The following is a 111,544-nucleotide window of genomic DNA, read 5'->3' as shown; positions in this document are numbered from 1 at the left end:
CCCGGCACCGCCCCGGCCGCCCCGGCGTTCACCGGCGCGCTGACCGACGGCACACCGTTCGCCGCCGCCGAGCTGTGGGCGCAGCGTCCCGTCGTACTCACCTTCTTCAGCTCCTGGTGCACCACCTGCGCCAGCAGCCAGGCCGCGCTCAGCGAGCTTGCCCGCAGCTATCGGGACCGGGTGGTCTTCGTCGGCGTGGCCGGCGCGGACCAGGCCGACAGGGTCCAGGACTACCTCCGCGCTCACCGGGTGGAGTACCCGGTCGTCCTGGACGACCAGCAGACGATCTGGCGTTCGTACGCGGTGCGGGAGCCCCCGGCTGTCGTGCTGGTGGCCAAGGGTGGCGCCCTGCTCCGCGGCTGGCCGGGTGGGCTGGACGCCTCGACGCTCGACCAGCGGCTGAGGGAGCTGGTGCTGGCCGACCAGCCGTAGTCCCGTCGCGCAGGCACCTCGGTGCGGCCCGCGTCGAACCACACCCGGTGAAGTTCCTACACGTGCAGGTGGTGGCACAGGCCGTCGGCTCGTAGCGTACGCAGCCTCGGACACATCAAGGAGATTGCATGCCTACAGTGGGAACGCGCTGGCGCACAGGCGTGGCCGTACTGTCCGCGACTGTGCTCGCCGCCCTCGGCGCGGCGCCGCAGGCGCTGGCGGCGGACGGCCCGCCGTCGATCGTCGTCCAGGACGGCGTCACCCAGCCGGTGTTCGGCTACGCCGACGCCATCCGGGAACGCCTGTTCATCGACTCCACCTTCGACAGCGACAACGACGGTCTGCGCGACATCATCGCGTTCGACCTGATGCGGCCGGCGGCCACCGCGCAGGGGCTCAAGGCCCCTGTGGTGATGGACGCCAGCCCCTACTACTCGACGGTCTGCCGAGGCAACGAGTCCGAATGCAAGGCGGACCTCGACGGCGACGGGCTGCTCGACACGTGGCCGCTGTTCTACGACAACTACTTCGTGCCGCGCGGCTACGCGGTCATCCTGCTGGACATGGTCGGCACCAACAACTCCACCGGCTGCCCGACCACCAACGCCAACCAGGACAACCTGAGCGCCAAGCAGGCCATCAACTGGCTCAACGGCCGGGCCACCGCCCGCAACGCCGCCGGTGAGGTCGTCAAGGCGGACTGGCACAACGGCAAGACGGGGATGATCGGCAAGTCGTACGACGGCTCGCTGGCCATGGCCACGGCGGTAACCGGCGTGAAGGGCCTGACCACGGTCGTGCCCATCAGCGGACCGACCGAGTACTACGACTACGTGCGCAGCAACGGCGTGGTCACCCGTGGCAACAGCTACGTGGCGTCGCTGGCCAACACCGTCACCAACCCTGAGCGCCGGGAGTACTGCAAGCCGGTGCGCGACGCGATAGGCGCCGCCGACGGCGACGAACACGGCGACTACACGGCCTTCTGGAACGAGCGCAGCTACGTCAAGAAGGTCCCCAACGTCACCGCCAGCGTGCTGCTCTACCACGGCCTCAACGACGACAACGTCCGACCGGACCACTTCAGCAAGTTCTGGTACGCCCTGGCGGAGAACAACGTGCCGCGCAAGCTGTGGCTGTCGCAGGAGGGTCACGTCGACCCGTTCGACTCGCGCCGCGCGGTGTGGGTGTCGACGCTGCACCGGTGGTTCGACTTCTGGCTGCAGAACGTCGCCAACGGCATCATGGACGAGCCGCGGGTGGACCTGGAGCGGTCCGCCGACGTGTGGGAGACCCACGCCGACTGGCCGATCCCCGGCAAGGCGGACACGGAGGTGTTCCTGCAGCCCGGCACCACCGGCGCGGGCGGTCTCGGGCTGGTGCCCACCGCGAAGCCGGCGACCGGCGCGTTCCAGGACAGCCGCACGCAGAGCCAGAACACCATGATCCTCAACCCGGACGTGGTGCAGCCCAACCGGCTGGCCTTCCTCTCCGCGCCACTCTCCGCGCCGCTGCACATCTCCGGCACACCCACAGTGCAACTGCGGGCCTCCGCCGACCAGACCGACACCAACCTCGGGGCGATCCTGGTCGACTACGGCACCGACGAGCGGGTCGCGCACCGGGCCTCCGGCGAGGGGATCATCACCCTGACCACGGAGGACTGCTGGGGCCAGAGCAGCCCGACCGACGACGGCTGCTACAAGCAGACCACGAAGCGGGTGGCCACGGCCGACTACGAGCTGGTCACCAAGGGCATCATGGACGCCCAGAACCGGCAGTCGATCCGCGTCGCCGTGCCGCTGGTGCAGGGGGAGTCGTACAACTTCAGCTTCCCGCTGCTGCCGGAGGACTATGTCTTCAAGCCCGGCCACCGGATCGGCGTGATCATCGTGGCCAGCTACCCGCAGTACTCCAGCCAGGCGGACACCACCGCCGCGAATCTGCAGGTCGCGCTGAAGAGCAGCAACATCGTCCTACCCGTGGTCGGCGGTACCGCCACCGCGCACGCCGCCGGCCTCTGACCGGCTGACCGGCGGGCCGCCACGCGCGGCTCGTCACCGAGACGGCCCGGCGATCAACCCTCCGGCGGAGGGCCGACGATCGCCGGGCCGTCCCGCTGCCCGCACTGGCTGCTGCGCGGTGCAGACTCGACGAGTACTGGTAAGCGGCCGCCTGGGAGACCCCGTACGCTGGCTTGGTGATCGACTTCCGCGCGGCAGTTGAAGCACGCGATCCCGATGCCATCACGGCGGCCCTTGCCGACGATGTGGTCTTCCGCAGCCCGGTGGCGTTCAAGCCCTACCCGGGAAAGGCCATCACCGCAGCGATCCTGCGCGGCGTGCTGCGGGTCTTCGAGGACTTCCGGTACGTCCGTGAGCTGAGCGGCGACGGGGGTCGCGATCACGCGCTGGTGTTCGAGGCGAAGATTGGCGACGTCGCCATCGAAGGTTGCGACTTCCTGCACCTGGACGAAACCGGCCTGATCGATGAGTTCACGGTCATGGTTCGCCCACTGTCCGCCGCGCAGACTCTGGCCGCCGCGATGGCCGCCCAGTTCGAGCAGATCCAGCGTGAGGCGACCGCCGGTTAGCTCGGCCGCAGCCGGTCGCTCGTTGCACGCCTCCGTCTGGTCCACACTCCCCAGGTCGATGATCTACCACGAGCACCGGGCCACGACCGCGCCGGCAGCAGCGGAAGTGCCACCGCCGGCGCGGCCCGACGTCAGAGCCGGGAGGTGAAGGTGGCCAGGAAGCGGTGTGGGGTGACGACGCCGGCGTTGTCGAAGCAGATGACGTCGACGTCGGCGTTCGTGGTGTACGTCCAGGGCTGGGTGAGGTGGCAGTAGTTGCTACCGGCGCCCTGCGCCACCACCTGGGCGTGTGTCTCCTTGATGCCGACCTGCGGGAAGGTCGCCAGATAGCGGCCGGAGGGCGCCAGCGGCGCCACGGTGTTCGCGCCGACGCCGAGCACCGAGTTGTCGTTGGTCGGCCCGCCGACGGCGGTACCCAGGTAGCCGAAGTACGAGGGCGGGCCGAGGGAGCCGATCACCGGCCGCCGACGGTGGTACGAGAGGACGAAGTCGGTGTTGATGAACGCGCCTGCCTGGTCGTAGCAGAAGACGTACACCTGCACGCCGGTGCCGACCGCGCTCCAGGAGTAGACCTTGCAGCGGCGGGGACCGGCGTTCGGCTGCACGGCGGTGACCTGCACGTTGCCGGCGAGCAGATCGGCCAGTCCCACCCCGGGCAGCCGCACCAGGTACTGCCCGACGCCCAGCGGCCCGACCGTGTTCACGCCGCCGGTGGAGTTGTACGACTGCGCTACCAGGCCGCTGCTCCACTGCACGTACGCGTGGGAGGTGCCGGCCGGCAGCACGCCCGAGCTGGTCGTCCAGAGCACTGTGAACGGAGTGTCGTCGCGCGTGCCGCCCGGCTTGTGGCACTGCACGTCGACGATCTCGTCGGTGCCGGACTGAAACCAGCGGACCACCTCGCAGTAGTGACCGGTCCGGTTCACCGGGGTCACGTGCGGCACGCCGCGTGAGCTGGCACCTATCTGCGGGAAGCGGACCTGGAACCGGCCGGGTGCGAGCTTGATGCCGTCGGCCCAGGCGGCTGGGAAGGCGGTCTTCCAGCTGCCCCACTGCCGGCCGGTGTCCAGCACGGTCCAGACCGGCACCGTGGGGTCCTTGACGTACGCGAAGCCCCAGCGGTCGGCGGTGGCCGCCGCAGCCGGCGTCGGCGGCGCGAGTGCGCCGGCGGCCAGGACGGCGGCCAGTGCCGTGGTGACGAACGATCGGAGACGCATCTGTTCCTCCAGTCGACGGGAACATGTCGGAGAGGAGTGTGCGCGTAGTGACGTGATGGTCACAGTCGGCTACATCGTGCTCTGGTGTCGGCTGTCCGCCACTCGTGGCTCAACTTCTGAGCAGTGCAACCGAGACCTCAGGCAGCCCCGGGATCGGTGCCCCGGACGGCCGATCCGGTGAGCGACGCGGAGCAGCCGGCGCCTGACCGCTTGCTCAGCGGAGGTGGTCGGCCAGCTGGCGCACCGCGTCAGTGAACGCCTTCTCGGATTCGCAGGGCCGGTGTCCTTTGATCGGTGGCGGGAAGATGTCGCCGGACGGAGGTGTGACGCCGTACGGGTCGCGAAGCCGACGGTCCACCGTCGCCTCCCGGTCGCACGCCGCGGGTGCCTCGTCGGGGCCGTGCGGCGGAAAGACGCGACCCCCGATGGGGTCGGTGTCCCGCCACAGATTCACCCACCGCCAGTCCACCCGGTCGGCGATCTCGTGGATCACCTCGTCGCTGACGTACGCGGGAAAGAGGCGGGCGTACAACCGTCGCAGGGGCGAACCGTGGGTCAGCAGCCCGACCCGCTCGGTGACCCGTGGCGGCAGTTGGAGCACTGTCGCGGCGAGCAGGACGGAGCCGTGGCTGTGCCCGGTGAGCACCACCGCGTTGCCGGAGTCGACGAGGTGGGTGATCCGGCAGGTCAGTTCGGGAACGGCACGTTCGGCGTAGCACGGTGGCGCGAACGGGTGCGCGGCTCTGGGCCAGAACGTGCCCAGGTCCCACAGCACGCCGACGTACCGGCGGAATCCAGGGGTGTGATGGGCGAAGATTCCACCGACGATCAGGCCGATGATGAGAGCGGCGATCAGATAGCTGCCGACACCGATGCTGAAGTTGACGAAGCTGACCGGCAACCCGACGTAGCGCTGGACCAGTTCGCCGGGAGGCGTCGGCAGCAGGCCGAGCGCGACCGCTGCTATGCCGATCCCGGCGAGGCAGGCGTAGAGCACCGCAAGCGGCATCAGCCGCTCGGTGAACCGGGCCCGGGCCAAGATTCTGCGCACCTGCCGCAGTCGCGGTGTGGCATCGGTCGGCGCGTCCGGGAAGTCACGAGCAACGATTGCCGATGCGGCCCGGATCCGCCCTGGTCGTGACGCCACCGACACCACGCCGGCGACGGCCAGCGTCACCAGCACCGCCAGCGAAAAGCCGAGAATCGCCCAGATGCAGGCAGGCGGCGGGCTGGCTATCAACGCCTCGGCGGTGGGCGCGCCCCTGTTCAGAACGTCGGACACCCGATAGAGCAGCTCGGCGGAGAACGTGAGCGCCAGGCTGATCGCGGCTACGGAGGTCGCCAGGGCGCCGAACCCGAGCGCGGGCGCCACATCCGGATCTCGACCCCGGTGCCAGAACAGCACCACCCCCAGGGCAGCCAGCAGCACTGCCTGACCGATGAACAGTCCGACGACGGTCAGGTTGTAGCCGGGCAGTCCGTTCCGCTCCGGCCAGGATGCCGAACTGGTCAGAACGTGGATCCAGACCAGCACGGTCAGAGCGAGGGCGATCGTGCGTAGCGCGCTGACCAATCGGTCGAGCCGCAACTCCGTGGGCGTGGTCAGGGGTGGGGTGCAGAGCAGAACCGCGCATGTGATCAACAGAAGTCCGGCAGCTGCCGTCAGCGCGACGGTGCCGATCGACAAACCCTGTGCGGCCCGGGCTCCGAGCAGGCTGAGATCCAGCGTGGCAAACGCCGCCGCGACGTGAATCGAGCGCAGTCGACCGACCAGCGGCTCATTGTCCCACCGGCCGACGGCGGTCAGCCGGTCCGCCGCAAGAGGTTGGTCAGCCGCGCGGAATACGTCAGCCGGGAGTGCCGGGCGGGCGCTGAGCCCCCACACCAGGCTGATGGCCGCAGCCGGTGCCAGCGCGAGCACCGCCAGGCGCAGTCCGGCAGGACGCCCTCCGAGCCAGGAGAGCCAACTGCGTCCGGCCAGGCACTCCGGTGAGGACATGCACTTCCACGCGATCACATCCAGCGCGACCCCCACGATGCTCAGCACGTACATCAGGGTCAGGGTGAGCGCCAACAACCGGCACAGGGCCTTGATCACCGGGTCGGAGCCGGCTCCGACCGGACGCATCCAGATGGCGAGGTTGATCAGCATGAAGGGCAACAGGATCACCATCGACAGCGTTCGCACCGCGTTGCCAGCAGGCAGGTTGTTCCAACGGTAGGCCTCCAGCGTCACTCCGCCCGCCTCGCCGTCCTCGTGGTTTTCCGGCCGCGGCCGGTAGAAGCCGCCCCGGTGGTCACCCGCCACCTGCTGCACGTGCGGTCGATCCAGCAGGTCATCCGGGCCGGTGGCGGACACCCCGTGCACCCGCAGTTCCACGAAGCCGTCAGCCCCAGCGCGCCCGCCCCCGTCTCGCTGATCCATCCGGTACCGGCCTCCCGGCGTGTACGAGGCTCACACCGACCCGCTCGGGTGATCCGACGGCGCCCGTGTGGCGCAACGGGCGTACCCCGCGAAGGCAGGTGCAACCCCGTGCTCGTAGCGCGACGCTTCGTGCCTGTTACCGGTGGTGGACCGACCCGACGGAGGAATGGGAATCGCGACGCCTACCAAGCGGTGGGTGGTCCGCTGGCATTCTTCGTGTATCGACTCGACGACCGGCCCGGCGTGGTACCAATACCCAGATAGGCGAAGCCGGCAGGAATGGGCGGCCCATGTCGACAAGGGCAGCAGCGCTGCTTCGGAAACCCGGGCAACCGCAGCGACCGAGCCTTCTGGAACTCTTCTTCGACCTGGTCTTCATCTTTGCCCTCAATCGGGTCTCGCAGCGGCTGGTCGAGGAGCTTACCGAGCAGCGAGTCGTCCTCGTCGAGGCTGGCGAGACGCTGCTGTTGCTGCTGGCCTTCATGGTGCTGTGGTTCGTCACGGCGTGGGTTACCGACCTCTACGACCCACAGCGGCCCCAGCTTCAGGTGCTGGTCTACACGGCCATGCTCGGGGCGCTGGTGATGGCAGTCGCGGTGCCGCACGCGTTCGGTGACAGAAGTCTGGCCTTCGCTGGTGCGTACGTCGCCGTCCACATCGTTCGTGGGCTGATCATCGTGCCGATGCTGCGTGGCCACGAGGCTCAGCGCCGAGCGGCTGGAGTGTTCTTCTGGTTCACGTTGTCGGCCGTGCCGTGGATCGCCGGCGCGATCGCGACGGATCTGGCCCGCAGCCTGTTGTGGACGCTCGCGATCGCCATCGACGGTGCGGCACTGCTGCTGTTCTATCCCGCGCCGTGGTCCCGCCCCACCCAACGGCAATGGCCCGTCCTGGCCGAATACCTGTCTGAGCGCTACCAACAATTCTTCATCATCGCCCTCGGCGAACTCATTCTGACGACCGGGTCGGCCTACAGCGACACCTCGTTCCGGAAAGGAGGAGCCGCGGCAGCCTTCGCGGTTTCATTCATCACGACCGTGCTGCTGTTTCGCGTCTACGTTTTCAGGGCGGGCCAACTGTTGCCCGAAGCCATCAGAGCCGCCGCTGAGCCCGCGCACCTCATCCGGGAGGCTTTCCTCGCGCACGTACTCATGGTGGCCGGGATCGTCGCTGCTGCCGTCGGATATGAAATCGTGATCGAACATCCGTTCGGGCACACCAACGCGGCGTGGATCCTCGTTGTTCTCGGCGGACCGATGCTCTTCCTGATCGGACGAGCCCTGGTGGAACATGCCGTATTCGCCCGGGTGTCCCACTCCCGGATCGTCGGCGCTCTGGCGCTTGCCGGCGCCTCGCCGTTCATGATCCTTCTGCCGCCGCTGGCCGTGGCCGTCACCGCCGTCGTCGTCCTCGCCAGCATCGCGGCTTCCGACGCCGTCCACGCCAGGGGAAAACCGCCCGAAGGGCCGCACCCGCCCAATCCCAGAGAGTGAGCGGCAACACGATGCACCCGGCTCAGGGCTGTCGGCGGCCGCGCATTCGTTCCACTGGTCGGCGCAAGCGTCTGCGACAGGGCGATCCCGCGTGGGGAAACGAACCGGACATCGTCCGGCTGTCTGCTCATGACCCCGTGGCGTCCGCTCGCTGTCCACCCCCGAGGCACTCTTCGGGCGGGGCGTAGGCACGAATGGTGCCGTTGTGCCGAGCAACCCTGCCGTCAGCGGTGAGGGGTACGAGGCGTTTACAGACGGGGCACCGTCCCCGTTGGTGCTGCGAGAGCTGAGTCACGGTGCCTCCCCAGGTAGGTCGTGCGCGTCTTCAGTCTCATCCGCCGAGCCACGCCGCCCATCGTTGCCGACCGAGGCTAGGAAGCGCGCTGATCACGGGAGGCGCCGGCCACCCTTTTGCGGCCTGGTGCGCAGGCACCGCTAGCTTCGCGGCAGCACGGTGATGGCCGCGACGGCGCTGTTGACGACGGTGGCCGTCACGGTGCGGGTCACGGCCGCCGCCGCGGCGTCGGCGCCCCAGTCGCCCCGCTCGAGTTCCTTGGCTCGGCTGATCACCGGTGACGTCCAGGGGATCTCGCGGTGGAACTGCGGGAGCGTCCCGCTCGCCGAGAGCAGCGCCGCCAGCGCGGCAACACGGGCCTGCGGCTCCGCGCCGTCCACGAGGACCCGGCGAACGTCGGCCAGCAGGCGGGCCCGTCGTTCGGTTCTGCCGTCGCGTAGGGCCGTCGTCCGGAACAGGCCGAGCACCTTACGGGGCTCCTGGTCGATGTCGCCTCGCGCGATGAGCCGCTCCAACACCGGCTTGCGCAGGGCGGGACCGATCGCGGCCAGGGCCGTCTGCACCCCCCTCGGTTTCTCGGCGAGGTAGTCCCACGCCGGGCGCAGGAGACCGTCCGATGGTGGGTGACCCGCCACGCTGCTGACCCGCCCTCGGCCCTCGGTGGTCAGGTGACCGCCGAGGGCGAGGTCCGCGAGAACCGCCCCGCCGAGGACGTAGAAGAGGGTGTTCTCTCCCGCGATGGTCCCGGACCTGGGTTGGAACAGGAGCAGCAGGAGATCTTCCACCAGGGTCGGCGCGTCCAACCGGGCTTCGGTGGTCATCGGCGGGGCTCCCAGCGGAAGAGTCGGGTGGCCAGAGCGACGGCGACGACGACCCAGCCGAGCGTGGGCGCGAGCAGGAGCAGGGAGTCGGTCACGGCGACGCCGCCGTTCCAGGCGTTCATGGTCAGTTCGGTGGCCGCGCCACCGGGCAGCAGCCGCTTGAGCGCGGCGAGATTCTCGGTGCCGGTGATGCCTACCCAACTGGCCACGGCGATCACGCCGAGGGAGACGGGAAGGGTGGTGACCTGGGCGTGTTCGGGTGAGTTCGTCAGCCCGGCGGTGGCCAGCGCCAGGGCGATCATCATGGCCAGGGTGGCGGTGGTCGCGACCACGAGCAGGGCGATGTTCGCCGGTGCGCCGGCGACCACGGCGAGGGCGGTCAGGATCGCGGTCACCTGCACGCCGGCGAGGACGACGACGGGTAGTAGTAGGCCGGCGAGGATGGTGGTGTCGGTTGCGGCGGTGGAGCGCAGGCGTTTGAGGAAGAGGTTCTGGCGTCGGGAGGCGAGGGTGGTGACGGCGGTGGTGTAGAGGCCGAAGGCGGTGATTGTGAACAGGATGATCGCGGCGATGTAGCCGAGGCTGCCGAGGTCGGCGAAGGTGTCGTGTTGGCGGACGAAGTAGGCGCTGACGACGACGGGGATGATGAGGCTGGTGATCAGCACTAGTCGGTTGCGGAAGATCTGGATCAGTTCGCTGGAGGCGATGGGCAACACGGTGGCGCTCCTGTCGAGATGGCGGGTCAGTTGTTGATGGCGCGGAAGACGTCGTCGAGGCGGGTTGGCCCGGCCGCCAGGTCCCGCAGGTCGATGGCGTGGTCCTGTGCCCAGCCGAGTAGGAGGTGCAGGTCCTTCTGCAGCTCGAAGGTCTCGACTACGACCTTTCCGTCCACGTCGACGGCGGCCTGCAGCGGCAGCGCCGGTGCCGGTGCGGGGATGGTGAAGCGGATGACGGCGGGCAGGGTGCGGGTCAGTTCGGTCACGGTGCCTTCGCGGTGCAGGGTGCCCTGGTGCATTAGTCCGATGCGGTCGGCGCGTTGTTGTGCTTCTTCCAGGTAGTGGGTGGTGAGCACGATGGTGGCGCCGTTTTCGCGGAGTCGGTCGACGCTCGTCCAGACGGCGTCGCGGGACTGGATGTCCAAGCCGGTGGTTGGTTCGTCGAGGAAGATCAGTTCTGGGGTGCCGTAGACGGCGGTGGCGAAGTCGAGTCGGCGTTTTTCCCCGCCGGAGAGCTGCGCCACTTTGCGGCGGGCTCGGCTGCTGAGGTCGACGAGGTCGAGTACCCGGTCGACGTCGTCGGTGCGTCCGGTGAGTCGGCCGATCAGGCCGACGGACTCACGGACGGTGAGGTCCGGGGAGAATCCACTCTCCTGGAGCATGACACCCATTCGGGGACGTACCGCTCGGCGGTCGTCGGGGCTGTGCCCGAAGACGCGTACGGCGCCCGAGGTTGGCCTCCGGTGTCCCTCGACAACCTCCAGGGTCGAGGTCTTTCCGGCTCCGTTGGTGCCCAGCAGTGCGTAGAGCTCTCCGGGCCGTACCTCGAAGGAGAGGTCCTTGACGGCGTGGAAGTCGCCGTAGGTGAGGTTCAGCCGTTCGACTTCGATGACAGGTGTGGTGGACATGCACCTATGACAGCGCGGGCGCGGCCGACCCGTCAGTGGCACCACGTCATCACCGCATGTGACGTGGTGTCACTGGTCGGCGCCCCTGGCTGCCGGATACTGAGGTGGTGACCGGGAGATCGCCGCGCTTCACCGAGTCGACGCAGGGAAGACTGCGCCGGCTCAACCTGGCCACGTCACTGCCGCCGGTGGTGTTCGCCGCGGTGGTCCTGCTCTACACCGATGCGCGTACCTGGTGGCACGTCGTCGTCCTGGCGCCGGGGGCCGTGGCGGCCGTGGTGGCCTTCGAACGGTGGACGGCCAACGACCTCGCCCGGGTCGCGCTGCCCTGCCTGGTCGTAGCGGCAGCGGTCTGGCCGCTCGGAGTCCTGGTGACCGGCAGCCCCAACGCCTACTGGGGTTTCTGCGCCGTAGGTTCGCTTGCCCTGCGCGAGGTGCGACGACGCCGGAAGCTGGTGATGGCCGGGCTGTTCACCTACGTCGCCGCCGTCGGCGCGGCGCGGCTGCTGGTGCAGCGAGACGACATCGGTCACGTCCTGGTCACCTACGTTCTCATCCCGACCGCCCTCACCGTCGTCGTGACCGCCTTCACCGTGGTGGGCGAGCGGTTCTACGACCTCATCCGGGAACTCGAACAGACCCGGGAACGCGAGGCGGAGCTGGCCGTGGTCCGGGAGCGCGTACGGTTCGCCAGCGACCTGCACGACATCCAGGGCCACACCCTGCACGTGGTCAAGCTGAAGATCGCCCTGGCCCAGCGACTGCTGCTCCGCGACGCCGCTCGGGCGGAAAGAGAGCTGCGGGAGACGTACGCGCTGGTCAGCGACACCATCGCGCAGACCAAGGAACTCGCCTACGCGCAACGGCGGCTCAACCTCACCGCCGAGATGGAGAACGCGAAGAACCTGTTCGAGGCCGCCGGCATCCGGGTCCGGGTGACCCGGGAGGCCGAGGTCGATGCCAGCGCCAGCGAACTGCTCGGGCAGGTGCTGCGGGAGACGACCACGAACATCCTGCGGCACGCGCAGGCCACCCAGGTGCAGATCACGCTCGCCGCGTCGGGCATCACCATCGTCAACGACGGCGTGACCGCCACCACGGCCCCCGAACTCAGGGGACTGGCGGCACTGAGGCAACGGGTGGCGGGCGACGGGGGTGAGCTGACCGTGGAACAGAAGGACGGGCGGTTCCTGACCGCTGCGGTCTTCCCACCCGCTCGGGCCGACGCGGCCCCGACGGTCAGCGGGAAGGACGGCCGATGACCACCATCGTGCTCGCCGACGACGAGGCGCTGCTGCGCACGGCCCTGGCCGCGCTGCTGCCGATGGAGGGCGACATCACCGTTCTCGCCGAGGCGCAGGACGGCCGGACGGCAATCGCCGCCACCCTGCTTCACCGGCCCGACGTGCTGGTCATCGACCTGGAGATGCCGGGCGTGGACGGCCTGGGCGCGGTCGCCGAGATCCGCCGCGAGCGACCGGAGCAGGTGATCCTCATGCTGACCCGGCACGCCCGCCCCGGCGTGCTGCGCAAGGCGCTGAAGCTCGGCGTCCAAGGCTTCGTCAGCAAGTCCGCCGAGCCGGCCCACATCACCTCGGTCATTGCCACCCTGCACTCGGGAAAACGCTGGATCGACCCGGATGTGTCCGTGCTCGCCGTCACCGAGGACTGCCCGCTCACCGACCGTGAAGTCGACGTCCTGCGGGTCACCGGCGAGGGCTACTCGGTGGTCGACATCGCCGCTCGGCTCCACCTCGCTCCGGGCACCGTGCGCAACTACCTCTCCAACGCGATGCGTAAGACCCAGACCCGGACGCGCCACGAAGCGGCCCGCTACGCCCGCGAACACGACTGGCTGTAGACGCGTCCATCGTCGCGGACCGCGAGTTCCGGCTGGTTGGTGGCCTTCGCTGTCGACGCCGGCGCGGGCCGGACGGTGGGGTACCAGGCGAGGCCGGCGCTGCTGGCTACGACAACGCCCTGACCGCGCGAGCAGCGTGCTGCCCGCCGCCGCGTCCTGTTCACGACCGTCAACACGGTGATGGCCGACGGCGAGGCCTTCGCGATCGACCGGTCCACCGACTCCGGTGACGCGTCCCTGCTGATCTTCGGCGCCGTCAACGTCGCCATGGTGGTGCTGGTCTGGCTGCGCGAGCGGCGAGCCCGGGCCACACGAGCGGGCTGACCGGCCCGAGCGATCAAACCGTCAGTAGTCGGTGAAGGCGTTCACCCAGGCAGGCAGCTGTTCGGACGGGAGGAAAGCCCGGAGGTCGCCGACCGTCTGGGTCGCCGTGCCCCACACCTCGTACGGGCTCCCGGCGCTGATCGGGGTGCGGTCGTGCAGCAGTCCGTGCAGCAGCTCCAGCGTGATGTCATCCACCCGGCCGTGGAGCCGGGCGGTGTGCATCAACGCGAGCAGGCTCTGCCGGCGGGTCTCCGGATTCGGCGAGCGTAACCCGCGGGCGACCCTGGGCAGGACCGCGTCGGTGTCGGGGTTGTTGTAGACCAGAGCGATCAGTGCCGCCCCGACGTGCTCTTCCCCGCGGTCGAAGGCCGCGTCGATGTCCGTGGGCTCCTGGCAGCGGTTGAGGTTGCTGGCCCGCTCCCAGTCAAGGTCGACGGGCTCGGCGTCGTCGCCCTCCGGTGCACTGTCGCCCGCTGCCGCATAGGTCACCGGCCGAGTGTCCGCCAAGGCGGGCAGGACATCCAGCAGGGCGGTCAGCAATCGCCGCCCGACCGCCGGATCGGCGACCGCGGAGCGAACCTTCTGAGGATGACGCGACCGGCGAGTCGAGCTGCGCCTGTACGGCGTTCGCCGTGCTGGCCGAACCCGCCAGTCGGTTCGCCAGTGTCTGAAGGTCGTCCTGAAACATGGCTCGTGCGCGCGTTTCCGCTCGATCGATAGAACAGTGGTCCGTTCAGCACGCCGGTGGTGCGGGCGGTGACTGGCGGCCGGACGGATGACTCCTTTTGGTCCCTTTTGGAGCACTGACCGCTGCATTTCCAGTTCGCGCAGAACTGTCGAAGTCTTGGTCAGCTGAACGGCCAGCGGCCCGCCGGTGGAGGCATCCGGCAATTCTGCTGATTTCGCTGACGGAGTTGACGAGGCAATTCGCCAGCGCTATGTTCCCTGACGCTGTACAGGCTGTTCCTTGCCGCTATACAGCGCATGTCGTCCATGACGGCCGCGGCAGCACATCTGCACAGCTGGACCTTCCGGCCTGTCAAGGCTCCGGAAGGTGAACCACCACGACCGAGAGGCAAGCGAATGTCGAACCAGAGCCCCGCGCCGGGTTACGTGCCTGCGCCGCCCCCGCAGAAGAAGAGGATGTCGACGGGGCTGAAGATCTTCCTGATCATCGCTGGCCTGTCGGTCATCCTGTGCGGCGGCGGCTTCGTCGCTTGCAGCGCCCTGGTCGGCAAGGCGGCGAGCGACGTCAGCAAGGATCAGGAGGCCAAGGCCGGGCACGTCGTGCTGAAAACGTGCGAGATCGACTCGGCGGACAGCGACCTCCTGCCGAACGTGAAGTTTGACCTGGAGGTGAACAACTCCAGCGAGAACCAGAACACCTACTTCATCGACGTCTTCGTGTACGACGCCAAGGGCACTCGGGTCGGCAACACCAGCAGCATCGTGTCCGACGTGCGGCCGGGCCAGAAGGCCGTCGAGCAGGGCTCGATCCTGCTGAGCCAGAAGGTTACGGGCAAGATCACTTGCAAGGTCGACAAGGTGTCCTGATACGGCTGCACCGAATCGCGCCGATCACGCTCGCCGGGCTCGCGCTCGGGCGGGCGCGCTCGGCGGCGGTGACGCGAGACAGGCGTTGCGCCGATGTCCACCGACTCGTCTCGGTCCAAGAGCACTGCCGAAGTCCAGGTGTGCCACCCGAGGGCAGCAGTTCGAGCAGACGCGCGGCCCAGCGAACGGCCCCCAGCAGGCTGCTGGGGGCCGTTCGGTATTTCTGCTACGCGGTGCCGGGATGGCCCTCAATGCGCTGAGGCGTCCGGCCGTGCCCCGTTGCGCTGTCGGCCACGAGTCCGTCGAGGAACGGGGTGTTCTCATCTTCAGGCACCTCGATCGGGTCAGCCAGGGGATCCCCGGCCGGGAGGTCGCCGGGCTGAGCCGGCCCCTGCCCCGGCTCACCTCCGCCGATGCCCTCCTGCGGCTGACCGGCCGACCCGTCATCTACCGGCTCGTCCGGCCCGGTGGGCTCGACTACCGGGTCCATCGGCCGGCCCGGCTCGTCGCCAGCCCCATTGCCAGAGGCCTCACCCTCGGGTACGTCGGCGCCGGGCGTCTCGTCGACGGGCGCGCTGCCGGGAACCTGGCCACCGGGCTCACTGTCGGTCGGCGGCTGGTCAACCGGCGCCTCGTCCCCGGTACCGGTCGTCGGCGGTGGAGTTGGTCCGGTGACCGGCGGGGACGCTGGAGGGGGAGCGGGCATCGGTGGCGGCTCGGCCGGAGTCGCCGGCGGTGGCGTCGGTCCGGTGACCGGCGGGGACGCTGGAGGGGGAGCGGGCATCGGTGGCGGTTCGGCCGGAGTCGTCGGCGGTGGAGTTGGTCCGGTGACCGGCGGGGACGCTGGAGGGGGAGCGGGCATCGGTGGCGGCTCGGCCGGAGTCGCCAGGGGAGGCGGGATCACTCCGGGCACCGGACCTTCCTGGACTGGCGCGAGCACCTCCTCAGCCCCGCCCGGACCCGGCGCGACCTCGATCGGGGTCGTCGTAGGGATCGGCAGCGACTCATCGCCCACGAGAATCCGAGCCGCCGCCTTGCGAATCATCTCGTCCACGTGGGCCATCTCGCGGGCGTTCGACTCCGCCCGGCGTGGGGCGGGAAGCAGCCCCATCTTGAAGGCCACCTCGGAGATATCCGCCGGCAGGACGACGTCCTCGCTCAGCCGCTCGGCCCACTGTTGTAACCGGTTCCGATCGCTGCCGTACATGAGCCACCGGTCGCCGACGACGAGGTCCGGCAGCAGAGCCTTGTCCGTTGGGCTCGTCCTGATCCACGCCTGCACGCCACCCTCGGAGGCGAAGACCTTGAGGGTGTTGCGGTGCTGCAGACCGGTCTTGGCGTCCCGGTAGGTGAAGATGAAGGTCAAGGAGTTCGGCCCAACCCACGCCTCGGCGTGCATCACCGTGCCGTCCGGCGTGGTGCAGGTAGCCACCAGGTCGGAGTTGTCGGTGCCCCGGCAGTCCCAAGCGGACCCGACCTCCATCCGACTGAACACGGGGTTCTGCCAGGCTTCGGCGGCGGCCACGGGCGTCGACCCCGCGCCCTGGACGAGCGGCACGACGACCACCCCCAGGGCGGCCGCCGCGGCCATCGACGTCAGCTGCATGCCGGCACGGCCGACCCTGCTGGCGGCGTGCCGGCCGCTCTTGGCCCGGCGCTCCCGCCGGCTTGGTTGCGGGACGGCGAGGGGAGTCGTGGAGGGCATCGCGGCCTCGATCCAGTGCCCGACGGCGTCGGGATGAACCTGGGGCAGCGCTGTTCGAATGACCTCTGCCATGTCCTCACGGGTCAGGACTGGATCGACGAAAATGACCTGCTCATCGGGCAGGGTCACACATGTCGAGCCGGTCTTCAACCGGACGATCTTCAAGGTGCAACCTCGGGGAGGGGGGATGGGACGGGGCGGTGCCGGCGAACCTTACTTCCTGGACCGCAGGTACGCCTGAACAACGGTTGCCACCGCGTCCAGCTCGTGTGGCTCCAGATCTTCGATGTTCGCGATGATCATTTGTTTGGTCGGGTCGTCCGGTAGCGCCCGCTCCCAGACGTGGTAGCCGCACGCTGACTGGGCTGCTCGGGTCACTATCGCCAGGTCCAGGTCCAAGCCGCGGGCCAGGCCCTCCAGCGTGCCCGCCTCGGGCATCGCCTTCAGCGGCTTGGTAGCGAGGTTGTAGACCGTCATGTGACTTTTCAGGCCACCGCTCTCGGCGATTGCCCGGTAGCTCGGGTTGCTCAGCTGCCTTCGGCGTTCTTCGATGAGGTTAGCGAGCGCCATGCCGGCGACCGTCTGATCTGGCATCAAGACCTCTTCGCGGGTGGATGGACGATCAGGCTGAGGGTCGGTACCGGCGTTGCGGCACGGGTAGTGAACTGTTCTTCGGGACTGTACAAGATATTCCGAAGTTTCCACTCTGCGCCCTTATACGGTGCGCTGGCGAGGCCGGTGACGCCGCTGGTGCGGTCGCCGCTCTCAACCCTGATGTCACTGGAGGCCTCGCCGATCACCGGAGTGAGGCGTACGGTCGTCCGCGCGGGCGATCTCCTGCCGCAACAGCGCTGCCTCGTCTTCGCGGTCGCAGAGCAGCAGCACCGTGAACTCTGGCTGGCCGAACGGGCTGGCCCAGTGATGTACGGCCTGCGACAGGATGCGGAACAGTGTGCGCCGATCCTCGGCACTGCTCGACAGCAACCGGGGCGCGTTCTCGACGACGATCAGATACCCGTCCGCGGGCAACCAGTTCAGATCACGGAGACATTCGGACAACGCAGCCCAGTTCCAGCCGAAGTAGCCCGGAAAGAGCAGCGCGTCGGAAAACTCGTAGAAGGCGTGGTCCGCATCCGTCATCCTCGTTGCGTCGAGCCGGGCGACGACGAACCTGCCCGCTGCCGGTAACACCGCCGCCAGCTCGACCAGGGCACTGCGCGAGCAGACCACGACCTGATCGGTGGAGCCGTTCCACCGGCTGCTCATCCCACGATGACCAGGTTGGCCATGTCGACGACCGGCCGGTAGCCGAGGGCGGCGTAGATCCTGTTCGACGTCGGGTTGGCTTGGTCGGTGAACAGGCAGACCCGCGCGCCCTCGGCCTGGATTCGGCGGGATACCTCGGCGACCGCGTTGCTGGCCCAACCGCGCCCCCGCTGGGCCGGCGGTGTGTACACCGGGCCCAGGCGGGCCACCCCGAACGACGGTGGGTTGGCACCGGTGAGGTGCACCGGCTCCCCGGTCTCGTCGAGCCAGAACCACAGCCGTCCGGCGTGGATCCGACGCAGCACCTCCGCGTGGTCGGGCGCTTCGTGCGCGCTGGCACCGCGCGCGCGGCCCGCCTGTTCGTCGGCGTCGCCCACGAACGCGGCGAGCCACTCGGTGACCAGTCCCGCGTCGTCCTCGGTCGCGGCCACCAAGCCGCCAGGCACTGGTGGCGGCCACGTCAGCTCGCCGAGCTCGTGCAGCCGTGTGTGCAGGGAGACCTGGACTTCACCCCCGCCGAGCCGGGCCAGCGTGGTGGCGCACAGGTCGACCGCGGGCCGGGCCCCGTTGACCGCGAGGACCTCCTCCCCGCGATCGTGCAACGCGTGGGCCAGCGCAACGGCCGCCTCGTCGGGCATGGGCAGCAGGAATGGCGGATAGGGGGCATACGGCGCCGAGCGCATCCCGGCACCGACCACGGTGCCGGAGTCGTCGCTGACCACCAGCCACCAGTTGCGGTCGGGCTGCGGGAGCCCCTCGGCCTGCTGTGACAACAGCCGGTGCGCGATGGTGGTCACGACCGTGCTGACGACCGGATCGGCGCCGAGGTAGTCGCCCGCAGCGGCCAGGAACTCGCCCGGATCGCTGAGGAATCGCAGCCGTATTCCGGTCCTCGGGACAATGCTCATCCGCGTACGCTAGCCACCGCCTACCACATCGACACGCGAATTTTGGGCGGCCGAGGACCTGTAAGCGCCGGACCAACCGTGCGGCGGACCCACGGTTGGTCCCGGCCAGGCGGACCCGGCGCGACGCCGGGTCCGCCCGTTTCAGACGTGCTGGATCTCGCAGTGCCGCTGGTCGATCTGCACACCTTCGAAGAGGTGCTGCGCGGAGTCAGAGGGCGGCGAGCCTGAACTGCTGGTTGGTTTGTCCGTGGCAGTCGTACAGCTGGATCTGGGCTCCGTTGGCGGTGCTCCAGGCGTCCAGGCATCGTCCGGACTGGACGTTGCTGATGGTGCCGTTGGAGTTGACGTTCCACTGTTGGTTGGTCTGGCTGTGGCAGCTGTAGATCTGCACCGCCGCGCCGTTGCCGGTGCCTGCCGCGTCGAGGCACATGGTGCCGTACACCTGGAGTTGTTTGTTCGAGGTGTAGGTCCATGCCTGGTTGGTCTGCTTGTTGCAGTTGTAGAGCTGTACCCGGGTGCCGTTGGTGGTCGAGGCGTTGGGGACGTCGACGCAACGGCCGGACTGTGTGCCGACGATCTCGGTGGCGGAGCCGGGTGGGGTGGTCGGCGGATCGGTGGGGGTCGGCGTCGGGGTGGTCGGCGTCGAGGGCAACAACGGGCAGGTGCTGCGGTAGGTGACCACGCCGCTGGAGTCCAACAGCGGGCAGAGGAACTGGCTGTACCGTGCGTCGTTGTCGACGAACATCTTGACGAACGGCAGCATGGTCCGGACCATCACCGGGTTCGACCGCCCGACCATGAAGCCATGATCCGCGCCGGCGACCTCCAGGTAGACGCTCTCCGTCGTGGCCGGGAGGCTGTTGTACAGGCCGGTGGCGTAGGACGGGGTGACCACCGTGTCCGCCTGACCAGCGAAGATCATGGTGGGCACCCGGTCGTTGGCCAGGTTCGACGACGGCGAGTACGGCGCGATGCCGACCACAGCCTTCAACGACGAGCGTCGGGTGGCCGCACTCAGCGCGCCGCCGCCGCCCATCGAGTGACCGGCGACCGCCAACCGGGTGGGGTCGACCCGGTCGCGTACCGGGCTCTGCTGGGTGAGGTAGTCCAGTGCGGCGAGCAACTGGGTGCCTCGGGCCGTGTCGAAGTCGTTGCGGCTGTTGGTCTCGATGCCGATCACGACGAAGCCGTGGGATGCCAGCCACGGTCCCATCCAGGCCAGCTCGGCGGAGAACAACGCGGTGTAACCCGGCGAGATCGCGATGGCACCGAAGGTGCCCTGGCTGGTGTCGGTCGGGTAGTAGATCCTGCCGCCGTTGAAGCCGTACCCGGTCGGGACGCTGACCGACGTGTTGGCGAAGGGGCCGTTCACTGCGGTGACGCTGGTCCGGGTGGGGTCCGGGCCGCGTTGGTAGGGGTTGTCGGCGGCCGACGCGGACCCGGTCGTCAGGGTGATGGTCAGCAGGCCGACCGCGGCGGCGATCCCGGCCGCGGCGAGCTTGAACAGCCGGCCACGAAGGCTGGGCGCCACGTGGTCGGCGGGGGTGTTCCCCGCGGGCGGGGGGTGGTTCGCGGGTCCTCGCACTGTCGGTACCTCCTGGTGGTGGGGGAGCCAAGGGCGGGCGGGCTCGTCGTGTGCCGAGCCCGCCCGCCCCCGGCGTTTCTCCGTTGGTCAGCGCTGCAGGGTCAGCAGACCCGGCCGGTACGGCAGCAGGCCGTAGTCGCCGCCGGAGCTGGGGGAACGGCCCTGGTAGAGCAGTTGCAGGTTGCAGGCGTCGACGGTCATGGTCTGGTCGGCGTTGGTGCGCAGCAGCTCGCCGTGGCTGATGTCGTTGGTCCAGGTGGCGCCGCTGTTGGCCTTGCCAGCGAACGGGTTGCTCTCGCTGGTGGCCTGCGGCGTCCACGAACCGCCCAGGCTGCTGGCGGTGAACGAGCGGAAGTAGCGCCCGTTCGAGCCGATGGCCTCGACGATCATGAGGTACTTGTTCAGGCCCTGGAGCTTGTAGACCTGAACGGCCTCGAACAGGTTGTTCGTCGAGTCGGTCATGATGGTCGTGTAGTTGGAGCCGAAGCTTCCGGGGAAGTTCCCGATCGGCATGCTGGCCCGGTAGATCCGGCCGTTGTCACCGGCGAAGAACAGGTACATGTTCTGGTCGTCGCCGATGACAGCCTGGTCGATCGGACCGGTGTTCGAGTTGGAGATGCTGCCGGTGAACAGCGTCTGCGCCGACGACCATCCGTTCGGGTTGGTCGGGTCGCTGGAGGTCCGGTACGAGAAGGCCGTGCCGCCCCACTGGTAGGCGAGCACCCAGATGTTGCGCGGCGCGAAGTAGAACAGCGACGGCGCGACGGTCGCGTTGTTCATCGCGTTCTGGCTGGCCGAGCCCATCTGCGAGTAGTTCGAGAAGAGGCCGAAGTTCATCGAGCCCCACGTGGTGCCGGTGTCGTGGGTGGTGGCGTAGACGAGCTGCTGACCGTTGTACGGCGCGACGGTGAAGTCCTTCAGCGACACCCACCCGGACCTCGGCTGCGCCAGCGCACCGGTCGACGACCACCGGTACGACGAGGGAAGGTCACACGTGCCGCCGGTCGGCGGCGGCGTGGTCGGCGTGGGCGTGGGCGTCTGGGTGCCGCCGCCGAGGGAGGCCAGCCGGAACTGCTGGTTGCTCTGGCCGTTGCAGTCGTAGAGCTGGATCTGGGCGCCGTTGGCGGTGCTCCAGACGTCCAGGCATCGTCCGGACTGCACGCCGCTGATGGTGCCGTTGGAGTTGACGTTCCACTGCTGGTTGGTCTGGCTGTGGCAGCTGTAGATCTGCACCGCCGCGCCGTTGGCGGTGCCCGCCGCGTCGAGGCACATGTTGCCGTACACCTGGAGTTGCTTGTTCGCGGTGTAGGTCCATGCCTGGTTGGTCTGCTTGTTGCAGTCGTAGAGCTGGACCCGCGTGCCGTTGGTGGTCGAGGCGTTGGGGACGTCGACGCACCGGCCGGACTGTGTGCCCACGATCTCGGAGGCGGAGCCGGGTGGGACGGTGGGGGTGGGTCCCGGCGTGGTGGGCGTGGGGGTGGTGCCGGGGCCCGCGCTGTTCAGGGCCTCCAGCGTGGAGGTGTAGGCGGCCTTCTTGTTGCCGCTGCAGTCGAAGAGCAGCGGAGTGCCGCTGGAGCGCCACGAGTCGCAGTCGCGCACGCCCCACACGGTGAGCCCGTTGCAGCGAGCCACGGCAAGGCAGTCGTTGACCACACTGCGGTAGGTGTTGGCCTGCGTCGTGCCGGATCCCTCGATGTCCAACTCGGTGATCTGCACGTCCACCCCGAGGGCGGCGAAGCTGGACAGCGTGGTGCGGTAGTTGCTGTTGTACGGCGAGTTGGCGTTGAAGTGCGACTGGAAGCCGACGCAGTCGATCGGCACCCCACGAGACTTGAAGTCGCGCACCATGTTGTACACGGCCTGCGTCTTGGCCCAGGTCCAGTTGTCGGTGTTGTAGTCGTTGTAACAGAGCTTCGCGTCCGGGTCGGCCGCGTCGGCGGCGCGGAACGCCGCCTCGATCCAGTCGTTGCCGGTGCGCTGCAGGTTCGAGTTACGACGGGCGCCGCTGTTGCCGTCCTCGAACGCCTCGTTCACCACGTCCCACGAGTAGATCTTGCCCTTGTAGTAGCCGGCCACCCGGCTGACGTGGTTCAGCATCGCGCTGCGCAGCGCACTGCCCTCCATGCTCTGCATCCAGCCCGGCTGCTGCGAGTACCAGGCCAAGGTGTGGCCCCGGACCTTCCAGCCCCGGGAGAGGGCGTGGTTCACGATCCGGTCCGCGTTGCTGAAGGTGAAGTTGTTCTGCTGCGGCTCGGTCGCGTCGATCTTCATTTCGTTTTCGGGGGTGATGGCATTGAACTCGCGGTTCAGGATCGTCGTGTAGGCGCTGTCGTTGAGTTTGTTGGCGGCCACGGCGGCACCGAAGTACCGGCCGGACTGGGCTGCGGCGGCACCGAGGGTCGTCTCGGCGGCCTGGGCCAGGTTGGGCAGCAGCGACACGACCAGGGCCAGAATTATCGCGGCTGTTCCGGAAAGAGTGAGCGTTCGCAGTCGGGTGCGCCTGATGGGACGGGTCCGGGGAACCATGCTGATCCTCCTGTGGTGGGGGTAAGAGATTCCTGTTGCTGTTCCGTTGGGAGGCCCCGCTCGGATGGCGGCGGGCACGATGTCGAGTCCGCCCGAGCGGGCCGGGGCTCACGTCAGGGCACCAGCCCGGATGCGAGTCGTTCGGGCTACCTGGCCAGCGGGTGAAGTGCGGTGACAGGTAGGCCCGGTCGCCCGTCGGGGGGTGGTTGTGGGCGTTGGGCGTTTTCGGTGGTGGACGTGGTCACCTGGCAGGTGGGTGGGCCCGACGGTCGCGTGGAGCGCCTCCAGTGCTAACGGATCTTGTTAACGTTCACACTTGTCGATGGCTCTCAGGCTGGCAGAAAATTCCAGAGTTTTCAACCGGTAGTTTCGGACCTGTTACGGATCCGGGCGCAAGGGCGGGAGTCCTCGCGAGGTGGCTGGTCGACCCGCGTTACGCGGTGGACCAGACCGGAAGCGACAAGCTGGACGTACGCATCGGCGGGCTCCACGCGCTGTGGCGAATCGCGGAACCTTCTGCGTACGCGGCGCAGAGCACGAGTCGACGAACCGTTGGGTCTACGGCCGCTCGTCGGCCTCGGGGGTGAGCTGCCGCATCAGCACCGCGAACCCTTGCCCCGACTGGATGACGTTGGTCAGGCGGATCCGGAGCACGTCGTTCGCTGCTCCCATGTCGACGACCTAACCTCCTAGGATGCTCTGCGGGTTGTGCCTCAACCCACTGTGTCGCCCCTGGGGCAGGCAGGAGCCGGGACCGCCAGCAGCTTCAGCTGCTCGAACCGCCCGCAGCAACGCATCTGGCAAGGGGAGCGTGACGCTACGGAGGTGGCCGCACACCTAGTGAAAACACCGGGTTCCGACGACGCGGGTGGCTGAAAATTCGCGCCGAAACTCGGTAACCAAATCGGCCGGTCAACCCGTCAGGTCAGTGACGGATCGCCACTCGGGCGGTCGGCCGAGGAGGAACAAGGGACATGGGCGACGTGCGTGGGCGTTTCAGGGACGACCTGGCCCAACATCCCGCCCCGCCGCTGGGTGACCTGGTCCAGCAGTCTGTGGTGCAGGGCCGCCGACTTCGTCGCCAGCGTCGCCTGGCGCAGTTCGGTGCCGGCGGATCGGCGTTGGCGATGCTGCTCGTGATCGGTCTGGCCGCCGGGCCGCTCGGCGTCGGTGCGGATGACACAGGTCAGCCTGGCGGGCTGAACGTCGGTTCGCCGGGTGGGTCGGTCGACACCGCCACGCCGTCCCCGGCTGGGTCCTCCGATGGCGCCCCGGGCGGGTTGGAGTCGGGCACCGGCGAGGAGCCGCGCGGGGACCCCCGTCCGCCGGTTCCCTCGACCACGGTGATCGACACCCTGAGGATGGGGGCGGGTCCGGACGGTGAATTGCTGACCACCACACCACAGGGCGCCCTGGAACTGCTGACCCGGCTGCTGCCCAAGGGGGAGACCAGCGGTTATGCGAGTCTGCAGAGCAGCGGGGCGGGCCCCGGTATGCCGTACGTCCAGCTCTACCTGGACCGAGGCGATGGGCCGGGCATGGTGCGGCTCTCCATCTACCGGGACAACCTCGGTGGCAACCCGGTCCCGGGGACGGTGGAGCTGACCGAAATGCCCGGCAACTGCGTGCAGAACCAGATGGTCACCGTGCACCACCGCGGCGGCTTCCAGGTCAATTTGATGATCTCCACCTGTCTGGTCTGGGAGCCCAAGGGAACCGTTCCGGCACCGGCCGCCCTCTCCGTGAAGGAGGCGACCGAGATCGCCGGCAACCCGATCTGGGGGACGCAACTGCCGGCCGAGTACGTCATCAACGGTGCCAAGAGGTTCCCCAAGCTGACCCGGTCGAATGGCTGACGAAGACTTCGTGGAGTTCGCGCAGGCGGCCGCTGGCCGGCTGCGCGACGCCGCGTTCCTGATGTGCCGCGACTGGCATCTCGCCCAGGACCTCACCCAGACGACGCTGGCCAAGGTGTACGCCAACTGGAGGCGGGTCCGCCGGGCCGACGATCCCCACGCGTACGCCCGCAAGATACTGCTGCGCTGCATGATCGACCAGCAGCGACGTCGTTCCAGCCGCGAGTTGGCGATGTCGGCGCCGCCGGAGCGGGGCGAGGAACATCCGGCCGAGCTGCGCATGACGTTGCTGGACGCGGTCGCCACCTTGCCGTTGCGGGACCGGGCGATCATCGTCCTGCGTTACTGGGACGACCTGAGCGTGGAGGCGACCGCCGAGGTTGTGGGCGTCTCCATCGCCGTCGTCAAGAGCCAGAGCATGCGCTCCCTCAACCGCCTGCGCGAGTTGCTCGGCGAGACCCGTTCCGAGCTGTTCGCCGAGGAACGCCATTGACGGGTCCGGTCTGCGGCCGGGGTGCGGCGGGTCCCGGTGGTGTGGGGCCGCAGGCCGGCAGCCGCCGCGTCGGTGCTGCGGCGGCGACGAAGGTGCCGCCACGCGTCGTCGGCTGAAGGGCCACGTGTGGTGGCAGGTATCTGCGTTTGGGGAGGTTATCGGTGTCCGTGTCGAGCAGCAGGACGAGCCGAGGCCGGATTCTCGGCAGAGGCCGAGGTTCGGTCGCGGTCGTGCCGGCGGTCCTGTCGGCGTTGTTGGTGATGGCCGCAGGGTGCCATCGGGGGGAGTCCGGTGTCAGCCCCGACGAACGACACACCGCGAACGCGGAACGGGGCGATCCGAGCCCGCTGCTGGGGGCGGGCGATCTGGGAGCGGACTGGCATGAGGACGACGCGCGAACTGGTCTAGCGTCCTGGCCGTGGGAGCAGGACAGCTGCCCCAACTACAAGAGCAGCGACTACCCGGCCAAGTCGCATCGGCGCGCTGCCGTGGAGCGCTACTACCGGCTGTCTGACGGCTCGTCGCGGGCGCACCACGTCGTGGAGACGTACGAAAGTGGATGGGCCGAGCGGAACGTCGATGACGTCCGTCGGGTCCTCCTGCGGTGTGCGAGCTACCCGGTCCTCGGATCGCAGGTCTCGTTCGACGTGGTCGATCCGCATTATCTGGAGGGCACCGGGATGCTCATTCGAGGTCGTATCGCGCATGCGGACACCCCGAACACCGTCACGTACTTCGTGATGGTGAAACGAGGCGAGACGGTCTCGACGGTCCGCCTGCCCGATCCGGGCAGCCAGGCCGTGGTGGACTCGGTCGCGGCGAGGGCGGTGGCCCGCCTTGGCTGAGCGGAAAGGGCGGCAGCTGCCGCGACGCTGGGTCCTCTCCGCGGCCACCATGTCGCTGGCCGGCGTTGCGACGGCCGCTTTCGGTGCCACGCGCGACCGCGACGGCGACGGAGCCGGATCATCGCACGATTCCTCTCCTGCCAGCCCGATCCCCACGACGCCGGCCATCGACTGGATCGGCCAGGCGAGAACGCGTATCGAGGCCTACGTGGAGCGGTACGACGGCCACCTGGCGGTCGCGGCACTGGATCGACAAGGAACGGCTTCGGTGACGGTCGGCGCCAAACGGTTCGAGACCGCCAGCATCGTCAAGGTCAACATCCTCGCGGCTCTTCTGCTGCGTCAGAACCCACCGGGCAAGGCCCTGGGCTCTGACACCCGACGGTTGGCCGAGGCCATGATCGTGTCCAGTGACAACGATGCGGCGGTGGCCCTGTGGCAGCGGATCGGGGGCTCGCGCGGCCTCACCGCCGCGAACCGCGCGCTCGGTCTGCGTGAGACGAAGCCCAACTCGCACTGGGGACTCACCACGACCACGGTCGCCGACCAGCTTCGTCTGCTGACCGCGCTGACGTCACCGACGGGACCGCTGACCCCGCAGGACCGTACCTTCATCATGGGCCTGATGAAGAAGGTGATCCCCGAGCAGCGATGGGGTGTCACCGCCGCGGGGGAGCCGGGCAGTCGTTCCGAGTACGTCAAGAACGGCTGGGACACCGCTGATGTCGACGGCGGCCGCTGGTTGGTCAACAGCATCGGACGGATCGTCGAGGCCCGTCATGACTGGCTGATCGCCGTGCTATCCGACCATCACGTGAGCCAGAAAGCGGGCGTCCGCGTCGTCGAGAAGGCCGCCACGTACGTGCTCAAGGAACTGCGTACCGCCACTGCGGGCGACGGTCCTCCGCAGGGGTAGGGCCCAGCGCCAGCGAGGCTACGGGTGGTGGGCGGTCGAGGCTCCCGCAGCGCGCGGACTTGAGGGTCTCCGATTCGGCGCCCTCATTCGTCGAGCACCTGCCAGAGTGGTTCATGCCCTTGAGTACGTACCATCTCAGAGCCTCGGTCGCCGTGTCCGACATTCAGAAGGCCGTCGCCTTCTACGAAGGGGTGCTCGGTCTGCGGGCGCTGCGGTCCGGCCCCAGCGCCACCATCGCCGACGGCAGCCGCGTCTATGGCTCCGGTGGCGGTCCGGCGCTGAACGTGTACCAGTCGGTCACCGCCGGGAAGACCTCGGCGACGTTGGCGACGTGGTACGTCGAGGACCTCGACCAGGTCGTCGACGAGCTCACCTCGTCCGGCGTCGAGTTCGTTCGCTACGAGCAGTTCGAGCACGACGACAAGGGGATCACTGCGCGGGCCGGAGGTGGACGTATCGCATGGTTCCAGGACCCGGACGGCAACACCTTCGCTCTCGAGGCCGACGTGTGACCTCCAACGGAAGGACTGATCCGGCTCAGGGCGCCAACGCCCTGGGCCGGATCAGCGTCGCAGTTGTTGGAACTGTCGATCAGGTGACGTTGATGTCGCTGCACCACATGTAGGTCTGGTCCAGGTGCGACGCCCTCCAGAGCACGAACAGGATGTGGTTCCCGCTGCGTGACGGGAGCGAGACGTTGAACGAGATGTTCTGCGCCGGCGCGTAGCGCCCGGTCGTCGTGATCAGGTCGAGGTTGCCCCACCCGAGCTTCTGGGTGGATGGGTTGAACCCCTGCTTGGTGACGTAGACCTGGAAGTAGTCAGCGCCGTGGCTGGCCTGGTCGTACAGCTGGACCGTGAGGTTGCGGCTGACGGTGGTCGACTTCCACGCCCCGGGCTGGTTCACGCTGTCGTTCCTGGACAGGGCGTTGCTGCACAGCTGCCCGTCCGGGGTGCGAGCCTGGTACTGGCCGCCGAGGCCGTCCCGCAACTGGCTCATCCAGTTCCACATGGTGTCGGGGTTTGCCTGGAACGCCCGCCAACACATGGGATCCTGCTGCTGCATGGCGGGGTTCATGTGCTGGTTGCCCCAGGTCTTCCAGCACTGATAGGCGCGACTCATCGGGTTGATGATCGTGCCGTGGGCCTGGGCTGCCCCGGTGAAGGGCAGCATGCCGGCCACGATGGCGAACACCATGACGAACGCTCGCAGGGACCGACGGACTGGTGACCGGGATCGTCCGCCGGATCGATCGGACTTGAGTGAACGCACTGTTCATCCTCCGCTCTTCGGGACTGCAAATCAGAATGGGAACGCTCCCAAACCAACTGTTGCATCTATCCACTCAGATATCAACGATTATCTATCTATGGTCGGATGTGGATCGAGCTGACCGGGGTGTCCGCAGCCGCCCGGTTCGGAGCCGGGTGCGGGTAACGACCACGCCACCGGCCGACCAGCGCGGTCACAGGCCGGCTGCCGCGTCGTACCGACGCCGAAGGTCGGCCATCTCCGACTCGGTCAGCGCTTCCCTGGTCGCCGGCTCGGCGTACTTGGGCGGGAACATCTGCCGCAGTCGGTCGATGAACATGACCTCGGCGGTCGCCTCGACCACCTGGATGCCCGGAGGTGCGGTGGACACGTCCATGATCACCGGACCGGCCAGTTTGACCGCCACGTCCCAGGGGCGCTGCTTCTCGGCTACTCCGCAGAGGTGGAAGCCGTAGACCGTCTGCACGTCGGCGAGCGCGGTGGCCTCGGTCGGCTCGTAACCGTAGACGCGGACCCCACAGATAACTGCCGGCTTCTCCGTGGTGGCCGCCTGCTGGGCCCCGTGGCCGGCGTGGTTGTGCTGCCCCGGGTCCGCCTGTTCGAGCGTGGTCCGCATCCGGGCAATGATCTGCGATTGCAGATCCGCCGGCTTCGCCTGCGGGTCGGTCCGGTTGACCAGTACGACCGCGCCGGCCGACACCACCAGCAGGATCACCGCTACCCACACGAAGCGGTTCCGGTACCAACCCGCGAAGTTCTCTCGGGAAATCATGATTGCTTCTCACCTCGTCGCCGGTTCTGGTACTGGCAGGCCGAATCGGACGCCCCCGGCGGGTCAGGCGTCGAGCGCGTCAGCCGTTGGGGGGGACACGTGCCGGGGGTTACCTACGGCGGGCGAGGACGATTGCCCGGCAAAGCGCCCGTCGTCGTAGAGGTGGCCCGGCGATCCGCCAGGCGAGCGTCCGCCAAGGCGGCGTGCTGCCGGCGCTGCGATGCTCCCGTGCTGGCCGTTCCCAGCGCGGTTGCCCCCGCGCTGCGGCGATATGAGCCATTCCAACACGTCTGGATCGGCTTTGGCAACATCGACGAGCATCAGCGTGAATTCGGCCCGGTCACCCGCTCCAGTGGTTGAGGATCACCGCCTGCGCAATGCCGCCTCTGTGGCCGCGACAAAGCCGTCGGGGTTGTCCAGCATGATGTTGTGGCCAGCCTCTGGTACGGCGACCACCCGCACGCCGGCGTCGGTCAGAGCGCGCGCACCTCTCGGCTCGTTGTCGGCCGGATGGAGGTATGTGCGCGGCACGGGCAGTTCGACCAGTAGCTCACGCATGGTGGGGGTGGTGCCGCGGCCGAGGTGTGCCGCAGTGCGGTAAAGCGCCTCCGGGCCGGTAAGCCGCATCGTCGCAGCCCAGGCTGTGCCGACCCGGGTGAGCGTCTCGGACCGGCCGCCGCCATGGACGAACTGCTCCTCTGTGTAGCGGGCGCCGAGGCCTTCGCCCGGCGGCTGCGGGTCGAGGGTGGCGTCGACAAGGACCAGTGCGGAGACAAGGTGCGGATGGCGGGACGCCAGGACGATGGCGACGGCGCCGCCCATGCTGTGTGCGATCACCTGCGCGGCGCTGACCCCGGCTGCCGACAGGGCGATGGCGAGGAGGTCGGCGTGCTCCTCCAGTGTGTACGAGGCGTCGGTCGGCCGGTCGCTGATGCCGTGTCCGAGCAGGTCCATCAGCAGGCTGCGCTGTCCGCTGAGGGTGGGGTTGGTAGCCACCGCCGCGTAGTACGCCGGCGAGGAGGCACCGAGCCCGTGCAGGTAGATCCGAGTGGGTTCGGTGCCGGGGAGTTCCACCCAGCGGATCGTCGTGCCATCTGGTCGAACCTGGGCGCCGCGCATCACATACCTCCTGACTAGTACCTCGTGTTCGAGGTATCTCTCGGCCGAGGTAAGCTAACACGGTGTTGGAGTTCGCGATAATGGGCTTCCTGGCCGACGCCCCGCTGCACGGCTACGAGCTGCGCAGGCGCGTGGCCGCACTCACCGGCCACGTCCGGCCGATCGCGGACGGGACGCTGTATCCGACGATCAAGCGGATGGAACGTGCGGGCTTGCTGCGCCGCGACGTACAGGCTGGCCAGATGGCGGCACCACGGCATGTGCTGACCCTGAGCCCGGCCGGGCAGGCGGAGTTGCTGCGTCAGCTCCGCGCACCCGACGAGCTGTTCATCACCGACGAAAACCGCTGGTTCACGCTGCTGGCCTTCCTGCGCCACCTCGACGACGCGGCGGCCCAGGGTGCCGTGCTGCGCCGGAGGCTGAGTTTCCTCACCCAGCCAGCGAGCTTCTTCTGGGACGGCGACCGGCCACTGCGCGCCGACGACTTCCCCGACGACCCCTTTCGCCGGGGGCTGTTCCGCATCGCCACCGCCACCAGCCGCACGGAGATTGCCTGGCTGCGGGAAATGCTGACATCGCTCGCGCGATGACCACCGTCATCGGGGTCCTACCAGCGGTATCCGAACGGATCGGCGGCGGGCGCAGCGGGGATCGGGATATGGTCCGTGGCACCTGATTTGCCGCTTCCAAGGGGAAACATGAGCCGCTTGCCGTACGTGAACCCGGCCGATGCCCCGGCGCCGGTCCGCGAGGCGCTGCAGGCCGCGCTTCCCCTGAGCTTCTTCCGCGTCATGGCCCACGCCGAGACGGCGTTTCCGGACTGGATGCGCTGGGGCGGCACGCTGCTCAAGGACCTGGCCCTCGACCCACTGCTCCGCGAAATCGCGATCCTGCGAGTTGCCCAGTTGAGCGACGTGACATATGAGTGGGCTCAGCACGAGCCCATCGCCCGCTCCGTCGGCGCCACGGACGAGATGATCCACGCGCTCGGGCGCGACGAGATCGGGGACGACTGTTTCACGTCAGACCAGCGGATCGTCCTGCGGTTCACGACCGAAGTCGTCCGCGACGTCCGCCCGCCCGACGAGACCACCGCCGCACTGAGCGGGCTGCTCTCCCCGCGCGAGGTGGTCGAACTCCTGATGGTGATCGGGCAGTACATGATGATCGCCCGGGTCGCCGCGGTAACGGACCTGGAAGTCGACAAGCCGATGGGCGCCGACGTTTACGGTGCGCGGCCCTGACTAGTGTCATGAGTACCTGTGCACCCCACATCGAACGTCGTGATTAGGCGCACTGGAGCCCACCATGTCCCGTCGATGAGACTCGATTCAACGCCGGCACAACAGCCGGTCGAGTTCGAGGGGCCCGGACCGCCAGCGGCAAGTTCGTCACTGTCTATCCGTTGGAGCCAGCCACCTGGGTCGGTCGACCCGCCTCAGCGGGCATGGCCGGACGTTCCGACCCAAGCGGGATGACCGGCGTAGACCGGCAGGCATGGAGGGCTGTTGCGGGTCGGGCACTTGACGACATCGTCGAAGATGGATGATCCAGGGCAGTTGCGCCCAGGAACATAGGTTCGCGTTCCTGATGGTCAGCGGGAGGGCGCCTTGACCGCACAGATTTCGGCCGTGGTGGCGATCGTTGCTGCGTTGATCTCGTGTGTTCAGTTGTTGGTCGGCCGGTCCGTCTCACGCGGGGGCATTCTGTCCGGTGCGATGACGAATCACTGGTCGGCCGAGAACGTGGCGCTGCGAGACGTGGTCTACGGACTGGAGAACAAGGAATACGCACAGTGGTCTGAGGAGGAGCGTGCTGCGGCGACTGCTGTAGGCATACAGATCTCGCAAATCGGCTTCCTGCTCCGCAATTCCTACGCTGACCGCAGGGCGTTCCTCGACTTCTGGTCGAACTGGTGCGTCCGACTCTTCGTCATCCTGTCGCCGATGATCGCCGACCTGCGCACGCGTCAAAACAGCCCAGATCAGTGGATCTACTTCGAATGGCTGGCGCGGAAGGCGTATCGGCACACGTTGCGTAGGCCCTGGTGGCAGCGGCATTCCTGGGCGTCACTGAAACGACAGACGCACCAACTGCCCGATCCCGATGCCCTGAGGTCGGCCGGGCACTCCCGTACAAGGGTCACTGACGGGGACTCCGCGACTCGACCCGAGGCGGGCGAGGAGGGCTGACCCCGGGGGGCCGGGGCGCTCGTCTCCGTGGTGGCTCCGGTCGCGAATCTGCCGAAAACGCCCTCGCTCCACCGCGTCGAGTGGCGGTAGTCGATGGCGGCAGTCGTTCTCTGCCTCCGTTCCGGGGTCTTGGCGTGGCTCGACGAGGTGGTCGCCCGAGATCTCATGGTGCGAGGTGACGTCGTTCGGTAGCGGACAGACCTTCGATGGCCCTATTGTGCTAGGCAACTAGTGGAATGGGGTGGCGAGGTGATCGAGTTTCACCTGGACGCACGGTCCGGGGTCGCACCGTACATGCAGCTCATCCGACAGGTACGGCACGCGCTCCGGCTCGGAGTCCTGAACGAAGGCGACAAGCTGCCCACCGTGAAGGAGGTGGTGGCCCGGGTCGCGATCAACCCGAACACGGTGTCCAAGGCGTATCGCGAGTTGGAGTACGAGGGCCTGGTCACCGCCCGGCCAGGACTGGGCACGTTCGTCACTCGCACGCTCGGCGGCGACTCGCTGAGCAAGCACGAACCGCTGCGGCAGGGCCTGGCCCGCTGGCTGACCGAGGCACGGGAGGCGGGCCTGGACGACGAGAGCATCGAGGCGCTCTTCCTCAGTAGCTTTCGGGCATTTTCGGAGGCCCGAGGATGACTAGCGCCTTGATCGCGGACGCTCTGACCAAGCGGTACGGGCGGCGTTCCGCACTGAAGGACTGCACTCTGGACATTCCGGCCGGTCACGTCGTGGGCCTGGTCGGGCCGAACGGCGCCGGTAAGTCCACGCTGCTGCAACTGGCCTGTGGGCTGCTCGATCCGACCGCGGGGCGGATCGAGGTGCTCGGCGCGCGGCCGGTCAGCGGGTCGCCGCGGGTCGGGTTCGTCGCGCAGGACACCCCGGTCTACGCCGGTCTGACCGTTGCCGACCACCTGCGGATGGGCGCGCACCTCAACCCGTCCTGGGACGCTGCGCTCGCCGAGCGGCGCATCGCCCAGGTCGGCCTCGATCCGGCACAGAAGGCGGGCAAGCTCTCCGGTGGCCAGCGCGCCCAACTGGCCCTGACCGTCGCGGCGGCGAAGCGTCCCAATCTGCTGCTGCTCGACGAGCCGGTGGCGGCACTCGACCCGCTCGCCCGGCGCAACTTTCTGCAGGGGTTGATGGAGCTGACCGCAGAGCAGGGCATGAGCATCGTGATGTCCTCGCATCTGGTCGCCGACCTGGAACGGGTCTGCGACCACCTGATCGTGCTGGTCGCCTCTCGGGTGCGGGTGGCCGGCGAGGTGGACGACCTGCTCGCCACCCACCACCGTCTGGTCGGGCGGCGGCGCGACACCGCCGACCTGGGCGCCGGGCGAGCCCTGGTCGAGCAGAGTCACACCGAGGTGCAGTCGACCCTGGTGGTGCGCAGCACTGCGCCGATCGTCGACCCGTCCTGGCAGGTCGACCGGCTGGACCTGGAGGACATCGTGCTGGCGTACATGAGCGGTGCCACCGGCGACGGGCCGGACCGGGTTCTGGAGGGACAGCGATGATCTGGATGACCTGGCGGCAGTTCCGGACTCCGGCCCTGGCCACCGGCGCCCTGTTGCTGGCGCTCCTGGGCGGTCTGGCGCTGACCTGGTCGGAGGTGACGGAGCTGGCCACGCAGACCGGATACACCGGCTGCCAGGGCGATGCCTGTCGTGCCGCCGGCGAGGCGTTCCTGCAGGCGTTGCAACGGGGATGGGCGAGTGAGTTCCACATCGCCGCCATCGGGGCCCTGTACCTGCTGCCCGCCCTGGTGGGCATCTTCTGGGGCGCACCGCTGGTGGCCCGGGAGTTGGAGTCCGGCACGTACCGCATGGTCTTCAGCCAGTCCGTCAGCCGCGGCCGCTGGCTGCTGGTCAAACTGGCGGCCGGCTGCGGTGCCGCCGCGCTCGGTGCCGGCCTGCTCAGCCTGGTGCTGACCGAGTGGGCGCAGCCGATCGACGGGGCCTCGGCGGACCGGATGAACCCGCTGGTGTTCGCGGCCCGGGGGATTGTGCCGATTGGCTACGCGACGCTGGCCTTCGTGGTGGGTGTCGCCACGGGGCTGCTGCTGCGGCGGACTCTCGCCGCGATGGCGGTGACCCTGCTGGTGGTGATCAGCCTGCAGATCGCCGCGCCGTTCGTGGTGCGACCCTGGCTGGCTCAGCCGGTCACCACGGTCAGCCCTCTGCAGTTCGACGGTGATTACGGGATCTCGATGAGCCCTGACACAGGGCGGATGACGGTCCATTTCGAGCCCGACCGCAGGGGTGACTGGATCGTGTCGAGCACCACGATCACCTCGACCGGAGCGGAGTTCAATGGTCCGGCCGATATGACCCAGTGCGGGCCGAGGGCGTCCGGTGGGCGCGAGGCGTGCCAGAGTTGGCTGGGGAAGCAGAACCTCAGCCTGAAGGTGAGCTACGTGCCCGGCTCGAAGTTCTGGGACCTGCAATGGCGGGAGTTCGGCGTGCTGTTCGCGTTGACCGTCGCGCTGTCCCTGTTCTCCCTCTGGTGGGTCCGCCGCCGACTGGTCTGACGGCACAGCCAGCGGCCGAGAATCCGCGCCTCCCGGACCGCCCTGCCTAAGGCGAGTGGCGCCGTCGGGTGAGAGCACGGTCGACTCCACCGTGGGCGGTGATCGGATGCTGGCAGGCCGTGGTGCAATCCGACAGATACCACCCTGAAACGACCTCAATCGTCATCAGGCTCAGGTGGCCGCCAGCTCCCGAGTGACCCGCCCGGACTACGTCGTTTCAGGTGCTTGACCTGTCAATTTTCCTCCGGTAGTTTAAATTTGCATCTACCGATATCTATGAAAGCAGGTGAAGCGTGCTGTTGAAATCCATCGCCATCGCCGCGTCCGTCGCAGGCGTGCTGGCCACCGCCCCCGCCGCCTCGGCGGCAGCACCCGGAGTGTCGATACAAGGCTGGGGGGCCGGGAACTGCCCGCAGGGCATGCTCTGCATCTGGCCCAACTGGAATCACCCGCCGCAGGGTCCCGTGGAGACGCCGTCTCTGACGACCAACAGCGAGTGGACCGGCAGCATCCAGGGGTTCAGCTTCTACAACGGCACAGGCCGCGACGCCGTAATATCCGGGTTCACTTTCGGCTCGTCGATTCCCTTCAAGAACTGCGCTCCTGCCGGCGGGACCGGGGGCGACCTGTATATACCGGTCAAGGTGACGAAGGTGACTTGGCAACTGACCCCCTGCTGATCCTTCACTGGTGGCGCGCAGGTGGGTTGAAGCGGGGCATTAGATGTTCGGTGCCGCCAGGGAGAGTGTGCGGCGACTCAGTCTGCCGGTACCGGAGCGACACCCACCGCAGCCCGCGTGCCGGAGCCGCGGTTTCTGGTCGACGCTGTGCGGCGTCGTTCGCGCCCAGCACAGCCAGCCGATCCGATGCGCGCTTCCGCGAACCCGTTGGCTCCGGCCGCGGTGCAGTTGCAGGCGTTGACCGATCCGACAACGGCGCGATTGCCGTCGGTTATCGCAGTACATCCGAATCAGCTGCCCCAGCGGCTTGATCCGGTGGTGGTTGGCGGCGGATGACCAGCAGGGCGATGTCGTCGTTGGGGTGCTCGTCCGCGGTGGTGACCATGATGTGGTCGCACAACGCCTCGGCTGGCCCGGACCGCACGGCGTCGGCGAGGCGCTCGATGCCGGTGTCGATGACTTCGCTGCGGCGTTCGATCAGTCCGTCGGTGTAGAAGACGAGCGCCGCGCCCGGCGGCAGGTCCAGGACGGTGGTGCGGCGACTGGTTGATGGTCGGCCTACACCCAGTGGCCGGTCCACCGGCAGGTTGACGGGCTGGGTGGGCTGGCCGGGCACAGCCAGCAGTGGTGGCAGATGGCCTGCGGAGGAGAAGTGCACCCTCGTGCGGTCGGGTGTGATCAGGGCGTAGACGGCGGTGGTGAGGGTGCCCGCTTCGAAGTGGTGGATCTTGCGGTCGAGGGAGGTCAGCGCCACGGCGGGATCGTCGGAATCGAGCGCGTAGGCGCGTAGCGCGCTGCGGATGCGTCCCATGACGACGGCGGATCGCAGCCCGTGGCCAGAGACATCACCGATGACGGCACCCAGCCAACCCGAGGGCAACGTGAACACGTCGTACCAGTCGCCGCCGATGCCCAGGTCGTGGCCGGGCACGTACCGGGCGGCCAGGTCCAGGCCGGGGATGTCGGGTAGCCGGCCGGGCAGCAGGCTGTGTTGCAGGGCCAGCGCCGCCTGCCGGTCGAGGACCTGCGCTCGAGCCTGACCTGCGAGGCTGGCACGATCGGCAACGAGCTGCAACAGCTGCACGTCGTCGGGGCCGAACCGCCGCATGGCCAGGGAGCCGACGTGCAGCACGCCGACGAGGTTGCCGTTGGCGAGCATGGGCACACCCAGCAGGGCACGTACGCCCGTGGCGAGCAGGATGGGATTGACAACATCGTCGGGTGTGACGTCATGGATCGTGACCGGCGCGCGTGTCGCCGCCACTCTTCCGGCGAAGCCGCGTCCGACCCGGATGCGGAACCCGCGGCGTACTTCCTCCTCCAAGCCCTTGGCCGCGGTCGCGACGAGCTCGCCGGTGTGGTCGTCCAGCAGGAGGATGGTGGCGGTGTCGACCTTGAGCAGGTCCCGGACCCGCTCAAGTAGCTCGTCGAGCAACTCGGCGACGTTCAGCCCCGACAGGGCAGCATCGGTGATCGCCTCGATACGTCGCAGCCGCTCCTCGTTCGTCACCACCTCGGCATCGGCCACCCACGCAGCCTAGACGCCGGCACGACGCCGACGGGACGTCAGGACCGAGATCAACAGTGTCGTGCCTCCGACGTGGGGTACCTTCCCATGTCACATTGATGCAATGGTCGCCTGGTGAACCGTTCCGGGAAGCTGTCCACGCCCAATGCCACCGGCTTCACGTCCGACAGGGAGGGGAATCAATGGTGAACCCGCCGCTCGACCACGATGCCCCCACCGCCAGGAAACCCCTGCTCACGGTGTCATTCACCCTCGCCGACCTCAACCGCGTCCGACACGAGGTTGAGGCCGCCAGTCGCCGGTGCGGCCTCGACCACGACGAAATCGAGAACTGGGTCATCGCGGTCAACGAACTGATGATCAACGTGGTTCGGCACGGGGGCGGCAGAGGTGACTTACGCCTGCTCATGGACCGCCGGCTGACCTGTGAAGTCAGCGACCAGGGGCGGGGGTTCAACACCGCTCGCTACGTTCCGCCCACCGAGCGACCGCCCCTGTCCGACGCGGGAGGAATGGGCCTGTGGGTGGTCGGGCAGATGGCCGACTACCTCCTCGTCGACAGCGGACCGGCAGGCACCACCATCCGCATCGCGGCACGCGCCCGCGGCAGTCTCGGATAGCCGTCACCCGCGCGGCCCGAGGAACTGCTCGTAACTGTCTCGTCGGCGCTGGCGCGGCACACCGGTGACCGGCCGGCGTAGCCACGCGATGGCCCACCGCCGGGCGACGATTGGCGGCAGAGCTGCGGCGCCATGTCGCCGCGGAGGGCAAGGCGCCAAGTGGCACCGTTCCGACGATCCAACGTGGAGGAAGGGCGGGTGTACCGTCGCCGCATGACGGTGCTGCAGGAGTTTGTCGCCGCTCTTTCCAGCGGCCGGATCCAGGTTGTCGACCTCACCGCTCCGCTGTCGGACCAGACCCCGATCCTGGGTCTGCCCGAGCAGTTCGGCCAGACCTGGCCGTTCCGGCTCAGCGAGATCAGCCGGTACGACGACCGTGGTCCGGCCTGGTACTGGAACAACTTCTCCACCGGCGAGCACACCGGCACCCACTTCGACGCCCCGGTGCACTGGGTCACCGGTCAACAGGGCGCCGACGTGTCGCAGGTCCCGGTGAGCCAGTTGATCGCCCCGGCAGTGGTGATCGACCACGCCGCCGACGCCGCCGACGACCCTGACTTCCTGCTGGAGATCGAGCACGTCAAGGCGTGGGAGGCGGAACACGGCGCCCTGCCCGCCGGTGGCTGGCTGCTCTACCGCACCGGTTGGGACGCGTACGGCGACGACCCGGAGCGGTACGCCAACGCCGGGCGCACCCCGGGCATCTCCGTGGAGTGCGCCCGCTGGCTGGCCGAGGAGTCGCCGATCCAAGGCGTCGGGGTGGAGACGGTAGGGACCGACGCGGGGGCCGCGCACTCGTTCGACCCGCCGTTCCCGTGCCACTCGTTCCTGCTCGGCCAGGACAAGTACGGCCTGACCCAGCTCCGTAACCTGGCGCAGTTGCCGGCGACCGGCGCGGTGGTGATCGCCGGGCCGCTGCCCATCGTCTCCGGGTCGGGCAGCCCGTGCCGGGTCCTCGCGCTTGTCGAACGGTAGGCCGGGCCACCGATGCGGGTAGCCGAGGTGGTCGGGCGGGTCCTGTACGGACACGGCGCACGGCACGTCTTCGGGGTGGTCGGCAGTGGCAACTTCCATGTCACGAACGCGCTCGTCGCGGCCGGCGCCCGGTTCGTGGCGGCGGCCCACGAGGGCGGCGCGGCGAGCATGGCCGACGGGTACGCCCGCACCGCCGCGACGGTGGGACTGCTCTCGGTGCACCAGGGTCCAGGCATCACCAACGCGCTGACCGGCCTCACCGAGGCCGCCAAGAGCCGTACCCCGATGGTTGTTCTGGCCCCGGAGGCGACCGCGCCCCGGTCGAACTTCTTCATCGACCTGCCGGCACTCGCCGCCGCGGTCGGGGCCGACTTCCACCGGGTACGCGCGACGCACGCGGCCGAGGACACGGGCGCGGCGTACCGGGCCGCAGCCCGGGGCGCGACGGTGGTGCTGGGCCTCCCGTTGGAGGTGCAGCAAGCGGTGACCGAACCGTGGTCCGGCCTCGTCCCGGCGGTCGCGCCGACCCCGGTCACCGCTCCGCAGATCGAGCCGTTGCTGGCCGCACTCCAGGCCGCACGTCGACCGGTCTTCATCGCCGGTCGGGGCGCGCGGTCGGCCCGGGAACCGCTGACCCGGCTCGCCGACGCGTGCGGTGCACTGCTCGCGGTCTCGGCCGCCGCGAAGGGTCTGTTCGTCGGGAACCCGTGGAACCTCGACGTCGCCGGCGGCTTCGCCACCCCGCTCGCCGCCGAGCTGATCGGCACGGCGGACCTGGTCGTCGCCTGGGGCAGCACGCTGAACATGTGGACCACCCGGCACGGCGAACTGATCCCACCCTCCGCCGTCGTCGTCCAGGTGGACCACGACCCGGCCGCGTTCGGGGTCAACCGCCCGGTCGACCTGGCGGTGGCCGGCGAGGTGACGGCGGTCGCCGAGGCGTTGCTCGCCCGGCTGGGCGTCGGCTCCAGCGGGCCCGGGGGCGCGCGGACCGGCGGGTGGCGTACGCCGGAGCTGGCACAACGGATTCGTGACCATGGCCGGTGGCGGACCGTTCCGTACCAGGATGAGGGCGGCGGTGCGCCGACGACGATCGACCCGAGGACTATCTCGGCCGCCCTGGACGACCTGCTGCCGGCCGACCGGACGGTGGTGGTCGACTCCGGCAACTTCATGGGCTACCCGTCGATGTGGCTCGACGTGCCGGACGTGGCCGGATTCTGTTTCACCCAGGCGTTCCAGTCGGTCGGGCTCGGGCTGGCCAGTGCGCTCGGCGCGGCGGTCGCCCGCCCGGACCGGCTCACCGTGGCCGCAGTCGGCGACGGGGGCTTCGTCATGTCCGCCACCGAACTGGTCACCGCCGTCCGGCTGGCGCTACCCCTGCTCGTGGTGATCTACGACGACGCGGCGTACGGGGCGGAGGTGCACCACTTCGGCCCGGACGGGCACCCGTTGGAGACGGTCACCTTCCCCGAGACCGACCTGGCCGCGATCGCCGGTGGCTACGGCTGCGACGGGTTGACCGTCCGGACCGTCGACGACCTCGAACCGGTACGCCACTGGCTCGCTGGTCCCCGTACCCGACCGCTGGTGATCGACGCCAAGGTCAGCGCCGCGCGCGGCTCGTGGTGGTTGGAGGAGGCGTTCCGTGGCCACTGAGCCACCGTCGTACCTCACGTAGGTCAGGCGTAGGCGACCCGGTCCCGTCGGGGGCGCGCACACGAGGGTCGTCCGGCGGCAGGTGGCAGACTCATCGGCGTGGACGACGTGGCCGCATCGACGGTGGATGGTGAGCTGGAGAGCGTCAGCCTGGTGGACCTCGCCGTCTCTCGGCTGACCCGGGAAATCCTCAGCGGCAAGAGCGACCCGGGCGAGCGCCTGGTGGAGGAGCAGTTGACCCGGCGGCTGGGGATCAGCCGGGCTCCGTTGCGGGAGGCGCTGCGGCTGCTGGCCCAGCAGGGGCTGGTCGAGCACGTGCCCCGGCGCGGTGTTCGGGTCGCCACCCTGTCGGACCGCGACGTGCGGGAGCTGTACGAGCTGCGTGACGTGCTGGAACGCTTCTCGGTACGGGCGGGGATCCCGTCGTTCGGGCCGCGATCTTCGCCGGCTCCGGTGCACCGTTGTCGTTCATCGGGTTGATCCACGGCGAACGGATCGAGTGGAACGCCAACGGCCAGGTGGCGCTCGGCTACCTCTTCGTCGCGGTGATCTGTGTGGTCTTCGCGCTGGGCCGCCCCACGCCCCGCGATCCCGGCCCGGAGGAGGTCGAGCCGGACGTGGAACCGGGTCGGACCGGGCCGGTCACCGATCGGTCAGCGGAAGAGCAGCGGACGTCGGCCCTGAGCGGGTGAGCCGGCCGGCCCGGTCGGGGGCGTCACGGCTCTCGACCGGCCCGGGAAGTTCCTGACCGAACGGATCGAAGGGACGTACCGCATGGAGATCGACCGGACGGACGTGGCCGCCGAGGTGGCGGCGGCCTTCAGCCACCGACTGACGGAGTACGCGCCGTCCGGGACCGGACCCGGACGGCGCGTACTCCGACATGGCGCGCGGTACTAGTTGCGCCTGCTCCACTGCTGGTTGGCGCCGCCGTGGCAGGCCCAGAGGTGAAGTTGCGTCCCGTTGGCCGTGCCGGATGCGACGGCGTCGAGGCACAGCCCCGACTGGGCGCCGGTGATGGTGCCATTGGAGTTCAGGTTCCACTGTTGGTTGGCTTGGCCGTTGCAGTCCCAGATGATGACCGCGGTGCCGTTGCTGCTGCCCGCTCCGCTGGCGTCCAGGCACTTGTTGCCGTACACGGTCAGCGTGCGGTTGGCGGTGTAGGTCCAACGCTGGTTGGTGCCACCGTGACAGTCCCACAGTTGCGGACGAGCACCGTTCGTCGTGCTCGAGTTGGGAATGTCGATGCACCGGTTGGCCGGGCTGCTGGCGATCAGCACGTTCTGCTGGCCGGGCGGCGGGGTCGACGGCGGGGGAGTGGTGGGCGGCACGGTGGACCCGAACTGGGCGAAGAAGTTCCAGACCTCCTGCTTGACCCAGCTCCGCGCGCCGCTCTCACAGCCGGCGCACCCGTCCACCGGGCCCTGCTGGTGGCCACCGTCGAAGGCGGCCCAGAGCACCGGGTATCCGGCCTGGCAGGAGTACGCGGTGGTGATGTGGGTCAGGCTGCCAGCCCTCGGCTCGGGCGGGCTCTGTGCGGCGCATCCGTTGTTGCGGACGAACCTGTCGCGCAGCGACCGTCCGCTGGGGATGTTGTCGTTGATACCGTGGATCCCCAGGTACGCGACCGGTCCGGTGCCGCCGCTGCATCCGCTGATCGCCCCCGGGGCCGCGATTGCCGCGACCGCACGGAACACCGTCGGTCGGGAACACGCCAACGAGTAGCTCATCGCGCCGCCGTAGCTGAACCCGACCGAGAAGCGTTGTGTGGTGTCGACGCAGAGAGCGTTGTCGATCATGCGGATCATGTCGTCGGTGAAGGTGACGTCTTCACCGTTGGAGTTGCCCCAGCCGTTGTTGAGGCCCTGCGGGGCGACGAATATGGTGCTGTTGTTCGCCTGCGACTGCATGCCGTAGTAGGCCCACGCCGCACCGTCGCTTCCTCCCGACGCGACCTGACCGGCGGTGCCGCCCAGCCAGTGGAACCCGAAGGCCAGCCGGTGGGCGTAGGTGTTGTTGTAGCTGTCCGGCAGTCGAAGGATGAAACTACGGCTCTTCCCACCGCTCTGGATGGTGTGGGTGCCGCTGTTCAGCCCGGGCGCCTTGCCGCAGCCGGCAGTGGTGGCCGCCGCCGGTGCGACGGTCGTGAGAACGTACGTTCCGACGGCGATCAGAACCATGACCGCCATGGCTGCCCCCAGCCAGGGGCCGGAGAGTTTGCGAAGCGGCACGGTCGCGCCTCCTTGCGAGTGGTTGAACATCCGTTGGACCGGTCCCCTCTGCGGGAACCTCGTCGGGCTCAACTCCGGCTCCAGCGTTGGTTGGCCGCGCCGGTGCAGTCTGAGATCTGCACGCGCGTGCCGTTGGCCGTGCCGTTGCCGACCAGGCTCAGGCAGCGGCCCGAACCAACTCCGGTGATCGAGCCGTCGGCGTTGAACCGCCACTTCTGGTTGGACTGGCCGTTGCAGTCCCAAATGATCACCGAGCTGCCGTTCGCGGTGCCGGCGCCATTGACGTCGAGGCACTTGCCGCCAAAGACGCGCAGCTCCTGGGCGGCGGTCGAGGTCCAGCTCTGGTTGCTCTGACCGTGGCAGTCCCAGATGATCGCCGCCGCGCCGTTGGTCTGCGAGGCGCCGTTGACGTCGAGGCACCGTCCGGAGGACGTGCTGCGCAGGGCCGACGTGTCGCTCGGCGGCGGGGTGGTCGGTGGCGGAGTGGTCGGCGGTGTCGTGGGATCGGTGCCACCGAACTGGGTGAAGAACCTCCACACCTCGCCCTTGGTCCAGGTCCTGGCGCCGCTGTCTCCGCCGCCGTCCACCGGGCCGGGGGTGTGCCCGCCGTCGAAGGCTGCCCAGACCACCGGATAGCCGGACCGGCAGCCGGAGTAGGTGGTGGTGATGTGGGTCAGGCTGCCCGCCCTCGGTTCGGGTGGGCTCTGGGCGGTGCACCCGTTGTTCCGGACGAACGTGTCACGCAGGGACCGTCCGGCGGAGATGTTGAGCACCGAGTCCCCGAGGCCGTGGATTCCCATGTACGCGACCGGCTGGGTGCCGCCGCTGCACCCGCTGAGCTGCCCACCGGAGTAGACCGCGACAGCGCGGAAGACACCGGGCCGGGAACAGGCCAGCGAGTAGCTCATGCCCCCGCCGTAGCTGAAGCCGAGCGCGAAGCGCTGGGTGGTCTCGACACACAGATCGGCCTCGATCAGGCTGATCATGTTGTCCACGAAGGTGACGTCCTGGCCGCCGGGGTTGGCCCAGCCGTTCCCGTTGCCCTGGGGTGCGACGAAGATCGTGCTGTTGTTCGCCTGCTGCCGCAGCCCGTAGTAGGACCAGGCCGCCCCGTCGGACCCGCCGCCGTCGACGTCGTTCGCGGTGCCGCCGTTCCAGTGGAACCCGAAGATCAACCGGTAGGGGTGGTTCCTGTCGTAGTTGTCCGGGATCCTCAGGATGAAGCTGCGGTTCTGGCCGTTGCTCTGAATGGACCGCTGGCCACTGGTCAACGTGGGCGCCTTGCCGCACCCGGCGGTCGCCGCGGCCGCTCCGATGTCCGCGGCCGACGCGGTGGTGCTCAGACCACCGGCCAGTGCCCCGGCGCTCACGGTCACGACGACGGCCGCCGCCGTCGCGAGCAATCCAAGGATGGGTCTACGTCTTGTCATGAAGGGGCTCCCGCCATTCGGCACGAACTGGTTGAAAGGGGTCCACGGCCGACCGGCTCATCGACGCAGGTCTCCGCCGCTGGTCTCGCCGCCCGCGCGGGACCACTCGGCAATCGATTCGACAGTGGTCACCTCGCGCGCCCAAACATCACGAGACCGTTCGACCGACGGTGCCGGAGCACCTGGCTCGGCGTCGAATCGATTCGCTCCGACGCTAGATCGCGCAGTGAAAGATGTCAATGCCGTGTCCGGCAGGTTGCGGGCCGGTCGGGTCGGTCAGGCGCTCGTGAGATCGGCCGCGCCGAAGGAGACCGCGAACCGCTTGCACCAGATGGAGACGCTCCGGAAGTCACCTGGATCCACCGACGCCGGTAGCTCGTACACCTGGTTGCCCTTGTTGCCCTTGAGCTTCGCCAGCTCGACCCATTCGCCGTCGTCGAACACCCGCCAGCCAGCCGTGCCCCGGATGACCGGTTGGTCGGTCAGCCACACCCGCAGGTCCGGGCCGTTCGACGTGTCCAGGTCGCGGATGACGAGCTGGTGGCGCCCGTCGGCGAGCCGGTGGATCTCGGCACTGCCGGTCGTCCGGTGCTCATGGGTGACGAACTCGCCGGTGGTCAGGATCTCGTTCGCCGCTGGGGTGGCTGCGGAGGTCGCGGGGGCCGGCGTCGCGGATCCTGGGGTCGTGGACGCCGGGATCGGGGCGGCCGAGGTCGTCCCTACGCGGGGAATCGCTTCGTCGACGTAGGTGTCGGTGAAGAGCTTCCACGGCTGGAACCAGTAGAGGGCCAGCATCGCCACGACGACAGCGCCGGCGAGACCGGCTCGGACCACCGGCGACCGGAACATCCGTTTTCCCACCCCCGCAGCGTACGGCCGTAGCCGCCGTCGAACTGTTCGCGAACCCTTTCGGAACTCTTACGACCGGGGGCGTCCACTCAGCAGATGGCCACCTACCGACGCGACAGCGTCCGCGAACCGGGTGCCGGGTAGGTCAGCCTCGACCGCCAGCGCCGACGACCAGTCGTCGACATCCCGCAGCACGGGCAGGATCGTCGGTTGTACGCCGCGCCCCGCAGCGCGGCGAGGGTGCGGCGCCCGGTGTCGTCGGTCGACATGGGTACGTCGCGCAGCCCGCTCGCGTACCTCGGATCGCGCAACCCGAGTGCCCACCAGCCGCCGTCCAGCGCCGGTCCGAACACCGCCTCGTGTTCGGTGAGCCGCTCCAGCGCGGTGGTTAGCAGGGCCGGCCGGATCTGCGGGGTGTCCATGCCGATCTGCAGCACCGGCCGGCCGGGAAATGCCACCGCGGTGTCGCGTGGGCGTTCGCGAGGCGGTCGGCGAACGTGCCGGAGTCTGCTGCGTGGCTACGCTGGGCCGATGGACATCTGGGCGAGACGTTGACGGGGCGGGACGGGGAAGGTCCGTGACACAGCGCGTGCTGGTGGTCGACGACGATCAGACCGTGAGCGACGTCATCCGTCGTTACCTCGAGAACGACGGTTTCCAGGTGAGCCTCGCGGCTGACGGTGCGGCGGCACTGGCAGCCGTGGAGCGGCAGGCGCCACACCTGGTCGTGCTCGACCTCATGCTGCCGCTGATCAACGGTCTGGAGGTGTGCCGGGCGCTGCGGGTACGGCCGGACGGCGTACCGATCGTCATGCTCACCGCGCGCGGTGACGAGTCCGACCGGGTCCTCGGGCTGCAACTCGGCGCGGACGATTACCTGACCAAGCCCTTCTCACCCCGGGAACTGGTGCTGCGGGTCCGTTCGGTGCTGCGGCGCGCCGGCGGTGGAACGCCACCCGAGCAGCCGGAGGCGCTCACCGACGGCAACCTGGTGGTGCACACGGCCTCCCGAACCGCCCGCCTCGCCGGTGCGGATCTGGCCCTGACGTTGCGCGAGTTCGACCTGCTCGTCCACCTCATGCGACATCCGTCCCGGGTGTTCGGCCGGGCCGAACTTCTTGAGCAGGTCTGGGGCTGGAACTTCGGGGACCACTCGACCGTGACCGTGCACGTACGCCGGCTGCGAGAGAAGATCGAGGCCAACCCGGCCGATCCGCAGCGGATCGTGACCGTCTGGGGCGTCGGCTACCGCTACGAGCCGGCCGATGCGTGACGTACTCCTGATCTTCGCGATCGCCCTCGGCGCGGCACTCGGCATCGGGCTCGCCGGTGCGGTGCTGCTCCGCGCGCTGCGACGCAGCTCGATCACCGTGCACCTCAACGTGCTGCTCACCACCACTGTGGTCGCCGTCGCCGTCGGGGTGATGGCGGTCGCGAAAGCGATGTTCCTCTCCGCGCACGACCTTGAGGTGGTTCTGATCACCGTCGCGGCGGCAGCGGTGGTCAGCCTCGCCGTCGGCGGGCACTTCGGCCGGCGACTGGCCCGCGCCGCGGTCTGGCGCGACCAGGCCCGGGAGAGGGAACGGCAACTGGAGAAGGGCCGGCGCGACCTGGTCGCCTGGGTCTCCCACGACCTGCGGACCCCGCTCGCCGGGCTGAGGGCCATGGCGGAGGCGCTGGAGGACCGGGTGGTGCGTGATCCGGACACGGTCGACGAGTACCACCGGCGCATCCGACTGGAGACCGACCGGATGACCCGACTCGTCGACGACCTGTTCGAGCTGTCCCGGATCAACGCGGGAGCGTTGCGGTTGTCGTTGTCGGCGGTGCCGCTCGGAGAGGTGGTCTCGGACGCGCTGGCCAGCACCATCGCGTTGGCCGACGCTCGCAGGATCACGTTGATCGCCAGCGAGTCGGGGTGGCCGACGGTCGCCGCGAGCGAACCGGAGTTGGCCCGGGTCGTGGCGAACCTGCTGCTCAACGCGGTCCGCTACACCCCGACCGACGGCACCGTACGCATCGAAGCCGGCCGGGAGGACGACCACGCCTGGCTGTCGGTTGCCGACACCTGTGGCGGCATTCCCCCGGCCGACCTTCCCCGGGTGTTCGACATCGCGTTCCGTGGTGAGCCCGCCCGTTCGCCCGGCCCCGGTGACGGTGGGGCGTCCGGAGGGCTCGGCCTGGCCATCGTTCATGGCCTGGTGGAGGCGCACGGCGGTCGGGTCGAGGTGCGCAACACCCCCGACGGTTGCCAGTTCATGGTCCGCCTGGCCACCGCCTGAGGGCACGTTCGGTGGCGCTGTCGGCCAGTTTCTCCCACAGCGCGCGCAGGGCGTACCCGTCGTCCCCCAGGCCCGTCGACGGCTCTCGTCAGTCGATAACCATCGATGGAAGGTCCACATCGTGGGTCCACGCTGTTGGCCGGATCTGACTACGCTTTCCACTGTCTCGGACGCGATCGATGGAGGGCGCATGTCGGTGAATGAGCCGGCGAGCGGAGAGTTCGCTCGCATGCTGGACGCGACGGTTGGCGCGTTGCGCGCCGCCGGCGCTGCGCCGGAGGACGAGGAGGCGGCGCGGCTGCGTCGGGTCGGTGAGTCCGCCGAGGGGCAGGTCCGTGCCGAGTTCGGCGCCGATGGCCGGCTGGAGTCGCTGACGCTGGACCCACGGATGATGCGGCTCGGCGCGGCCGAGGTCTGCGACCACGTGATCGCGGCCGTGAACACGGCGATCGACTCGATGCGCGGCGGTGGCCCGGCGGTGGCCTCCGGCGACCTCTCGCAGCTCACCGAGCAGTTGGAGCAGGTTCGTGACACGGCCGTGCCGCGGCTCGGTGCGTTCCTGCAGGCGCTCACGGACGCGCAGGAGCGAATGGCCCGAGGAGGCTCCCGGTGAACGGCTTCGAGGTCGAGCCCACGCTGCTGCGTTCCGGCGGCGATCAGGTCATCGGCGCCGCCGAACGCTTCATCGGGCAGTTGGAGAGCTTCGAGGCGAAGATGCAGGGGTACGGCGAGCCGTGGGGTGCCGACGACATCGGCTCGCTGATCGGCATCGCGTACACGGAGGCGTCCACCTGGGTTCTGGACTGCATCGGCGTGGCCGCCGAGGAGATCGGATCGGCCGGCAGCGACCTGACGAAGATGGCCGACAACTTCGAGCTGGTCGAGGACGCCGCCGCGGGCGCGCTGCGGGACATCCAGGGAATGCTGGGGTGACGGCATGGGACTCCAACTGCCAGGTGAACTGATCACGGCACTCGGCTGGATCGGCTACAGCTGGCCCGAGGCCGACGAGGAAAAGCTGTTCGAGATGGGCCAGGCCTGGCTGGACTTCTCCGGCACGGTCGCCGACGCCTCCGGGGAGGCCGGTTCGGCTGCGGCGGCGATCTGGTCGCAGCACCAGGGCGAGTCGATGCAGGCGTTCCAGAAGTGGTGGTCCAATCCGGAGAGCGGCCCCGGAACGCTGCCGGACTACTCCCAGGCCGCGATGCTGATCGGGACCGGGTTGATCATCGCCGCCGCGATCGTGCTCGCGCTGAAGATCCAAGTGATCGTGCAGCTCGCGATCCTCGCCTTCGCGGTGGCTCAGGCGATCGCCACCGCCGTCGTCACGTTCGGCGCGTCGCTGGCCGAGGTCCCGATCTTCCAGATGATCACGCGAGAGATCGTCGGTCTGCTGATCGACCAGGTGATCCAGGAGCTCCTCGATGCCTAGCAGGGCGCCGAAGAGCTCGAAGAAGCGCGGTGGCGCGGGTAAGCCGAAGGTTGGCAAGGGCGTCCGCGCGGCGGTGAAGAAGGCCGCCGCCAAACCGGTGGTGCGCAACAACGACCTGCCCGAGGTCACGATCAAGGTGCAGCGCAAGTCGTTCCACGCACGCGGACAGTTTGACCGCAAGATGAACGCGCTGAAGAAGCTCAGCGACGAGGGCAAGCTGTTCAAGCAGGCGAACCCGGTCGCTCGGGACAAGAAGATCACGGCCGACTACAAGAAGCGCATTCGGCAGAAGATCTTCGACAAGTACTGGCCCCACGACAAGAAGATGGCTAACGCCCTCGCCGCCCGACTCCGCAAGCAACAGCCCGACCATGTGTGGGAGCTGCAACTCGGCGGCGCCGACGACGTTAGTAATCTGAAGCTTCTGCACGGCAGAACAAACTGGGATGTCGGCGGGCAAATCTGGCGTCAGATCATGAACCTGCCCGACGGCACACCGATCCGAATAGAGGTAGTGGATTGAATCCCGAGTTGCGGGAGCTCATCGCGGAGCTGCGTACCGACCTGGAAGCGGACCAGCCGGCGACGCTGGCGTGGGCACAGATCAACGAGGGCGCTCCGGCCGACCAGATTCCCGCCGAGCTGCCGCAGCCGGTCCGGGAGCTGCTGGAGACCGCCAACGGCATCCTGGCCGGCGCGTTCGACCTGCCCGGCGTCGCGGATCTCGACGACATCCAATACTACCTCGAGCAGATGCCCGGGTTCACCGGCGTCGCCGACGAACCCGCCGAGTGGTTCGTCATCGGCACACTGAACGACGAGCCGCTGCTGATCCGACGCGACACCGGCGCGGTCTGGTACTTCCCGGCGGAGACCACCGACGAGTGGTTCATGCGTGAGATGTTCCTCGACGTCGCGCCGGACCTCGACTCGTTCCTCGCCTACTACGTCTTCGGCGCCGGGTACGGGGAGGTCGGCTTCGACGACGACGAGTGGTGGGGCTTCCTCGACGAGCACGGTCTCACCACGCCCGGTGACGATGACGAGGAGGCGGACGATTGACCGCGACACATGAGGAGCTCACGGCGCTCTGGGGCGCCGATGGGATGATCTACTTCCCGGTCGACCGGTTCGACGACGTCCTCGGCCCGCTGACGCCAGAGGTCTTCCCGCCGTTCGGGGCCATCCCGGTCGACGTGCCGATCCTGTTCACCGTCGACGTCGACGTGTCCGGCATGGAGTTGTTCTCCAAGCTTAAGATCGAGATCGGCGAGGCCAGCCCACGCATCCACATCGTCCTCGGCAGCTCACCCGAGGACCCACAGCTGCTCTTCTGCCTCGACGCGCTGACCGGCGGCGTCGTGCTGCTGGATCTGGAGACCCCCAACTTCGAGGCCGTCAACGCGACCTTCGCCGCGTTCGTCGAGTTCCTCTACCGGCTCGGGCAGCTCATCGCCACGGACCCGGGCGGTCGGGCCCGCGCCGCCCGCGCCGCCGCGATCCGGGAGGAACTGATGGGCGTCGACTCGTCCGCGTTCGCCGACCCGAAGTCCTGGTGGAGCATGGCCTTCGATCAGCTGGAGTCCACCAGCGGCTAGGCTCGTCGCGGCCGGCCCGGCCGGGATAGCACAGGCGCCGTCGAGGATGCGCTGGTGGTTCGCCGCGCCCGCGGCACCGGTACGGACGCGATCGGCTGCTCCGACGGTGCTGCCTCTCGACGCCATGCCTCGGCGAGGAGGGCGTAGGTGTAGCCGTCCACCCAGCCCAGTTCGGCGTGCCAGGAATCGCCGACGCCGTGCTGTTCACGACGCATGCCGACCTTCTCGAGGATTCGCACCGAGGCGAGGTTGTCCGCGAAGCAGCCGGCGGTGATTCTCCGAACGCCCAGCCGGTCGAATGCGTGCGCCACCACCGCGGTCACCGCCTCGGTCGCGTACCCATTTCCGCCGTAGGCTGGATCGAAGATGTAGCCGAGCTGTGCCTCGGTCCGTGGTGGCATGCCGGGTTGACCCATGCCGTCGACGACGGCGAGCGAGACGGTTCCGATCACCACGCCGTCGAGCGTGGCCGCCATGCTGTGGTCGTCGGGGTCTGCCGCCGCGCGTCGCCATGCCGCGCGGAAGGACGCAGGGTCGACCTGCGTGCGGAGTAGCCAGCGCGTGACCTGCGGCAGATTGCGGTACTCCAGGATCCGGTCGACGTCTTCGTCCCGCACCGGGCGAAGCTCGAGGCGTTGAGTGCGTACGCTGGTGTTCTCCATGAGGCGGGACGCTAGTGGACGCACCCCGGCGAGACGCCCGATTATTGGTCCGCCCGACCGACATGTGGCGCCCACCTCATCCGTATGACGCACACGAGGGCGAGTGTCACGACGCGTCGTCTCGGGTCGCCGTAAACTTCGATCATGAGGCGAGACCTCACGGAGGCCCGCGACTTCCTCGAGTACCAGGCCACGCGCTCGTAGCAGGGAGGACCGGCATTCCGGTCAGCTCAACGAGGTGGCTTCCAGGGCTCAACGACCTGGCCCACTGCCCTCGGCGAGTTTCTTCAGGTTGAGCAACTGTCGCCGAGCCATGATCAGGTCGCCGACGGACAGCCCGGGTGCGACCCAGCGGGTCGTCTGCATGACGACCTTGAGCAGCAAGCGTGTCGTGCCCTGCTCCTGAGGCACGAGGACGTAGGACATGAAGGCGCCCATGATGGTGCTCGTGAGTTGTCTGCCGGGGTCGACCGCGACGATCCTGCCCAACTTTCGTCCGCCAGCGGTGGTGAACGACTCTCCGACGTGGGGCTCGGGTAGGCCCTCCAGTTGTTGAGGTGAGCGGCGGCCGAGGTTGTCGATCCAGTCGTACGAGTACGGGGCAAGCCTCAGTTGGGCTACCCACGGCCACACCGCCGGGGCGGGCACGTCGATCCGCACTCCCCGCCACGCCTGGAGAGTGGGTGAGACGACGAAGTCGTCGCAGGGATAGGTACGCAAGGTCTCGCTGTTGGTCACGCCCCACCGGTCACCGATCACGCATCCATCGTCCGCCATGCGGCGGCCTTGACGGCAAGCCGATCGGCTTGCCGTCAAGCATTGTCGGGCGTCCTGGAGCCGGTCGTGTGAGACGAGTGCGGCGGTTGACCCAGGAGTGGGGCTCAGTCGACCCGTTGGGCCAGCACCTGCCCCGGCCAGGTCCCGGCCAGGAAGGTCTCGGTGGGAGTGAACCCCTGGCGCTCGTAGTACGCCACCAACTCGCCACCGCTGCCCGCCCAGCAGTCGACCCGTAGCAACCGCACGCCTGCTCGCCGGGTTTCCTCGACGGCGTGTGCCAACAGTGCCGACCCGAGTTTCTGGCCGGCGAATCGTCGGTCGGAGACCAGGAGGCGGACGTACCGCTCGGGTTCTTCCGCAGGCGCGATCGGTGCCCGCGGATCGGGCCCGGAACCCAACACCAGCACTGCGGCCGGCGTTCCATCCACTTCCGCGATGAACGGGAGGTTCTCGGTCAGGTACCGATCGACCTGCTTCACCCTTGCGGGCTGTTCGGAGAACGGCGTCGTGCCCCACTGCTCGGTGTTGCCGTGGTCGTTCATCCAGACCACCGCGGAGTCGAGCATGGCCAGTACGGCAGGCGCGTCGGCCGGGCCGCCACCCCTGACGAGTACGCCGCGGGTGGTGTCGTCCATGGCGGAATGATAATCCGCGGCTGCCGACCACTACCGAGGCGATCATCGGGCCTGGCTCTCGCCCTCAGGGCCAAAACCTCGGGAGGCCAGGGTCCGATTCATCGCCGCCAGTAGGCGCTCGAGGGTTCTGCGGTCGCTGTCGGTCAGGCCGCGAAGGATGGCCGCCTCGTTGGCCAGGTGTTCCTCGATGAGCCGGTCGGTCAACGCCACGCCGGCCGACGTCAGCCCGACCACCCTGCCGCGCGCGTCGGCTGCGGAGACCGAGCGGGACACGAGGCCGCGGGCGATCAGCCGGTCCACCCGCTTGGTCACGGCTCCCGTGGTCACGAGCATCCGTTGGCTCAGCTGGCCCGCCGTGAGCGTGTAGGGCTCGCCCTCGCGGCGCAGCGCCGCGAGCACGTCGAAGTCGCCGTTGCCGAGGTCCGCCGCGGCGAACGGCGGCCGCAGGGCCACATCGAGTACGGCGGCCAGCTGCTGGATGCGACCGATGATCAGCAACGGGGTGGGGTCGAGGTCTGGTCGCTCGCGACCCCACTGCCCAACGATGTCGGCGATCCGGTCGTCATCCACTGTTGCATCTTACCTTCCGGGGAAGATAACTTGTCTTCCATGGAAGACAACTCGCCTCGAACGTCGGATCCGGTGGTCACGGCGTACGTGGATCCGTCCTGCCCGTTCGCCTGGATCACCTCCCGCTGGCTCATGGAGGTCGCCAAGATGCGGCCGCTCACCCTGCGGTTCGAGGTGATGAGCCTCGCGGTGATCAACGAGCATCGTGATCTGGAGCCCTGGTACCGCGAATTCAACGACCGGGCGTGGGGTCCGGCCAGGGTGTGTGTGGCGGCCGCCGCGCAACACGGCTCCGCCGCCCTCGCACGGCTGTACCCGGCGCTCGGCCGCCGGATCCACGACGCCGGCGACAAGGACTTCGACACCGTCGTCCCGCTGGCGCTGGCCGAGGCCGGCCTACCCGCCGACCTGGCCGACGCCGCCCACCGCAGCGACCTCGACCCGCAGATGCGGGCGAGCACCGCCCACGCACAGCAACTGGTGGGCGAGGACCTCGGCACCCCGACGGTCGTCGTCGACGACGTGGCCTTCTTCGGCCCCGTGCTGACCTCGATCCCTCGTGGTGAGGAGGCCGTCCGCGTCTTCGACGGCGCTCGCCTGCTCGCCGGCTGCCGGGCTTTCTCCGAGCTCAAACGCGCCCGGTCCGACGGCCTCACCTTCGCGTAGCTCCACCACCGCCGCTGGTGCCCGCCCTCCGCCAGGTACGAGTCCTGCGCCCGCTCCCGGCTGAGGCGTTCTGTGCTGCCGGGGCAGATGCGACGCGGGTGGCACCGCCGACGACAATGCGAGCGTGACCGACACCGTACCGGCTTCGCTGCCTGCTGTGATCGAACTCGTCGATGAGTACATGTACCGCGTGCTGAAGGGCGCAGAGGACTCGGTGCTGGTGATCGGGGAGCTGATGGGGGCGCTGACCGAGCTGAACGCCGAGGTCAGCGAGGGGAGTGTTGGCAAGCTCTACCCACTATTCGGGGACCTGTCGGACATCGTCGACGGCTTCCCGTTCGACTACGGCGACGGTACTGAGATGATCGCCCAACGCGAGATCCGCGACGCTGCCTGGGACTGGATGACCACGGCGCGTAACGCCGACGGGTTGAAGACCTACGTCGACCGCTGGATCGCGAGAAGCGCAGCCTTACCGACCATCGAGGACGGGCGGCCGTTCCGCGACGTCGCAAGATAGTGGGGTGGCGGCGGGTTCGCATCGAGCGTGTGAGGGCTGCCGCCCATCATCGGCTCTCGGGGTGGGCGTCGCGGCGGCCGCGAGCACGTGGTCGCGGTCGAAAATGCGGGGGTACGCGGAGCGCCGGTGCCGCACACTCGCCATCATGCTGGCATCGGTTCGTAGCGTCGCGGATCTGGCCGCTGCGCAGGCGCAGGGTCATCAGGTCAAATTCCTGTTCTTCTGGGGGCACCAGCCCGAACGTGACGGGGGTGTCGGTGCAGGCTGCCTGAGCCAGTGGTGGCCGGCGCCGTTCACCGCCGACGACATGCGGTTCGCCACTGCGGAGCACTACATGATGTGGCGCAAGGCCGCCCTTTTCGGCGACCGCGCGATGGCGGAACAGATCCTCGCCGCGCCGCATCCCCACGCCGCGAAGGTGCTGGGGGGACGCGTCGCGGGTTTCGATCAGCAGACCTGGAGTGAACACCGCTTCGCGATCGTGGTGGCCGGCAACCTCGCGAAATTCGATCAGCATCCCGCGCTCCGGGCGTTTCTGCTGGCCACCCGGCAGCGAGTCCTGGTGGAGGTCAGCCCGGTCGACCGGATCTGGGGCATCGGCCTGAACCGCGACGATCCGGCTGCGGGTGACCCCGGCTGTTGGCGAGGGCTCAACCTGCTCGGCTTCGCGCTCATGCAGGTGCGTGAGGTGCTCGACGATCAAGGTCGGCAGGGGACGGCTCCGGCATGACTCCCGGCGTCGACCGACGTCCGGTCATCTTCCTCGACGTGGACGGACCACTGATCCCGTTCAAGGCCCGACCGGTTGGCCGGAGACGTTCGTCGGGCGGTACCGCCAAGCGGGAGACGGAAGACACCGGCAATCCCCTCCTTGATCGTCTCAACCCGGATGACGGTCGTCGGCTGCTCGCCCTGGGCTGCCGGTTGGTCTGGGCAACGACGTGGATGGCGGAGGCGAACGAGGTCGTCTCCCCCCGGCTCGGGCTTCCGGACCTGCCCGTCGTCGATTGGCCCGACGACGACGAGGAGACGGGGCGTGGCCTGCACTGGAAGACCGCGTTCCTGACCCGGTGGGCAGCAGGAGGCCCCTTCGTCTGGCTTGACGACGAAATCACCGACGCCGACCGCCGATGGGTGAGGGCTCACCACCCGGCACGGGCGCTGCTGTATCGCGTTGACCCGTACACGGGCCTGACCGAGGCGGACTTCGCCGTGGTCCATCGATGGATTCAGGTCGCGGGGGAGCGGCCACGGTCGATCCCTTGACACTCGTAGATGCGATCGCTAACACTTGTCCGCAACGCGAACTTAACGAGCCGAACACATTGCGTCTGTGGTCGTGTGACGCGCCAGAGGCACCGCTGCGAACACTCCATCCGGTCGCCAGGCCCGCCCAAAGCCTGAGCCCGGACGCCGCCTGCTCTTGTTAACGCTAACATAGATGATCTTGCGAGAGGGGTCGGGATGGTGGTTCTGTCGGGATCATCGACGATGCGCCTACGTGCCCTCCTCGTGCTCTCCGCCGTGGCCGCCGCGGCTGTCGTGGTGGTCGCCGACCGGCCGGCGCGTGCCGCCACGCTGCCGACCGGCGCGGTCTCGCTGGAGGCGGTCAACCAGGCCGGACGGTACGTGCGGCACATCGACTATCTCGGTCAACTCGACCCGGTGACCTCCAGTAGCGGCAACCAGACCAAGCTCGATGCCACCTTCACCGTGGTCAACGGTCTGGCGTCGCCGACCTGCTACTCGTTCCAGACCAGGACCGGCATGTTCCTGCGGCACCGCGACTACCGGCTCCGGGTCGACCCGAACACCGGTGACGCGGCGTTCCGGGCCGACGCCACCTTCTGTGCCGTGGACGGCTCGGTCAGCGGAGCGGTTGCGCTCGTCTCGTACAACTATCCGAACCGGCGGATCCGGCACCGCGACTTCGCGCTCTGGCTCGACTCCTACCAGGACACGGCCGCGTTCCGGGCGGACAGTGCCTTCCGCCTCGTCGCGCCCTGGGCACCCAGGACCAGCAAGGGGCCGGTGATCCCGGGTCTCTTCGCCGACCCGCACCTCGCCGTGTTCAACGGCCGCTACTACCTGTACCCGACCACCGACGGCTACGCGAGCTGGACCGGCACCTACTACAAGGCGTTCTCCTCGACCGACCTGGTCAACTGGACCGACCACGGCGTGATCCTCGACCACGGTCCGGACGTCTCCTGGGCGGACAACTCGGCCTGGGCGCCGGCGGTGGCCAGCGCCAACGGCCGCTACTACCTGTACTTCAGCGGCGGCGCGGCCAGCGGCAACACAGCCAAACAGCTGGGCGTGGCGGTGGCCGACAGCCCCACTGGACCGTTCCGTGACGCGCTGGGCCGGCCGCTGATCCGCAGCGACCAGTTCTCCGGCGGGCAGACGATCGACCCCATGGTGTTCACCGACGACGACGGGCAGTCCTACCTGTACTGGGGCCAAGGCGTCGCGCGGGCGGTGCGGTTGAACGCCGACATGGTCTCCTTCGACGCGGCGCAGGCGCGGATCATCACCCCGTCGGGCTACAACGAGGCGCCGTTCGTGTTCAAGCGCAACGGTCTCTACTACTTCATGTGGTCGGAGAGCGACACGCGCAGCGAGGACTACCGGGTCGCCTACGCCACCGGCCCCTCACCCCTCGGGCCGTGGACGAAACGCGGTGTGGTGCTGCAGAAGCGCCTCGACGTCGGCATCAAGGGCACCGGTCACCACTCTGTGGTCCGTGCACCCGGCAGCGACACCTGGTACATCGCCTACCACCGCTTCGCCGTGCCGATCGGCACGGCACCAACCGCGAGACCGCCATCGACCGGATGGAGTTCAGCACCGACGGCACCATCCGGCCCGTCGTACCAACGCTCTAGCTGACTCGTAAGCCCCTGCGCGAAGGAGAGAGACACATGTCGAGAGTCCTCGCCCGGCTCTGCGCGGTTGCGGTGGCCGCGAGCCTGCTGTTCACCACCTGGTCGGCGGCGACACCGAAGGAGGCGGCCGCGCTCGACCCGACCGTCGGCTACCTGATGGCGCACTTCACCGGCGAGTCGTCGACCGACCAGCAGATCTACTTCGCCCACAGCACCGACGGCCTACGCTGGACCGACCTCAACAACGGTGGGCTCGTGCTGCGGTCCACCGTCGGCACCCGCGGCGTCCGCGACCCCGCCCTGGTGCGCTCGCCGGCCGGCGACCGGTACTGGATCATCGCCACCGACCTGTGCATCGGCTGCGGCCAGGACTGGTCGACCGCGATCAACAACGGCAGCCGCAACCTCGTCGTCTGGGAGTCCACCGACCTGGTCAACTGGTCGGCGCCGTGGCTGCTGAACGTCGCCGGCGCAATTCCAGACGGGCGCAACGCCTGGGCTCCGGAGGCGATCTGGAACCCGGCCACCGGCGACTACGTCCTCTACTGGGCGACGAACGTCCCGCTCAACGGTGCGACCAAGCACCGCATCTACTCCGCACGGACGGCGAACTTCCGCAGCATCACCACACCGCAGGCCTACATCAACCGACCCGGTAACCAGGAAATCATCGACACCCAGATCGTCGAGGTGCCGGCCGGAGTCGGCGCCTACCGCTACGTCCGGGCCTCCCGGGACGGCCAGATCGCGATCGAAGGCAGCAACTCCATCCTCGGCACCTGGACCAGCCTCGGAAACCTCTCCGGCATCGGGCTGACCGGCGCGCAGGTCGAAGGCCCGATGTGGATGAAGACGAACACCCGCAACGAGTGGGTCCTCTACCTCGACCAGTACTCCAGCGGGCGCGGCTACCTGCCGGTCCTGACCACCGATCCGTCGAACCCGGGCAGCTACCGACTGCCGGCGTCCGGCTCGTACGCGATGGGCGGCACCAAGAAACGGCACGGAACGATCCTCAACCTGACCGCGGCCGAACAGAACCGGGTGCTCGCCCGCTGGCCCGCCACCGCGGTCAACCGGATCCAGTCGTACAACTTCCAGGACCGGTACGTGCGGCACTACGACTACGACGTCCGCATCGACCCGAACGTCAGCCCTGCCCAAGACGGCCAGTGGCGGCTGGTGCCCGGCCTGGTCGGCTCCGGCACCGTCTCCATCCAGTCGGTCAACTACCCGGGCCACTACCTGCGCCACTACGGATACGACTTCCGGCTGGAAGCCAACGACGGCACCGCCACCTTCGCCGCCGACGCCACCTTCCGACAGGTCGCCGGCCTCGCCAACTCCTCGTGGACGTCGTTCCAGTCCTACAGCCACCCGGACCGCTACCTCCGGCACTACAGCTACCTGCTCCGGCTCGACCCGGTGTCCGACGCGCAGAGCCGTGCCGACGCCACCTTCCGCGTGACCAGCTGAACCTGGTCCCTCTCCAAGGAGTTCCGACTGTGGCACCACATCGACGGGTGCTCTGCGCCCTGGTGGCCGCGTTGACGGCGATGGTTGGCGTCGTCGCCGTCGCGTCGTCGCCGGCCACTGCCGCCACCAACCAGTTCCGCGGCATGAACTGGGCCATGTTGGGTGACAACTTCAAGACCAGCCCGCTCGTCGTGCAGGGCCTCAGCATGTCCGACAGCAACGCGACGGTGCGGGCCAAGGCCAATGCCCTCTACGACGACATGGCCTCCACCATGGGGGTCAACACCATCCGGCTGCCCATCAACACCCACACTGTGGGGACGGCCTGGTGGGAGGCGTACCGAGGCGCCATCGACGCGGCCACCGCCCGCGGCTTCAAGGTCATCCTCGCCTACTGGGAGGACGGCGCCGCGTCCGGCGGCAGGATCACGAACCTCGCCGCGTGGAACGCGATGTGGTCCACCGTGACCAACACGTACGGCACGAACACCAACGTCTACTTCGAGCCGATGAACGAGCCGCACGGCTACAGTTCGGCGGAGTGGCGCAACGTCGCGGCGAACTGGCTCAGCTACCACTACTCGGCGGTGCCCGGCCGGGTGCTGATCGGCGGCACCGGCTTCAGCCAGGACCTGCGCGACATCTGCAACGACAGCCGCTTCAACTCGACGCTGCTGTCCTTCCACTACTACGCCTTCTTCTACGGCGCGATGACCTACGACGCCTTCCGCAGCCACATCCAGGCCCGCCTCGGCAACTGCGCCTCCCGCGCGGTCGCCACCGAGTTCGGCGCACCGATGAACGACGGTCGCAACTACGCCGACGCGGGCAGCACCGACAACTTCGTGCGCTACATCCGGGCCATGGCCCAGGTCATGCGGGACAACCAGATGGGCGGCACGTACTGGCCCGCCCTCGGCGGCAAGACGGGCACCATCGGCTACGACTGGTACTCGATGTTCGCCCTCAGCGGCAGCGGCAGCGGCAGCGGCACCAACCTCAATCTCACCGTCCGCAACACCTCCGGCGCGGACCGGATCCGGTACGCGTGGGGTGACAGCGTCGGCGACGGCCCGACGACACCCCCGCCATCGACGGGGACGTTCTACCGGGTCGACGTGCGGCACAGCGGCAAGGCCATGGACGTCCAGCAGCCGAACACCGACAACGGCGCGCGCGTCGGCCAGTACACGTACGGCGGTGGTGCCTGGCAGCAGTGGCAGTTCCAGGACGCCGGCAGTGGCTACTGGCGCATCGTCAGCCGGCACAGCGGGAAGTGCCTCGACGTGGTGAGCGCATCGACCGCCGACGGCGCCGAGCTCGTCCAGTACACCTGCGGCACCGGCACCAACCAGCAGTTCCAGATGGTCGCCAACGGCGGTTACTTCCAGCTCCGGGCACGACACAGCAACAAGTGCGTGGACGTGCCGGCCGCGGCGACCGCGGACGGAGTGGTCCTCAAGCAGTATTCGTGCAACTCCGGCACCAACCAGCAGTGGTCCCGCACGGCCGTCTGACGGTCGTCTGGACGTAGCGACCGATCAGCGGTGGCCTTCCCAGGCCGGACAACGGCGTCTCACCCGGCTCGACGGCAGGCTGCTCAGCGGCAACACCCCATTCGTGGCGGAGCCGGTCGACCCGCTCGCCGTCGAGTCGCTGGAGTTCCTCGAACCCGACCACCCGGTGTACGCGCTGCGCCCAGCCGATCCCCTCGCGATCGTCTGGTGCTTCTACTCACCACGCGCGTCGTTCGCCTACCCGGGTGGCGAGTCGGTACTCGACTGAGCCCGTTACCTGACCTCCTAAGGTCTCCAGAAATGTCGTGTCGGGCGATGACCAGGTGATGCGCTCTCGGGCGTGCCAGTAGCCGGATGCGGATCCTCAGCGATCGGTTCTGCTCCGGCTCGCGGACCGGTCCTGCAATTGACAGGCATGCTAGTTTGATGTCTCGCGAAGCGGAGTCCACGGAAGCACCGGGACAACCAGCGCGGACCTCTGTTCCTACCTCGTAGCCCAGCGCGCCCTCATGCGCGCTCGGGAGGAGCTGTCGTGCCCAGAGAAGTAATCGCCTTCGTGCCCCAACACACCACCACCAAGTCGCGTGTCATGGCAATCGTCGACAAAGGCAACGGCAACGAGTTGGATGCCATCGCGACGCTCGATTGGCCATACCAGGCGGTCGCCATTTGCAACCTGTTGAACTCTCCAGACAAGGGGCAGGAGAACTTCTCCGGCCTCTGGCTCAGTCTGCCGGCAAGCGTCCGATCCGGGCTTGAGCAAGCAGCCCAACAGCGCGTCGACGTTACCGATGAACGGCAGTTCCTTGCCACCTGGTTCGTGAGCGAACTCGACGCCCCCAACCTGCCGAGAGATGGCAGCAAGATCGATTGGGCGGGGCTGTTTCCCGCCGCGCAGTGTCCCGCCGATGGGTGCGACTACTGCGACGGCTGTCCGTCGTATGCCGAACGCCGACGTGATGACGCCGGCAGCGGCCAGTGCGGTCCCGGCGGGTCGTGCCGCTGCCTGATGGAGAGCTCGGACGACGACGAAGAAGTCTGCGTATGTCCCTCGTGGGGCGTCGGCCCTCGCTGGGCTGCTGCTCTCTACCAGTCGTTGTGCGGTATGGCGGAGGTCCTTGTTGATCAGGCGGATGGCCTCATGTGGGGGATCGAAGGTCCCGCGGTCGCGTTTCCGGCTTCGTTGATCGCGCAGCCGCCAGAATTCTTTGTTCGGCTCGCGCAGACCTGCGTCGACCTGTGTGACCTGCTGGCCAGGGGAGTGACGCCTGTGCCACACACCATCGCTGAGCTGCTGATGCTCGACGAGGCAGCGCGTTCTCACCTCGAGAGCCACCTGACGAGTGCCGGCCTCGATGTCGACGCCATGAAGCAGGAGTTCGAACACCTTCCCGAAGGACACGGTGACTTCGAGTTGGACGCCCTGTGGATGTTCCAGTTCACCAACTCGGACTGGGAGAAGATCACCGAGTCCGAGACGACGTACCAGCCGTACTCCATGGACCGCATCTTCGACCTGCTCCCGGAGGCTGCGGAGTGGCCCCGGAACGCGAAGCCGGCGTAGCAACGGATTCGTGTCCACCAGCACAGCGCACCGTGCTGGGCCGGCGGTGACAGCGTTCGCGCTGTCACCGCCGGCCTGGCCTGGCCTACGCAGCGGCGGTCACGGCAGCGGACGGCCGAGTCGGGCACAGGTAGGGGTTCCGTAGGTTCCGCCCGTGAAGGCGGGGAACTTCAGGGACGCCCGTGACTGCGGCCCGAACTGGCCGTCCGCGGTGATGCCCGCCTTGCTCTGGGCGAACTTCAGCGCGTTGAAGGTCAATTGGCCGAACGCCGCGTCATCGCTGAGCAGCGCCTTGCCCGCGGGTGCGAGGTAGCAGTCGTTCAGGGCCCACTGGAGAGCCAGCGTTCCCGGCCCGGCGTCGCCCCAGACCAGCGAGCATGGCAGGACGCCGTACCTGCCGACGGGCGCGGCGACCTGATAACCCGCCTGGTTGCTGACGACGGTGTAGGACTCGCATTCCGGCTGACTGCGAGCGTGGGCGGGGCTGGCGGCGACGAGCGTGCCCGCGAGCACGGTCATGGACAATGCGATCAGTGCTGCCAAGCGCTTCATCGAGTTCTCCTTCATCGCAGTGTCGTCCGGTGCCCGGGCCCCCGTCGGGCTTCTCCCGGGCAGCCGGACTCCTCGGCGGACACCCACCGCACGGCTCGTGTCCTGAAGTCAGGCTGGTTCGGCACGAGGTTGTCCGACAGGGCGGCGGCGCCGGACAAACAACGTCGGACACTCCTTCCGACGTTTGCGCAGCTCGGTCAGCGACTCGACGGTGGGCCGCAGGAAGGGTCGTACCGCTCTGAGGGGATGTGCGTCGCCCACTCCTGCCGGGTCAGCTGACGACCGGCAGTGGCGCAGATCTGGGCCCTGGCGGCGCGGAGATCGAACGACCAGCGGATGATCCGCCCGTCCTCGGCGCCGGAGATGAGAGTTCCGGCCGCAGTGAAGGCGAGCCCGCGGACTCTCGCACCATGGCCGCTGAGGGTCGTAACCCGTTGTCGGGTAACGGTGTCCCAGACGACGATGGTGCGGTCGTCGCCAGCGGACGCGATCCTGCGCCCGTCGCGACTGAAGGCGAGGACCTGGACGGGTGCGGTGTGGCCGTGCAGGACGGCCAGTTCGCTGCCGGTCACGGCGTCCCAGAGCTTGACGCTACGGCTGTCGCCGGCGGTCGCGAGCAGAGCTCCGTCAGGGCTGACCGCGACGTCCTGCACGGTGCCCTGCTGGCTCTTCACTCGGCTGAGAAGTTTGCCGGTGGTGACGTCCCACGTGTTGACGAAGCCGCCCACGCTCGCGCCCAGGAGACGGCGGCCGTCCGGGGTGAAGGCCAGCGACGTGACGATCTGTGCCGGGAACCTGGCCGTGATGTCGGTCGGGTTGTTGATATCCCCGACGTCCCAGATGAAGGGGCCGAGCGTGGCGGCTGCGACGAGACGGCCACCAGGATCGAAGGCGACGTCGGTGGACGCACCGATTCCCTTGGACACGATCGGTCGGGTGGCATGTCGTCGACGTTGGAGATCCCAGATCGTGATGATGTTGTTCCGAGTCACGGCGGCGAGCCGGAGCCCGTCGGGGCTGAACGCGACGGCCTGCACCTCGTCTGCGTGCCCGGCGAGGACGGCCACTTGTTCACCGTCGGTGTCCCAGAGGCGGACCGTGCCGTCGCTGCCCGCCGAGGCGACACGGGTTCCGTCCGGGCTGATCTTCAGATCCTTGACCTGCGCTGAGAATCCGCTGAACGGGGCGTCCTTCAGATCGTGGAGCACGATGGTTCCGTTGAAGCCCGCCGAGGCGAGCATCGCCCCGTCCCGGCTCAGTGCGACGGACACCGTTTCGGTGCGGCCGCGGTCCTGGAAGGTCTGCAGGGACTCGCCGCGTCGCACGTCCCAAATGGTGATCGCGCCGTTCTCGTCGGCCACAGCGAGCTTGCTGTCGGTAGGCGCGGAGATGGTCCATGCGTAGCGGCCGGCCAGCGGTAACGGCGGAAGGCGGACCGGCTGACCGCCGGCAAGATCCCACAGGTACACCCCGCGGTCGTCGGCGGAACCCGCGAGGACGTACCCCGAGGGACCGAAGGCGACCGAGAAGACATGCTGGGCGGGCAGCCTGGCGAACACCGTGCCGGTCGCCACACGCCAAGCGGCAGGGTGCTCCACCCCGTCGCTGGAGACGAGGATCGCGCCGTCGTGGCTGAACGTGAGCGATCTGACCGGACTCCGGTGCTCGCGAAGCACTGAGCGAGTTGTGGTCCGTAGATCGTAGAGGGCGATGTCGCCGGCGCGGCCGGCATTCGCGTCGGTGCCGGGACCGCCCGTGAGGCCGACCGCAAGTGTCGTCCCGTCGGGGCTGAAGGCGATGCCCGACCCGAGACTGTTCTCCGTCAACCGGGTCTTCTGTTGGCGCGTCGGTACGTCCCAGATGATGATGGACTTGTCGATCCCGACGGAGGCGAGCAGCCTTCCGTGGTCGGCGAAGGCCAGGCCGGCGGTCCGACCCGTGTGGCCGACGAGGGTGGCGATCCGCTCGCCACGTGCGGGGTCCCACAATCCGATGGTGCCGTCACCGGCCGCGGAAGCCAACAGGGAATGGTCCGGGTTGAACGCGACCGTGTAGATGGACGGCCCACCGACATTGAGCTCGGTGCGGCGGGGCGCGGCCGCCGCGCTGAGCACGCTGCCCTGGGTCTCGGTGTTCGAGTTGAGGTGGTCGGCCTCGACGGCCAGCAGGCCGGCCAGATCGGGATCGGTGGCGAGCAGGGATCGGGCTTGCAGCGACAGCTCGCTGGAGAGCGTGGCCACCTGCTGTCGGCGGGCGTCCTGGCGTTGTCGTACCGCGACGCCGCCGCCCAGCAGGGCGAGTACGAGCAGGGTGGATATGCCTGCGACGAAACGCTTGAACAGGCGGGCCTGACGCCGGCCGGCGTTCTGCTCGGACTCGGCGAGAGCGGAGCTGGCGTGCAGGAAGGCGCTTTCGAGTTCGTTGAGCTCCTCCGGACGGTCGTCGGCCAGGGCCTGCGCGCCCAGGAGTTGGGTTCCCCGGTACAGGGCTCCGGCATCATGGTCGAGCGTCGCCCAGGTGTGCGCGGCTTCGGTGAGTCGTCGGTGGATCAGCAGGTTTGCCCGATCATCGGTCAGCCATCGGTGTAGCCGCGGCCAGGCCCGGATGAGCGCCTCATGGGCCACCTCCACCGTGCCGTCGCCCATGACCACCAGACGGGATTCGGCCAGCTGGTCCAGAACTCGGGCGGTGACCGCGTCGTCGGCGATGCCGTCGAGTTCGGTACGCATGATGGGCCGCCGGGTGTCCTCGGTACCGTCGCCCAACGCGGTGAGCCGCAGGAAGATCCTGCGAGCGGCTCGTTGCTCGGCTGCCCCGAAGTGGCCATAGGCCCGCTCGGCGGTCTGGGCGATCGCCCCGCGCACGCCGCCGCTCGCCTGATAGGCCGACAGGGTGAGAGTTTCCCCGCTTCGTCGTTGCCAGGTCTCGAGGAGCGCGTGCGAGACGAGCGGCAACGCGCCCGGCTCGTCGGCGGCATCGGCGAGCACTGTGCTGACCAGGTCGGCTTCGACGCCCATTCCGACCTGGGCGGCGGGCCGAATGATGATCTCCCGCAGGTCGGTGGCGCTCACCGGCCGCACCAGGAGGTGCGCCTCGTCGTCCAGCGCGACGGCCAGGTTCGGATACTGCATGAGGTGGGCGAGGAAGTCGGCGCGTACCCCGAGTACCACTGTGGTGCGGCGATCGGGCCCCTGCGCGGCGTCCATCAGCGCCTCGATGAAGCGGCGGCGTTCCGCCTTGTCGGGGCAGAGTGTGAACACCTCCTCGAACTGATCCACCACCAGCAGCGCGCGGGTCTGCGGCGGGCCGCCCGCCAGTGCGCTGCGCACCGCGATGTCGAGCGCGGCGTCATCCGCCGCCAGGTCCCTCCGGATCTCTGCTGCATCCTGGCCGGTCAACTTCGCGACCTCGGCGGCCAACGCCTCCAGCGGGCGTTCGGTCGGCGTCAACAACATCGTCCGCCACCGCTGGGCGAGCCCACGGTCAGCGGTGATGGCCCCAAGCAGACCGGCGCGCAGCAACGAGGACTTGCCGCTTCCGGAAGCCCCGACGACCGCGGTCAGGCACCGCTGATCGGCCCGTGCCAGCAGCCGTTCGACCAGCTCCGTACGGCCGAAGAACAGCTCCGCCTGCTCGGGCTGGAATGCCGTCAGCCCCTGATACGGGCAGCGTTGCGCTGCGGTCTCGGCTGTGCCGGAGGCGACCGCCGCTTCGGCGATGGCCGACCACCGTGCCCGCCACTCGGCCGGGTCGCCGCCACAGGCCTGGACATATCCGAGCGTCACCTCCAGCGACGGCAGCCGGTCACCCTTCGCCGCGTCCGCCAACGTGCTTGCCGAGTAGTGCGCGCGCCGAGCCAGGAGCCGATAGCTCGGGTTGCCCGCGTGCTCCCGCAACTGTCGTAGCTGCCACGCCAACCGTTGCACCGGGCCCGCCGTCGGATCCACGGGTTTCTCCGGACGGCCCAACACCCACCTCCGCATACTGGGCCGTAACTCTGGCCGCGCGACCATGGCGAGCTTCGGCACGGGCGCCCATCGGATCGGGCCAGAAGAAGTATCCAGTTGCGGCCATGCGGTTGCGGCCTCGGGCTCGGTCCGCGCCGGCAGGCAGCAGGTGACGACTGTCCGTTCGGAGCGGGGGAACGCACAGCTGGGCCTGGTGTTGCGCTACCGTCAAGGCGCGCACCTCGGCGTCGATCAGTCCGCGTCTGCCGGCCGTCGACGGCCCGCACTGACCCACCAGATCCAAGGAGAACCCGATGCCGGAGCCTGAACCCGCCCAAGACGACCCCGCGGTGGCTGCCGACGCCTCAACACCGGCCGAGACCGAGACCGAGACCGAGGAGCCTGCCGTTCCCGCGAATCGGGCTGCCCGACGCGCGAAGGGCAAGGTCGCCTCGCCTCAACCGCATGGAAAGGGTCAGCACCTCGGTGGCCGGGGCTCGGTCCAGAGCCCTCGCCAGTATGGTAACCGCCGTAGCGGTTGATCAGCAGAAGCCGCTGCGACGCTCGCGATCTCGACCCGGCCGGCCCGGAACCTCTGCGCCGTTCCAGCACCTGTGCGTTCTTGCTGCGGCGTGAGCCGACCGTACACAGTGGAGTCCGGAGTCCGGAAGCCGGAGTCCGTCGGCTTTGTCGGCGACCACGGGTACGGTTTCGGTGCTCGACACGTACGGGCATCGGCGGCATGTCGTCGGGGCGGGAAGGGCCAGCCCGGTGGCGACGGACCGTGGGAGGGAGCGACGGTGGCGCAGCGGAGAGCATTGGTGGTTCGGGGCGGTTGGGAGGGGCACCAGCCGGTCAAGGCGACGGAATTGTTCCTCCCCTTCCTCGAACGAAGTGGCTATGCCGTACGAGTCGAGGAGTCGACGGAGATCTACGCCGACGCCGCCGAGATGGCCGAGACCGACCTCGTCGTGCAGTGCATGACGATGTCGCAGATCACCGCGGACCAGGTGGCGGGCCTCAGCGCGGCGGTCATCGCCGGCACGGGCTTCACCGGCTGGCACGGCGGCATCGTGGACTCGTTCCGCGCGTCATCGGAATACCTGCACCTGGTGGGCGGCCAGTTCGCGACCCATCCGGGCTTGGAGCCGTGTGAGCGTCACGGCGGCCCGGAGGACAACTTCCTGCCACACACGGTGCGCGTCACCGACCTCGGCCGGGAGCACCCGATCACTGCGGGCATCGAGGCCTTCGACCTGATCACCGAACAGTACTGGGTGCTGCACGATGACCTGATCGACGTGCTGGCCGTGACCACCCACCCGACGCAGGCGTGGCATCCGTGGCATCGCCCGGTCACCTCACCGGCGATCTGGACCCGGCAGTGGGGTGCCGGGCGCATCGTCGTGACCACCCCTGGGCACAGCCTCGACGTGCTGGAGCACGCGGATGTCCGTACCGTGATCGAGAGGGGGATGGTGTGGGCGACCCGCACCGCGTCGGCGTCATAGGTCTCGGGGTCATCTCCCGCGCGTACCTGGACACACTCGCGGACCACCCTGAGGTCAACATCGTCGCGGTGGCCGACCTCGACGCCTCCCGGTCGGCCGAGGTCGCGGCCACGATTCCTGAAGCCGAGGCGATGAGCGTCGAGCGCCTGCTCGCCCGCCCGGACGTGCAGACGGTGCTCAACCTCACCATCCCCGCGGCGCATGCCGACATCTCGCTGGCCGCGATCGACGCCGGTAGGAACGTGTATGTGGAAAAGCCGCTCGCCGTGACGTTTTCGGACGGCCGCTCGATCATCGATCGGGCCGCGTCGGCCGGCGTGCGCGTCGGGTGCGCGCCGGACACTGTCCTGGGTACGGGTACGCAGACGGCGCGGGCGGCGATCGACGGCGGGCTCATCGGCCGCCCGATGTCCGCGTCGGCCGTCATGGTCACTCCGGGACACGAACGCTGGCATCCCAATCCCGACTTCTACTACGCCCCGGGCGGTGGCCCGATGCTGGACATGGGGCCGTACTACATCTCGGCGCTCATCCACCTGCTCGGGCCGGTCCGGGCGGTGACCGGAGCCGCCAGCCGTCTACGCGCCGAGCGCGTCATCGCCTCGGGCCCCCGCACCGGCCAGCGGATCCCGGTGGGTGTGGACACCCACCTCACCGGCGTACTCGAGCACGCCAACGGTGCGCTCTCCACCATCACGACCAGCTTCGACGGCGTCAGGACGACGGCCGCGCCGATCGAGGTGCACGGGGAGACCGGCACGCTCGCCGTACCCGATCCGAACTACTTCGACGGTGAGGTGCGCCTCTTCCCGCTCGGCGGCACCGAATGGCGCGCTCTCGAACCGCAGGCTGGTTACGCCAAGGCTTCCCGGGGCATCGGTCTGATCGACCTTGTCAGAGCCGACGATCAGCGTCCCCCGCGCGCTGACGGCGACGTCGCACTGCACGTACTCGAAACCATGACCAGCCTGCTCCGGTCGGCGAGCGAAGGCCAGCGGATCGAGCTGACGACGACGGCACAGCGGCCCGTGCCGGTTCCGCTCACTCCGCTCGAGGGCTGGAAGGCGTACGACGCAAAGACACACTGAAGAGGGCCAGCCCGGAACGGGTTCGTGGTCATCGTGGAAGGCCGAAGTGGTGGGCGATCGAGGCGCGCAGCGTTGCGGCGTCCCCGGCGGACCAGGCGATGAAGCAGTCGGGGCGTACGAGCAACGCGGCCGCTGTCGTGCCCTCCAGTGAACCGGTGACCACGTCGACCCGGTCTCGCCATGGTGCGGCGATCCCGGCGTAGGCACCCGTGGAGTCCAGCAGGAGCGGCCGGGCGGCGCGGGTCAGCTCGGCGAGGCGTTTCGCACCGTGCTCGGTGTGCACGACCACGTCGGGCGCGCAGCGGCCGGCCAGAGGGTCGGCGGGATCGGCGGGGTAGCGGATGTCCGCACCGGACATCAGCGCCGCGATGTGCCCGGTCACCTCCGGCTTGCGCAGCAGTTCGGCGAAGAGTTCCCGCAAGCCGCTGATCTCGTCGCCAGGGCCGATGAGCGCCGACTGCGCCTGGGTGGACATGACGACCCGTTCGGCGACGGGGCGACGCTCGCTTTCGTAGGTGTCGAGCAGGCCCTTCGGTGCCCAGCCGCGCACCGTGGCGGCGAGCTTCCAACCCAGGTTGACCGCGTCCTGTAGGCCCAGGTTGAGGCCGGGGCCGCCCATCGCGGGGTGCACGTGCGCGGCGTCGCCAACCAGCAGCACCCGGTCGGCGCGGTAGCGGGCGGCGATGCGGGTGTTGCGGCCGGTCAAGCGCCGCAGCAGGCCGGGGCCGTCAGGCGCGCCGAGAGGGATGTCGGCACCGAGCACCCGGGCGACGCTGGCGCGGATTTCCGCCAGGCTCATCGGGGTCTCGTCGTTCGTTGGCGTTTCGGGCCACTCCGTCGTGCTCAGGATCGCCGGGCGGCCGGGGAACGGGGCCCAGGCGATCAGGCCACGCGCGGTGCGGGTGTGCTGGAACGGCGGGACGACACCGTAACCGGGGACGCGCAGGCCGCCCGTCTCAGGGTCGAGGGACGACGCAGGCACGGTCACCGTGGCGGTGCGGGAGATCGACCGGTCGTTGGTGACACCGGGGAAGTCGATACCGGCGAGGCGGCGCACCACGCTGCGGCCGCCGTCGGCACCAACGACGAAGCGACTGGTGAGCTGCGTACCGTCGGCGAGGTGGACCTCGACCGCGTCGAGGCGTTGGCGGAGGTCGACGACCTCGTGGCCGCGGCGCAGGTCGACTCCGAGCTCGGCGGCTCGGACGGCGAGACCGGCCTCGAGTTGGGCTTGCGGCACTCCGAGCACGTAGTGCGGGTTCTCCGCGAGCATTGTGAGATCCAGCGGGAACGCGCCGAAGGTGAAGGCCGGTTGAGGGGCCGGCGGGGTGCTCTCACCGCTGAGCCGCGCGTAGAGGCCGCGTCGGTCGAGCAGGCGGACGACCTGTCCCACGAGGCCGTTGGCGCGGGGCTCGCCGGTGGGCGCGGCGTGGCGTTCGAGGACGACGGGGTGCACGCCGGCGAGGGCCAGTTCGCAGGCGAGCATGAGGCCGTTGGGGCCGGCTCCGACGATGGCGACGTCGATCATGGTCGTGATCCCTTCGGGGTGCGCGTCATCGCCACGGCAGGCGCGGCACGTGGCCGGCCCGCCGCGGGACTGTGATGCGGCTGGAGACGTGGGTGAGGTGGTGCCTTCGTGAGGGCGGAGCTTCAGCGGGGTGGGGCCGGGAGGCCGGCGGCGACCTGGGTGAAGGCGTCGGTGATGAGGCGTTCGATCGGGGCGGGTGGGTCGGCGCTGTCGAGATAGTGCTGCATGGCGACGACGACGGCGGCGCTGGCGGCGGCCGCGACGAGCCTCGGGTACATGTCGGTGGCGAGGTCGGTGCCGGTGCGCTCGGCGACCGCCGCGGCAAGCTCGGCCTCGGCGAGGGCGGTGGCGCGCAGCCGCTCGCCCTGTAGCGCGGGCTCGGCGAGCATGGTGCGTACGCCGGCCACCCACCGGGCATGGTCGGGGGAGGGCATCGCCTCGACCTCGGGACCGCGCGTGAACTGATCCAGCGCGGCCTGGGTGAGCGCCACCCAGAGCGGCTCGTCGGCGGGACGTTCGCGCAGCGCGGCGGCGGTGCGCAGGCTGCGGTCGAGGTGGCGGGAGGCGATCGCCTCGGCCTTGCTGGAGAAGTAGTTGTTGAAGGTACGCGGGGAGACGCCGGCAGCCTCGGCGATGTCCTCGACGCGGACGTTGTCGTAGCCACGCTCCGCGGTGAGGTGGATCGCAGCCCAACCAAGCGCCGCCCGCGTCTCGGCCTTCTTGCGCTCCCGCAGCCCCGTCATGCCGCCACGCTAGCACCAATTGCGTGACACGCAAATATGCGTGTCACGCAAAAAGTGACTGACGGTGGGTTCGGCCGCGTAGGGTGATCGCGTCGACAGGCGGGAGGGCCGGCCTGCGCCGACAATGGGGGAGTGGCACCCGCCTTCGTCCTGCACCACCACCGCAAACCACGACCGCACTTCGACCTGCGGCTTGAGGAAGATGGTGTGCTGCGCTCGTGGGCGGTGCCTCGCGGTCTACCGGACAGCCCCAGCGACAACCGGCTCGCGATCGCCGTGCCCGACCACGACCTCGCTCACCTCACCTACGAGGACGTCGACAAGTCGATCGCCGACATCGGCACCTGGGAGGAGCATGATCGCACCGACCGCCGGATGCTGTTCACGTTGCACGGCCGCACCGGTCGCCGGCGATACGCGCTCATCCGCACCGGCGAGGGGTGGCTGCTCCACCTGACGAAGGAGCAGCTCCCGGACGATCGCGGACGGTAGTGCGCTAGGCGGCGACGACGGTCAGCGAGACGTGGGCACAGGCCCTAGCATCGCGGCATGGCGACACGGCTTGTTCAGATCAACATGAAGGCTCGGGACGACTCCACGCTGGGCGGTTTCTGGGCGCAGGCGCTCGGCTGGGAAATCTCCAGTGAGGGACCCGGCGTGACCAACCTCGAACCCGAGGGCTTCGTCTACCCTGACCCCGTCGCTGTCTGCGTCGACCTCATCGTCTCCTCGGAGCCCAAGACGGTGAAGAACCGCGTGCACGTGGACCTCGCCACCACCTCGGCGGCCCACCAGGCGCAGGTGGTCGCCCGCCTGACGGATCTCGGCGCAACCGCCGCCGACGTGGGCCAGGGCGGTGTGCCGTGGACGGTCATGGTCGACCCGGAGGGCAACGAGTTCTGCGTGCTGGAGCCCCGGGCGCTCTACCGGGACACCGGACCGATCGCCGCCGTGGTGGTCGACTGCGCCGATCCGCGAGCCATGGCCCGGTTCTGGAGCGAGGCCACGGACTGGACCCTGCACGAGGTGACCGATCAGGGTGCGAGACTGCGCTCCGCCAAGGGTGTCGGCCCCTATCTGGAGTTCGTCCGTACCCCTGACGTGAAGAGCGGGTGGAACCGCGTCCACCTCGACGTCCGCCCGTACCCCGGTGACGACCCGGAGGTGGAGGCGGCCAGGCTGCGGAGTCTCGGTGCGACCCCCATCGACCTGGGGCAGGACGTCCCGTGGCGGGTGCTCGCCGACCCGGAGGGCAACGAGTTCTGCCTCCTCACACCGGGCTGACCAACCGGCGACACCGTGCCGACGGAGAACCGGACGGCGTCGATCGATTCGGGCAACGGCCCTTTTACGGCGAAAAGTGGCAGTTCGTGGCCGGAACGAGGTCCCGCCGCGAACGTTGGCATTAGGGCAACGCCACTCTATGGTTGGGGCATGCCGCCGGTGACCTTCCGCTCGCCCGCCGCCACCGAGGTGGCGGCGGGCGGTGCTGTGCGCGTGCCGACGGCGACCCGTCCCAAGGCCGACATGCGGGTGCCGGTTGTCCGCGCGCCGCACACCGCGCCCACGCGCACAACGTCGAGCCCGATGCGAACCGGCCGAGGCCCACCTGCGGAGTCGTTGCATACCCAGAACGACCGCCAGGGCGAAGCTATCCAAGCTTCGGCCCTTTTTGTTTTTCCCACCCGTTTTCCCTGGAAGGCAGATCATGAGCGTCGATCATCGTCCTACTCTCGACCAGAGTTGGCTGGCTGACCTACGAGCGTCCCTGGCGGACGACTTCGCCACCCAGACGGCTCGGCTGCGGGAACTGACCGAGCTCAACGCGGACACCGGCGACCCCGGCGAGGCCCACAACCAGGCCGCGCTGCTGCTGGCCACCCGCCAGAACATCGAGCAGATCACCGGTGCGCTGAACCGGATCAGCGACGGCACCTACGGTGCCTGCCAGAGGTGCGGCCAGAGCATCCCGGCCGAGCGGCTCGAAATTCTCCCGCACGCTCGCTTCTGCGTGCCGTGCCAGGAGAAGCAGAACAGGTGACGCCCGGGTGTGGCTGCCGTACCGCCGGCACGGCAGCCACACCGTCAGGTGCGAGAGCCCGGCCTTTCATTCAGTGAAAGCTCCGGTTCCCCAGCGGGGACTCCGCACGGGACGATCCGGCTCCATCGACGTCCGTCGGCATGGAGGTCCGGTCACATGACATTCGCGCGAAACCAGTGGTATGTGGCCGCCTACGGCAGTGAGGTGGGGCGAAACCTGCTCGCCCGGACGGTGCTCGGTGAGCCGCTGGTGCTGTACCGCACCGGTGCCGGGCAGGCGGTGGCGCTCGCCGACCGGTGCGTACACCGGCGCTTCCCGCTGTCGGAGAGCCGCCTCGACGGCGACACGATCGTCTGCGGCTACCACGGCTTCACCTACGATCCGACCGGCGCCTGCGTCTTCGTACCCGGTCAACAGCGCATCCCGCGCACCGCGCGGGTGGTCTCGTTCCCGGTGGTCGAACAGGACTCCTTCATCTGGGTCTGGATCGGTGACCTGGACCGGGCCGACCCGGCTGCGATCCCCCGCGCACCGTGGCTGGCCGACCCGCGCTACGCGGTGGTGCGGGGCATGGCGCCACTGAACGCACGGTACGGCCTGCTGGTCGACAACCTCCTGGACCTGTCCCACGAGACCTATCTGCACGGCGGTTACATCGGCACGCCGGAGGTGGCGAACACCCCGATCACCACCGAAGTGGACGAGGACCGGGGGATCGTCTACGTCAGTCGGCACATGGACGACGCCGAGTGCCCCCCGTTCTACGCGCGCTCCACCGGCATCCAGGGCCGGATCACCCGGTGGCAGGACATCGAGTACCACCCGCCCTGCCTCTACCTGCTGCACAGCCGGATCGCCCCGCAGGGTGTCTACCCGCCCGCGGAGGGCGAGGACCGCGAAGCGTTCCACGCCGAGATCGTGTACGCCATCACCCCGTCGACGGAGCACACCACCTATGACTTCTGGGCGGTGGCGCGCGACTTCGCGATCGACGACGAGTCGGTCAGCGAATACCTCCACCACAGCAATCACACAGTCGTCATGCAGGACGTGACCGCGCTCAACATCCTGGAGCAGGTGATCGCGACCGAGCCGGACAGGTATCAGGAGTTGAGCATCAACATCGACACCGGTGGCCTGGCCGCCCGGCGGCTGCTGGCGCGGATGGTCGGGTCGGGGACGGTGGGAGCGGCGCGATGAGGCCTCGGGCAGGCTCCCGCACCGGGGACCGGGTCTACCGGATCCACTGGGTGCCGGGCACCGACACCCTGCGCGGGATCTGCCACTGCGGGGCCGAGCGCCGCACCGAGGAACCGGTCGAGTTGTGGGAGTGGCTGCTCGGCCACCCGCAGGGCCACCAGGGTGCGGCCGTGCCGGTGCCCGGACCGCCGAGGCGGCTGGCGATGCGCGAGTGACGGTGGACGTGCTGACCGGTGTCGAGCTGATGGTCGCCGGCCGCAATCAGGTGGCGGCCGAGGTGGTGGCGATACGCCTCTGTCGTGCGGACGGCGGTGACCTGCCCGAGTGGGCGCCGGGCGCGCACATCGACCTGGAGTTGGGCGTCGGGCTGGCCCGTCAGTACTCCCTCTGCGGTGACCCGGCGGAGCGGTCCGTCCTGCGGATCGCGGTGCAGCGCGAACCGAACGGGCGCGGCGGCTCCCGGCTGGCGCACGAGCGGCTCACCATCGGCTCGACCGTCCGGGTGAGCGGACCCCGCAACACCTTCCCGCTGGTCGCGGCACGCCGCTACCTCTTCATTGCCGGCGGCATCGGTATCACCCCCGTCGTACCGATGGTCGCCGCGGCCGACGCCGCGGGCGCCGACTGGCGGCTGGTGTACGGCGGACGCAGCCGCGCCACCATGGCCTTCGCCACCGCCCTGCGGGAGAAGTACGGCGACCGGGTGAGCCTGCACCCGCAGGACGAGACCGGGCTGCTCGACCTGGCCGGGTTGCTGGGCCGGCCCGGCACCGGGCTCGTCTACTGCTGCGGCCCGGAACCATTGATCACCGCGGTCGAGGAGCACTGCCGCGGCTGGCCACCCGGCTGCCTGCACGTCGAGCGTTTCACCGCCCGGGGCGACACCGGCGCGCCGGAGACGACAATCGAGGTCGAACTCGCGCTCTCGCAGCGGACGGTGACCGTGCCGCCGGGCACGCCGATCCTGCGAGCGGTGGAGGAGGCCGGAGTCCACGTCCTCTCGTCCTGCCGGGAGGGCACTTGCGGCACCTGCGAGACGCCGGTGCTCGCCGGTGTGCCGGAGCATCGCGACAGCCTGCTCACCGCCGAGGAGCGGGCCGTCGGGGACACCATGATGATCTGCGTCTCCCGGGCCCGTACGCCCCGACTCGTGCTGGAGCTGTGAGCGCCCGGCGTGGGCGGGGATGATGACGGGGTGCGCGCAGAACCGGGACGGTCGGTGACGAGCAAGGTGCTGGCGTTGCTCGACGCGTTCAGCCCGGCCACCCCGGCGTTGACCCTGAGCGAGTTGGCGCGTCGCACCGGGATGCCACTGCCCACCGTGTACCGGCGGGCCGCGGAGCTGGTCGCGTGGGGGGCACTGGAACGCGGCGACGACGGGCGGTACCGGATCGGTCTGCGGCTGTGGGAGGTGGGCTCGCTCGCCCCCAGGGGCCTGGGGCTGCGGGACCTGGCCCTGCCGGTGATGGAGGACCTGTACGAGGTGACCCACGAGAACGTTCAGCTCGCCGTCCGGCAGGATCTCGAACTCGTCTTCATCGAACGGATCGCCGGGCGACACGCGGTGCCCGTGCTCACCCGGGTGGGGGGTCGCTTCGCGCTGCACGCCACCGGCGTCGGGCTGGTCCTGCTCGCTCACGCGCCCGCCGAGGTCCAGGAGCAGGTGCTGGCCGCGCCGCTGGAGCGGTACACCGAACTGACCATCACCGACCCGAAGCGGCTGCGTCGCTGCCTCGCCGAGGTACGCCGGGCCGGGTACGCGGTCAGCGACCGTCAGGTCACGATGGACGCCCTCTCGGTGGCCGCGCCGATCCGCGTACCAGAGGGTGTGGTGGCGGCGATCTCGCTGGTGGTCGCCCACGACCGGGCGGACCCGGTGGCGTTGGCGCCGCTGGTCCAGGCCGCCGGCCGGGTGGTCTCCCGGGCGCTGAACAACTCCACCCGCCCTGCCGTCTGATGTAGACAGACTGCAAATCGTTGACGCCCGGTCAAATTCTGCATTACGTTGCCGGTGCGCGTGTTACTCCCCACCTTCGTGCGCAGATCGGCATCGACGAAAGGGAGCACTCATGTCACTGGACGGCAAAGTCGCCATCGTCACCGGGGCCGGGCGGGGTCTCGGCCTCGCCTACGCGCAGGAGTTGGCGCGGCGGGGCGCCTCGGTCGTGGTCAACGACGTCGACGCCGAGGCCACCGCCGACACCGTGGCGACGATCGAGACGTCCGGCGGTCGGGCCGTCGCGGTGGTCGCACCGGTCGGCCCGACTGAGACCGCGAAGGAACTCGTCAGCACGGCGGTCGAGCACTTCGGACGGCTGGACATCCTCGTCACCAACGCCGGCGTGCTGCGCGACACGGTGCTGTGGAAGATGAGCGACGACGACTTCGACACCGTCATCAACGTGCACCTGCGTGGCACGTTCACCACCGTGCGCGAGGCGGTGCAACACATGCGGCAGGCCGGCGAGGGCGGGCGGATCATCTGCGTCGGGTCACCCACCGGGCAGCGGGGCAACTTCGGCCAGACCAACTACGCGGCCGCCAAGGCGGGCATTGTCGGCATGGTCCGGACCTGGGCACTGGAGCTGAAGCGGGCCGGCATCACCGCCAACACCGTCGTCCCGGTCGCCGCGACCGCGATGACCGCCACCGTTCCCTACTTCGCGGCGGCGGTGCGGGCCGAGGCGAACGGCGAGCCGATGCCCGCGTTCTTCCGACATGAGCTGGGATTCGGCACGGCGGACGACGTAGCCGGGCTCGTCGCGTTCCTCGGCTCCGACGCGGCGGCCTCGGTGACCGGGCAGGTGATCGGTGTCGGCGGGGACCGCCTGCAGATCTGGACCCACCCGGAGGCGGCGCTGACCGCGCACCGCGAGGGCGGCTGGACGTACGACGCGCTGCTGGAGGCCTGGCCGACGACGTTCGCCGGTGCCGCGCAGAGTGTCGGCGAACGCTTCCCGGAACTCCCCGAGGAGTTCGAGCCCGCGCCGTCCTGACCGGCCCGAGCAGACCGGCCCGAACAGACCCGCCGACGGAGGTTGGCCCCATGTACCAGCCCGCGATCGACCTCGACGACGTCACGGCGATCGACATGCACGTGCACATCGAGGTCGACGACCACGGTCACACCTCACTGCCCGAACCACTCGTGGCGGCGGCGTCGGCGTACTTCAAGACGGACGGCCCACGGCCCGCCGTCGAGGCGGTGGCGCGGTACTACCGCGAGCGGCACATGGCGGCGGTCGTCTTCACCGTGGACGCGCGCACTCAACTGAAGCACCAGCCACTGTCGAGCGTCGCCATCGCCCGCGCGGCGGCCGAGCACGCCGACGTGCTCATCCCGTTCGGGTCGGTCGATCCGCGCACCGGGGGAGCGGCCCTCGAACTCGCCGATCGGTTGATCCGGGAGGAGGGCGTTCGCGGCTTCAAGTTCCACCCCACTGTGCAGGGCTTCGACCCCAGCCACGACGAGTACGCGCCGCTGTGGGGCCTACTGGAGCAGGCCGGCGTCCCGGCGCTCTTCCACACCGGGCAGACCGGCATCGGCGCGGGTACGCCAGGCGGCTACGGCCTGCGCCTTGGCCGGTCGAACCCGATCCTGCTCGACCCGATCGCGGCCGACTTCCCCGACCTCCAGATCATCATGGCCCACCCGTCGGTGCCCTGGCAGGACGAGGCGTTGTCGGTGGCCACGCACAAGCACAACACCTGGATCGACCTGTCCGGCTGGAGCCCGAAGTACTTCCCGCCCGAGCTGGTGCGCTACGCGAACTCGCTGCTGAAGCGACGGGTGCTCTTCGGCACCGACTACCCGATGCTCACCCCGGACCGGTGGCTTCGCGACGTGCAGGCGACCGACCTCAGGCCGGACGTGCTCCCGGGCATCCTGAAGGACAACGCGGCCCGACTGCTGGGCCTGGCCCGGTGACGACGAGAGGAAACGCCATGACGACGACCATCACCTACGACCGGCTCGGCGACCTCGCCGGCACCGATCTCGGCTACACCGGGTACCGCACGGTCACCCAGGACCAGGTGGACCTGTTCGCGGACGCCACGGACGACCACCAGTGGATCCACGTCGACCCGGAACGGGCGAGGACCGGCCCGTTCGGCGCACCGATCGCGCACGGCTTCCTCACCCTCTCCCTGGCGGTTCCCTTCTGGACCGAGCTGCTCGAGGTCAAGGGCGTGACCACGAAGGTGAACTACGGCCTCGACAAGGTGCGTTTCCCCGCGCCGGTCGTGGTCGGGGCGCGGGTGCGGATGCGGGCCACCGTCGTCGAGGTCGTCGAGGTCCGCGGCGGCTACCAGCTCGCCGTCGACCAGACGGTCGAGATCGAGGGCGGGACCAAGCCGGCGGTCGTCGCGCGCGGGCTGTACCGCTTCTACGCCTGATCCCGGGGGCATCCGTCGAGCCGGGCGAGCACACCACCTCCACCCCAGGAGAATGATGATGCACCAGCACGGAATTGGCGCCTGGCTGGCCAAGCGCCGGCTCAAGTCCCCGGACCAGATCGCGATCATCCACGGCGACCGGTCGCCCATGACGTACCGCCAGTTCGCCGACGCCGCGGACCGGATCTCGGCGGTGCTGCGCGAGCGGGGCGTCGGCAACGGCGACTCCGTCGCCTACCTGGGCGAGAACAGCCCCGAACTCCTCCAGGTGATGTTCGGGGCGGCGCAGGTAGGGGCGGTCTTCGTGCCGGTCAACACCCGACTCGCCGCACCCGAGATCGGCTACGTCCTCGCCGACTGTGCCGCGCGGGTGTTGATCCACGACCCGGACTTCGCGGTGCCGGTGGCCTCCGCCGCGGCGACCGCCCAGACCCCGTACATCATCGTCAACGGTGCGGGCAGCGTGGACCGGCCCGGGCTGGCCCACCTTGCCCGGGTCGCCGCCACCCCGTTCACCGACCACGCCGACACCGCCCACGAGGATCCGGCCGCGATCGTCTACACCTCGGGCACGACCGGCCGGGCCAAGGGTGCGGTGCTGACCCACGGCAACCTCACCTGGGTGGCGCTCAACTGTGTGGTCGACTACGACGTCGTCTCCACCGACGTCGCCCTCATGATCTCGCCGCTGTTCCACGTCGCCTCGCTCGGGATGGGCGCCCTGCCCGTCATCCTCAAGGGCGCCACGATGGTCATCGAGAAGGGCTTCGAGCCGGGCCGCGCGCTCGCGCAGATCGAGCGGCACGGGGTCACCATGCTCAGCGGTGTGCCAACCACCTACCAGCTGCTGGCGGACCACCCCGCCTGGGCGTCGACCGACCTGTCGACGTTGACGAAGCTCACCTGCGGAGGTTCGGCGGTGCCGGCCCGCATCCTCAACGCGTACGAGGCGCGTGGCCTGTCGTTCTCCCAGGGTTACGGAATGACCGAGGCCGCGCCGGGCGCCACCGCGCTGCCGCCCACGATGACCCGCGTCAAGCAGGGCAGTGTCGGTCTGCCGCACTTCTTCACCGACGTGCGGATCACCGATGCGGCCGGTGCGGTGCTGCCCGCCGGCGCTGTCGGTGAGATCGAGGTGGCCGGTCCCAACGTCTTCCCCGGCTACCACGAGTTGCCGGAGGCGACCGCCGAGGCGTTCACGGCCGACGGGTGGTTCCGCTCCGGCGACCTCGGCCACCTGGACGCCGACGGCTACCTCTACATCTCCGGCCGCCTCAAGGACATGATCATTTCGGGAGGCGAGAACATCTACCCGCTCGAACTCGAGCAGCTGCTCACCGAGGTCGACGGGGTGACCTCGGCGGCGGTCATCGGCGTGCCGGACGAGCGTTGGGGGGAGGTGCCGTGGGCGATCGTGACCGTACGGGAGGGGGCGTCGGTGGACACCGCCACCGTTCGGGCCCGCCTGGACGGCAGGATCGCGCGCTACAAGCTCCCGAAGAACGTCGTCATCGTGGACGAGCTGCCGCGGACGGCGTCGGGGAAGGTGCGGAAGGCCGATCTGCGGAACCGGTTCGGCGCCTAGCCGCGGGCCGGGCCGCGACGAGTTCGGCGAATTCCGCCGCGGACGCCTCGGCCAGCTTGTCGTGCATCCGGCGGTAGGTCCGCACCGATCTCGCGGCGGGCCACTCCGCGTCCATGAACTCGGCCGGCAGCCTCGGGTCCGCGCGCAGCAGCGCGAGCCAGTCCGCCACGAGCATGGTTCGTACGGTGAGGGCGCTCGGCGCCATCGCCAGCGCGGACGGGTCGTCCCACACCTCGATGAAGGCGAGGTGCGCGCGTCGGATCGCCTCGATGTCCCAGGCCGCGCGCACGCTCTCGCCGATCGGGAAGCCGGCGAGTTCGCGGGCGTGGAAGGCGACCACGGTGTTGGGTGCGAGGTCCTGCCGCAGCCGCTCCAACGACCCGGCGAGGTCGACCTCGCCGGGCGCCAGCCAGAGCCCGTCCCGGATCGGCGCGAAGCCCTCCCAGGTGAGGGTGGAACGCAGCCGGTGCCGCAGCATCCGCTGGCCCTCCGGGATCGAGAAGGTGACCAGGGTCCACCCGCTGCCCTGTGGGTCGAACGGCCGCGGCCCGCGAACGCGGTACGTCGCCTCGCGCAGCACCGCGGCCCCGTGCTCGGTCAGCGAGAACAGTGTCTCCCGGCCGTTCCTGCTGCGGGCGAGGATGCCGCTGTGCACGAGACGGTCGAGGGTCGCGCGGGTGGCCGGCGCGGCGACGTCCGCGCCTTCCAGCACGTTGATCAGAGCGCTTGCCCGGATGGGTCCCGTGGCGGCGTCGACGACGTGTTCGCCGAAGAAGGCGAGCAACAACTGCTTCGGCTGACGACTACCCACAGCGCTTCCCTTCGGCGAACTCGTTGGCCTGGCCGCCGATCACCGCGCGGATCGCGGGGCCACAGCCTGCCCGCGCTTGGCCCGCTGGATCTGGTCGTAGACGTGCGTCCGCAGTTCCGTGAAACGGGGCAGAGCGCGGGTCGTGATCTGATCGCGCTCCGGCGGCAGGTCGATCGCGAGGTCCTCCTGGACCCAGGTCGGCGACGTGGACAATACTAGAACCCGCTGACCGAGATAGACCGACTCGTCGATGTCGTGAGTGACGAAGACAACCGAGATGGTGCGGCTGGCGTGCAGCTCGCGGACCAGGTCCTCCAGGTCGGCCCGGGTCTGCGCGTCCACGGCGGCGAACGGTTCGTCCATGATCAGGACGTCAGGCTGGTAGGCGATCGCCCGCGCGATCGCCACCCGCTGTTGCATCCCCCCAGACAGCTGCCACGGGTGGCTTCGCGCGGCGTGCGCGAGCCCCACCGCCTCAAGAGCGTCGACGACCAGCTTGTCCCGGGCCGCGCGGGTGAGCTTCTTGTGCCGCAGTGGCAGCTCGACGTTCCCGCGCACTGTCAGCCAGGGGTAGAGGCTGCGACCGTACTCCTGGAACACGACGGCCATGGCCGGGCTGGGCCCGGTCACCGGCGAGCCGTCCATCTCGACCACGCCGCTGGTGGGCCGCAGCAGGCCGGCGAGGCACTTCAGCAGGGTGGTCTTGCCACAACCGGACGGCCCGACGATGCAGACGAGCTCACCGGCGTCCATGGTGAAGCTGATGTCCCCGATCGCCTCGACGGTGCCCGTCGCCGACTCGTAGACCTTCCGCAGGTGCTCCACCCGCAGCAGCGTGCTCCGATCAGGCACGGTTGACCTCCCTGATTCCGTGGTACCAGCGCAGAACACGCCGTTCGACGAGACCGAAAGCTACGGCGAGGAAGACGCCGACGAGACCGAGGAGGAGGATGCCACTCCACATCTCGGCGATCAGGTAGTTGCGCTGGAAGTAGGCGATCCGGTAGCCGAGGCCGGAGGAGGAGGCGAACATCTCGGAGATGACCATCAGGATCAGCGCTACCGAGAGGGCCTGCCGGACCCCGGCCATGATCCGTGGGCTGGCCGCCGGGAGCACGAGGAACCAGAGCCGCTCCCACCAGGTCACCTGAAATGATTCCGCGGTCTCCGTCATGACGCTGTCCGTCCCCCGGACACCCTCGATCGTGTTCAGTAGGATCGGCCAGATCGCGCCGGAGACGATCACGACGATCTTCATGGTGTCGGTGATCCCGAGCAGGAGCATCGCCACCGGAATCAGCACCGGTGGCGGGATGGCCCGGAGGAACTCCAGCAGCGGTTCGAGGAGTTCGCGCAACCAGCGGGTCAGGCCGATGACGGTGCCGGCGGCGATGCCGAGCACGATCGACGCCGCGACACCGAGGCCGAGGCGGGCGAGGCTGGGCAGCACGTCCTCGACGAACGCCGGGCCGATCCAGGTCTCCCTGAAAGCCTCGGCGATCGTCAACGGGTCGGGGAAGAACCGATTCGTCGACCTCGTCGCCACCAGACCCCAGAGCACCAGCAGCAGCGTCGGCAACCCCAACGGGTAGAGCAGGCTCGCCGCGATCCGGGATCCGACCGTCCGGCTGCGTGCCGTGGTGGCGATCCGCCCGGTGTACGCGGTCACAACGGCTCCTCTCCTCGTACCGACTGGTGCCACGACAGCACCCGACGCTCGATGAACCGGAAGACGATGTTCACCATGAGCCCGAGCAGGCCGGTGACCACGACCAGCGCGTACAGGCCGGCGGCGTCTCCGGCGGACCGGGAAAGCTCGATCATGCGCCCGAGGCCGGGGTTACCGATCACCATCTCCGCGGTGATGGCGAGGATGAGCGCCACCGCCGCCGCGAGGCGCAGGCCCGTCATGAGGTACGGCAGGGTGGTGGGCAGGACGAGGTGCGACAACTGTTCCCGCCGGGTCAGACCGAAACTGCGGGCGGTGTCGCGCGCCACCGCATCGACGTCGGCGACACCGTAGATCACCTGCACGAACACCTGCCAGAACGACGCGTAGATGATGATGACGAGGGCGGCCTGCCGCTGGATGCCGAACATCAGCACGGCGAGCGGGATGAGGGCGACCGATGGGATCGGTCGCAGGAACTCGACCATGGTGTGGGTCGCGCGCCGTAGGAACGGCACCAGCCCGACGACAGTGCCGAGGACGACGGCGGCGACCGTCGCCACCGTCAGGCCGATCGCCCAGGACGTCATGGTGCTGCCCAGCCGCCGCCAGAACGCGAGGTCGACGAGCTGCTCGAACAGCCGCGCCAGCACGTCTGTCACGTACGGCAGATACAGCGGGTTGATCAGGCCCAGCGTCGGGATCAGCTGCCAGACGACGAGGAACCCGGTCAGGCCGACGACGCCCAGCACCGCTTTGCGTAACGCGCGCAGGCGTCGGCTGGGGAACACTCGCATGTCACTCCCGTCGTCAGGCGGGCGGCGAGGCCCTCCCCGGTCCGGGGGGTCGGGGAGGGCGGGGACGCGCCAGCTACTGCTGCTGGATGAGACGATCGAAGTTGGGTTGCTTGTCGAGAACCTTGTACTTCTGCGCGAGCTCGGCGAGCGTCTGCAGGCTCGACCGGTCGACCTCCCAACCGAAGGCCGGCAGCCGCACCGACTCGGCCACCGGTGGCGGCAGCTCCAGGTTGTCCTTGATGGCCTGCCGCAGGGATGCCTCGTTGGCGGGGTCCTTGGCCCACTCCAGCGTCTTCTTCATCGCTGCGGTGAAGTCCTCGACCAGCTTGGCGTCCTTCTCGGTGCGTTCCTTGGTGGTGATGGTGGTGAGCGTGGCCAGGCCGGGCACCACCGCCTGGTAGGGCGCGACGATGAAGGTGTCGCCGCGGGTCTTCAGTTGGGTGACGAAGGGCTCCGGCACCCAGGCGGCGTCGATGTTGCCGGATTCGAGTTGGGCCGGGGCGTCTGGGAAGGCGACCTCGACGAACTTGATTGTCGACGGGTCACCGCCGTCCTTCTCGACCGCCGCCATGATCGTCACGTCGCCGGCCGCGCCCAGGCTGTTGACCGAGACCCGTTTGCCGGCGAGGTCGGCCGGTCGTTTGATGCCGGATTTCGCCGAGGCGACCACGGCGTTGATGTCTTCGCCGTCGGCGTACGAGGAGGCGTAGTTGCCGATGATGACGACGCCGAGATCCCGCAGGTCGGCCCGGAACGGGCCGAAGGGCTGGCCGATCGCGAAGTCGATGTCGCCGTTCAAAAGTGCCGGAATGGCCTGCGCGCCGCCCTGGGCGGGCAGTACCTCGACCTGGAGCCCGCGCTCGGCGAAGATGCCTGCCTTGACTCCGCCCCAGAGCGCGGCGGTCTCGGTGATGGGCAGCGCCGCGACCCGGACCTTGCGCAGGTCCCCCGAGGGCTGGTCGGACGTTTTGGACGCGTCGGAGTCGGTACATCCGGTGAGGGCGATCGCGGTAGCGGCGATCAGCCCGAGAGCCATGACCTTCTTCATTGACGAGGCCCTTCCTGGGCGGGGTGGTGGGTGCGTCGGAAGTCGGCGGATGCCTCGGATCTGCAGGTGAACTACCGCTGCGTGGGGGCGCACGCCGCTGTGTTGGCCATGGTCAGTCACCCCGGCATCGAAAGTCAATAATTTCTGACGCCCGTCATGAATAAGTTGAACAACGCTCTGCTGTGGAGGCGTCGCACCGGCTCGCGCTCAGACCTCGGGCAGGCCCACGTAGTTCTCGGACAGGCTCCTGGCGTACGCCTCGGAGGTGGCGACGTACCTCAGCGTGGCGGTCTGCAGCTTCGTCTCGTACGGGTCGTCGCGTTCCAGCCGGTGCAGCATCGAGGTCATCCACCAGGAGAAGTGCTGGGCTCGCCAGACCCGGCGCAACGCTGTGGCCGAGTAGGCATCCAGCAGATCGGTGCGGCCCCCGTCGTACCAGGCGGCGAACGCGTCCCCGAGCAGCGCGACGTCGGCGAGGGCAAGGTTCATGCCCTTCGCGCCGGTGGGTGGGACGATGTGCACGGCGTCCCCGGCCAGGAACAACCGCTCCCACCGCATCGGCTCGACCACGAAGCTGCGCATCGGGGTGATGGACTTCTCCAGGATCGGCCCCTCGTTGAGCGACCACCCCGGCACCGTCTCCAACCGGGCCCGCAGCTCCGTCCAGATCCGCTCGTCCGGCCACGCGGCGATGTCCTCGTCCGGCGCGACCTGTAGGTACAGCCGAGAGATCTCGGGGGATCGCATGCTGTAGAGGGCGAAGCCCCGTTCGTGGTTGGCGTAGATGAGTTCGTCCACCGCCGGCGCCGCGGCGGCGAGGACGCCCAACCAGGCAAAGGGGTACGCCCGCTCGTAGGTGGTCAGCACCCCCTCGGGCACCGCGCCGCGGCTCACTCCATGGAACCCGTCGCAGCCGGCCACGAAATCGCAGTGCAGCTCCTCTTCCCGCCCGTCCTGTCGAAAGTGGACGACCGGCGCGTCCGAGTCGAGACCGTCCAGGCCTGTCGCGTCGGCCTCGAAGAGGATCGAGCCACCGGCCGCGAGTCGGGCGGCGATCAGGTCCTTGACCACCTCCTGCTGCCCGTAGACGGTGATCGCCCGCCCGGTCAGATCCGCCATCGGCACCCGGTGTGACTCCCCGGCGAAGCGCAGCTCGATGCCCTCGTGGCGCAGCCCTTCCCGTCGCAGGCGCTCACCGACGCCGCTGCGGCAGAGCAGGTCGACCGAGCCCTGTTCGAGGACCCCGGCCCGGAGCCGGTGCTCGACGTGCTCGCGGCTGCGGCTCTCCAGCACCACCGACTCGATTCCGCGCAGGTGCAGCAGGTGCGACAGCATGAGCCCCGCCGGCCCCGCCCCGACGATGCCGACCTGGGTACGCATTCCCGGCATGCTCCTCTCCTCCCGGCGTCAGAACGGGTACCGCGTGATGGCGCCCTGCACGGTGAGCCACTGGGTCTCGGTGAACGCCTCGACGTTCGCCGCGGCCCCACCGAACCGAGAGCCGGTGCCGGACGCCCCCACCCCACCGAACGGCGCCACCGCCTCGTCGCTCACTGTCTGATCGTTGATGTGCACGATCCCGCTGGGGATCCGGTCGGCGATGGCCATCGCCCTCATCACGTCGCGGCCCAGGATGCCCAACGACAGGCCGTACTCGGTCTGCCGCGCCAACTGCACGGCCTCGTCCTGGTCGGCGAAGGTGATCACCGGCGCGACCGGGCCGAAGACCTCCTGGGCGTACGCCGGGGTCGCGGGGGTGACGTCGGTGAGCACCGTCGGCCGATAGAACAGCCCCTCGTACGTGCCCCCGGCCGCCAGTCGGGCACCCGCGTCGACGCTCGCCGTGACCAGTGCGTGGACCTTGTCGCGCTGGCGCTCGTCGATGATCGGCCCGAGCGCCACCTGCTCCTTCGCCGGGTCGCCGACCGGCAGGTGGTTCGCCTTCTCCGCCAGCCGCTCGACGTACCGCTCGGACAGACTCTCGTGCACCAGGTGGCGGCCGGTGGTCATGCAGATCTGGCCCTGGTGCAGGAACGACCCCCAGGCGCCAGCGGAGACCGCGAGGTCCAGATCGGCGTCGTCGAGCACGATCAGCGCCGAGTTGCCACCGAGTTCGAGGTGTGCGCGTTTGAGGTGGCGTGCTGCCGCCTCGCCGACCTTGCGGCCGGCAGCGGTCGACCCGGTGAAGCTGATCACCCGTACGTTCGGGTCGGCCACCAGCGCCTCCCCGACCTCGACACCGCCGGGAAGGACGTGCAGCAGCCCGTCGGGCAGGCCGGCCTCCTCGAAGACTCGGGCGATCGAGACACCGCCGCAGACCGCCGTGCGCGGATCGGGCTTGAGCACCACGGCGTTGCCCAGCGCCAGGGCCGGGGCGACGGAACGGGTGGCCAGGATGAGCGGGAAGTTGAACGGCGCGATGACCCCGACGACGCCGACGGGCAACCGGCGAGCCAGGCTGAGCCGCGGTTGCGCGCTCGGGATGATCTCGCCGAGCGGGTGCGAGGCCAGCGCCGCCGCCTCGTAGCATTCCTGCGCCGCGGTGTCGGTCTCGACGCCGGCCTTGGGTGGAATGGACCCGGACTCCCGCACGATCCAGTCGCCGATCTCGGCGGCGTGCCGCTCGAACAGCTGCCCGGCCCGGCGCAGCACCGCGGCCCGCTCGGCGTAGCCGGTGGCGGCCCAGGCGCGCTGAGCGGCAGCGGCGCGAGCGCAGGCGCGCGTCACGTCCTCGGCGTTCGCCACGCCGACCCGGCCGATCTCCTCGCCGGTGGCGGGGGATCGCACCGGTGCCGTGCCGCCGGCCGGTTCCACCCAGCCGTCGCTGTGCAGGGTGCCCTGCCAGGTCGTGACGTCCAGCAGTGTCATGGCGGTCCTCCTCGGAGCGTGGGGCCGGTGGGCTGGTCCCGGGGTGACCGGGCGGACTTCCGCTCATGAAGGGCCCGGAGGTGTTCGCTTACCGAACGGCCGTTCTCTCCATGAACGTTGGCACGTGGTCCCGCTCGCGTCAACGCATCGCCCGGCGTGATTGCCGGTCACTGTGGACGGCGGTCCGGCCTGTCGTTGACGGATGCCGTTCCCCGTCGTACGTTCGAGATGAGTACGGCAGTCCGCATAGCGAACGGCTGGCGGCAGCACGGTTCGCGCAGGAGGCGGGGAGGCCCATGGCGAAGCTCGTCTCGCTGACCGACGGCGTGGCGCACCTGGTCCGCGACGGCGACGTGGTGGCCCTGGAAGGGTTCACGCACCTCATTCCGTTCGCCGCCGGTCACGAGATCATCCGCCAGGGGCGGCAGGATCTGACCCTCGTGCGGATGACCCCCGACGTCATCTACGACCAGCTGATTGGGGCGGGCTGCGCCCGTCGCCTGGTCTTTTCCTGGGGTGGCAATCCGGGCGTCGGGTCGCTGCACCGCTTCCGGGACGCCGTGCAGCACGCCTGGCCACGTCCACTCGAACTGGAGGAGCACAGTCACGCGGGCATGGCCAACCGGTACGTCGCCGGGGCGTCCGGGCTGCCGTTCGCCGTCCTGCGCGGCTACACCGGCACCGACCTGCCCCGGCACACCACCAACATCCGGCCCATCACCTGCCCGTTCACCGGCGAGACGCTGACCGCCGTCCCCGCCCTGCGTCCGGACGTGACGGTGGTGCACGCCCAGCGCGCCGACCGGAACGGCAACGTGCAGATGTGGGGCATCACCGGGGTGCAGAAGGAGGCGGTGCTCGCCGCCCATCGGTCACTGGTCACCGTCGAGGAGATCGTGGACGAGTTGGAACCCGTACCCGGGCAGGTGGTCCTGCCCGGCTGGGCGGTCACCGCGGTGGCCGAGGTGCCCGGAGGCGCGCACCCCTCCTACGCCCACGGCTACTCGGTACGCGACAACGACTTCTACCGCGACTGGGACGCCGTCAGCCGGCACCGCGACACCTTCCGCGCCTGGCTGGACGAGCACGTGCACAAGGCCGGGGCGGCGGCGTGACCGACGAACTGACGACCGGCTGGACCGCGGACGAGATGATGACCGTCGCCGCAGCCCGGCAACTACGCGACGGCGCCGCCTGTTTCGTCGGGATCGGGTTGCCCAGCACGGCGGCGAATCTCGCCCGGGCGACCCACGCCCCGAACCTGGTGCTCATCTACGAATCCGGGTGCCTCGGCGCGAAGCCGGACCGGCTTCCGCTCTCCATCGGAGACGGGATCCTCGCCGACACCGCTGACGCGGTCGTCTCGGTGCCCGAGGTGTTCAACTACTGGCTCCAGCCCGGCCGGATCGACGTGGGCTTCCTCGGCGCCGCGCAGCTCGACCGCTACGGCAACATCAACACCACGGTCGTCGGCGGCGACTACGACGCCCCGACGGTCCGGCTGCCCGGCGCCGGTGGCGCCCCGGAGATCGCCGCCTCCTGCGGCGAGGTCGTGGTGATCGTCCGGCAGGACCTGCGGACGTTCACCGAACGGGTCGACTTCGTCACCTCGGTCGGGTACGGGACGGGCCCGGGCGACCGGGAGCGACTCGGTCTGCGGGGCGGAGGCCCCCGAGTGGTGATCACCGACCTCGGCGTCCTCGAACCCGATCCGGTCACCTGCGAACTCACCCTGACCCACCTGCACCCCGGCGTGACCCGGGAGCAGGCGCGGGCGGCCACCGGCTGGGACCTCGCCGTCGCCGAGGGACTGACAACCGGTGCGCCGCCGACGGCACGCGAACTCGCGGCGCTGCGGGCGCTGGAGGCGACGAAGTCCGACGGGAGACGACCATGACCACGCAGGACACCCAGGCCAGCAGCGGGCTGGTGCTACCGCGGTACCGGCGCGACGACGTCGACGCCCACCCACCCCTGCTCAGCCCCGGCTACAAGTCGACAGTGGCGCGGGCGCCGAGACAGCCACTGGTCTACCTGCCGCAGCGGCTGACCGAGGTCACCGGGCCGTTGCTGGGGGAGGGGCGGCTCGGTGCGCTCGACCACGACCTGACCCGCCAGCACGACGGTGAGCCGCAGGGACAGCGGATCATCGTGCACGGGCGGGTCCGCGACGGTGACGGCCGACCGGTGCCCCACACGTTGGTCGAGATCTGGCAGGCCAACGCCGCCGGTCGGTACCGCGACGCACGGGACACCTGGCCGGCGCCGCTCGACCCCCACTTCGAAGGGGTGGGTCGGGCGCTCACCGACGACCAGGGGCGCTACCGGTTCATCACCGTGCAGCCCGGCGCCTACCCCTGGCGTAACCACGACAACGCCTGGCGGCCGGCGCACATCCACTTCTCCCTCTTCGGCCGCGCGTTCACCCAGCGGCTGGTGACGCAGATGTACTTCCCGGGCGACCCGCTCTTCTTCCAGGACCCGATCTTCAACGCGGTCCGCGACCCGAAGGCCCGGGAACGGATGATCGCCCGGTACGACCACACCACCACCGCACCGGAGTGGGCGCTGGCGTACGAATTCGACATCGTGTTGCGCGGCCGGGAGAGCACCCCTTTCGAGGACGAGGACGACGATGAGTGAGCAGTTGGGCGTCATGCCCGCGCAGACCGTCGGGCCGTACCTGCACATCGGCCTGCGCTGGCCCGACGGCCCGTACGTGGTGCCCGAGGGCACGCCGGGCGCGTTCTGGATCAGCGGTCGGATCGTCGACGGCACCGGGACGCCGGTGGTCGACGCGATGGTGGAGAGCTGGCAGGCCGACCCGGAGGGCCGGTTCGACCATCCGGACGACCCCCGGGGGGCCCGGCCGTCCGCGCTCGCGGGTTTTCGCGGATTCGGGCGGAGCGAGACCGACGGGCAGGGGTGGTACCGGCTGCTGACCGTCAAGCCCGGTGCGCTGCCCGAGCCGGACGGCGGCACCGAAGCCCCCCACCTGACCCTGTCGGTCTTCGGGCGCGGGCTGCTGCACCGCCTCGTCACCCGGCTCTACTTCCCCGACGAGTCGCCGGCGAACGCCGCCGACCCCGTGCTGCGCAGCGTCGACGCCGACCGCCGTGGCACTCTGCTGGCGAGTCCCGCCGTGGACGGGTTCCGGTTCGACATCCACCTTCAGGGCGACCATGAGACCGTCTTCTTCGCCCTCTGACGGCCTGCTCGGCGGCCTCTCCGGTGCCTCGGACGTCGACGCGGAACTCAGCGACCAGGCCCTGCTCCAGGCGATGCTCGACGTGGAGGCCGCGCTCGCCCGGGCCGCGGCGGACGCCGGCATCGTGCCCGTGCCGGCGGCCGAGGCGATCGTCGAACAGTGCCGCGCCGAGCGATACGACCCGGCGGCGCTGGGCCGGGCCGCCGACGCCACCGGCAACCCGGTCGTCCCGCTCGTGGGAGAGCTGACCGCCGCCGTGCCGGAGCACGCCCGATCCTGGGTGCATTGCGGAGCGACCAGCCAGGATGTGCTGGACACCGCGCTGGTCCTGGTGGTGGTGCGGGCGCTCGGGCCGCTGCTGGCTCACCTCGACGGGGCAGTGGACGCCGCCGCCCGGCTGGCCCACGCCCACCGGGACACCGTGATGGTCGCCCGGACACTCGGGCAGCAGGCGGCACCCAGCACCTTCGGGCTCAAGGCCGCCGGCTGGTTGACCGGTCTGGTCCAGGCCCGGGACCGACTGCGTCAGGTCCGCGCCGCACAGCCCGCGCAACTCGGCGGCGCGGTCGGCACCCTGGCCGCGTTCGGCCCGGCCGGCGCCGAGGTCACCGAGCGTTTCGCGGCGCACCTGGGCCTCCCGCCCAGCCCGCTGCCCTGGCACACCCGCCGTCAACCCTGGCTCGACCTGGCCGCCGCCCTCGGTGGGGTCCTGGTGGCCGCCGGCAAGGTCGCGCTCGACGTCGGGTTGCTCGCCCAGAACGAGGTGGGTGAGGTCGCCGAGGGCGGCGCCGGACGAGGCGGCTCCTCGGCCATGCCGCACAAGCGCAACCCGGTTGACTCGATCCTCGTCACCGCCGCGGCGCGACGCGGTCCGGGTCTCGTCGCCACCCTGTTCGCCGCGGCGGTGCAGGAGCACGAGCGGGCCGCGGGCGGCTGGCACGCCGAGTGGGAGCCGCTCCTCGATCTGCTGCACGTGACCGGTGGCGCCACCGCCCGGTGCGCCCGGATGCTGACCGGGCTCCAGGTCCGTCCGGAGCGGATGCGGGAGAACCTCGACGCGACCGGCGGCCTCCTGCTCGCCGAGGCGGTCGCCGCGCGCCTGGCGCCCGCCGTCGGCCGCCGCGTCGCACACGATCTGGTGACCCGCGCCGCCGCCGAACCCTCGTTCCGCGCCGCGCTGCTCGCCGACCCCGAGGTCCGCGCCCACCTGTCCGACACGGACCTGGCCGAGGCGCTCGACCCGTACCGCTGGCTCGGCTCGGCCGGCCGGTTCGTCGACCGTGCCCTGGCCGCCGTCCGGGGAGCGGGCGGATGACCACCCGGTTGCATCTCACCGTCGACGGCCCGGCCGCCGCGCCGGTGCTGCTGCTGGGCAGTTCCCTCGGCACCGCCGCCGCGATGTGGGAACCCCAGGTGTCGGCGCTCGCCCAACGGTTCCGGGTCATCCGGTACGACCACCTGGGCCACGGCCGCTCGGCGGTGCCGCCCGGGCCGTACACGTTGGACCTGCTGGGCCGGGAGCTGCTGCGGACGCTGGACGACCTCGACGTGCCGTGGGTCCACTACGCGGGGTTGTCCCTCGGGGGCATGGTGGGCATGTGGCTCGCCACGTACGCGCCCGACCGGGTGCGGCGGCTGGCGCTGCTCTGCACGTCGGCGTCGCTCGGCCCACCCGAGCAGTGGCGGGCACGAGCCGCGACGGTCCGGGCCGAGGGAATGCCGGCGATCGCCGACGCGGTGGTGGCCCGCTGGTTCACCCCGGCCTTCGCCGCCGCCCGGCCGGAGGTGGTCGCCACCCACCGCGCCATGCTGACCGCGACGTCGCCGGCCGGATACGCCGCCTGCTGCGAGGCGATAGCCGCGATGGACCTCCGACCCGACCTCGGCCGGCTCGCCGCGCCGACGCTGGTCATCGCCGGCGCGGACGACCCGGCCACCCCGGTGGAGCACGCCCGCGAGATCGTGGGGCGCATCGCACGGGCCCGGCTGGCCGTGGTCGACGCGGCGGCGCACCTGGCCAACGTCGAGCAACCCGAGCAGGTGTGCCGACTCCTGTTGGAACACTTCCACGAGGGACGTGGTGACTGATGAACGACCGCGAGCGGCACGAGGCGGGCATGACGGTACGTCGACAGGTGCTGGGTGACGCGCACGTGGACCGGGCGATCGCCGGCACGGACGAGTTCACCGCCGACTTCCAGGACTTCATCACCCGCTACGCCTGGGGGGAGGTGTGGAGCCGGCCGGGCCTCGACCGGCGGACCCGTAGTTGCGTCACCCTCGCCGTGCTCGCCACCCTGCACCACGACGAGGAGTTGGCGATGCATGTCCGGGCCGCGCTGCGCAACGGGCTCAGCCCGGAGGAGGTGGCGGAGGTCCTGCTCCAGGTCGGCGTCTACGCTGGTGTACCGGCGGCGAACCGGGCGTTCAAGGTGGCCCGGGAGGCCCTGCGGCAGGAGGCCGGGTGAGCGTGAGCGATGAGGCGACGAGGTCGCCGGAGTTCGTTCAGTCGCTGGAGCGCGGTCTCGCGGTGATCCGGGCGTTCGACGGCGAACATCCGCAGCTCACGCTCAGCGAGGTGGCCAGGCGGACCGGGTTGACGCGGGCCGCGGCGCGCCGGTTCCTGCTCACCCTGGTCGAGTTGGGCTACGTGCACACCGACGGCCGGCTCTTCTCGCTGCGGGCCCGGATCCTCGAACTCGGCTACGCCTACCTGTCCAGCCTGAGCCTGCCCGAGGTCGCGCGGCGGCACATGGAGGCGCTGGTCGCGCAGGTGCACGAGTCCTGCTCGGTGTCGGTGCTCGACGGCGACGAGGTGGTCTACGTCGCCCGCGTGCCCACCAAGCGGATCATGACCGTGGGGATCAGCGTCGGCACCCGGTTCCCCGCGTACGCCACCTCCATGGGCCGGGTGCTGCTCGCCGCGCAACCGGTGCAGTGGCTGGACGACTACCTCGCCAGCGCGCAGCTGCGGCCGCTGACCCGGCGCACCGTCACCGACCCGGCCAAGCTGCGCGCCGTCCTGACGAAGATCGCCGCTCAGGGGTACGCCATCGTGGACCAGGAGTTGGAAGAGGGGCTGCGTTCGGTGGCCGCGCCGATCCACGGCGAGAACGGGTCGGTGATCGCCGCGGTGAACGTCTCCGCGCACGCCAGCCGGGGGTCCTTCGAGATGATCCGTCGAGAGCTGCTCCCGCCGCTGCTGGCCGCCGCCAAGCGGATCGAGGAGGACGTCCGGGGCGGCCTGAGCCGGTCACCGACGGCCGGCGGGCTCAGCTCAGCTTGAGGGCCGGCGCGGTGACGACCCGCGCCGGACGCCGCAGGTACCACTCGGCCACCGCAAGGTTGATCAACCAGCCGGCGACCACCAGCCCGGCCCGGACGTTCCCGTCGGGCTGCTCGCCGGTCGCGATGAGGTACGGCGCGTGGGTGAACGCCTGGGTGCCGGCACCGAGGCCGATCGCGTAACCGCGCGCCATCCACCTGCGGTGCCGGGCGATGTCCCGGCGTAGCACGGCGGCGAGGCCGAGCAGGATCGCGCCGGCCATGGCCGAGCCGAAGACGAGGCGCATGCCGGCGAGCACGTCGTTGTCATGGGCCGGCAGGTCGTACGCGACGGCCATCCACAGGCCGGTGAAAGCGACCGTCAGCCCGCAGGGGACGAGCGCGCGGCCGGCACGGCGGTGCCAAGAGTGGCGGCGCAGACGGGGCACGAACTGGAACGCGCCGAGGATCGTGTAGACCACCGCGCCGACGATGTGCAGCACCACCGGCAGCGGATCGGCGACGAAGCGCGCATTGGCCGGGGTGACCTCCGGTCCGCTGCCCAGCTCGGTGAGGCGTCCCGTGCCGGCGAGCATCGGGATCAGGCCCAGCAGGATCAACGCGGCCGGTAGCCGCCACTCGCGCATCGTCATGCCACCGATGGTGGGCGCCGCACCCGCCCTCGCTCATCGGCACAAGGGCCGCGATCGGATCGGCCCATGGTCGGACGCCGTCGTCGTACTTCCGCCGGTCACCAGTGCCGTCGGCGGCGGTTGGTCTCGTACGCCCACATCGCCAACTCGACCCGGTTACGCACCCCCAGCTTGGTCATCAAGCTGGTGACGTGCGACTTGACCGTGCTCAACGTGATGTAGAGCTCGTCGGCGATCTCCTGATTGGTGCGTCCCCGCGCGACGGCGACCAGGACCTGCTCCTCCCGGTCGGTGAGCGCCTCGATGGGCTGCGTGCGTGGTGCGGCCGGATCCGCGTCGGCGAACGCCTTCAGCAGCCGCGTGGTGACGCTCGGCGCGATCAGCGCGTCCCCGTTGGCGGCGGCGTGCACGGCCTGGCTGAGCAGGTCAGGTCCGGCCTCCTTGAGCAGGAAGCCGCGGGCGCCGGCCCGCAGCGCCGCGTACACGTACTCGTCGAGGTCGAAGGTCGTGATGACGACCACCGCGAGCGGCTCCGGGACCGTTGGCCCGGCGAGCGCCCGGGTGGCCTCGATGCCGTCCATGCCCGGCATCCGAATGTCGAACAGACACACGTCGGGGCGGAGCCGCCGGGCGAGTTCGACCGCCTCGCGGCCGTCGCCGGCACCACCGACGACCTCGATGCCGGGCTGCGTGTTCAGGATGATGGTGAGGCCGGTACGGACGATCTCCTGGTCGTCCGCCACGAGCACGCGAACCGTCACGCGCCGACCCCCTCGCGCGGAAGCACGGCCGTGACGGTCCATCCGCGGTCGGGATCGGGGCCGGCCTCGCAGGTGCCGCCGAGCAGGTCGGCGCGCTCCTTCATTCCGACCAGGCCGAAACCGGGCGGGCCGGTCGGACGGGCGGCGCCGGCCTCGCCATCGTCGCTGACCCGCAGGCGCACGGACGTCTCGTCGGCCGCGACGCTGACCTCGATGCGGGTGGCGTGGCGGGCGTGGCGACGGGCGTTGGTGACCGACTCCTGGGCCAGGCGGTAGAGCGCGGAGCCGACCGTGGGCGGAAGGTCGCCGAGGTCGCCGCACAGCTCCACGTCCACGGCGGGCCCGGTGCGGAACTGGCCGGCGAGCCGCCCGATGTCGGCGACCTGCGGGTTGGGCGCCAGGTCGGCGGGCTCGTTGCGGCGCAGGACGCGGACCATCGCGCGCATCTCGGCCAGGGCACGGGACGCCTCGGCCTCGATGGTGTGCAGCGCCTCGACGGCGGCACCCGGCTGGGTCGCCGACGCGGCGATGCCGGCCTGGGCGCGGATCGCCATCGCCGACACGTGATGGGCCACCGTGTCGTGCAGGTCGCGGGCGAGGCGTTCACGCTCCAACAGCTTCACCCGATCGAGCTCGCGCAGCCGGGCGGCGGCGCGGAAGCGGATGGCGACACCCAGCGTGGCGGCGGCGAACATCACCGCGAAACCGGCGACCAGTTCACCGCCGTCGACCGGGCCGACCAGACCGGCGGCGGTCACCTTGGCCACCACGAAGAACGAACCGAGCACGGCTTCCCGGCCGGATCCCCAGCGGAACAGCGCGTAGACCAGGAGGACCAGGAAGCTCGCCGTGAACAGCTGGCAGGGATCGCCGGGCAGCACGAACGGCGCGACCGTCGTGCAGCCGAACGCGATCACCACCATCGCGAGCGGCGCCCTACGCCGCCACAGGAGCGTGGGCAGCAGCGCGAGCGCGACGACGACGCAGCCCACCCGCCAGGGCAGATCGGGTCGGAAGAAACCTTCCACCACGATCGCCGGCCCGAGGACGACGATCACCGCCCAGTCGCGCCATGTCCGCGACGGGGCGGGGGAGACACGCGGCTCGGTCAACACCGCGTGCAGGCGAGCGTGCATGGCATTCATCGTACGAACGGTGGTGCGACTCCAGATCGTCCCAAAGTACGAGGCGGGTGGCCCGGTTGCCGGTCGATGGGTTCGATCACGGGAGCTGGAGTTTGGCGCGGACGGCGGCGGCATCCGCGTGGTCGAGGGCCGTGAAGATGTCAAGTGCCCGCTGCCAGTCGGCCCGGCCGGAGGTGGGGTCGCCGAGAGCGTGGCGGGTGTCGCCGAGCCGGCTGAGGGTGTCCGCCTCGCCCCAGCGGTCGCCGAGATCGCGGGTCAGCTCAAGCGTGCGCTCGTAGCACTCCACGGCCCGGCCGTACTGACCGAGGTGATGGTGGGCGAAGCCGAGACTGTCCCAGGTGGCGGCCTCGCCGGCCCGGTCGTCGAGCTGTTGGAGGAGTGCGAGTGCCTGCTCGCAGTACGCCAACGCCCCGCGGTGCTCGCCGAGCTGGGCATGGCACCAGCCGACCGCGTTGAGCGCGTCGGCCTGGGCCCGGCGATGGCCGGCGGCCCGGGCCAGGACGAGGGTCCGCTGCGAGTGCTCAAGGGCCTTCCGTGGCTCGCCCTGCCGGTCCCACAGCGAGGCGAGGTTCTGGTGCGTACGCGCCTCGCCCTCGGTGTCTCCAGCGCGGACGTACAGGTCGAGGGCCTGTTCGAGGTGGCTCAGCGCGTCGGCGTACTGGTTGACCACGGTGTGGGCGCCGGCGAGGAAACGGTGCGCGACCGCCTGCGCGACCGGGTCACCGAGACGCTCGGCGGCGAGCAGGGCCGCCCGACAGGTCTCGACGCGATCCTGCCAGTGCCCCTGCCGGTCCAGGAACGTGTCGAGGGCCCGCCCCAGCCGCCAGGTGTGCGCGTCGAACCCGGCACCGGCGGCCTGGCGGAGCGCGGCGAGCAGGACCGGGTGCTCGGCGGTCAACCAGGCCATCGCCTCCGCGTGGGTGGTGGGCCACTCAGGACGTACGCCGGCCGCGGGCGGGGTCACGAGGTGGTCGACCGGGTCGCTGTGTGGGCGCAGCAGGGCGTCGGCGGTGTGGGTGGTGTGGGTGTAGTGGTCGAGAAGCCGGATCGTCGCGGCCCGGCGGTCCGGCTCGGGGTCGGTGCCGTCGCTGAGTTCGGCGGCGTACGCCCGCAACAGGTCGTGTGCCGTGAACCGGCCGGGCCGGTACTCCGCGAGCAGGTTGGCGCGGGTCAGCTCGGTCAGCAACCGGCGGGTTCCGTCCGCCGGAAGACCGGCCAGGCTCGCCGCCGCCGCCACCGTGATGTCCGGGCCGGGGTGCAGGCTCAGTAACCGGAACAGGCCGGCCGCCGGCGGGGTGAGCGCGGTGTACGACCAGGAGAACACCGCACGTACCTCACCGACCGCGTCACCCGCGTCCAACACACCGAACCGCCGACCGGCCGTCCCCAACTCGGTCGCGAGGGTGGCCAGCGGGAATCCGGACTGCTGGGCTCTGGCGGCGACGATGCTCAACGCCAGCGGTAGCCGGGCGCAGGCGGCGATGATCGCCTCGGCGGCCACCGGCTCCGCGGCCACCCGTTCGGCACCGAGCCGATTGGTGAGCACGTGACGTGCCGCATCGCGGCTGAGCAGGCCGAGCGGGATCGGGTGCGCGCTGTCGAGGCTGACCAGCGAGGTGAGCTGGTTGCGGCTCGTCACCAGCACCACGGTGGTGGACGTGCCGGGCAGCAACGGACGGACCTGTTCGGCGTCCCGCGCGTTGTCCAGCACGATGAGGACCCGCTTGCCGGCCAGCGCGCTGCGGTACAGGGCGGCCTGCGCGTCGAGGTCGGCGGGCACCCGGGCGGCCGGCACCTCGAGCGCGTCCAGGAAGCCGTGCAGTGCCTTCGCCGCGCTCAGCGCCTGCCCGCGCGGGTCGAAGCCCCGCAGGTTGACGTAGAGCTGACCGTCGTCGAACCGATCGGCGACCCGATGCGCCCAGTGCACGGCCAGGGCGGTCTTGCCCACCCCGGCGGTACCCGAGATCGCGGCGACCACGACGGCGGTGGGCGCGGCGACGAGCTTGTCGAGAAGGGCCAACTTGTCCTCACGCCCGGCAAGGCTGGCCACGTCGGCGGGCAACTGCCGGGGCACCATCCGGGCGGGTGCGCGTGGCGCGCGGCGGCGACTCTCCTCGATGCGGTCCCGGGCGGTGGCCAGCGCGCCCTGCTCGGCCGGCGTGGCACCGAGGAGCCGGACCAGCGCGTCGAGCCGGTCGGTCGGTGGCAGCGTCTTGCCGGTGAGGTATTCCGCGACAGCGGTGTGCGACCAGCCGGTACGGGCGGCCAACTCCCGATAGGTCAGCTCACTGTCGCACTGTTGGCGGGCGTGCCTGCGTCGTAACGCCCGCAACAACCCGGCGAGGTCGTCGGACGTGTGCGCCCCCGCAGCATCCAGCGCCCCGCCCCCCACCGTCGACAATCGACGTTCGTCAGTGTACGGCGGTGTACGGAATCCCGGCCAGAGGCTCGGCCAGATCGGCGATCCTGCTCGGGTGCAGAGCGCACCGATCAAACCATTGGAGGTCATGTGTCCGTACATCTCAAGCCTCTGGTCCTGGCCCTGACCGTGCTCGCGGCGACGCTCACCGTGCCGGCGGCGGCCGCGTCGGCGGCGCCGGACCCGGCCATCTGCAAGACGAAGGCGGCCTGCGCCGACGGCGGCCTGCGGGCGACATCGTCGGGCAAGGCGGCCCGCACCACGGGTGACATCACGACACACGCGATCCGGGTGCCCACGCCGCCCGCGTTCCCGCCGAACACCCCCTGCTACCGCGAGGAGGTCTCCGAGGAGGTCTACGAGACCGCCACCTACACCACCATCTACGAGCTGTACTTCCAGGCGAGCGTCTGCCTGTTTCCCAACGAGATCGTGCTGTACGGCCTGGACACCTCCCTCTCGTTCCCCAACGACGTGCAGGACCCCCGACTGACCTCGATGCAGTTCGTCGTGCGCGACGAGATCGTCCACCTCAGCCCGACCGACAAGGATGGTTACTCCGAGCTGTGGGTGACCTTCTGCACCGACCCCGCGCAGCCGAGCACCTGCCAGCGGTACCTGCACCGGCTGGGCCTCATCTTCAACCCCGCCTGGGTCTACCCGTTCTCCGTGTTCGAGCGTCTGAGCTGACGGTGTCGGGGGCGGCGTTGCTCCCATGATTGGTCAGGGCGTCTCCCCGGCAGCTCATGGGGCGCGCCCTGATCACCCGTGCCGGCACCGGTTGCCAGCGGATCTCCGCGGCGTTACGTTGAGGTTGCCATCGATGAGCTTCTACATCGCAAGGTAACGGGGGCCCGCATGTCCACGTCTGTCACTCGCCGCACCGTCCTGGCCGGTGGGGCCGGTGCCGCCATCGGCCTGGCCCTGCCCGGCGTCGCCGCCCACGCCGGTGGACACCATCCCACCAGCGTGAGCTTCACCCTCGACGCGAGAACACTCGACGGCGGTGAGCAGGTCACCTCGGTCACCCTCGACACCCGCAGGCTCGGGTCGATCGACCCCGCCGGGCTGACCCCCGGCACGTTCACCGTGCACGCCAAGGCCACCAGCCCGATCCCGATCGCTCCCGGCGACCTGATCTTCAGCGAGTACGACCTGGACCGCACGGTGACCACGGCCCGGCTCGACCGGCACGGCAACATCGTGCTGGAGTTGAGCCACGCCGAGGGCCAACCCGGCGGTGGCACCCTCGGCTACATCCTGAGCAGGGGCCGCAACGTCCGGCTGGACCTCGTCTACACCATCACCCAGAACACCCCGATCGTCCGGCGGCACGGCTCGCCGGTCACCATCAGCCGCTTCGTGCAGGCAGGGCTGTCGAACCCCGAGGTGGACGCCTTCAGCTACCACGTCTCTGGCTCGGGTATGAAGTACCGGCTCTACTCGCCCGACCACTCGCCCCGCCACGACCGGCGGCCGCTGATCGTCTGGCTGCACGGTGGCGGCGAGGGTGCCTCGCTGCCGGACGGCTACTACGACAACGAGACCACGCTGCGCGCCAACCGGGGAGCGCTCGGCTTCGCCACCCCGCAGGCCCAGCGGATCTTCTCCGGCGCGTACGTCGTCGCTCCGCAGAGCACCTCCTACTGGATGGAGGACGGCCCCCGCTTCGCCCCGCTGATCCGCGAGATCGTTGCAGACCTCGTACGCCGCAAGCGCGTCGACCCGGACCGGATCTACGTGGTCGGTTGCAGCAACGGCGGCTACATGTCCCTGGAGATGACCTCGACCTACCCCGACCTGTTCGCCGCCTCGGTGCCGATCTGCGGTGTCGTCGAGCCGCTCAGCGGGGAAGGCCCGCCGCTGATCACCGACGCGGAGTTGGCGAGCATTCGGACCCCGACCTGGCTGGTCACCTCGCGCGACGACGACACCGTGCCACCCGAGACCAACACGATCCACGCCCACGACCTCATTCCGGGATCACTGATCAGCCTGTACGACCACGTCGTCTGGAACGGCTACCAGTTCCCCGGTCACTGGTCCTGGATCTACGTGGCCCGCAACGACCCGAGCCTCAACGGCACCCACATCTGGCAGTGGATGGCCCGCCGCCGTCGGTGATCTGCTCTCCGGGGTAAGGCCAAAGAGTGCCGCGCCGCCGTCCGGCACGGACTACTTACGGCGTAGCTCGCGCAACACGCCGTGCCGGCGCACCGCCCAGGCGAGGCGCCGGACGCTCGGGTGCCGCACGAACAGCACCGCCGCCCGGCGGATCAGACCGAGCCGGTCGTCGCTCAGCTGGTTCTCGATGGCCTGCCAGATCAGTTCGCGCACCTTGGCGCTGGCCAGCACCGCCCGCACCTCACGCCGCACCACAGGATCCTCGGCCGCCGACGCGATGGCGGCAGCCTGACCCGGCCGGTCCGCCAGCGGCTCCACCGCGGCCGCGACGAGCGGCCTGCGCACCTCGTCGCGCTCCAGCAGCAGCAACACCGCTTCCCGAATCTCGACCGTGTCCAGGGCGGACCGCAGCAGGCTCAGCAGGCTGCGCTCCACCTCGTGGTCATGGTCCGGAACGGACAGCGTCGCCAGCAGTCCCGCAATCTCCTCGAGATCGACGACGTGTCGCACCCCGGAACGGAACTCCGGCAGCTCCCACGCGACCTGTAGAGCCTTGACGAGATTGCGGTTCATGGGCCATCCGCTACCCGTAAGCGCGAGCCGGCGAAACCCCCGAGCCATCCGATTTTGCCGCGCTGTGCCGGACGATTCGGATTCCAGCGGTCGTGGTGGTCACGAGTGCCGCAGATGCAGCGACCAGCAGCAGGGTGGTCTCGGCCAGGACAGTCCTCATGTACTCGCCTCCGTTCGCGGTGGCGTTCAGGTACTGCACGGCTGCGATCAGGTTGAGGGGTACGGCGATGACCGCGCTCATCCACCACCTCGCCCCTGGCGCTGTGGGTGCGACCGCTGGTCCGGCGCGTCCGGCCCGGATGACCCAGTGGGCGACGCTGGCCCAGGCGGTGAGCAGCGTGAGAAGCAGAAGACAGAACGTCGCTGTGGACAGCTCGCGAAGCGGCACGATGGTGTTGAGCATCTCCACCAGGCCGGACCCGTCGTGGGTGACCACGCCGATCCGGTGCTCGTACGCTGCAAGAGCGACGATGGTGTGGGCGACGTCAACGATCGTGAGGGCCACAATGGCGGTCACGGCGGTACGGGCACCGGGCATCCGGCGACGATAGCCGAAGGAGAAGCGCTCAACACCACGTCAGCGTCGAGTTGACCCGCGTGACGTTGCTGATCGTGTTGTTCGCTCCACCGCACGGGCTCTGGGTGATGTTGGTGCCGTTGACGGTCAGATTCTGGAATCGGATGCCGGAGGAGATCGGGAACTCGCTCCGGGCCGCGATCCGCACCTCGCCGCCGCCCGTCACCGTCCCGGACACCCCGGCGATCACGACGTTGTAGCAGTTCTCCACCAGGATCGAGTTGTTCCCCGTGTTGGAGATCGTCACCCGGTCGATGACCGCGCCACCGGACTCCGACACGCAGAAGATTCCCCGACCACCGCCGGACGCGAGCACGGTTCCGACCCGGATGTTGGTCGGGTACGAGTTGCCCACCCGGCCGTTGCGGTTGGCCATCCGGAACGCAGCGTACCCGGTCCCGGCCCCGGCGCCCTGCGCGTCGACGGTGCCCACAGTGGCGTTGATCGTGTCATTGAGCAGCAGGCCGGAGTCCCGGGTGTTCCGGGCCGTGACCGTGCCGATCGTCAGACCGTCCACGCCGTACGTCTCCACCCCGTGGGTGCCGGTCCCCGACACGTACACGTTGTCGATGCGGACGTTGCGCACCTTGACCGCTCGATCTCCACCGTGGTTGTCGATGCGTACGCCCAGACCGGCGGAGAGCCGCATGTCGATCTGCCCGAGAGTCAGGTTGTTCACGTTGCGCATGAAGATCCCGTACAACGGCGCACCGGTCAGCGTGAGGTTCTGCACCTCGACGTCCGTGGTGCCCCGCGAGTACACCGGCGCCTGGTCACCCGAACCCGACCCGGTCACGTTGATCGTGCCGCACACGGCCAGGGTCGTGTACGACGGCAGCGACAACCGCGAACCCGCGCTCATCGAGCCGGAGCCGCGAACCACCACCCGCTGCTTCGACGTACGGCCCGCCGAGAGCGAGTTGACCGCCGCCTGCATCGCCGACAACATGTCCGCGCCCGAGTAGACCGTCGACGAGCCATTGCGGGCCGTCCAGGTGCTCCCGCTCAGTACGGCCTCGGCGTTGCTCGACCCGCTGCCACAGCCGGTGGTCGGTGGCGTGCTGCCGCCACTTACCACGACCAGCTGCCACTGCTGGTTCGGGCCGTTGAGGTCGGCGTACTGACTGATCCGGCCGCCGTCGGCGGTGGACCGCTCCCAGACCTCAAGTGCCTTGGCGGAGTGGCGGTTGATCAGCCGGACGTAGCCGCCGTCGGAGTCGAGGACCTGGAACTGCTGGTTGGTGCCGTTGAGATCGGACCACTGGCGGTACTCGGCGCCGTCGGCGGTGTTCCACTCCCAGAGGTCGACGACCTTGCCGCTGTGCCGGGCCTTGAGGCGGTAGTAGCCGCTGCCGGAGGAGACGAACTGGAACTGTTGCCACGCGCCGTCGTTACGGGACCACTGCTGGATCACTGCGCCGTCTGACGTCGAGGTGTCCCGGACGTCGAGGACCTTGCCGCTGTTCCGATTGACCAGGACGTAGTAGGCGTTGGTGTCGATGCTCGCCGCCGCTGCCGGCGGTGCGCCGACCAGAGCGGCACCGGCCGCGCCGACCAGCGTGGTGATCATGGCGAACACCAGGCCCGTACGCCGGCCGCGACAAATCGATCCGCCGCTGGACGGTCTTCTGGTGATGCTGAAGGGCATGGCTCCTCCTGGCTGCAATGGGCTCCGGGCGAACCTGGACGGGTGTCGACGACCGCGGTACCTACTCGAGGTGGAAGGTGGCCGAGGCGCGCTCGGCGCTCGAAGTGACCGCCTCGATGTAGAGCAGTCCGTCGCGGTGGCGCACGTGGCGGCCCGGGAAGTTCTGCGACTCCAGGGAGATCCCGGCGCTGTCGGCGAGGCCGGCTTGACGACGGAAGCTCGCGTCGCCGCCGAACAGCGCCGAGCCGTCGTTCTTCTCCACGTACAGGGCGTAGCCCCGGTGGCGTAGGTAGTAGCCGGGGAAGTTGGTCGACTCCAGCGACACCGAACCGCCGCCCGCGAGGCCGGTGACGATGCGGAACTGGGAGTCGGCCAGGTTGGTCACGTTCGGCTCGATCCGTGCCCGGTAGTCGTAGTGCCGGATGAAGCTGCTGGCCTGGTCATGGGACCGCAGCCGCACCGGTGTGACTCCGTCGGGCACTGGGATGCCGAAGTTCGGGGTGCCGTCGGCGTTCCAGTACACCTTCTGTAGCCGGGTGCGTCGGTTCGGGTCGTTGAGCGGATCGCCGGTGATGTCGCGGTAGTTCCGGTCGTGGTAGACGAGGATGTCACTCTGCCCGTCCTCCGAGACGGTAAACGAGTTGTGGCCGGGGCCGTATTGGCCGGTGGCCGCGTTGCTGGCGAACACCGGGCTGGGGCTCTTGCTCCAGGAGGCGGCGTCGAGCAGGTTCGCGCTGGCGGAGGCGCTCAGCATCCCGAGGCAGTAGTTGGCGTCCGTGGCGCTGGCCGAGTAGGTCAGGAAGATCCGGCCGTTTCGTTGGATTACCGCCGGTCCCTCGGCAACCCGGTAACCGCGGGTCTCCCAGTCGTACGTCGGCACGACAAGTCGGGTCACGGTGCCGGTGATCTGCCACGGGTTGGCACCCATTCGGGCGAGGTAGACGTTGGAGTTGTTTCCGATCGACGGCTCCTGCTGTGCCCAGGTCAGATAGCGCACTCCGTTGGCGACGAAGGTCGAGGCGTCCAGGCTGAAGGTGTCCCAGGGTGTCGTGATCCGGCCGCGTTCCGTCCACGGACCGGTCAACGGATTCGCGTTGGCGTTCTCCAACACGTACATCCGGATCCGCCACACGTCGTCGGTCCGGCCCGCGGCGAAGTAGACGTACCACCGGTTGTTGATGAAGTGGATCTCCGGCGCCCAGATGTGGGCGCCCATCTCTCCGCTGGTGTGACGGCTCCAGATCGTCGTCTCTGCGGCCGTTGCCAACCCCTGCAGGGTGGTCGCCCGGCGCAGCACGATCCGGTCGTACTGCGGCACCGTAGCGGTCAGGTAGTAGTAGCCGTCGGTGTGCCGGAAGATGTGCGGGTCGGCCCGCTGGTTCACCAACGGGTTGGTGAAGTTGACGGCTGGCGCGGCGTGCGCCGGCGCGGCCGCGGGCAGGCCGGCCGACACGGCCAGTACCACCAGCACCGCGGCCAGCGCCGACCGCAGACGTCGAGGGACACCGTGGCCGGCAGACCCCCGGCGGACGGCCCGACGGGTGTTCGGGTCGGTTCGAGGGAATGGCAGCGGCATGTGTCCTCCGCGAGATTGGGAACGGCCATTGACCAGCACCTGTAGCGCCGCCGCGATGCCATGGCCGGTCCGGTCGACGTCGAGCGGTGGCGTCGGGCAGGACCGGGGGAGAGGCGCGAAGGGCTGGGAATGTGACGGTGGCGTTGCTACCAGGTGGCGGAGTTCATGTTGGCGTTAACATCGATACATGTCAAGGCTTGATGGCCGCCGACCTGGCCGGAAGAGCGGCCATCGCGTACCTGGGGGTAGGGTCCTCGGCGTGCTGCGACGGTGGGTTCTGGCGATCCTGATGGCGGCGTGCGGCGTGCTGGTGGCGGTGACGCAACTGGCCGCCGGTCTGCCCGTCGTCGGCGGCGTCGAGTTGCTGGTCTTCCTGGCGTTGGCGCTGCTGCTGTCGCCGTGGGCCTTCCCCCGCTCGATGGGCGCCGCCGAGGCGCAACGGGCCAGCGCGGTGGACGGCCGGCCGATCGTGTACTGGCGTCCCGGCTGTCACTACTGCCTGCGGCTGCGGTTCTCCCTCGGCCGGCTGGCCCGGCGGGCGCACTGGGTGGACATCTGGCGCGACCCGGCCGCTGCCGCCGCCGTCCGGGCGGTAGCCGACGGCAACGAGACAGTGCCCACCGTCGTGCTCGGCGATCAGGCTGTCGTGAACCCCGACCGGGCCTGGGTCCGCGAGCAGCTCCGCGCATCCTGACCCTTCATCTCACCGGCACACCGGCGCGGTACACCGCGAGCGGGCGGCGCAACACCGTTATGTCGCTCGTCGGGTCGCCGTCCACGATCAACAGGTCGGCCTCGAACCCGGGGCGGACCCGGCCCTTGCGTCGCCCCAGGCCACACACCTCGGCGCCGACCGACGTGGCCGCGGCGAGGGCGACGGTGGCGGGAATGCCGCAGGCCACGTACTCGAGGAGCGTCTCGGGCAGGATCCCGTGCGGCTTCGCAGGGCCGAGGCCCGCGTCCGAACCGGCCACCAGGCGGACCCCGGCCCGGTGCAGGGTGGCAACGCCCTCGCGCAGCGCTGCCTCGCTGAGCCCGGCCCGCGCCGCCATCTCCACCACCTCCGGTGGCGTGACCACGGCCGGGTCGGTGCCGAGCGTGGCACAGACCGCCACCCCGGAAGCGGCCAGTCGGTCCGCGAGCTCAGCGGGAACACGAGCGCCGGCCACGGTGACGCAGGTGCAGTGCTCGATGCCGTCCACACCGACGCGCAGCGCCTGCTCGACCGCGCTGAGCGCGTGCGCGTGCGCGGTCACCGGCAGGCCCAGATCGTGGGCCTGCGCCAGTGCGGCGGTCAGCTCCTCATCGGTGAACTGCGGCCTCGTGGTGTCGGTGCCCAGGGTGAACACCCCGCCGCTGGCCATGACCTTCACCAGATCGGCACCCGCCGCCGCCCGCAGACGTACGGCCTCGCGAACCCCGTCGACACCGCTCGCCTCACCTCCCAACGACCAGCAGTGCCCGCCGACGCTGGTGAGCGGTGCGCCGGACCCCACCACCGTTGGTAGGTCGTCCCGCACCCGCCGATCCCGCCAGCGCAGCACCGCGCCTCGGCGGTCGCCCAGGTCCCGGACCGTCGTCACGCCAGCGGCCAGATGTTTGCGCAGTGACGCCTCGACGACCGCGTCGAGGCCCGCCTCGCGCTGCTCGGCGAGCCGACCGAGCGCGTCCGGTCCGGCGTCGGCGCAGAGGTGTACGTGCGCGTCCACCAAGCCGGGTAGCAGGGTGCCGTTCGGCTCGTCGCGCACCGGCCAGCCCTCCGGCACCGCAGCCCTGCCCCGGCGCACGTCGGCGATGCGTCCGCCGTCGAGCAGGACCAGCGCCCCACCGTCCACGAGCCGTTCGCCGTCGAACATCCGGGCCACCCGGACCGCATGTTTCGTCATCGTCATCCCAGCCCCCGCTCGGCGCAGTTACCACCGGTCATGGCCTGACCATCGCACCGCCGAGCGCGCGCAGCTTCCCTCGCCAGAGCGATGTCTCGTCCCCCAGCCGGGTTAGCGGCCCGCCGCATGGTGTTCCGCGCCGGGAATCCGCCCTTTGCTCTGCACCCGCCCATGCACCAGGCACGGTCCGTAACTGGCGCATGGGCGGGTGCAGAGCAAAGGTGGGGTGTGTCTGGTGTGGCCGGTGAGGGGCGGGGCCACCGCGACCAGCGCGACCCGGACGGATGTCTGGTCGAGGTCGGACACAGCCTTCGGCGCCCCCGGGCGCCGGGTTCGTCCTCACATCGATGTCCTCATGGCATCATGCTGGCCCATGGATCATCAGGGGCGGTTTGGTCGTGCCGCGCGCGAGTTGAGCATCCCGGACGACGAGATCAGCCGGTTCACCGGGCACCTGCGTCTGTCGATCCGGTTGGGCGGCGGTTCCGGCGGTGCCCCGGTCGGGCAGTTCGGCGGGCTGCCCCGGCTGCCGGTGGGCGTGGACTGGCCGAGCGCCGGTGCCGGTCCGTTGCCGTTCATCTTCTCCGTCGACTGTGCGGCGTTGCCGAGAGTCGACGGCTTCGGCCTGCCGGCGGACGGCTCGCTGCTCTTCTTCCTCGACCACGCGGAGGACCACCTGGCCGGTGGCACCGGAGACCGGAGGTACGCGCGCGTCGTGTACGTACCGGCCGACACCGAAATCGAGGTGGCGGAGGACCCCAGCCTCCCCGCCTTCGTCGGCGAGCAGTACGACCTCCGCGCGAGACTTGGCGCGGAACTGCCCCCTTGGATCACACCGCACGACGACGAGGACGAGGGCGACGAGGACGACCTGTCGCCCTTCCAGCAGCAGTTGGCGCGTGACCTGGAGCGTGACCTGCCGCATCTGGAGGAGCTCCGTGCGCTGGCCGACGACCTCTGGCCGCCCGATGAAGGGCTTGCCAGCGCCGATATCGGCGGATATGCCGACGACGAGGTGATGAGGAATATCGCCGAGCAGACCCTCGCCGGGCGGGAGAAGGCCGGTGAGATCGTCGTCCCGGTGGCGCAGTGGTATTCCCAGGTGGAGCAGGAAAAGCACCGGCTGACGAGCGAATGGGTGTCGCTCGCCCGGTTTCCGCTGGCCGATGGGTACTACTACGGCAGTTTCGTCATCCGCCACGACGACCTGGCCGCCGGTCGGCTGGGCGAGGCGCTCTCCGTGACCGATTTCAGTGAGTAGAACAGCGACGGCAGCACACCTGCGCTGCCTACGGCCGTCCGACGATCAAGCGGCCGGCTACCCTGACCTGCGGTGCCTCGACACCGCGTGACCAGAGGAGTCGATGCTGACATGACGGCAGGGCGACCGACGCCGACCCAGGACGAAGTGCTCGGATACTTCGACACGCTGTCCAACTGGGGGCGGTGGGGCGACGACGACGAACTCGGAACGCTGAACCACATCACCGACGACGTCCGGCTCGCGGCGGCGCGGGCCGTGCGGCACGGCAGGAGTGTGTCCTGCGCGTGGGAGGTCGTCGCACCGGAAGGCATGGAGCGGTCGACGACGACGTGCCCGTGCACCGCCGACATGCCGGGTGCGGAGAACATGCCGCCCGCCTTCCACGCCGACCGGCGCTGGGGCTTCTCGTCCGAGCGGCTCGGCATCTCGTTCCACGGCAACACCCTCACCCACCTCGACTCACCGTGCCACATCTACTGGGACGGCACGATGTACAACGGGCGGTCGCACTCGTTGGTCGACGCCGCGACGGGCTCGGCGTGGGCGGCCGTCACGGCGGCCGCGAACGGGATCATCACGCGTGGTGTCCTGCTCGACGTTGCCGCGGCCCGCGGCGTGCCGTGGCTGGAGCCGGGGGAGGGCGTGCATCCCGACGATCTCGAGGAGACTGAGCGTCGCCAGGGGGTGCAGGTGCAACCCGGCGACGCGGTGCTCCTGCGGACCGGCTACGGCCGTTTCCGGCACGAGAACGGTGCGGCCAGCGGCTTCACGCAGGCGGGCTGGCACGCGTCCTGCCTGCCGTGGCTGCACGAACGGGAGGTGGCGCTGATCGGCGCCGACACCCCCCAGGACGTTCAGCCGTCGGGGTACGACGACGTGTTGATGCCGGTCCACGCCGTGAGCCTCGTCGCGATGGGCCTGTGGATGCTCGACAACTGCGACCTGGAGGCATGCGCGGCGACGGCGGCCGAGCTTGGCCAGTGGGACTTTCACCTGGCGGTCGCACCGGTCCGCTTCGCCGGCACGTCAGGCAGCCCGGTCAACCCGATCGCGACGTTCTGACCGGGAAGGCGTACGCGCCGCGGCGGGGGCTTGCCGCGGCGTTGCTCAGCTCAGCTCAGCTCCAGGACGGTCGGGTCAGGATCTCGTCGGCGTACCCGTCGTCAGAGGCGAGCCACTGGCCGAGATCCTCGTCCCGGTAGGCGGTGGCGAGGGCGAGCCACCCCAGGAAGAAGCCGCTGCCTCCGCAGAATGAAGACGTGGTTGACCATCGGGCTGCCGCCTTCCGGGACGACGGCGGTCACCAGTGCGGTGTCGCCCACCACGCTGATGCGCGTCACCTCGGCGTGCCCCTCGCTCACCATGCTCCCGTCGGGCAGCGCGTGCCGGAAACGGAACACGCCGTGGCCTGTCCCGTGGCGGTCGACCCAGCCCAGGACGCCAAACCGGATCTGATGACCGACTGTCCCCGGCTCGTCGTAGACGAAGCCGCCGATGCCGGCGATCCACGCACCCGGCGTGGCCGGAACCTCGGGTGGGTCCTGGTCGTCGGCCCGCGCCGATCCCGGGGCACCGACGAGCACCACGGCCCCGCTGAGTACGGCGACAAGCAACCCGCGGATCGTCATGGCTTCTCCATTCTTCGAACATTGGCTGCGCGCCGGCCGTAGTCGGCCGCCACGGCGATGACGAGCGGTCCCCACCCGAGCATCGGCGCGTAGTAGCGGAGCACCTCCCAGCCGGGAGCCGGGTGCACCGGTTCGTCGTCGCCGATGCCTACCCAGGTGCTCTGCACGAAGTGGAACCTCTGGTTCAGGAGGAAGTAGACGCAGATGGCGACGAGCGACCAGCCGCCGATCAGCGCGACGCGCACGACCGGACGCGCGGGTATGCGGCGGCCTCCAACGCGGGGTAGCCAGTGCGGAAATCGTTGTCCCCACCTGTGCACCAGCCCGAGTGTCAACAGGGCCAGTCCCATCGACAGGGCGGATAAGAAGATCATGTACCACTGCGTGACGGCATCGTCGGTGAACACCAACGACAGGCGCCAGATCGCGGACGGCAGGACGCAGAGCGGGACGGCGTAGGCGGCCCAGATCGCCCAGGGCGGCGGGGCGGCGGTCGAGACGTGGGCAGAGTCAGCGAGGTTCATGGACGCTCCGATCCGGGGAGGCGGTCATGGCCGTGTCTACGATCGCCGGCTGCGTATCAGCTCTCCTCCCCGACAGATGGGGGAAGCACTCCCTCTGCCGGGGGACAGGCCATCCGGGGTACGGACGCGGGCGGTGCGGGGCCGGCGACGGTCGCCTCAAGGAATGCTCAAATTCGATCGAGGTCAGCCACTGGAGCCGCGAACGCACATACGCTCACCGGACCGGTCCGCCGGCAATCACCCGTCGTAGGCAGAAGGAGGGGGAATGCGGCGATCACAACGGCGCATCGCGCTACTCGCGCTGTCCACCCTGGTGGGTAGCATCCTCGTGACGACCGGCCCTGCGGGCGCGGATCCCACGGGGGCGTCGGCTGCCAGCAGCCGATTCCAGCCTGAGGATCGTGAGTCGGTACGCCTCGTACACGTCAGGCTGACCGGCGCGGACATGCTGGACAAGGTGGCCGCGGCCGGCTTCGACCTCGAACATGGCCTCCGGCGCGTGCCGAACGGCATCGAGGGCGAAGCGGTGGTGACCGCCGAGCAGGCCACCGAACTCACGGCGATGGGCGTCGAGCTGCTCGGTGACGACGCGGGCTTCGCCTGGAGCCACGAGGCCGACGGTGGCATTGGCATCGGCGCGGCCAGCGCGCGGGCGGCCCAGCCGGCCAGCCACGACGCGACGGTACGCGTGGTTCGCGCCGACTGGTTCACCACAAAGGGTCAGGGCTTCCTCTACGTCGAGGCGCGGACCACCGAGGGGCAGCAGGCGGACCCGATCGTAGGGATGCAGTTGGAGAACGACTCGGGGAAGGGCACGCCGTTCGGCTTCGCCCGGACGATGAGCCGGTTCGTCGACTCGGGGCAGTACATGTTCCACCGGAACCTTTTCAAGCTCGACGTACGCCCCAACAAGATCAAGCTGACGAGTTCCACCGGTGGCGTCGCGACCGGCGTCGTCTCGAACTGGCTCGAGGACGCCCCGCCGCCGCTGACGGCGAACCCGTCCTACAAGTCGGACTTCGTGGACGGCTACCGGCACCCGCAGCAGCTCTACAGCCGTGCCATGGAGATCGCCCGTCAGTACCCGGACATCGCCGAGATCGTCTACCTGCCGAACCAGACGAACGGGTACCAACGCAAGGCGCAGGCCCAGATCGGTGGTACGGGGCAGGCGGCGGTCGTCGTCACCTCGGCGGCGTGGGGTCACCAGGGCGGCAACGACATCACAGTGGACTTCGTGGACCGGCCCGACGCGAACCTTCCGCTCGCGGTGGAGGTCACCGGCAAGGCGGTTCGTGTCCTGCTCGCCACGGACGCCTCGGGTG

114 protein-coding genes and 1 pseudogene (2 of these 115 cut by a window edge) are annotated in these 111,544 nt (G+C 69.5%); 69 read left to right on the top strand and 46 right to left on the bottom strand.

All coding sequences use genetic code 11. The features are described from left to right. The 3 genes from ACFYP0_RS06485 to ACFYP0_RS06475 all read left to right on the top strand — a co-directional run. Positions 1–432, top strand: partial view of a TlpA family protein disulfide reductase gene (locus ACFYP0_RS06485; RefSeq protein WP_386994759.1) — the 3' portion only. Its footprint begins 147 nt before the window's first position; the window shows 432 of its 579 coding nt (coding positions 148–579); its start codon lies off the left edge, out of view; it ends in the stop codon at positions 430–432. A 128-nt stretch (positions 433–560) separates the two neighbouring features. Beyond that, complete coding sequence (locus tag ACFYP0_RS06480) at positions 561–2,456, top strand: CocE/NonD family hydrolase (RefSeq protein ID WP_386994758.1); 1,896 nt, start codon at positions 561–563, stop codon at positions 2,454–2,456. Positions 2,457–2,632: 176 nt separating this feature from the next. Further along, the gene (locus tag ACFYP0_RS06475; RefSeq protein ID WP_124853615.1) at positions 2,633–3,025 is read left to right on the top strand and encodes a nuclear transport factor 2 family protein; all 393 of its coding nucleotides are present in this window, start codon (positions 2,633–2,635) and stop codon (positions 3,023–3,025) included. Positions 3,026–3,156: 131 nt separating this feature from the next. On the opposite strand, the gene ACFYP0_RS06470 is transcribed toward ACFYP0_RS06475, so the two are convergent. Next, positions 3,157–4,242, bottom strand: coding sequence for a hypothetical protein (locus ACFYP0_RS06470; protein ID WP_386994755.1), 1,086 nt, complete (start codon positions 4,240–4,242; stop codon positions 3,157–3,159). A gap of 214 nt (positions 4,243–4,456) precedes the next feature. Continuing rightward, a complete protein-coding gene (locus tag ACFYP0_RS06465) occupies positions 4,457–6,667 on the bottom strand; it encodes a hypothetical protein (RefSeq protein ID WP_386994753.1) in 2,211 nt (736 codons plus the stop codon). Positions 6,668–6,957: 290 nt separating this feature from the next. Between ACFYP0_RS06465 and ACFYP0_RS06460 the strand changes: the two genes are divergently transcribed. Beyond that, a complete protein-coding gene (locus ACFYP0_RS06460; protein ID WP_386994752.1) occupies positions 6,958–8,160 on the top strand; it encodes a low temperature requirement protein A in 1,203 nt (400 codons plus the stop codon). A gap of 435 nt (positions 8,161–8,595) precedes the next feature. Here ACFYP0_RS06460 and ACFYP0_RS06455 read toward each other — a convergent pair whose 3' ends face one another. From ACFYP0_RS06455 to ACFYP0_RS06445, 3 genes are read right to left on the bottom strand one after another with little or no spacing between them, the layout of a single operon-like run. Next, positions 8,596–9,276, bottom strand: a complete 681-nt coding sequence (locus ACFYP0_RS06455; RefSeq protein ID WP_124853612.1) for a GOLPH3/VPS74 family protein — start codon at positions 9,274–9,276, stop codon at positions 8,596–8,598. Next, positions 9,273–9,992 carry an ABC transporter permease gene (locus ACFYP0_RS06450; RefSeq protein WP_386994750.1) on the bottom strand — a complete coding sequence of 240 codons (720 nt, stop codon included), beginning with the start codon at positions 9,990–9,992 and terminating at the stop codon, positions 9,273–9,275. Before ACFYP0_RS06450 ends, ACFYP0_RS06455 begins: the two co-directional genes overlap by 4 nt. A 26-nt stretch (positions 9,993–10,018) precedes the next feature. Then, positions 10,019–10,900: an ABC transporter ATP-binding protein gene (locus tag ACFYP0_RS06445; RefSeq protein WP_386994748.1), complete on the bottom strand. Its 882-nt coding sequence runs from the start codon at positions 10,898–10,900 to the stop codon at positions 10,019–10,021. A 107-nt stretch (positions 10,901–11,007) separates the two neighbouring features. On the opposite strand from ACFYP0_RS06445, the gene ACFYP0_RS06440 reads away from it, so the two are divergent. The 3 genes from ACFYP0_RS06440 to ACFYP0_RS06430 all read left to right on the top strand — a co-directional run bounded on the left by ACFYP0_RS06440 (position 11,008) and on the right by ACFYP0_RS06430 (position 13,085). Next, positions 11,008–12,162, top strand: coding sequence for a sensor histidine kinase (locus tag ACFYP0_RS06440; RefSeq protein ID WP_386994746.1), 1,155 nt, complete (start codon positions 11,008–11,010; stop codon positions 12,160–12,162). Next, positions 12,159–12,761, top strand: a complete 603-nt coding sequence (locus ACFYP0_RS06435) for a response regulator transcription factor (protein WP_386994745.1) — start codon at positions 12,159–12,161, stop codon at positions 12,759–12,761. Before ACFYP0_RS06440 ends, ACFYP0_RS06435 begins: the two co-directional genes overlap by 4 nt. Before the next feature lie 180 nt (positions 12,762–12,941). Continuing rightward, entirely contained in the window at positions 12,942–13,085 is a 144-nt protein-coding gene (locus ACFYP0_RS06430; RefSeq protein ID WP_386994743.1) for a hypothetical protein, read from the top strand. A gap of 21 nt (positions 13,086–13,106) precedes the next feature. Here ACFYP0_RS06430 and ACFYP0_RS06425 read toward each other — a convergent pair whose 3' ends face one another. Beyond that, entirely contained in the window at positions 13,107–13,574 is a 468-nt protein-coding gene (locus ACFYP0_RS06425; RefSeq protein WP_386994741.1) for a hypothetical protein, read from the bottom strand. 594 nt (positions 13,575–14,168) lie between these two features. On the opposite strand from ACFYP0_RS06425, the gene ACFYP0_RS06420 reads away from it, so the two are divergent. After that, a complete protein-coding gene (locus ACFYP0_RS06420; RefSeq protein ID WP_355501679.1) occupies positions 14,169–14,639 on the top strand; it encodes an FxLYD domain-containing protein in 471 nt (156 codons plus the stop codon). Positions 14,640–14,865: 226 nt separating this feature from the next. Here ACFYP0_RS06420 and ACFYP0_RS06415 read toward each other — a convergent pair whose 3' ends face one another. The 6 genes from ACFYP0_RS06415 to ACFYP0_RS06390 form a co-directional block, all read right to left on the bottom strand. Further along, entirely contained in the window at positions 14,866–16,509 is a 1,644-nt protein-coding gene (locus ACFYP0_RS06415) for a hypothetical protein (protein WP_386994739.1), read from the bottom strand. Between the two features lie 48 nt (positions 16,510–16,557). Next, positions 16,558–16,938 carry a hypothetical protein gene (locus tag ACFYP0_RS06410; protein ID WP_112726971.1) on the bottom strand — a complete coding sequence of 127 codons (381 nt, stop codon included), beginning with the start codon at positions 16,936–16,938 and terminating at the stop codon, positions 16,558–16,560. A 183-nt stretch (positions 16,939–17,121) separates the two neighbouring features. Next, a complete protein-coding gene (locus ACFYP0_RS06405) occupies positions 17,122–17,610 on the bottom strand; it encodes a barstar family protein (protein WP_386994737.1) in 489 nt (162 codons plus the stop codon). Beyond that, complete coding sequence (locus ACFYP0_RS06400; RefSeq protein WP_386994735.1) at positions 17,607–18,518, bottom strand: GNAT family N-acetyltransferase; 912 nt, start codon at positions 18,516–18,518, stop codon at positions 17,607–17,609. The genes ACFYP0_RS06405 and ACFYP0_RS06400 overlap by 4 nt, the downstream gene beginning before the upstream one ends. A 208-nt stretch (positions 18,519–18,726) precedes the next feature. Further along, the gene (locus ACFYP0_RS06395; protein WP_386994732.1) at positions 18,727–20,103 is read right to left on the bottom strand and encodes a poly(ethylene terephthalate) hydrolase family protein; all 1,377 of its coding nucleotides are present in this window, start codon (positions 20,101–20,103) and stop codon (positions 18,727–18,729) included. Positions 20,104–20,190: 87 nt separating this feature from the next. After that, on the bottom strand, positions 20,191–22,629 hold the full coding sequence (locus ACFYP0_RS06390) for a non-reducing end alpha-L-arabinofuranosidase family hydrolase (protein WP_386994730.1): 2,439 nt from the start codon (positions 22,627–22,629) through the stop codon (positions 20,191–20,193). Positions 22,630–23,603: 974 nt separating this feature from the next. On the opposite strand from ACFYP0_RS06390, the gene ACFYP0_RS06385 reads away from it, so the two are divergent. The 5 genes from ACFYP0_RS06385 to ACFYP0_RS06365 all read left to right on the top strand — a co-directional run bounded on the left by ACFYP0_RS06385 (position 23,604) and on the right by ACFYP0_RS06365 (position 27,251). Then, positions 23,604–24,485, top strand: a complete 882-nt coding sequence (locus ACFYP0_RS06385; protein ID WP_386994728.1) for a hypothetical protein — start codon at positions 23,604–23,606, stop codon at positions 24,483–24,485. Beyond that, the gene (locus tag ACFYP0_RS06380) at positions 24,478–24,978 is read left to right on the top strand and encodes a SigE family RNA polymerase sigma factor (protein ID WP_355577958.1); all 501 of its coding nucleotides are present in this window, start codon (positions 24,478–24,480) and stop codon (positions 24,976–24,978) included. Before ACFYP0_RS06385 ends, ACFYP0_RS06380 begins: the two co-directional genes overlap by 8 nt. A 230-nt stretch (positions 24,979–25,208) precedes the next feature. After that, positions 25,209–25,823, top strand: a complete 615-nt coding sequence (locus tag ACFYP0_RS06375; protein ID WP_355496633.1) for a hypothetical protein — start codon at positions 25,209–25,211, stop codon at positions 25,821–25,823. A 49-nt stretch (positions 25,824–25,872) separates the two neighbouring features. Further along, positions 25,873–26,739 (top strand): serine hydrolase, encoded by an 867-nt coding sequence (locus ACFYP0_RS06370; protein ID WP_356974685.1) that lies wholly within the window; start codon positions 25,873–25,875, stop codon positions 26,737–26,739. A gap of 152 nt (positions 26,740–26,891) precedes the next feature. Next, positions 26,892–27,251, top strand: coding sequence for a VOC family protein (locus tag ACFYP0_RS06365; RefSeq protein WP_244218753.1), 360 nt, complete (start codon positions 26,892–26,894; stop codon positions 27,249–27,251). A 79-nt stretch (positions 27,252–27,330) separates the two neighbouring features. Here ACFYP0_RS06365 and ACFYP0_RS06360 read toward each other — a convergent pair whose 3' ends face one another. The 3 genes from ACFYP0_RS06360 to ACFYP0_RS06350 all read right to left on the bottom strand — a co-directional run bounded on the left by ACFYP0_RS06360 (position 27,331) and on the right by ACFYP0_RS06350 (position 29,902). Next, complete coding sequence (locus tag ACFYP0_RS06360; RefSeq protein ID WP_356974687.1) at positions 27,331–27,936, bottom strand: lytic polysaccharide monooxygenase auxiliary activity family 9 protein; 606 nt, start codon at positions 27,934–27,936, stop codon at positions 27,331–27,333. A 268-nt stretch (positions 27,937–28,204) separates the two neighbouring features. Next, positions 28,205–28,783, bottom strand: a complete 579-nt coding sequence (locus tag ACFYP0_RS06355; protein WP_355577963.1) for a hypothetical protein — start codon at positions 28,781–28,783, stop codon at positions 28,205–28,207. 363 nt (positions 28,784–29,146) lie between these two features. Beyond that, positions 29,147–29,902: an alpha/beta fold hydrolase gene (locus ACFYP0_RS06350; RefSeq protein ID WP_124853699.1), complete on the bottom strand. Its 756-nt coding sequence runs from the start codon at positions 29,900–29,902 to the stop codon at positions 29,147–29,149. Between the two features lie 62 nt (positions 29,903–29,964). Here ACFYP0_RS06350 and ACFYP0_RS06345 point away from each other — a divergent pair, with 62 nt between their 5' ends. The 7 genes from ACFYP0_RS06345 to ACFYP0_RS06315 all read left to right on the top strand — a co-directional run bounded on the left by ACFYP0_RS06345 (position 29,965) and on the right by ACFYP0_RS06315 (position 35,304). Continuing rightward, on the top strand, positions 29,965–30,492 hold the full coding sequence (locus ACFYP0_RS06345; protein ID WP_356974695.1) for a PadR family transcriptional regulator: 528 nt from the start codon (positions 29,965–29,967) through the stop codon (positions 30,490–30,492). A 126-nt stretch (positions 30,493–30,618) separates the two neighbouring features. Beyond that, positions 30,619–31,146, top strand: coding sequence for a carboxymuconolactone decarboxylase family protein (locus tag ACFYP0_RS06340; protein WP_356975341.1), 528 nt, complete (start codon positions 30,619–30,621; stop codon positions 31,144–31,146). A gap of 366 nt (positions 31,147–31,512) precedes the next feature. Next, the gene (locus ACFYP0_RS06335) at positions 31,513–32,094 is read left to right on the top strand and encodes a DUF4760 domain-containing protein (protein WP_356974697.1); all 582 of its coding nucleotides are present in this window, start codon (positions 31,513–31,515) and stop codon (positions 32,092–32,094) included. Between the two features lie 249 nt (positions 32,095–32,343). After that, entirely contained in the window at positions 32,344–32,733 is a 390-nt protein-coding gene (locus ACFYP0_RS06330) for a GntR family transcriptional regulator (protein WP_124853702.1), read from the top strand. Further along, a complete protein-coding gene (locus ACFYP0_RS06325; RefSeq protein ID WP_356974700.1) occupies positions 32,730–33,611 on the top strand; it encodes an ABC transporter ATP-binding protein in 882 nt (293 codons plus the stop codon). The genes ACFYP0_RS06330 and ACFYP0_RS06325 overlap by 4 nt, the downstream gene beginning before the upstream one ends. Continuing rightward, entirely contained in the window at positions 33,608–34,624 is a 1,017-nt protein-coding gene (locus tag ACFYP0_RS06320; RefSeq protein ID WP_386994721.1) for an ABC transporter permease subunit, read from the top strand. Before ACFYP0_RS06325 ends, ACFYP0_RS06320 begins: the two co-directional genes overlap by 4 nt. A 293-nt stretch (positions 34,625–34,917) precedes the next feature. Next, positions 34,918–35,304 carry a hypothetical protein gene (locus tag ACFYP0_RS06315; protein ID WP_356974704.1) on the top strand — a complete coding sequence of 129 codons (387 nt, stop codon included), beginning with the start codon at positions 34,918–34,920 and terminating at the stop codon, positions 35,302–35,304. Positions 35,305–35,575: 271 nt separating this feature from the next. Here ACFYP0_RS06315 and ACFYP0_RS06310 read toward each other — a convergent pair whose 3' ends face one another. Further along, positions 35,576–36,832, bottom strand: coding sequence for a PP2C family protein-serine/threonine phosphatase (locus ACFYP0_RS06310; RefSeq protein ID WP_386994720.1), 1,257 nt, complete (start codon positions 36,830–36,832; stop codon positions 35,576–35,578). 182 nt (positions 36,833–37,014) lie between these two features. Here ACFYP0_RS06310 and ACFYP0_RS06305 point away from each other — a divergent pair, with 182 nt between their 5' ends. The 5 genes from ACFYP0_RS06305 (at position 37,015) to ACFYP0_RS06285 (ending at position 40,778) form a co-directional block, all read left to right on the top strand. Then, positions 37,015–37,452, top strand: coding sequence for an ATP-binding protein (locus ACFYP0_RS06305; protein WP_356974708.1), 438 nt, complete (start codon positions 37,015–37,017; stop codon positions 37,450–37,452). A 213-nt stretch (positions 37,453–37,665) separates the two neighbouring features. Continuing rightward, positions 37,666–38,427, top strand: a complete 762-nt coding sequence (locus tag ACFYP0_RS06300) for a cyclase family protein (protein WP_355496674.1) — start codon at positions 37,666–37,668, stop codon at positions 38,425–38,427. A gap of 12 nt (positions 38,428–38,439) precedes the next feature. Further along, a complete protein-coding gene (locus ACFYP0_RS06295) occupies positions 38,440–40,086 on the top strand; it encodes a thiamine pyrophosphate-binding protein (protein ID WP_386994717.1) in 1,647 nt (548 codons plus the stop codon). 99 nt (positions 40,087–40,185) lie between these two features. Continuing rightward, positions 40,186–40,566, top strand: coding sequence for a GntR family transcriptional regulator (locus ACFYP0_RS06290; protein WP_386994714.1), 381 nt, complete (start codon positions 40,186–40,188; stop codon positions 40,564–40,566). Beyond that, complete coding sequence (locus tag ACFYP0_RS06285; protein ID WP_356974717.1) at positions 40,548–40,778, top strand: hypothetical protein; 231 nt, start codon at positions 40,548–40,550, stop codon at positions 40,776–40,778. Before ACFYP0_RS06290 ends, ACFYP0_RS06285 begins: the two co-directional genes overlap by 19 nt. A gap of 204 nt (positions 40,779–40,982) precedes the next feature. On the opposite strand, the gene ACFYP0_RS06280 is transcribed toward ACFYP0_RS06285, so the two are convergent. From ACFYP0_RS06280 to ACFYP0_RS06265, 4 genes are all read right to left on the bottom strand, one after another. Continuing rightward, positions 40,983–42,266, bottom strand: coding sequence for a ricin-type beta-trefoil lectin domain protein (locus ACFYP0_RS06280; protein WP_386994854.1), 1,284 nt, complete (start codon positions 42,264–42,266; stop codon positions 40,983–40,985). 119 nt (positions 42,267–42,385) lie between these two features. Further along, positions 42,386–43,747 carry a ricin-type beta-trefoil lectin domain protein gene (locus ACFYP0_RS06275; protein WP_386994711.1) on the bottom strand — a complete coding sequence of 454 codons (1,362 nt, stop codon included), beginning with the start codon at positions 43,745–43,747 and terminating at the stop codon, positions 42,386–42,388. A gap of 276 nt (positions 43,748–44,023) precedes the next feature. Beyond that, positions 44,024–44,608: a DM13 domain-containing protein gene (locus tag ACFYP0_RS06270; RefSeq protein WP_386994709.1), complete on the bottom strand. Its 585-nt coding sequence runs from the start codon at positions 44,606–44,608 to the stop codon at positions 44,024–44,026. Positions 44,609–44,700: 92 nt separating this feature from the next. Continuing rightward, on the bottom strand, positions 44,701–45,054 hold the full coding sequence (locus tag ACFYP0_RS06265) for a TIGR04282 family arsenosugar biosynthesis glycosyltransferase (RefSeq protein ID WP_386994707.1): 354 nt from the start codon (positions 45,052–45,054) through the stop codon (positions 44,701–44,703). Positions 45,055–45,173: 119 nt separating this feature from the next. On the opposite strand from ACFYP0_RS06265, the gene ACFYP0_RS06260 reads away from it, so the two are divergent. The 8 genes from ACFYP0_RS06260 (at position 45,174) to ACFYP0_RS06225 (ending at position 49,908) form a co-directional block, all read left to right on the top strand. Then, on the top strand, positions 45,174–45,869 hold the full coding sequence (locus ACFYP0_RS06260) for a response regulator transcription factor (RefSeq protein ID WP_386994705.1): 696 nt from the start codon (positions 45,174–45,176) through the stop codon (positions 45,867–45,869). Then, entirely contained in the window at positions 45,862–46,878 is a 1,017-nt protein-coding gene (locus ACFYP0_RS06255; protein WP_386994702.1) for a sensor histidine kinase, read from the top strand. Before ACFYP0_RS06260 ends, ACFYP0_RS06255 begins: the two co-directional genes overlap by 8 nt. 190 nt (positions 46,879–47,068) lie before the next feature. After that, positions 47,069–47,491, top strand: a complete 423-nt coding sequence (locus ACFYP0_RS06250; protein ID WP_124860995.1) for a YbaB/EbfC family nucleoid-associated protein — start codon at positions 47,069–47,071, stop codon at positions 47,489–47,491. Beyond that, the gene (locus tag ACFYP0_RS06245) at positions 47,488–47,811 is read left to right on the top strand and encodes a hypothetical protein (protein WP_386994700.1); all 324 of its coding nucleotides are present in this window, start codon (positions 47,488–47,490) and stop codon (positions 47,809–47,811) included. The genes ACFYP0_RS06250 and ACFYP0_RS06245 overlap by 4 nt, the downstream gene beginning before the upstream one ends. 4 nt (positions 47,812–47,815) lie before the next feature. Next, positions 47,816–48,310, top strand: a complete 495-nt coding sequence (locus tag ACFYP0_RS06240) for a WXG100-like domain-containing protein (protein ID WP_112622710.1) — start codon at positions 47,816–47,818, stop codon at positions 48,308–48,310. Further along, a complete protein-coding gene (locus ACFYP0_RS06235) occupies positions 48,303–48,833 on the top strand; it encodes an endonuclease (RefSeq protein WP_112583473.1) in 531 nt (176 codons plus the stop codon). The genes ACFYP0_RS06240 and ACFYP0_RS06235 overlap by 8 nt, the downstream gene beginning before the upstream one ends. 8 nt (positions 48,834–48,841) lie before the next feature. Continuing rightward, complete coding sequence (locus ACFYP0_RS06230) at positions 48,842–49,372, top strand: hypothetical protein (RefSeq protein ID WP_386994698.1); 531 nt, start codon at positions 48,842–48,844, stop codon at positions 49,370–49,372. Further along, positions 49,369–49,908, top strand: a complete 540-nt coding sequence (locus ACFYP0_RS06225) for an SUKH-4 family immunity protein (protein WP_355496707.1) — start codon at positions 49,369–49,371, stop codon at positions 49,906–49,908. Before ACFYP0_RS06230 ends, ACFYP0_RS06225 begins: the two co-directional genes overlap by 4 nt. A 113-nt stretch (positions 49,909–50,021) precedes the next feature. Here the strand turns inward: ACFYP0_RS06225 and ACFYP0_RS06220 are convergent. From ACFYP0_RS06220 to ACFYP0_RS06205, 4 genes and pseudogenes are all read right to left on the bottom strand, one after another. Then, a pseudogene (locus tag ACFYP0_RS06220) lies at positions 50,022–50,570 on the bottom strand (GNAT family N-acetyltransferase); the annotation flags it as partial. Between the two features lie 252 nt (positions 50,571–50,822). Continuing rightward, complete coding sequence (locus ACFYP0_RS06215; RefSeq protein WP_356974734.1) at positions 50,823–51,347, bottom strand: polyketide cyclase; 525 nt, start codon at positions 51,345–51,347, stop codon at positions 50,823–50,825. Between the two features lie 104 nt (positions 51,348–51,451). Further along, positions 51,452–51,982: a GNAT family N-acetyltransferase gene (locus ACFYP0_RS06210; RefSeq protein WP_356974736.1), complete on the bottom strand. Its 531-nt coding sequence runs from the start codon at positions 51,980–51,982 to the stop codon at positions 51,452–51,454. 42 nt (positions 51,983–52,024) lie between these two features. Then, entirely contained in the window at positions 52,025–52,552 is a 528-nt protein-coding gene (locus ACFYP0_RS06205) for a MarR family winged helix-turn-helix transcriptional regulator (protein WP_124860983.1), read from the bottom strand. A 39-nt stretch (positions 52,553–52,591) separates the two neighbouring features. Here ACFYP0_RS06205 and ACFYP0_RS06200 point away from each other — a divergent pair, with 39 nt between their 5' ends. The 9 genes from ACFYP0_RS06200 to ACFYP0_RS06160 all read left to right on the top strand — a co-directional run bounded on the left by ACFYP0_RS06200 (position 52,592) and on the right by ACFYP0_RS06160 (position 61,183). Beyond that, a complete protein-coding gene (locus ACFYP0_RS06200; RefSeq protein WP_355496720.1) occupies positions 52,592–53,218 on the top strand; it encodes a mycothiol-dependent nitroreductase Rv2466c family protein in 627 nt (208 codons plus the stop codon). 124 nt (positions 53,219–53,342) lie between these two features. Next, positions 53,343–53,738 carry a hypothetical protein gene (locus ACFYP0_RS06195; protein WP_356974738.1) on the top strand — a complete coding sequence of 132 codons (396 nt, stop codon included), beginning with the start codon at positions 53,343–53,345 and terminating at the stop codon, positions 53,736–53,738. Positions 53,739–53,883: 145 nt separating this feature from the next. Then, on the top strand, positions 53,884–54,468 hold the full coding sequence (locus ACFYP0_RS06190) for an NADAR family protein (protein ID WP_356974741.1): 585 nt from the start codon (positions 53,884–53,886) through the stop codon (positions 54,466–54,468). Next, positions 54,465–55,004 carry an HAD domain-containing protein gene (locus ACFYP0_RS06185; RefSeq protein ID WP_356974743.1) on the top strand — a complete coding sequence of 180 codons (540 nt, stop codon included), beginning with the start codon at positions 54,465–54,467 and terminating at the stop codon, positions 55,002–55,004. The genes ACFYP0_RS06190 and ACFYP0_RS06185 overlap by 4 nt, the downstream gene beginning before the upstream one ends. A 225-nt stretch (positions 55,005–55,229) precedes the next feature. Beyond that, positions 55,230–56,630, top strand: a complete 1,401-nt coding sequence (locus tag ACFYP0_RS06180; RefSeq protein ID WP_356974745.1) for a family 43 glycosylhydrolase — start codon at positions 55,230–55,232, stop codon at positions 56,628–56,630. Positions 56,631–56,662: 32 nt separating this feature from the next. After that, positions 56,663–58,102, top strand: a complete 1,440-nt coding sequence (locus ACFYP0_RS06175) for a glycoside hydrolase family 43 protein (RefSeq protein ID WP_356974747.1) — start codon at positions 56,663–56,665, stop codon at positions 58,100–58,102. 29 nt (positions 58,103–58,131) lie between these two features. Beyond that, the gene (locus ACFYP0_RS06170) at positions 58,132–59,619 is read left to right on the top strand and encodes an RICIN domain-containing protein (RefSeq protein ID WP_356974749.1); all 1,488 of its coding nucleotides are present in this window, start codon (positions 58,132–58,134) and stop codon (positions 59,617–59,619) included. A 103-nt stretch (positions 59,620–59,722) separates the two neighbouring features. After that, positions 59,723–59,887: a hypothetical protein gene (locus ACFYP0_RS06165; RefSeq protein ID WP_356974751.1), complete on the top strand. Its 165-nt coding sequence runs from the start codon at positions 59,723–59,725 to the stop codon at positions 59,885–59,887. Positions 59,888–60,151: 264 nt separating this feature from the next. Further along, complete coding sequence (locus ACFYP0_RS06160) at positions 60,152–61,183, top strand: hypothetical protein (RefSeq protein ID WP_356974753.1); 1,032 nt, start codon at positions 60,152–60,154, stop codon at positions 61,181–61,183. 99 nt (positions 61,184–61,282) lie between these two features. Here the strand turns inward: ACFYP0_RS06160 and ACFYP0_RS06155 are convergent, their stop codons facing one another. Continuing rightward, positions 61,283–61,750 (bottom strand): peptidoglycan-binding domain-containing protein, encoded by a 468-nt coding sequence (locus tag ACFYP0_RS06155; protein WP_356974755.1) that lies wholly within the window; start codon positions 61,748–61,750, stop codon positions 61,283–61,285. A 182-nt stretch (positions 61,751–61,932) separates the two neighbouring features. Next, positions 61,933–65,682: an nSTAND1 domain-containing NTPase gene (locus tag ACFYP0_RS06150; RefSeq protein ID WP_386994694.1), complete on the bottom strand. Its 3,750-nt coding sequence runs from the start codon at positions 65,680–65,682 to the stop codon at positions 61,933–61,935. 800 nt (positions 65,683–66,482) lie between these two features. On the opposite strand from ACFYP0_RS06150, the gene ACFYP0_RS06145 reads away from it, so the two are divergent. Both ACFYP0_RS06145 and ACFYP0_RS06140 read left to right on the top strand, forming a co-directional pair. Then, the gene (locus tag ACFYP0_RS06145; RefSeq protein WP_355496740.1) at positions 66,483–67,193 is read left to right on the top strand and encodes a ThuA domain-containing protein; all 711 of its coding nucleotides are present in this window, start codon (positions 66,483–66,485) and stop codon (positions 67,191–67,193) included. Continuing rightward, positions 67,163–68,281: a Gfo/Idh/MocA family protein gene (locus tag ACFYP0_RS06140; protein WP_386994692.1), complete on the top strand. Its 1,119-nt coding sequence runs from the start codon at positions 67,163–67,165 to the stop codon at positions 68,279–68,281. The genes ACFYP0_RS06145 and ACFYP0_RS06140 overlap by 31 nt, the downstream gene beginning before the upstream one ends. Positions 68,282–68,309: 28 nt before the next feature. Here the strand turns inward: ACFYP0_RS06140 and ACFYP0_RS06135 are convergent, their stop codons facing one another. After that, positions 68,310–69,809, bottom strand: a complete 1,500-nt coding sequence (locus ACFYP0_RS06135; protein WP_355496746.1) for an FAD-dependent monooxygenase — start codon at positions 69,807–69,809, stop codon at positions 68,310–68,312. A gap of 122 nt (positions 69,810–69,931) precedes the next feature. Continuing rightward, positions 69,932–70,552, bottom strand: coding sequence for a TetR/AcrR family transcriptional regulator (locus ACFYP0_RS06130; protein WP_091399920.1), 621 nt, complete (start codon positions 70,550–70,552; stop codon positions 69,932–69,934). Between the two features lie 132 nt (positions 70,553–70,684). Here ACFYP0_RS06130 and ACFYP0_RS06125 point away from each other — a divergent pair, with 132 nt between their 5' ends. The 11 genes from ACFYP0_RS06125 (at position 70,685) to ACFYP0_RS06075 (ending at position 79,776) form a co-directional block, all read left to right on the top strand. Next, complete coding sequence (locus ACFYP0_RS06125; RefSeq protein WP_124860959.1) at positions 70,685–71,044, top strand: DNA polymerase ligase N-terminal domain-containing protein; 360 nt, start codon at positions 70,685–70,687, stop codon at positions 71,042–71,044. A gap of 57 nt (positions 71,045–71,101) precedes the next feature. Further along, positions 71,102–71,836 (top strand): VOC family protein, encoded by a 735-nt coding sequence (locus ACFYP0_RS06120; protein ID WP_124860957.1) that lies wholly within the window; start codon positions 71,102–71,104, stop codon positions 71,834–71,836. A 424-nt stretch (positions 71,837–72,260) separates the two neighbouring features. Next, on the top strand, positions 72,261–72,593 hold the full coding sequence (locus ACFYP0_RS06115) for a TraR/DksA family transcriptional regulator (protein WP_124860955.1): 333 nt from the start codon (positions 72,261–72,263) through the stop codon (positions 72,591–72,593). A 156-nt stretch (positions 72,594–72,749) separates the two neighbouring features. Beyond that, positions 72,750–73,793: an aromatic ring-hydroxylating dioxygenase subunit alpha gene (locus tag ACFYP0_RS06110; protein ID WP_124860953.1), complete on the top strand. Its 1,044-nt coding sequence runs from the start codon at positions 72,750–72,752 to the stop codon at positions 73,791–73,793. Continuing rightward, complete coding sequence (locus tag ACFYP0_RS06105) at positions 73,790–74,008, top strand: hypothetical protein (protein ID WP_124860951.1); 219 nt, start codon at positions 73,790–73,792, stop codon at positions 74,006–74,008. The genes ACFYP0_RS06110 and ACFYP0_RS06105 overlap by 4 nt, the downstream gene beginning before the upstream one ends. After that, complete coding sequence (locus ACFYP0_RS06100) at positions 74,005–74,958, top strand: PDR/VanB family oxidoreductase (protein WP_357007589.1); 954 nt, start codon at positions 74,005–74,007, stop codon at positions 74,956–74,958. The genes ACFYP0_RS06105 and ACFYP0_RS06100 overlap by 4 nt, the downstream gene beginning before the upstream one ends. A 30-nt stretch (positions 74,959–74,988) precedes the next feature. Beyond that, a complete protein-coding gene (locus ACFYP0_RS06095; RefSeq protein WP_357007592.1) occupies positions 74,989–75,750 on the top strand; it encodes an IclR family transcriptional regulator in 762 nt (253 codons plus the stop codon). 112 nt (positions 75,751–75,862) lie between these two features. Further along, a complete protein-coding gene (locus ACFYP0_RS06090; protein WP_124860945.1) occupies positions 75,863–76,789 on the top strand; it encodes an SDR family oxidoreductase in 927 nt (308 codons plus the stop codon). Positions 76,790–76,839: 50 nt separating this feature from the next. Continuing rightward, positions 76,840–77,721, top strand: coding sequence for an amidohydrolase family protein (locus ACFYP0_RS06085; protein ID WP_124860943.1), 882 nt, complete (start codon positions 76,840–76,842; stop codon positions 77,719–77,721). 17 nt (positions 77,722–77,738) lie between these two features. After that, the gene (locus tag ACFYP0_RS06080) at positions 77,739–78,191 is read left to right on the top strand and encodes a MaoC family dehydratase (RefSeq protein WP_124860941.1); all 453 of its coding nucleotides are present in this window, start codon (positions 77,739–77,741) and stop codon (positions 78,189–78,191) included. Positions 78,192–78,249: 58 nt separating this feature from the next. Further along, positions 78,250–79,776, top strand: coding sequence for an acyl-CoA synthetase (locus tag ACFYP0_RS06075; RefSeq protein ID WP_386994687.1), 1,527 nt, complete (start codon positions 78,250–78,252; stop codon positions 79,774–79,776). Here the strand turns inward: ACFYP0_RS06075 and ACFYP0_RS06070 are convergent. The 7 genes from ACFYP0_RS06070 to ACFYP0_RS06040 form a co-directional block, all read right to left on the bottom strand. After that, on the bottom strand, positions 79,700–80,587 hold the full coding sequence (locus ACFYP0_RS06070) for a PaaX family transcriptional regulator (RefSeq protein ID WP_386994685.1): 888 nt from the start codon (positions 80,585–80,587) through the stop codon (positions 79,700–79,702). The two genes, ACFYP0_RS06075 and ACFYP0_RS06070, sit on opposite strands and share 77 nt — an antisense overlap. Before the next feature lie 39 nt (positions 80,588–80,626). Then, positions 80,627–81,439 carry an ABC transporter ATP-binding protein gene (locus ACFYP0_RS06065; protein WP_124860935.1) on the bottom strand — a complete coding sequence of 271 codons (813 nt, stop codon included), beginning with the start codon at positions 81,437–81,439 and terminating at the stop codon, positions 80,627–80,629. Next, a complete protein-coding gene (locus ACFYP0_RS06060; protein ID WP_386994684.1) occupies positions 81,432–82,256 on the bottom strand; it encodes an ABC transporter permease in 825 nt (274 codons plus the stop codon). Before ACFYP0_RS06060 ends, ACFYP0_RS06065 begins: the two co-directional genes overlap by 8 nt. Beyond that, entirely contained in the window at positions 82,253–83,053 is an 801-nt protein-coding gene (locus ACFYP0_RS06055; RefSeq protein ID WP_386994682.1) for an ABC transporter permease, read from the bottom strand. Before ACFYP0_RS06055 ends, ACFYP0_RS06060 begins: the two co-directional genes overlap by 4 nt. A gap of 73 nt (positions 83,054–83,126) precedes the next feature. Next, positions 83,127–84,101, bottom strand: a complete 975-nt coding sequence (locus tag ACFYP0_RS06050) for an ABC transporter substrate-binding protein (protein WP_386994680.1) — start codon at positions 84,099–84,101, stop codon at positions 83,127–83,129. Between the two features lie 207 nt (positions 84,102–84,308). Beyond that, on the bottom strand, positions 84,309–85,490 hold the full coding sequence (locus tag ACFYP0_RS06045; RefSeq protein ID WP_386994677.1) for a 4-hydroxybenzoate 3-monooxygenase: 1,182 nt from the start codon (positions 85,488–85,490) through the stop codon (positions 84,309–84,311). Between the two features lie 18 nt (positions 85,491–85,508). Then, positions 85,509–86,969 carry a benzaldehyde dehydrogenase gene (locus ACFYP0_RS06040; RefSeq protein ID WP_386994675.1) on the bottom strand — a complete coding sequence of 487 codons (1,461 nt, stop codon included), beginning with the start codon at positions 86,967–86,969 and terminating at the stop codon, positions 85,509–85,511. A gap of 296 nt (positions 86,970–87,265) precedes the next feature. On the opposite strand from ACFYP0_RS06040, the gene ACFYP0_RS06035 reads away from it, so the two are divergent. From ACFYP0_RS06035 to ACFYP0_RS06000, 8 genes are read left to right on the top strand one after another with little or no spacing between them, the layout of a single operon-like run. Next, complete coding sequence (locus ACFYP0_RS06035) at positions 87,266–88,084, top strand: CoA transferase subunit A (RefSeq protein WP_386994673.1); 819 nt, start codon at positions 87,266–87,268, stop codon at positions 88,082–88,084. Continuing rightward, positions 88,081–88,866 carry a CoA-transferase subunit beta gene (locus ACFYP0_RS06030; protein WP_449289054.1) on the top strand — a complete coding sequence of 262 codons (786 nt, stop codon included), beginning with the start codon at positions 88,081–88,083 and terminating at the stop codon, positions 88,864–88,866. Before ACFYP0_RS06035 ends, ACFYP0_RS06030 begins: the two co-directional genes overlap by 4 nt. Further along, positions 88,863–89,612, top strand: coding sequence for a protocatechuate 3,4-dioxygenase subunit beta (gene pcaH, locus ACFYP0_RS06025; protein ID WP_386994671.1), 750 nt, complete (start codon positions 88,863–88,865; stop codon positions 89,610–89,612). The genes ACFYP0_RS06030 and pcaH overlap by 4 nt, the downstream gene beginning before the upstream one ends. Further along, positions 89,605–90,177 (top strand): protocatechuate 3,4-dioxygenase subunit alpha, encoded by a 573-nt coding sequence (gene pcaG / locus ACFYP0_RS06020; protein ID WP_355496791.1) that lies wholly within the window; start codon positions 89,605–89,607, stop codon positions 90,175–90,177. The genes pcaH and pcaG overlap by 8 nt, the downstream gene beginning before the upstream one ends. Then, entirely contained in the window at positions 90,152–91,492 is a 1,341-nt protein-coding gene (gene pcaB / locus ACFYP0_RS06015) for a 3-carboxy-cis,cis-muconate cycloisomerase (RefSeq protein WP_386994669.1), read from the top strand. Before pcaG ends, pcaB begins: the two co-directional genes overlap by 26 nt. Next, positions 91,489–92,265, top strand: coding sequence for a 3-oxoadipate enol-lactonase (gene pcaD / locus ACFYP0_RS06010; RefSeq protein ID WP_386994666.1), 777 nt, complete (start codon positions 91,489–91,491; stop codon positions 92,263–92,265). Before pcaB ends, pcaD begins: the two co-directional genes overlap by 4 nt. Further along, entirely contained in the window at positions 92,265–92,645 is a 381-nt protein-coding gene (pcaC, locus tag ACFYP0_RS06005; protein ID WP_386994664.1) for a 4-carboxymuconolactone decarboxylase, read from the top strand. Before pcaD ends, pcaC begins: the two co-directional genes overlap by 1 nt. Continuing rightward, the gene (locus ACFYP0_RS06000) at positions 92,642–93,463 is read left to right on the top strand and encodes an IclR family transcriptional regulator (protein ID WP_386994662.1); all 822 of its coding nucleotides are present in this window, start codon (positions 92,642–92,644) and stop codon (positions 93,461–93,463) included. The genes pcaC and ACFYP0_RS06000 overlap by 4 nt, the downstream gene beginning before the upstream one ends. Here ACFYP0_RS06000 and ACFYP0_RS05995 read toward each other — a convergent pair. From ACFYP0_RS05995 to ACFYP0_RS05980, 4 genes are all read right to left on the bottom strand, one after another. After that, on the bottom strand, positions 93,450–94,094 hold the full coding sequence (locus tag ACFYP0_RS05995; protein WP_355496805.1) for a DUF2306 domain-containing protein: 645 nt from the start codon (positions 94,092–94,094) through the stop codon (positions 93,450–93,452). The genes ACFYP0_RS06000 and ACFYP0_RS05995 overlap by 14 nt on opposite strands. 98 nt (positions 94,095–94,192) lie before the next feature. Then, positions 94,193–94,855, bottom strand: a complete 663-nt coding sequence (locus ACFYP0_RS05990) for a response regulator transcription factor (protein ID WP_355496808.1) — start codon at positions 94,853–94,855, stop codon at positions 94,193–94,195. Next, positions 94,852–95,991 carry a sensor histidine kinase gene (locus ACFYP0_RS05985; protein WP_386994659.1) on the bottom strand — a complete coding sequence of 380 codons (1,140 nt, stop codon included), beginning with the start codon at positions 95,989–95,991 and terminating at the stop codon, positions 94,852–94,854. The genes ACFYP0_RS05990 and ACFYP0_RS05985 overlap by 4 nt, the downstream gene beginning before the upstream one ends. A gap of 85 nt (positions 95,992–96,076) precedes the next feature. After that, complete coding sequence (locus ACFYP0_RS05980) at positions 96,077–98,392, bottom strand: ATP-binding protein (RefSeq protein WP_355497129.1); 2,316 nt, start codon at positions 98,390–98,392, stop codon at positions 96,077–96,079. A 117-nt stretch (positions 98,393–98,509) separates the two neighbouring features. Here ACFYP0_RS05980 and ACFYP0_RS05975 point away from each other — a divergent pair, with 117 nt between their 5' ends. Beyond that, positions 98,510–99,109, top strand: a complete 600-nt coding sequence (locus tag ACFYP0_RS05975; protein WP_386994657.1) for a hypothetical protein — start codon at positions 98,510–98,512, stop codon at positions 99,107–99,109. A gap of 168 nt (positions 99,110–99,277) precedes the next feature. Continuing rightward, on the top strand, positions 99,278–100,543 hold the full coding sequence (locus ACFYP0_RS05970) for a prolyl oligopeptidase family serine peptidase (protein WP_355496816.1): 1,266 nt from the start codon (positions 99,278–99,280) through the stop codon (positions 100,541–100,543). Positions 100,544–100,594: 51 nt separating this feature from the next. On the opposite strand, the gene ACFYP0_RS05965 is transcribed toward ACFYP0_RS05970, so the two are convergent. From ACFYP0_RS05965 to ACFYP0_RS05950, 4 genes are all read right to left on the bottom strand, one after another. Beyond that, positions 100,595–101,116 carry a hypothetical protein gene (locus ACFYP0_RS05965; RefSeq protein ID WP_386994655.1) on the bottom strand — a complete coding sequence of 174 codons (522 nt, stop codon included), beginning with the start codon at positions 101,114–101,116 and terminating at the stop codon, positions 100,595–100,597. Positions 101,117–101,126: 10 nt separating this feature from the next. Then, positions 101,127–101,654 carry a hypothetical protein gene (locus ACFYP0_RS05960; protein ID WP_386994652.1) on the bottom strand — a complete coding sequence of 176 codons (528 nt, stop codon included), beginning with the start codon at positions 101,652–101,654 and terminating at the stop codon, positions 101,127–101,129. A gap of 28 nt (positions 101,655–101,682) precedes the next feature. Next, positions 101,683–103,263 (bottom strand): RICIN domain-containing protein, encoded by a 1,581-nt coding sequence (locus ACFYP0_RS05955; protein WP_386994650.1) that lies wholly within the window; start codon positions 103,261–103,263, stop codon positions 101,683–101,685. 139 nt (positions 103,264–103,402) lie between these two features. Further along, positions 103,403–104,917, bottom strand: a complete 1,515-nt coding sequence (locus tag ACFYP0_RS05950; protein WP_386994648.1) for a family 43 glycosylhydrolase — start codon at positions 104,915–104,917, stop codon at positions 103,403–103,405. A gap of 259 nt (positions 104,918–105,176) precedes the next feature. Between ACFYP0_RS05950 and ACFYP0_RS05945 the strand changes: the two genes are divergently transcribed. Continuing rightward, entirely contained in the window at positions 105,177–105,611 is a 435-nt protein-coding gene (locus ACFYP0_RS05945) for a glutaredoxin domain-containing protein (protein ID WP_124860901.1), read from the top strand. Positions 105,612–105,615: 4 nt separating this feature from the next. On the opposite strand, the gene ACFYP0_RS05940 is transcribed toward ACFYP0_RS05945, so the two are convergent. After that, the gene (locus ACFYP0_RS05940) at positions 105,616–106,803 is read right to left on the bottom strand and encodes an amidohydrolase family protein (RefSeq protein ID WP_386994646.1); all 1,188 of its coding nucleotides are present in this window, start codon (positions 106,801–106,803) and stop codon (positions 105,616–105,618) included. A 373-nt stretch (positions 106,804–107,176) separates the two neighbouring features. Here ACFYP0_RS05940 and ACFYP0_RS05935 point away from each other — a divergent pair, with 373 nt between their 5' ends. Together ACFYP0_RS05935 and ACFYP0_RS05930 are read left to right on the top strand one after the other, a co-directional pair. Continuing rightward, positions 107,177–108,064: a DUF1963 domain-containing protein gene (locus ACFYP0_RS05935; RefSeq protein ID WP_386994644.1), complete on the top strand. Its 888-nt coding sequence runs from the start codon at positions 107,177–107,179 to the stop codon at positions 108,062–108,064. Between the two features lie 111 nt (positions 108,065–108,175). Continuing rightward, positions 108,176–109,129: a cyclase family protein gene (locus tag ACFYP0_RS05930; RefSeq protein WP_356974787.1), complete on the top strand. Its 954-nt coding sequence runs from the start codon at positions 108,176–108,178 to the stop codon at positions 109,127–109,129. 101 nt (positions 109,130–109,230) lie between these two features. Here the strand turns inward: ACFYP0_RS05930 and ACFYP0_RS05925 are convergent, their stop codons facing one another. Both ACFYP0_RS05925 and ACFYP0_RS05920 read right to left on the bottom strand, forming a co-directional pair. Then, positions 109,231–109,695: a hypothetical protein gene (locus ACFYP0_RS05925; RefSeq protein WP_356974789.1), complete on the bottom strand. Its 465-nt coding sequence runs from the start codon at positions 109,693–109,695 to the stop codon at positions 109,231–109,233. Further along, positions 109,692–110,219 (bottom strand): hypothetical protein, encoded by a 528-nt coding sequence (locus ACFYP0_RS05920; protein WP_356974791.1) that lies wholly within the window; start codon positions 110,217–110,219, stop codon positions 109,692–109,694. The genes ACFYP0_RS05925 and ACFYP0_RS05920 overlap by 4 nt, the downstream gene beginning before the upstream one ends. A 265-nt stretch (positions 110,220–110,484) precedes the next feature. On the opposite strand from ACFYP0_RS05920, the gene ACFYP0_RS05915 reads away from it, so the two are divergent. After that, positions 110,485–111,544, top strand: partial view of a M14 family zinc carboxypeptidase gene (locus tag ACFYP0_RS05915; RefSeq protein WP_356974793.1) — the start only. Its footprint extends 1,421 nt past the window's final position; 1,060 of the gene's 2,481 nt are visible here — the first part of the coding sequence; the start codon lies at positions 110,485–110,487; its stop codon lies off the right edge, out of view.

This window comes from Micromonospora arida, assembly GCF_042873195.1.
Taxonomy (GTDB): domain Bacteria; phylum Actinomycetota; class Actinomycetes; order Mycobacteriales; family Micromonosporaceae; genus Micromonospora; species Micromonospora arida.
This window is presented reverse-complemented; position numbering and strand designations above follow the sequence as displayed.

What these genes read in the sequence shown, in the direction of transcription:
- ACFYP0_RS06350 (WP_124853699.1), bottom strand. Translation starts at nt 29,902, where the DNA reads ATGCGCGGCGCCCAGGTTCGACCAGATGGCACGACGATCCGCTGGGTG.
- ACFYP0_RS06410 (WP_112726971.1), bottom strand. Translation starts at nt 16,938, where the DNA reads ATGCCAGATCAGACGGTCGCCGGCATGGCGCTCGCTAACCTCATCGAA.
- ACFYP0_RS05995 (WP_355496805.1), bottom strand. Translation starts at nt 94,094, where the DNA reads ATGACGATGCGCGAGTGGCGGCTACCGGCCGCGTTGATCCTGCTGGGC.
- ACFYP0_RS05965 (WP_386994655.1), bottom strand. Translation starts at nt 101,116, where the DNA reads ATGAACCGCAATCTCGTCAAGGCTCTACAGGTCGCGTGGGAGCTGCCG.
- ACFYP0_RS05985 (WP_386994659.1), bottom strand. Translation starts at nt 95,991, where the DNA reads ATGCACGCTCGCCTGCACGCGGTGTTGACCGAGCCGCGTGTCTCCCCC.
- ACFYP0_RS06470 (WP_386994755.1), bottom strand. Translation starts at nt 4,242, where the DNA reads ATGCGTCTCCGATCGTTCGTCACCACGGCACTGGCCGCCGTCCTGGCC.
- ACFYP0_RS06435 (WP_386994745.1), top strand. Translation starts at nt 12,159, where the DNA reads ATGACCACCATCGTGCTCGCCGACGACGAGGCGCTGCTGCGCACGGCC.
- ACFYP0_RS05920 (WP_356974791.1), bottom strand. Translation starts at nt 110,219, where the DNA reads ATGAACCTCGCTGACTCTGCCCACGTCTCGACCGCCGCCCCGCCGCCC.
- ACFYP0_RS06200 (WP_355496720.1), top strand. Translation starts at nt 52,592, where the DNA reads ATGGAAGACAACTCGCCTCGAACGTCGGATCCGGTGGTCACGGCGTAC.
- ACFYP0_RS06465 (WP_386994753.1), bottom strand. Translation starts at nt 6,667, where the DNA reads ATGGATCAGCGAGACGGGGGCGGGCGCGCTGGGGCTGACGGCTTCGTG.
- ACFYP0_RS06305 (WP_356974708.1), top strand. Translation starts at nt 37,015, where the DNA reads ATGGTGAACCCGCCGCTCGACCACGATGCCCCCACCGCCAGGAAACCC.
- ACFYP0_RS05950 (WP_386994648.1), bottom strand. Translation starts at nt 104,917, where the DNA reads ATGCCGCTGCCATTCCCTCGAACCGACCCGAACACCCGTCGGGCCGTC.
- ACFYP0_RS06430 (WP_386994743.1), top strand. Translation starts at nt 12,942, where the DNA reads ATGGCCGACGGCGAGGCCTTCGCGATCGACCGGTCCACCGACTCCGGT.
- ACFYP0_RS06120 (WP_124860957.1), top strand. Translation starts at nt 71,102, where the DNA reads ATGGCGACACGGCTTGTTCAGATCAACATGAAGGCTCGGGACGACTCC.
- ACFYP0_RS06130 (WP_091399920.1), bottom strand. Translation starts at nt 70,552, where the DNA reads ATGACGGGGCTGCGGGAGCGCAAGAAGGCCGAGACGCGGGCGGCGCTT.
- ACFYP0_RS06390 (WP_386994730.1), bottom strand. Translation starts at nt 22,629, where the DNA reads ATGGTTCCCCGGACCCGTCCCATCAGGCGCACCCGACTGCGAACGCTC.
- ACFYP0_RS06385 (WP_386994728.1), top strand. Translation starts at nt 23,604, where the DNA reads ATGGGCGACGTGCGTGGGCGTTTCAGGGACGACCTGGCCCAACATCCC.
- ACFYP0_RS05925 (WP_356974789.1), bottom strand. Translation starts at nt 109,695, where the DNA reads ATGACGATCCGCGGGTTGCTTGTCGCCGTACTCAGCGGGGCCGTGGTG.
- ACFYP0_RS06320 (WP_386994721.1), top strand. Translation starts at nt 33,608, where the DNA reads ATGATCTGGATGACCTGGCGGCAGTTCCGGACTCCGGCCCTGGCCACC.
- ACFYP0_RS06155 (WP_356974755.1), bottom strand. Translation starts at nt 61,750, where the DNA reads ATGAAGGAGAACTCGATGAAGCGCTTGGCAGCACTGATCGCATTGTCC.
- ACFYP0_RS05970 (WP_355496816.1), top strand. Translation starts at nt 99,278, where the DNA reads ATGTCCACGTCTGTCACTCGCCGCACCGTCCTGGCCGGTGGGGCCGGT.
- ACFYP0_RS06110 (WP_124860953.1), top strand. Translation starts at nt 72,750, where the DNA reads ATGACATTCGCGCGAAACCAGTGGTATGTGGCCGCCTACGGCAGTGAG.
- ACFYP0_RS06250 (WP_124860995.1), top strand. Translation starts at nt 47,069, where the DNA reads ATGTCGGTGAATGAGCCGGCGAGCGGAGAGTTCGCTCGCATGCTGGAC.
- ACFYP0_RS06210 (WP_356974736.1), bottom strand. Translation starts at nt 51,982, where the DNA reads ATGGACGACACCACCCGCGGCGTACTCGTCAGGGGTGGCGGCCCGGCC.
- pcaD (WP_386994666.1), top strand. Translation starts at nt 91,489, where the DNA reads ATGACCACCCGGTTGCATCTCACCGTCGACGGCCCGGCCGCCGCGCCG.
- ACFYP0_RS06235 (WP_112583473.1), top strand. Translation starts at nt 48,303, where the DNA reads ATGCCTAGCAGGGCGCCGAAGAGCTCGAAGAAGCGCGGTGGCGCGGGT.
- ACFYP0_RS06460 (WP_386994752.1), top strand. Translation starts at nt 6,958, where the DNA reads ATGTCGACAAGGGCAGCAGCGCTGCTTCGGAAACCCGGGCAACCGCAG.
- ACFYP0_RS06480 (WP_386994758.1), top strand. Translation starts at nt 561, where the DNA reads ATGCCTACAGTGGGAACGCGCTGGCGCACAGGCGTGGCCGTACTGTCC.
- pcaH (WP_386994671.1), top strand. Translation starts at nt 88,863, where the DNA reads ATGACCACGCAGGACACCCAGGCCAGCAGCGGGCTGGTGCTACCGCGG.
- ACFYP0_RS06240 (WP_112622710.1), top strand. Translation starts at nt 47,816, where the DNA reads ATGGGACTCCAACTGCCAGGTGAACTGATCACGGCACTCGGCTGGATC.
- ACFYP0_RS06255 (WP_386994702.1), top strand. Translation starts at nt 45,862, where the DNA reads ATGCGTGACGTACTCCTGATCTTCGCGATCGCCCTCGGCGCGGCACTC.
- ACFYP0_RS05935 (WP_386994644.1), top strand. Translation starts at nt 107,177, where the DNA reads ATGGATCATCAGGGGCGGTTTGGTCGTGCCGCGCGCGAGTTGAGCATC.
- ACFYP0_RS06055 (WP_386994682.1), bottom strand. Translation starts at nt 83,053, where the DNA reads ATGCGAGTGTTCCCCAGCCGACGCCTGCGCGCGTTACGCAAAGCGGTG.
- ACFYP0_RS06080 (WP_124860941.1), top strand. Translation starts at nt 77,739, where the DNA reads ATGACGACGACCATCACCTACGACCGGCTCGGCGACCTCGCCGGCACC.
- ACFYP0_RS06370 (WP_356974685.1), top strand. Translation starts at nt 25,873, where the DNA reads ATGTCGCTGGCCGGCGTTGCGACGGCCGCTTTCGGTGCCACGCGCGAC.
- ACFYP0_RS06420 (WP_355501679.1), top strand. Translation starts at nt 14,169, where the DNA reads ATGTCGAACCAGAGCCCCGCGCCGGGTTACGTGCCTGCGCCGCCCCCG.
- ACFYP0_RS06300 (WP_355496674.1), top strand. Translation starts at nt 37,666, where the DNA reads ATGACGGTGCTGCAGGAGTTTGTCGCCGCTCTTTCCAGCGGCCGGATC.
- ACFYP0_RS05940 (WP_386994646.1), bottom strand. Translation starts at nt 106,803, where the DNA reads ATGACGAAACATGCGGTCCGGGTGGCCCGGATGTTCGACGGCGAACGG.
- ACFYP0_RS06105 (WP_124860951.1), top strand. Translation starts at nt 73,790, where the DNA reads ATGAGGCCTCGGGCAGGCTCCCGCACCGGGGACCGGGTCTACCGGATC.
- ACFYP0_RS06180 (WP_356974745.1), top strand. Translation starts at nt 55,230, where the DNA reads ATGCGCCTACGTGCCCTCCTCGTGCTCTCCGCCGTGGCCGCCGCGGCT.
- ACFYP0_RS06085 (WP_124860943.1), top strand. Translation starts at nt 76,840, where the DNA reads ATGTACCAGCCCGCGATCGACCTCGACGACGTCACGGCGATCGACATG.
- ACFYP0_RS06280 (WP_386994854.1), bottom strand. Translation starts at nt 42,266, where the DNA reads ATGGTTCTGATCGCCGTCGGAACGTACGTTCTCACGACCGTCGCACCG.
- pcaB (WP_386994669.1), top strand. Translation starts at nt 90,152, where the DNA reads ATGAGACCGTCTTCTTCGCCCTCTGACGGCCTGCTCGGCGGCCTCTCC.
- ACFYP0_RS05955 (WP_386994650.1), bottom strand. Translation starts at nt 103,263, where the DNA reads ATGATCACCACGCTGGTCGGCGCGGCCGGTGCCGCTCTGGTCGGCGCA.
- ACFYP0_RS06325 (WP_356974700.1), top strand. Translation starts at nt 32,730, where the DNA reads ATGACTAGCGCCTTGATCGCGGACGCTCTGACCAAGCGGTACGGGCGG.
- ACFYP0_RS06045 (WP_386994677.1), bottom strand. Translation starts at nt 85,490, where the DNA reads ATGCCGGGAATGCGTACCCAGGTCGGCATCGTCGGGGCGGGGCCGGCG.
- ACFYP0_RS06445 (WP_386994748.1), bottom strand. Translation starts at nt 10,900, where the DNA reads ATGTCCACCACACCTGTCATCGAAGTCGAACGGCTGAACCTCACCTAC.
- ACFYP0_RS06295 (WP_386994717.1), top strand. Translation starts at nt 38,440, where the DNA reads ATGCGGGTAGCCGAGGTGGTCGGGCGGGTCCTGTACGGACACGGCGCA.
- ACFYP0_RS06190 (WP_356974741.1), top strand. Translation starts at nt 53,884, where the DNA reads ATGCTGGCATCGGTTCGTAGCGTCGCGGATCTGGCCGCTGCGCAGGCG.
- ACFYP0_RS05930 (WP_356974787.1), top strand. Translation starts at nt 108,176, where the DNA reads ATGACGGCAGGGCGACCGACGCCGACCCAGGACGAAGTGCTCGGATAC.
- ACFYP0_RS06360 (WP_356974687.1), bottom strand. Translation starts at nt 27,936, where the DNA reads ATGGTGTTCGCCATCGTGGCCGGCATGCTGCCCTTCACCGGGGCAGCC.
- ACFYP0_RS06215 (WP_356974734.1), bottom strand. Translation starts at nt 51,347, where the DNA reads ATGGCGGACGATGGATGCGTGATCGGTGACCGGTGGGGCGTGACCAAC.
- ACFYP0_RS06455 (WP_124853612.1), bottom strand. Translation starts at nt 9,276, where the DNA reads ATGACCACCGAAGCCCGGTTGGACGCGCCGACCCTGGTGGAAGATCTC.
- ACFYP0_RS06040 (WP_386994675.1), bottom strand. Translation starts at nt 86,969, where the DNA reads ATGACACTGCTGGACGTCACGACCTGGCAGGGCACCCTGCACAGCGAC.
- ACFYP0_RS06090 (WP_124860945.1), top strand. Translation starts at nt 75,863, where the DNA reads ATGTCACTGGACGGCAAAGTCGCCATCGTCACCGGGGCCGGGCGGGGT.
- ACFYP0_RS06275 (WP_386994711.1), bottom strand. Translation starts at nt 43,747, where the DNA reads ATGACAAGACGTAGACCCATCCTTGGATTGCTCGCGACGGCGGCGGCC.
- ACFYP0_RS06135 (WP_355496746.1), bottom strand. Translation starts at nt 69,809, where the DNA reads ATGATCGACGTCGCCATCGTCGGAGCCGGCCCCAACGGCCTCATGCTC.
- ACFYP0_RS06405 (WP_386994737.1), bottom strand. Translation starts at nt 17,610, where the DNA reads ATGAGCAGCCGGTGGAACGGCTCCACCGATCAGGTCGTGGTCTGCTCG.
- ACFYP0_RS06050 (WP_386994680.1), bottom strand. Translation starts at nt 84,101, where the DNA reads ATGAAGAAGGTCATGGCTCTCGGGCTGATCGCCGCTACCGCGATCGCC.
- ACFYP0_RS06380 (WP_355577958.1), top strand. Translation starts at nt 24,478, where the DNA reads ATGGCTGACGAAGACTTCGTGGAGTTCGCGCAGGCGGCCGCTGGCCGG.
- ACFYP0_RS06175 (WP_356974747.1), top strand. Translation starts at nt 56,663, where the DNA reads ATGTCGAGAGTCCTCGCCCGGCTCTGCGCGGTTGCGGTGGCCGCGAGC.
- ACFYP0_RS06185 (WP_356974743.1), top strand. Translation starts at nt 54,465, where the DNA reads ATGACTCCCGGCGTCGACCGACGTCCGGTCATCTTCCTCGACGTGGAC.
- pcaG (WP_355496791.1), top strand. Translation starts at nt 89,605, where the DNA reads ATGAGTGAGCAGTTGGGCGTCATGCCCGCGCAGACCGTCGGGCCGTAC.
- ACFYP0_RS06115 (WP_124860955.1), top strand. Translation starts at nt 72,261, where the DNA reads ATGAGCGTCGATCATCGTCCTACTCTCGACCAGAGTTGGCTGGCTGAC.
- ACFYP0_RS06355 (WP_355577963.1), bottom strand. Translation starts at nt 28,783, where the DNA reads ATGATTTCCCGAGAGAACTTCGCGGGTTGGTACCGGAACCGCTTCGTG.
- ACFYP0_RS05960 (WP_386994652.1), bottom strand. Translation starts at nt 101,654, where the DNA reads ATGCCCGGTGCCCGTACCGCCGTGACCGCCATTGTGGCCCTCACGATC.
- ACFYP0_RS06035 (WP_386994673.1), top strand. Translation starts at nt 87,266, where the DNA reads ATGGCGAAGCTCGTCTCGCTGACCGACGGCGTGGCGCACCTGGTCCGC.
- ACFYP0_RS06400 (WP_386994735.1), bottom strand. Translation starts at nt 18,518, where the DNA reads ATGAGCATTGTCCCGAGGACCGGAATACGGCTGCGATTCCTCAGCGAT.
- ACFYP0_RS06075 (WP_386994687.1), top strand. Translation starts at nt 78,250, where the DNA reads ATGCACCAGCACGGAATTGGCGCCTGGCTGGCCAAGCGCCGGCTCAAG.
- pcaC (WP_386994664.1), top strand. Translation starts at nt 92,265, where the DNA reads ATGAACGACCGCGAGCGGCACGAGGCGGGCATGACGGTACGTCGACAG.